Origin of the sequence: Paenarthrobacter sp. NPDC089988 (genome assembly GCF_044748465.1) — a bacterium.
Lineage (GTDB): Bacteria > Actinomycetota > Actinomycetes > Actinomycetales > Micrococcaceae > Arthrobacter.
The window spans coordinates 1-87,229 of sequence record NZ_JBIVGD010000020.1; the positions used below are offsets into that span (position 1 = coordinate 1).

At 64.4% G+C, this 87,229-nt stretch carries 74 protein-coding genes and 1 pseudogene; 49 read left to right on the forward strand and 26 right to left on the reverse strand.

The window, feature by feature from the left end; genetic code table 11:
* Positions 1 to 184: 184 nt before the first annotated feature.
* The 4 genes from ACIPV6_RS19580 to ACIPV6_RS19595 form a co-directional block, all read right to left on the reverse strand.
* Positions 185 to 2,356 carry an alpha-galactosidase gene (locus tag ACIPV6_RS19580; RefSeq protein ID WP_400272487.1) on the reverse strand — a complete coding sequence of 724 codons (2,172 nt, stop codon included), beginning with the start codon at positions 2,354 to 2,356 and terminating at the stop codon, positions 185 to 187.
* 84 nt (positions 2,357 to 2,440) lie between these two features.
* Positions 2,441 to 3,781, reverse strand: a complete 1,341-nt coding sequence (locus ACIPV6_RS19585; RefSeq protein ID WP_397326674.1) for an ABC transporter substrate-binding protein — start codon at positions 3,779 to 3,781, stop codon at positions 2,441 to 2,443.
* Positions 3,782 to 3,813: 32 nt separating this feature from the next.
* Positions 3,814 to 4,728, reverse strand: coding sequence for a carbohydrate ABC transporter permease (locus tag ACIPV6_RS19590; RefSeq protein WP_400272488.1), 915 nt, complete (start codon positions 4,726 to 4,728; stop codon positions 3,814 to 3,816).
* A gap of 10 nt (positions 4,729 to 4,738) precedes the next feature.
* A complete protein-coding gene (locus ACIPV6_RS19595) occupies positions 4,739 to 5,701 on the reverse strand; it encodes a carbohydrate ABC transporter permease (protein WP_400272489.1) in 963 nt (320 codons plus the stop codon).
* A 206-nt stretch (positions 5,702 to 5,907) separates the two neighbouring features.
* On the opposite strand from ACIPV6_RS19595, the gene ACIPV6_RS19600 reads away from it, so the two are divergent.
* Positions 5,908 to 7,107 (forward strand): Gfo/Idh/MocA family protein, encoded by a 1,200-nt coding sequence (locus tag ACIPV6_RS19600; protein ID WP_400272490.1) that lies wholly within the window; start codon positions 5,908 to 5,910, stop codon positions 7,105 to 7,107.
* Positions 7,108 to 7,121: 14 nt separating this feature from the next.
* Positions 7,122 to 8,141 (forward strand): LacI family DNA-binding transcriptional regulator, encoded by a 1,020-nt coding sequence (locus tag ACIPV6_RS19605; RefSeq protein ID WP_400272491.1) that lies wholly within the window; start codon positions 7,122 to 7,124, stop codon positions 8,139 to 8,141.
* 416 nt (positions 8,142 to 8,557) lie between these two features.
* Here ACIPV6_RS19605 and ACIPV6_RS19610 read toward each other — a convergent pair whose 3' ends face one another.
* From ACIPV6_RS19610 to acs, 4 genes are all read right to left on the reverse strand, one after another.
* Entirely contained in the window at positions 8,558 to 9,925 is a 1,368-nt protein-coding gene (locus tag ACIPV6_RS19610) for an FtsX-like permease family protein (RefSeq protein WP_400272492.1), read from the reverse strand.
* Positions 9,918 to 10,658 (reverse strand): ABC transporter ATP-binding protein, encoded by a 741-nt coding sequence (locus ACIPV6_RS19615; RefSeq protein WP_400272493.1) that lies wholly within the window; start codon positions 10,656 to 10,658, stop codon positions 9,918 to 9,920. The genes ACIPV6_RS19610 and ACIPV6_RS19615 overlap by 8 nt, the downstream gene beginning before the upstream one ends.
* A gap of 142 nt (positions 10,659 to 10,800) precedes the next feature.
* Entirely contained in the window at positions 10,801 to 11,598 is a 798-nt protein-coding gene (locus ACIPV6_RS19620; protein ID WP_400272494.1) for a DeoR/GlpR family DNA-binding transcription regulator, read from the reverse strand.
* A gap of 144 nt (positions 11,599 to 11,742) precedes the next feature.
* Entirely contained in the window at positions 11,743 to 13,788 is a 2,046-nt protein-coding gene (gene acs / locus ACIPV6_RS19625; protein WP_400272553.1) for an acetate--CoA ligase, read from the reverse strand.
* Between the two features lie 469 nt (positions 13,789 to 14,257).
* Here acs and ACIPV6_RS19630 point away from each other — a divergent pair, with 469 nt between their 5' ends.
* From ACIPV6_RS19630 to ACIPV6_RS19640, 3 genes are read left to right on the forward strand one after another with little or no spacing between them, the layout of a single operon-like run.
* Positions 14,258 to 15,781, forward strand: coding sequence for a hypothetical protein (locus tag ACIPV6_RS19630; RefSeq protein WP_400272495.1), 1,524 nt, complete (start codon positions 14,258 to 14,260; stop codon positions 15,779 to 15,781).
* Between the two features lie 11 nt (positions 15,782 to 15,792).
* On the forward strand, positions 15,793 to 16,596 hold the full coding sequence (nth, locus tag ACIPV6_RS19635; RefSeq protein ID WP_400272496.1) for an endonuclease III: 804 nt from the start codon (positions 15,793 to 15,795) through the stop codon (positions 16,594 to 16,596).
* Positions 16,583 to 17,260, forward strand: coding sequence for an NUDIX hydrolase (locus ACIPV6_RS19640; protein ID WP_400272497.1), 678 nt, complete (start codon positions 16,583 to 16,585; stop codon positions 17,258 to 17,260). The genes nth and ACIPV6_RS19640 overlap by 14 nt, the downstream gene beginning before the upstream one ends.
* Positions 17,261 to 17,290: 30 nt before the next feature.
* On the opposite strand, the gene ACIPV6_RS19645 is transcribed toward ACIPV6_RS19640, so the two are convergent.
* Both ACIPV6_RS19645 and ACIPV6_RS19650 read right to left on the reverse strand, forming a co-directional pair.
* On the reverse strand, positions 17,291 to 17,491 hold the full coding sequence (locus tag ACIPV6_RS19645; protein WP_400272498.1) for a YegP family protein: 201 nt from the start codon (positions 17,489 to 17,491) through the stop codon (positions 17,291 to 17,293).
* Positions 17,492 to 17,749: 258 nt separating this feature from the next.
* A complete protein-coding gene (locus tag ACIPV6_RS19650; RefSeq protein WP_400272499.1) occupies positions 17,750 to 19,429 on the reverse strand; it encodes a bifunctional 3'-5' exonuclease/DNA polymerase in 1,680 nt (559 codons plus the stop codon).
* A gap of 123 nt (positions 19,430 to 19,552) precedes the next feature.
* Between ACIPV6_RS19650 and ssd the strand changes: the two genes are divergently transcribed.
* From ssd to ACIPV6_RS19685, 7 genes and pseudogenes are all read left to right on the forward strand, one after another.
* Entirely contained in the window at positions 19,553 to 20,656 is a 1,104-nt protein-coding gene (ssd, locus tag ACIPV6_RS19655) for a septum site-determining protein Ssd (RefSeq protein WP_400272500.1), read from the forward strand.
* On the forward strand, positions 20,653 to 21,849 hold the full coding sequence (locus tag ACIPV6_RS19660) for a TadA family conjugal transfer-associated ATPase (protein WP_400272501.1): 1,197 nt from the start codon (positions 20,653 to 20,655) through the stop codon (positions 21,847 to 21,849). Before ssd ends, ACIPV6_RS19660 begins: the two co-directional genes overlap by 4 nt.
* Entirely contained in the window at positions 21,846 to 22,637 is a 792-nt protein-coding gene (locus ACIPV6_RS19665) for a type II secretion system F family protein (protein WP_400272502.1), read from the forward strand. The genes ACIPV6_RS19660 and ACIPV6_RS19665 overlap by 4 nt, the downstream gene beginning before the upstream one ends.
* The gene (locus ACIPV6_RS19670) at positions 22,637 to 23,239 is read left to right on the forward strand and encodes a type II secretion system F family protein (protein ID WP_400272503.1); all 603 of its coding nucleotides are present in this window, start codon (positions 22,637 to 22,639) and stop codon (positions 23,237 to 23,239) included. The genes ACIPV6_RS19665 and ACIPV6_RS19670 overlap by 1 nt, the downstream gene beginning before the upstream one ends.
* A gap of 225 nt (positions 23,240 to 23,464) precedes the next feature.
* Positions 23,465 to 23,629: pseudogene (locus ACIPV6_RS19675) on the forward strand (DUF4244 domain-containing protein); the annotation flags it as partial.
* Entirely contained in the window at positions 23,626 to 24,036 is a 411-nt protein-coding gene (locus ACIPV6_RS19680; protein WP_400272504.1) for a TadE family type IV pilus minor pilin, read from the forward strand. The pseudogene ACIPV6_RS19675 and the gene ACIPV6_RS19680, both read left to right, overlap by 4 nt.
* Positions 24,029 to 24,400, forward strand: a complete 372-nt coding sequence (locus ACIPV6_RS19685; protein WP_400272505.1) for an Rv3654c family TadE-like protein — start codon at positions 24,029 to 24,031, stop codon at positions 24,398 to 24,400. The genes ACIPV6_RS19680 and ACIPV6_RS19685 overlap by 8 nt, the downstream gene beginning before the upstream one ends.
* 16 nt (positions 24,401 to 24,416) lie before the next feature.
* On the opposite strand, the gene ACIPV6_RS19690 is transcribed toward ACIPV6_RS19685, so the two are convergent.
* Complete coding sequence (locus ACIPV6_RS19690) at positions 24,417 to 26,759, reverse strand: DEAD/DEAH box helicase (protein ID WP_400272506.1); 2,343 nt, start codon at positions 26,757 to 26,759, stop codon at positions 24,417 to 24,419.
* An 86-nt stretch (positions 26,760 to 26,845) separates the two neighbouring features.
* The gene (locus tag ACIPV6_RS19695) at positions 26,846 to 27,541 is read right to left on the reverse strand and encodes a GNAT family N-acetyltransferase (protein ID WP_400272507.1); all 696 of its coding nucleotides are present in this window, start codon (positions 27,539 to 27,541) and stop codon (positions 26,846 to 26,848) included.
* A gap of 116 nt (positions 27,542 to 27,657) precedes the next feature.
* Here ACIPV6_RS19695 and ACIPV6_RS19700 point away from each other — a divergent pair, with 116 nt between their 5' ends.
* Positions 27,658 to 28,554, forward strand: a complete 897-nt coding sequence (locus tag ACIPV6_RS19700; RefSeq protein ID WP_400272508.1) for a rhodanese-related sulfurtransferase — start codon at positions 27,658 to 27,660, stop codon at positions 28,552 to 28,554.
* A gap of 9 nt (positions 28,555 to 28,563) precedes the next feature.
* On the opposite strand, the gene ACIPV6_RS19705 is transcribed toward ACIPV6_RS19700, so the two are convergent.
* Positions 28,564 to 29,097 (reverse strand): hypothetical protein, encoded by a 534-nt coding sequence (locus ACIPV6_RS19705; protein ID WP_400272509.1) that lies wholly within the window; start codon positions 29,095 to 29,097, stop codon positions 28,564 to 28,566.
* Between the two features lie 52 nt (positions 29,098 to 29,149).
* Positions 29,150 to 29,593: a hypothetical protein gene (locus ACIPV6_RS19710; protein ID WP_400272510.1), complete on the reverse strand. Its 444-nt coding sequence runs from the start codon at positions 29,591 to 29,593 to the stop codon at positions 29,150 to 29,152.
* 92 nt (positions 29,594 to 29,685) lie between these two features.
* Here ACIPV6_RS19710 and ACIPV6_RS19715 point away from each other — a divergent pair, with 92 nt between their 5' ends.
* The 7 genes from ACIPV6_RS19715 (at position 29,686) to proC (ending at position 38,636) form a co-directional block, all read left to right on the forward strand.
* Positions 29,686 to 31,344 (forward strand): methyltransferase, encoded by a 1,659-nt coding sequence (locus tag ACIPV6_RS19715; protein WP_400272511.1) that lies wholly within the window; start codon positions 29,686 to 29,688, stop codon positions 31,342 to 31,344.
* A complete protein-coding gene (locus ACIPV6_RS19720) occupies positions 31,341 to 32,051 on the forward strand; it encodes an ArsR/SmtB family transcription factor (RefSeq protein ID WP_400272512.1) in 711 nt (236 codons plus the stop codon). The genes ACIPV6_RS19715 and ACIPV6_RS19720 overlap by 4 nt, the downstream gene beginning before the upstream one ends.
* A 112-nt stretch (positions 32,052 to 32,163) precedes the next feature.
* Positions 32,164 to 34,887 (forward strand): type I DNA topoisomerase, encoded by a 2,724-nt coding sequence (topA, locus tag ACIPV6_RS19725; RefSeq protein WP_400272513.1) that lies wholly within the window; start codon positions 32,164 to 32,166, stop codon positions 34,885 to 34,887.
* 70 nt (positions 34,888 to 34,957) lie between these two features.
* Positions 34,958 to 35,410, forward strand: a complete 453-nt coding sequence (locus ACIPV6_RS19730) for an SseB family protein (RefSeq protein WP_400272514.1) — start codon at positions 34,958 to 34,960, stop codon at positions 35,408 to 35,410.
* A 71-nt stretch (positions 35,411 to 35,481) separates the two neighbouring features.
* The gene (locus ACIPV6_RS19735) at positions 35,482 to 36,588 is read left to right on the forward strand and encodes a Ppx/GppA phosphatase family protein (RefSeq protein WP_400272515.1); all 1,107 of its coding nucleotides are present in this window, start codon (positions 35,482 to 35,484) and stop codon (positions 36,586 to 36,588) included.
* 1 nt (position 36,589) lies between these two features.
* The gene (locus tag ACIPV6_RS19740; protein ID WP_400272516.1) at positions 36,590 to 37,423 is read left to right on the forward strand and encodes a sugar phosphate isomerase/epimerase family protein; all 834 of its coding nucleotides are present in this window, start codon (positions 36,590 to 36,592) and stop codon (positions 37,421 to 37,423) included.
* Positions 37,424 to 37,805: 382 nt separating this feature from the next.
* A complete protein-coding gene (gene proC, locus ACIPV6_RS19745) occupies positions 37,806 to 38,636 on the forward strand; it encodes a pyrroline-5-carboxylate reductase (protein ID WP_397325629.1) in 831 nt (276 codons plus the stop codon).
* A gap of 17 nt (positions 38,637 to 38,653) precedes the next feature.
* On the opposite strand, the gene ACIPV6_RS19750 is transcribed toward proC, so the two are convergent.
* Both ACIPV6_RS19750 and ACIPV6_RS19755 read right to left on the reverse strand, forming a co-directional pair.
* Complete coding sequence (locus ACIPV6_RS19750) at positions 38,654 to 39,340, reverse strand: potassium channel family protein (protein ID WP_387439446.1); 687 nt, start codon at positions 39,338 to 39,340, stop codon at positions 38,654 to 38,656.
* Positions 39,333 to 40,766 carry a TrkH family potassium uptake protein gene (locus tag ACIPV6_RS19755; RefSeq protein ID WP_400272517.1) on the reverse strand — a complete coding sequence of 478 codons (1,434 nt, stop codon included), beginning with the start codon at positions 40,764 to 40,766 and terminating at the stop codon, positions 39,333 to 39,335. The genes ACIPV6_RS19750 and ACIPV6_RS19755 overlap by 8 nt, the downstream gene beginning before the upstream one ends.
* 102 nt (positions 40,767 to 40,868) lie before the next feature.
* Between ACIPV6_RS19755 and ACIPV6_RS19760 the strand changes: the two genes are divergently transcribed.
* Positions 40,869 to 42,095: an acetoin utilization protein AcuC gene (locus ACIPV6_RS19760; protein WP_400272518.1), complete on the forward strand. Its 1,227-nt coding sequence runs from the start codon at positions 40,869 to 40,871 to the stop codon at positions 42,093 to 42,095.
* Between the two features lie 15 nt (positions 42,096 to 42,110).
* Here the strand turns inward: ACIPV6_RS19760 and ACIPV6_RS19765 are convergent, their stop codons facing one another.
* Positions 42,111 to 42,587, reverse strand: coding sequence for a hypothetical protein (locus ACIPV6_RS19765; RefSeq protein ID WP_400272519.1), 477 nt, complete (start codon positions 42,585 to 42,587; stop codon positions 42,111 to 42,113).
* A 158-nt stretch (positions 42,588 to 42,745) separates the two neighbouring features.
* Here ACIPV6_RS19765 and ACIPV6_RS19770 point away from each other — a divergent pair, with 158 nt between their 5' ends.
* Together ACIPV6_RS19770 and gdhA are read left to right on the forward strand one after the other, a co-directional pair.
* Complete coding sequence (locus ACIPV6_RS19770) at positions 42,746 to 43,276, forward strand: ArsR/SmtB family transcription factor (protein WP_400272520.1); 531 nt, start codon at positions 42,746 to 42,748, stop codon at positions 43,274 to 43,276.
* 201 nt (positions 43,277 to 43,477) lie between these two features.
* A complete protein-coding gene (gene gdhA / locus ACIPV6_RS19775) occupies positions 43,478 to 44,815 on the forward strand; it encodes an NADP-specific glutamate dehydrogenase (RefSeq protein WP_400272521.1) in 1,338 nt (445 codons plus the stop codon).
* A gap of 74 nt (positions 44,816 to 44,889) precedes the next feature.
* On the opposite strand, the gene ACIPV6_RS19780 is transcribed toward gdhA, so the two are convergent.
* Entirely contained in the window at positions 44,890 to 46,221 is a 1,332-nt protein-coding gene (locus ACIPV6_RS19780; protein WP_400272522.1) for an alpha-hydroxy-acid oxidizing protein, read from the reverse strand.
* A 76-nt stretch (positions 46,222 to 46,297) separates the two neighbouring features.
* Here ACIPV6_RS19780 and ACIPV6_RS19785 point away from each other — a divergent pair, with 76 nt between their 5' ends.
* Complete coding sequence (locus ACIPV6_RS19785; protein WP_400272523.1) at positions 46,298 to 46,996, forward strand: FadR/GntR family transcriptional regulator; 699 nt, start codon at positions 46,298 to 46,300, stop codon at positions 46,994 to 46,996.
* Between the two features lie 70 nt (positions 46,997 to 47,066).
* Here the strand turns inward: ACIPV6_RS19785 and ACIPV6_RS19790 are convergent, their stop codons facing one another.
* Entirely contained in the window at positions 47,067 to 48,095 is a 1,029-nt protein-coding gene (locus tag ACIPV6_RS19790; RefSeq protein ID WP_400272524.1) for a LacI family DNA-binding transcriptional regulator, read from the reverse strand.
* Positions 48,096 to 48,275: 180 nt separating this feature from the next.
* Between ACIPV6_RS19790 and ACIPV6_RS19795 the strand changes: the two genes are divergently transcribed.
* From ACIPV6_RS19795 to ACIPV6_RS19815, 5 genes are read left to right on the forward strand one after another with little or no spacing between them, the layout of a single operon-like run.
* A complete protein-coding gene (locus tag ACIPV6_RS19795; protein ID WP_400272525.1) occupies positions 48,276 to 49,685 on the forward strand; it encodes a Gfo/Idh/MocA family protein in 1,410 nt (469 codons plus the stop codon).
* Between the two features lie 25 nt (positions 49,686 to 49,710).
* A complete protein-coding gene (locus ACIPV6_RS19800; protein WP_400272526.1) occupies positions 49,711 to 50,697 on the forward strand; it encodes an NAD-dependent epimerase/dehydratase family protein in 987 nt (328 codons plus the stop codon).
* The gene (locus tag ACIPV6_RS19805) at positions 50,694 to 51,599 is read left to right on the forward strand and encodes a 5-dehydro-4-deoxyglucarate dehydratase (protein WP_400272527.1); all 906 of its coding nucleotides are present in this window, start codon (positions 50,694 to 50,696) and stop codon (positions 51,597 to 51,599) included. Before ACIPV6_RS19800 ends, ACIPV6_RS19805 begins: the two co-directional genes overlap by 4 nt.
* Positions 51,599 to 52,726, forward strand: a complete 1,128-nt coding sequence (locus ACIPV6_RS19810; RefSeq protein WP_400272528.1) for a mandelate racemase/muconate lactonizing enzyme family protein — start codon at positions 51,599 to 51,601, stop codon at positions 52,724 to 52,726. Before ACIPV6_RS19805 ends, ACIPV6_RS19810 begins: the two co-directional genes overlap by 1 nt.
* Positions 52,707 to 54,158 carry an aldehyde dehydrogenase (NADP(+)) gene (locus ACIPV6_RS19815; RefSeq protein ID WP_400272529.1) on the forward strand — a complete coding sequence of 484 codons (1,452 nt, stop codon included), beginning with the start codon at positions 52,707 to 52,709 and terminating at the stop codon, positions 54,156 to 54,158. Before ACIPV6_RS19810 ends, ACIPV6_RS19815 begins: the two co-directional genes overlap by 20 nt.
* A gap of 132 nt (positions 54,159 to 54,290) precedes the next feature.
* On the opposite strand, the gene ACIPV6_RS19820 is transcribed toward ACIPV6_RS19815, so the two are convergent.
* Genes ACIPV6_RS19820 through ACIPV6_RS19830 form a run of 3 tightly spaced genes read right to left on the reverse strand, consistent with a single transcriptional unit; the run spans position 54,291 to position 58,683 of the window.
* Entirely contained in the window at positions 54,291 to 55,406 is a 1,116-nt protein-coding gene (locus ACIPV6_RS19820) for a M24 family metallopeptidase (RefSeq protein WP_400272530.1), read from the reverse strand.
* On the reverse strand, positions 55,403 to 57,448 hold the full coding sequence (locus ACIPV6_RS19825; RefSeq protein ID WP_400272531.1) for a DUF6807 family protein: 2,046 nt from the start codon (positions 57,446 to 57,448) through the stop codon (positions 55,403 to 55,405). Before ACIPV6_RS19825 ends, ACIPV6_RS19820 begins: the two co-directional genes overlap by 4 nt.
* Positions 57,445 to 58,683: an acetylxylan esterase gene (locus tag ACIPV6_RS19830; RefSeq protein ID WP_400272532.1), complete on the reverse strand. Its 1,239-nt coding sequence runs from the start codon at positions 58,681 to 58,683 to the stop codon at positions 57,445 to 57,447. Before ACIPV6_RS19830 ends, ACIPV6_RS19825 begins: the two co-directional genes overlap by 4 nt.
* 346 nt (positions 58,684 to 59,029) lie before the next feature.
* Between ACIPV6_RS19830 and ACIPV6_RS19835 the strand changes: the two genes are divergently transcribed.
* The 3 genes from ACIPV6_RS19835 (at position 59,030) to ACIPV6_RS19845 (ending at position 62,446) form a co-directional block, all read left to right on the forward strand.
* A complete protein-coding gene (locus ACIPV6_RS19835; RefSeq protein ID WP_400272533.1) occupies positions 59,030 to 59,974 on the forward strand; it encodes a carbohydrate ABC transporter permease in 945 nt (314 codons plus the stop codon).
* Entirely contained in the window at positions 59,967 to 60,899 is a 933-nt protein-coding gene (locus tag ACIPV6_RS19840) for a carbohydrate ABC transporter permease (protein WP_400272534.1), read from the forward strand. The genes ACIPV6_RS19835 and ACIPV6_RS19840 overlap by 8 nt, the downstream gene beginning before the upstream one ends.
* A gap of 170 nt (positions 60,900 to 61,069) precedes the next feature.
* Positions 61,070 to 62,446 carry an ABC transporter substrate-binding protein gene (locus tag ACIPV6_RS19845; protein WP_400272535.1) on the forward strand — a complete coding sequence of 459 codons (1,377 nt, stop codon included), beginning with the start codon at positions 61,070 to 61,072 and terminating at the stop codon, positions 62,444 to 62,446.
* Positions 62,447 to 62,574: 128 nt separating this feature from the next.
* On the opposite strand, the gene ACIPV6_RS19850 is transcribed toward ACIPV6_RS19845, so the two are convergent.
* The gene (locus ACIPV6_RS19850; protein ID WP_400272536.1) at positions 62,575 to 64,602 is read right to left on the reverse strand and encodes a beta-galactosidase; all 2,028 of its coding nucleotides are present in this window, start codon (positions 64,600 to 64,602) and stop codon (positions 62,575 to 62,577) included.
* Positions 64,603 to 64,811: 209 nt separating this feature from the next.
* Here ACIPV6_RS19850 and ACIPV6_RS19855 point away from each other — a divergent pair, with 209 nt between their 5' ends.
* The 6 genes from ACIPV6_RS19855 to ACIPV6_RS19880 all read left to right on the forward strand — a co-directional run bounded on the left by ACIPV6_RS19855 (position 64,812) and on the right by ACIPV6_RS19880 (position 71,425).
* Positions 64,812 to 66,098: an ABC transporter substrate-binding protein gene (locus ACIPV6_RS19855; protein WP_400272537.1), complete on the forward strand. Its 1,287-nt coding sequence runs from the start codon at positions 64,812 to 64,814 to the stop codon at positions 66,096 to 66,098.
* Between the two features lie 28 nt (positions 66,099 to 66,126).
* On the forward strand, positions 66,127 to 67,080 hold the full coding sequence (locus tag ACIPV6_RS19860; RefSeq protein ID WP_400272538.1) for a carbohydrate ABC transporter permease: 954 nt from the start codon (positions 66,127 to 66,129) through the stop codon (positions 67,078 to 67,080).
* A complete protein-coding gene (locus ACIPV6_RS19865) occupies positions 67,077 to 67,997 on the forward strand; it encodes a carbohydrate ABC transporter permease (RefSeq protein WP_400272539.1) in 921 nt (306 codons plus the stop codon). Before ACIPV6_RS19860 ends, ACIPV6_RS19865 begins: the two co-directional genes overlap by 4 nt.
* 11 nt (positions 67,998 to 68,008) lie before the next feature.
* A complete protein-coding gene (locus ACIPV6_RS19870; RefSeq protein ID WP_400272540.1) occupies positions 68,009 to 68,659 on the forward strand; it encodes a Poxvirus protein I5 in 651 nt (216 codons plus the stop codon).
* A 37-nt stretch (positions 68,660 to 68,696) separates the two neighbouring features.
* Complete coding sequence (locus ACIPV6_RS19875; RefSeq protein ID WP_400272541.1) at positions 68,697 to 69,986, forward strand: MFS transporter; 1,290 nt, start codon at positions 68,697 to 68,699, stop codon at positions 69,984 to 69,986.
* A 137-nt stretch (positions 69,987 to 70,123) separates the two neighbouring features.
* Entirely contained in the window at positions 70,124 to 71,425 is a 1,302-nt protein-coding gene (locus ACIPV6_RS19880; protein WP_400272542.1) for an ABC transporter substrate-binding protein, read from the forward strand.
* A 2-nt stretch (positions 71,426 to 71,427) separates the two neighbouring features.
* On the opposite strand, the gene ACIPV6_RS19885 is transcribed toward ACIPV6_RS19880, so the two are convergent.
* Together ACIPV6_RS19885 and ACIPV6_RS19890 are read right to left on the reverse strand one after the other, a co-directional pair.
* Entirely contained in the window at positions 71,428 to 74,508 is a 3,081-nt protein-coding gene (locus ACIPV6_RS19885) for a family 78 glycoside hydrolase catalytic domain (RefSeq protein ID WP_400272543.1), read from the reverse strand.
* Positions 74,505 to 76,550 (reverse strand): DUF6807 family protein, encoded by a 2,046-nt coding sequence (locus tag ACIPV6_RS19890; protein WP_400272544.1) that lies wholly within the window; start codon positions 76,548 to 76,550, stop codon positions 74,505 to 74,507. Before ACIPV6_RS19890 ends, ACIPV6_RS19885 begins: the two co-directional genes overlap by 4 nt.
* Before the next feature lie 361 nt (positions 76,551 to 76,911).
* Between ACIPV6_RS19890 and ACIPV6_RS19895 the strand changes: the two genes are divergently transcribed.
* From ACIPV6_RS19895 to ACIPV6_RS19945, 11 genes are all read left to right on the forward strand, one after another.
* Entirely contained in the window at positions 76,912 to 77,592 is a 681-nt protein-coding gene (locus tag ACIPV6_RS19895) for a YesL family protein (RefSeq protein ID WP_400272545.1), read from the forward strand.
* Positions 77,585 to 77,809, forward strand: coding sequence for a hypothetical protein (locus ACIPV6_RS19900; RefSeq protein WP_400272546.1), 225 nt, complete (start codon positions 77,585 to 77,587; stop codon positions 77,807 to 77,809). Before ACIPV6_RS19895 ends, ACIPV6_RS19900 begins: the two co-directional genes overlap by 8 nt.
* The gene (locus tag ACIPV6_RS19905; RefSeq protein WP_397325597.1) at positions 77,799 to 79,331 is read left to right on the forward strand and encodes an extracellular solute-binding protein; all 1,533 of its coding nucleotides are present in this window, start codon (positions 77,799 to 77,801) and stop codon (positions 79,329 to 79,331) included. Before ACIPV6_RS19900 ends, ACIPV6_RS19905 begins: the two co-directional genes overlap by 11 nt.
* A complete protein-coding gene (locus tag ACIPV6_RS19910; RefSeq protein ID WP_400272547.1) occupies positions 79,328 to 80,302 on the forward strand; it encodes an ABC transporter permease in 975 nt (324 codons plus the stop codon). The genes ACIPV6_RS19905 and ACIPV6_RS19910 overlap by 4 nt, the downstream gene beginning before the upstream one ends.
* Positions 80,302 to 81,174, forward strand: a complete 873-nt coding sequence (locus ACIPV6_RS19915) for a carbohydrate ABC transporter permease (protein WP_400272548.1) — start codon at positions 80,302 to 80,304, stop codon at positions 81,172 to 81,174. Before ACIPV6_RS19910 ends, ACIPV6_RS19915 begins: the two co-directional genes overlap by 1 nt.
* A gap of 19 nt (positions 81,175 to 81,193) precedes the next feature.
* Entirely contained in the window at positions 81,194 to 81,865 is a 672-nt protein-coding gene (locus tag ACIPV6_RS19920; RefSeq protein ID WP_400272549.1) for a rhamnogalacturonan acetylesterase, read from the forward strand.
* 2 nt (positions 81,866 to 81,867) lie between these two features.
* Positions 81,868 to 82,587: a DUF1961 family protein gene (locus ACIPV6_RS19925; protein WP_400272554.1), complete on the forward strand. Its 720-nt coding sequence runs from the start codon at positions 81,868 to 81,870 to the stop codon at positions 82,585 to 82,587.
* 72 nt (positions 82,588 to 82,659) lie between these two features.
* Entirely contained in the window at positions 82,660 to 83,667 is a 1,008-nt protein-coding gene (locus ACIPV6_RS19930; protein WP_400272550.1) for an acetylxylan esterase, read from the forward strand.
* Between the two features lie 219 nt (positions 83,668 to 83,886).
* On the forward strand, positions 83,887 to 85,014 hold the full coding sequence (locus tag ACIPV6_RS19935; protein ID WP_400272551.1) for a 3-deoxy-7-phosphoheptulonate synthase: 1,128 nt from the start codon (positions 83,887 to 83,889) through the stop codon (positions 85,012 to 85,014).
* A gap of 274 nt (positions 85,015 to 85,288) precedes the next feature.
* A complete protein-coding gene (locus ACIPV6_RS19940; protein ID WP_017199160.1) occupies positions 85,289 to 85,501 on the forward strand; it encodes a helix-turn-helix domain-containing protein in 213 nt (70 codons plus the stop codon).
* Positions 85,502 to 85,674: 173 nt separating this feature from the next.
* Positions 85,675 to 85,773: a 30S ribosomal protein bS22 gene (locus ACIPV6_RS19945; protein ID WP_003792170.1), complete on the forward strand. Its 99-nt coding sequence runs from the start codon at positions 85,675 to 85,677 to the stop codon at positions 85,771 to 85,773.
* 264 nt (positions 85,774 to 86,037) lie between these two features.
* Here ACIPV6_RS19945 and ACIPV6_RS19950 read toward each other — a convergent pair whose 3' ends face one another.
* Positions 86,038 to 86,433: an endonuclease domain-containing protein gene (locus ACIPV6_RS19950; RefSeq protein ID WP_400272552.1), complete on the reverse strand. Its 396-nt coding sequence runs from the start codon at positions 86,431 to 86,433 to the stop codon at positions 86,038 to 86,040.
* Between the last annotated feature and the right edge of the window lie 796 nt (positions 86,434 to 87,229).

An 87,229-nucleotide genomic window follows, 5' to 3' on the forward strand; every position in this document is an offset into this window, starting at 1 on the left:
GACAGAGCGTCAAAATCATGCCGGAGCCGGCAGGCCAGCACACCCATATCCTGCACCAGGAAACAGGCTACGAAAAAGGTAACGAGCGTCCGTCCGAAAGGGCTGTTCGGTGAGAGAGCGTCCGTCCGAAAGGGCTGTTCGGTGAGAGAGCGTCCGTCCGAAAGGGCGATTCGGTGAGAGAGCGTCAGAGGGCGGTCAGGTGGAGAAGGATGGCGTGCTCGGGGTGGAGCACGGGCATCGGCAAGCCGACTTCGCCAAGGAACCGGCCGTTCGCCTCGGCACCGGACGCCAGCCAGGACACCGGCTGGGCCTCGATCACGGTGTGCCCGTAGTCGGCGTCAACTGGCGTGGGGAACAGGAGTTCCACCCGGTAGGTCCGTGACGGATCGAGCCCCGGCAAGGAAACGCGTCCTACCTGCTCCGCGAACGATGTCCGGGTCTTGACCACAGCGAAAAGTGCCGCAGTGGCACCTGCCGGGATGCCGCCGTCGTGTTCTTGCGCAACCACGCCGTGAACCATGAGGGATTCGTCCGGCGCATCCGCGCGGACCGCCAGGCCGCTGTGGATGAGCGCACGGTGTTCCTTGTAGAGCGAGATGAAGCGCTTGAGTTCTTCCCGTTCCGCGCCGGCGACCGAGCGAACGTCCCACTCCATGCCGAAGTGGCCGAAGAACGCCGTGATGGCACGGAACGAAAGGTCGTGTGTACGGGCCGTCGTGTGGGACGTGGACGGACCAATGTGGCCGCCAACCAGTTCAGGCGGGACCACCATGCCCGTCCAGCGTTGGATGGTCTGCCGTTCCAGGGCGTCGTTGCAGTCCGAGGCCCAGACGCGGTCCGTTCGCTCCAGGATTCCCAGGTCCACGCGGGCACCACCGGAGGAGCAGCTTTCAATTTCCACGGAAGGGTGTGCCTCGCGGAGAGCGTCAAACAAGCGGTAAGCGGCAAGCGTCTGCTCATGAACCGAGGCGCGACCGCCATGACCGTGTTCCAACAGGTCCCTGTTCTGGTCCCACTTGAGGTAGCTGATCTTGTTGTCGCGAAGCAGCGCATCGATCCGGCCGAAGACGTACTGCCAGGCTTCCGGGTTGACCAGGTCAATGACATGCTGGTGCCGCCACTCGACGGGCAGCCGGCCACCGTCTTTGTAGGACGAGGCCGACGGCCCCACGATCCACTCGGGGTGGGCCCGGGCGATGTCCGAGTTAATGCTGATCATTTCCGGCTCCACCCAGAGCCCGAATTCCATGCCATGGGCGGTCACGGCATCAATGAGCGGCTTCAAACCGCCAGACCATACGGATTCGTCCACGTACCAGTCGCCAAGCCCGGCGTGGTCGTTCCGGCGCCCGCGGAACCACCCGTCGTCGAGAACGAACCGCTCAACGCCAAGGTCCGCTGCAGACTCGGCCAGTTCGATCAGTGTTTCCAGGTTGTGGTCGAAGTAGACGGCTTCCCACGTGTTGAGGACCACCGGCCGGGGACCGGAAACGTGGTGCGGCCGGGCGCGGAACCAGCTGTAGAACGCTTCGGTGATGCCGTTCAGGCCACGGTCCGAGTAGGCCGCAAACAGTGCCGGTGCCGTGTACGTTTCGCCCGGTTGCAGCAGCACTTCGGCTGGGCCCAGCAGTTCCGAGCCGCCGATCATCGTGCGGCCATCGCCCACGCGGTCTGCGAACTGCTCGTGGTTCCCGCTCCACGCCAAGTGCGTCGCCCAGACCTTGCCGTGCCGGTTGCCGAATCCCGCGGTCCCCGCGGCGAACAGCAGCGAGGAATCATGGCCGGTGCGCCCATGCCGCCCGGTCCGGACCCAGGTGCCCTGCTGGATGGGGTGCCGTTGTGGGTGCCGCTCCCGGCACCAGCGCCCGGTCAGGTCCAAAAGTTCGACGGCGTCCGGCGCCACCGGGAGCACGGTGGCAAGCTCGTCCACCTGGAAAGGCGACGGGCCGTCATTGGTGACCGCATTGCGCAGTTCCAGTAGCCCACCCGGATGCAAGGTGAGGGTGCTCGTAACGGTGATGCCGGCGTCGGGATCTGACTGGACGATGGTCGCTGTGCAGCCGTCCGCCGTCGCGCTCACCACGCGGAGCCGAACCGAGAAGTCGAAGCCGGGCATGCCGTCCGTGACGCGATGCCCGCGGAGACCTGGCCGCCCCTGCCACGATGACGACGCCTGCGGCACAAGCCCGGCCGGAACGTTGGCGTCCGCGGACGACGGCGGAATGGGCTCGTTCAGGATGGCTAGGTCCGGGAGCGTCTCGCCTAGATCGGCTCCCCAGTGGGAAATCTCAGCTTCGCCGCGGTGGGCGCTGATGACCAGGCTGGTGCCGGCGGAACGAAGGTGGAGCGGTTGCATGCGTGGGGTCTCTTTTCGAAAGATGTGTGGCCTGCTCTGCGCGCTAAACCGAAGGTAAAGCGCGCAGAGCAGGCCCAGCAAGGGTTACTTGAAGAGGTTGTTGACCTGGGTATTGGCTTCGGTCAGCGAAGAGGCGGGCTTCTTGCCGGAGAGCACTGCGTCCATGGCGGGCTTCATGATGCCGTCCACCTTGGCGGCCTTGTCCGCGATCGGGAAGAGGAACGTGGTGCCGTCCTTCACATGCGTGGTGAAGGCGGAAACGTCGGTGCCCTTGGCCTTGAAGGCTTCTGCGGCCTTGTCGGAGGAGCTGCTGATGGCCGGGAAGACCACAGCCTTGCTGGCCACCACATCCTGGCAGGCCGTGGAGCCGAGGTATTCCACCCACTTGACGCTCGCGGCCGGGTTCTTGGTGCCGGCCCACACGGAGTCCGCCAGGCCGTTGAACATGGAGGCGCGCTTGCCGTCGGTGCCCTTGGGGGTCGGAGCGATGGCCGTCTCGATGCCCTTGTACGTCTTGTACTGGCCGATCAGCCAGTCGCCGTTGGAGTTGATGGCGGCTTTGCCGGCGCCGAAGCTGTCCGGCATGCTCGCCCCGACGGTGGTTTCAAGCTTGGGCATGTATCCCTTGTCGATGAGTCCGGCCCACCAGGCGATGGTTTCCTGGAATCGGGGATCGTCGTAGTTGAATTTGCTGCCCCACGGGTTCTTGTCCGTGGCGGTCCAGCCGGTGGTTGCCGTGAGGAAGCTCCACTCCGTTTGTCCTTGGCCGGATCCGCTGCCGGTCAGGCCGAGGCCGTAGGTGGCGACGTTGTTCTTGTCGAAGCCTGCCTCGTCGCCGCGCTTGCCGTTCTTGTCCACGGTCAGGCGTGCGATGGCCTTCTCGTAGCTGCCGCCATCCTTCGGGTTCCAGTCCAGGTTGGCCATCTGCTCCGCTGTGATCCCGGCGGCATCGGTCATGGCCTTGTTGTAGAACAGCCCAACCGTGTCCCAGTCCTTGGGCAGTCCGTAGCGCTTGCCGTCCTGGCCAACCCAGAGCTCGGGGAGGCCCTTGGTGTACTGATCGAGCTTGATGCCGTCCTTCTCCACGGCCTCATCCAAGGAGAGCAACTGCTTCTTGGCTGCGAACTCGGGGTACTTGGACAAGTGGTTGGTGAAGACGTCCGGAGCGGTTCCGGCCACGAAGCCGTTGGTCAGCGTGGTCCAGTAGTCGTCCCAACCGCGCTGGGTGATCTTCACCTTGATGTCCGGGTTGGCCTTGGTGAAGTCGTCGGCACACTGCTGGTAGGCGGGAAGCTGGTTGGCGTCCCACAGCCAGTAGTTGATTTCGCCTTTTGCCTCGGAGGATCCTGCGCTGGAACCACCGCAAGCGGACAGGGTGAGGGCTATGGCCGCGGCAGCAGCGGCGACGCCGAGGGTTTTCTTCATGGTGGACCTTTCAGGGTTCTTGAGTGGGGGAGTTACTTGATTCCGGAGAATCCGATGGAGTTCACAACCTTCTTGCCGAAGGCGATGAAGAGGATGAAGATCGGCAGGGCAGCCACGAGGGTTCCGGCCATGAGCCCGGACCAGTCCAGGGCGCCTTGCGGGGATTGGGACTTGAAGACGCTCAGGCCGACGGTGAGCACGCGTACGCTTTCGTCCTGGCCAACCAGCAGGGGCCAGAAGTATTCGTTCCACTGACCGATAAAGGTGAGCAACGCCAGGGTGGCGATGGGGGCTGCGGCGTTGGGAAGCACAATCTGGAAGAAGATCCTCAGGTGCTTGGCGCCGTCGAGCATTGCCGCCTCCTCGACTTCGCGGGACATGCCCAGGAAGAACTGGCGCAAGAAGAAGATGGCAAAGGGGGTCATGAACAAGAACGGAAGCGTCATGCCGGCCATGGTGTTGAGCAGGCCGAGGTTCTTGATCATGAGGAAGTTGGGCAGCGCCGTGAAGATCGGCGGGACCATCATGGTGGTCAGGAACAGGCCGAACACTTTGTTCCGGCCGGGCCAGCGGAGCCTCGCGAAAGCGTAGGCGGCCATCGCGCTGAAGAACACCTGGCCGACGGTGGTGACGGTGGCGAAGATGATGGAGTTGCGCAGGTAGAGCCAGAAGTTGATGGCGGCTCCGGAGCCACCCTCAGCGATCGCCTCCTCGGTGCTCTGGAGGCCGAGAACCCGCTTGAAGGCACCCCAGCTGAAGTCGGCCGGCAGGAGGTTGCCTGCGTTGGAGGCCAGGGCACTGTTGCTGGACAGTGCCGTGCGGAGCATCCAGAGGAACGGGGCAATGGTCACGGCGAGGGCGACGGCGACCAGCACCCACGCGCCTATGCGGCGCCAATTGACGGGCTTCTTGCGGGACGTTTCGCGGCGAAGGGCTGAAGTGGTCATGGGGGATTCCTTAGTCCAGATCCGATTCGTTGCCCTTGAGGAACTTCATCTGCAAGAAGGCCACGATGGCGAGAATGACGAACAGGATCACGGAGAGGGCGGAGGCGTAGCCAAAGTCGGACTCGCCGAAGGCCTTTTGGTAGATGTACATCTGGATCACACGGGATGCGTTGACGGGGCCGCCGTTGGTGGTGACGGCAACGGTGTCGAAGACCTGGAAGGAGCCGATCACGGTGACGACGAGGACCAGGACCAGCACCGGGCGCAGCAGGGGCAGGGTGACGCTCCAGAAAGTCCTGGTGGGCGACGCGCCGTCGAGGTTTGCCACTTCGTAGAGATTGTTCGGGATGGCCTGCAGGCCGGCAAAAATCAGCAGAGCGGTGTATCCCATATGCCGCCACACGTTGACGAAAGCGATGGTTGGAATGGCCCACTGTTCGCTGCCGAAGAAGGCGACGCGGGGGAGCCCCACCCAGCTCATGACTTCGTTGACGATGCCCAGCTGGTAGTCGAGCATCCAGAACCAGAGGAGCGCGACAATCACGTTGGCCACCAGGAACGGCAGCAGCAGGGCGCCGCGGATGAAGGTGGATTTGGCGACCCGGTGCATCAGGAGGGCCAAGCCCAGGGCGATCACCGTCTGGAATCCAATGTTGAGGACGACGTACTGAAGCGTCACTCCCATGGCGTTCCAGAAGAGTTCGTCGCCGAAGATCGCGGTGTAGTTCTTGATCCCGATCCAGGTGGGTTCGCCGAGGATGCTGTACTCGGTGAAGCTCAGGTAGATACCCCGGATGGTGGGAATCAGGAAGAACGCCACGAAGCCGACGACGGCCGGGAGGATGAAGAAGATTGCGATCCTCAGGTCTCCCAGGCGGCTTGCCAGGCTGCGTTTGACGGGTGCGCTCTTGGGCCCTTGGCTGCGCCGAGAGCGCTCTGATGCGCTGCCCGGCTGCTTGGTTAGCGTGGTCATCGTCGACTCTTTTCTAGCTGTGATGTGGGTTACAACAGACTCAGAATCTACACGAGTAGATTTGGGCTTGGCAAGACCTGCTTGGTGAAAAATGTTTGTTTTTGTTCGATGTATTGACTCGTGTAGATTTCACTGCCAGACTCTTACGCAGTCCCGTGAGGGCCATCACAGCCGCTGCCCCAGGGCAGCTCCAAGAAAGGCAAACAATGACGTTTTCGATCGGTGTCCTGGGCGCAGGCCAGTTCGGCAGCCAGTTCGCGCACCTTTTCAAGCTGCACCCGGGGGTCTCCGAGGTGTACGCGGTGGATGAGCTGCCCGAGCGCGCAGCTGCCGCGCAGGAGCGTTGGGGCCTGGACGGCGTGATGGCCTCCTTCGAGGAACTGCTGGAGTCCGACGTCGATGCTGTCGCCATCTTCACGCAGCGCTGGACCCACGGTCCGCTGGTCGAGCGTGCCCTCCGCGCAGGAAAGCACGTCTACTCGGCAGTCCCCATGGCGATTTCCGAGGAGGAAATCGGGCGCATCATCGAAGCAGTCCGCGAGACCAAACTCGTATACATGATGGGTGAGACCAGCCACTACAACCCGGCCACCGTCTTCGCCCGGCAGCAGCAGGAAGCTGGCAAGTTCGGCCGGATCTTCTACACCGAGGGCGATTACGTCCATGACATGGACCTTGGGTTCTACGACGCCTACCAATACAGCGGGGGAGAGCGCTGGAAGGAAACCGCCAGCTACCCGCCCATGCTGTACCCGACGCACGCCATTGGCGGTGTCCTGGGCGCAGTGCCGGGGCATGCTGTCAGTGTCAGCTGCATCGGCGTCAAGGACCAGCGGAACGATGGCGTCTTCGACAAGGACGTCAGCATGTTCGGCAACGACTTCTCGAATGCGACGGCACTGTTCGAAATGAACGACGGCGGTGCGATGCGCACCAATGAGATGCGGCGCGTGGGATACCCGTCCCACATCCGCGAATCCCGTTTCCGTTTCTTCGGTACCGAGGCCAGCTTCGAGCAACTCGCCACTACTACGGTGTGGCAGGACAAGTCTTCTGTGCACGATGTGTCAGACCAGGTGGAAACAAAGCCCACCATGTCGGCGGACGACCCATCCCTGGCGGACGTTGCCCCGGAACTGCGGGATGCTTTCATCTCAGGCCTGGCCCCGGTCCACGACCACGCACGTTTGCCGCAGGAATTCCTGGGGGCTCCGAACGGCCATGAAGGCAGTCACCAATTCCTCGTGGACGACTTCGTCACTGCCGTCAACAAGAACGAACTCCCTCCCGTCAACGCGTGGGTTGCTGCCCGCTACACCCTGCCGGGAATCGTTGCACACGAGTCCGCGCTGCGTGGCGGCGAACGCCTGCCGATCCGCGACTTCGGCGATGCCCCTGCGTTGTAGCTAGCATTTACCCCATGACCACTTCAGCTGTACAAACCCCGCGCGGACCGGTGACCCGCAAGGACGTTGCCCGGTACGCCGGGGTGAGTACCGCCGTCGTGAGTTATGTGGTGAACGGTGGGCCCAAGAACGTGGCCCCCGCCACGGAAGCCAAGGTTCGCGACGCCATCCGGATCCTCGGGTACCGGCCCAACGCCGCCGCTCGTGCCCTAAAGCTGGGCTCCAGCGAAACCGTGGGTGTTATTGTCCCGGACAACACCAACCCGTTCTTCTCGCTCCTGGCGCACGCTGTGGAGGAAGCTGCTGCGGCGCTGGGTTTCGGGATGGTGCTGGCCAACTCCGACGGAAGCCTGGCCAAGGAACGCCAGAACATCCGGAACCTTGCCGCGCGTCAGGTGGACGGGGTGTTCCTGGCCAGCTGCGTCTTCGATCCCGACCTGACGGATCTTCAAGCCTCTGAGATCCCGTCCGTGCTGCTCAACAACGCAGGTTCACCGCCGGGATTCACCAGCGTGGGCGTGGACCTCGAGGCCGGCGGGCGTGTTGCCGTGGAACACCTGATCGGCCACGGACACACCAGCATCGGCTTGGCCATTGGCACCAACACCGGCAACCAACTGGACGGTCGCGAGGTGGGCTGGCTCGGAGCACTGCGCGACGCCGGGCTCCCGGATGGTCCAATGCTGCACAGTCCGTTCAGCCGGGCCGGCGGTTACGAGGTTGGCAAGCGGTTCCTGGCCATGGCCAGCCGGCCCACTGCGATCTTCGCGAGCAATGACATGCAGGCCATCGGGATCCTGCGGGCACTCCACGAGGCCGGGGTCAAGGTCCCGGAGGAGATGGCGCTCGTGTCCTTCGATGGTTCCATCGATTCCGAATACACCTGGCCTGCCCTGACCACCGTGGCCCAGCCGGTCAACGCGATGGCCGAGGCTGCCGTCCAAGCGCTGGTAGGGGAGGGCCGCGGTGGGGATCGCGTGCACAGCATCCTGCCCACGGACTTGATAGTGCGCCAGTCCTGCGGTTGCCCCTAGGACGCTCTCTCACCGAATCGTCCGTTTCCCGCGACCCTCTCTCACCGAATCGGACGCTCTCTCACCGAATCGCTCGTTTACCCGTGACGCTCGATCACCGAATCGCCCGTTTTCCCCTGACGCTCGATCACCTAATTGCCCCTTTTGGTGGAACGCTCGCTCACTTCCCACCGCAGTCGTGGTGAGAGAGCGATTGGGAAATTGGGTGGTTTAGTGAGAGAGGGTCGCCGGGATTGGGTGGTTTGGTGAGAGAGCGATTGGGAAATTGGGTGGTTTGGTGAGAGAGGGTCGCCGGGATTGGGTGGTTTGGTGAGAGAGCGATTGGGAAATTGGGTGGTTTGGTGGGAGAGGGTCGCCGGGATTGGGTGGTTTGGTGAGAGAGGGTCGCCGGGATTGGGTGGTTTGGTGGGAGAGGGTCAGGAGTCCATGCTCGCGTAGCGCTCGGGGCGGGCGAGAACCTGGCTGATTTGGGCCGTTCCGGCCGCCACGGCCAGCCGAACCAGGAGGAACCCGGCAGCGAACACTGCACCAATGGTCAGGAACACCACAGGCTGCGTCAACAGGACCATCCCGGTCAAAGGAAGCACCAACGCCGCCGCCGCAGCAGCGGAAATCCCGGCGACCAGGAACAACGGTGACATCACTGCCCTGACTCGCGCAGACACCATGAGTTTCCGGGGCATTCCCACACGGTCCAAGGCAACGAGCGTTGACGCCCGGTCGAGTACTGCGGCGGCCTGGTTCACGCCTGCCGAGCACGCAACCATGAGGAACGAACCCAGCAGCGTGATCATGACTCCGGTGTTGATATCACGCACCAACAGCGCGGTTTCATCACCCGCACTTCCACCCATCGTGTCCGCTACCGCCATGCCCACTCCGACGAACACGCCCACAAAACTGGTCATCGCGACGCCCCCAACTTGCCGCCACGATTCCTTCGGGCTTTCCAAAACCGTCCGCGCGGCCAAGAGCTGTTCCGGCCGCCGCGCCCGTTTCAGTTGCGCGGATGCCATCAAGCGCAGGATCCACGGCCCCATCAGGTTCAGCGCCAGCAGTGCCATGCCGAAGCAGCCGCCCATCACGGCAATGATCACAATGAACGCACCGAAACTGCTCAGCATCCCCATGGCCACCACTCCGACCACCACCACCAAAGCTGCCACCAGCCCGCGGACCCAGTGCGCGCCGTCGGCCGTTCGCCGGGTCCGGACACCGAGAGGGGTGACCACAACTTTCCGAAGCCCCAGCGCTGCGCTCACGGCAGCGAGGACGCAGACGGAGAGGATGCAGCACAAAATGGCGGGCAGCGGCAACCAGGCGTAGGAACCGATGGCATGTCCCCGGAACTGGATCAGCCCAAGGAACGGCGCCACGCACGCGTAGAGCCCCGCACCTGCCATGGCGCCGATTGCCGCAAGGACCGTGGACTCGATGACTGTCATCCAAACGACTGTTGCGCTGTTGGCGCCCAGGAGGCGCAGGGAGGCCAGGCGGTCATCACGACGGCGGGCGGCGAGTCGGGCGGCCGAGGCGCCGAGCGTCAACAACGGGACCACCAGGAGCACCATCGCGACGACGGCCAACGCTTGGTAGGTGCCGGCGATCGAGTCATTCCATGACCAGAAAACCTGCGAACCGCCAGCCACTGTGAGCAGCAACGCGGTGACAGTGCCGAAGGCCAGGACGGGAAGTCCTGCGTCGCGAAGGCCCGATTCCCGGAAGCCTCCGCTGCTGCGGGCCACGTAGGGAGTCAGCCGGATGGCCATGGTGAGGCTAGACATTGAAGGCTCCCTTGAAGTTGATGGGAGCAGCAGGAGAGGGCGCTGCCGGCCCGGCGCTGTCCGCCACGATCCGGCCGTCCCGGAGTTCAACGATCCTGCCGCACCGGGCAGCCACGTTGGGATCGTGGGTCACCACCAGGAGCGTTCTTCCGTTGGCGGCGACCGAGCGCAGCAAGACATCGAGGACCTCTCCGGATGTTGCCGAATCCAGGGCGCCAGTCGGTTCGTCGGCGAAGACCACCCTGGCGCCCGTGACCTGTGCCCGGGCGATCGCGACCCGTTGGACCTGCCCTCCAGAGAGCTCGCCGAGGCGCCGCTGCTCCATGCCGGCCAGGCCCAAAGCCCCAAGCCATTCGGCAGCGCGGGTCTCAGAGGTCCTGCGGTCCGTTCCATTGAGCATGAGAGCCAGCGCAACGTTCTCAACGGCCGTCAGTTCCGGCAGGAGCATCCCCTGCTGGAACGCGAAACCGAATTCCACGCGGCGTAGCTTCGACAACGCGCCGTCGCTGAGGGAATCCAGGCGCAGCGGCGCCGAGGGGGTCTGCAAGGTGACCGAACCGGCGTCGGGCCTCAAAATCCCGGCGAGGCAGTGCAGGAGGGTGGTCTTGCCCGAACCCGACGGACCGATGATCGCAATGGATTCACCGGGCCGCGCCGTGAAGTCGACGTGGTCCAGGGCGACGCTTCCGGGGTAATGCTTGGTGAGTTGCTGGGCGTGGAGGATGGCGTTCATACATCCAGCATGTCCAAGGCGCGGGGGCGCAGGCGTCAACCCGGTGGCTGAACTGTGCGGGACCACCTCCACCCGCGGTATGAGACCCAACTGGGGGACAGCAAACGGCGCATTGGGCCTTCAATGGAGCGTTATGTGTCCCCTACTTGGGCTCAGCCCCAGCGATCCGCAGCTTCGCGACGTTCTCTTCCAGGACGCCCCTCGCGTCCTCACCCAACAACGAATCCGTGACGAGCTCATCGGCCTCGTCCAGCCCGGCGATCGAGGCAATCCCTACTACCCCCCACTTGCTGTGATCGGCAAGGACCACAGTGCTGCGGGCCGAGGCCATGAACGCCCGGTTGGTTTCGGCTTCCAGCAGATTGGGGGTGGTGAATCCCGCTTGGGCATCCATGCCGTGGACGCCAAGGAACAGGGCATCCAGGTGCAGTTGCTTGAGCGATGAGGTGGCGATCGGACCCACCAAGGCATCCGACGGTGTGCGCTCACCGCCGATCAGGATCACGGTGGATCCAAAACGTCCCGGCCCCGAGGACGAGCCATGATGAAACAGGTCCGCAATGCGCACAGAGTTGGTCACCACGGTGATCCGCGGCCCGTGGACGAGTTCCTGCGCCAATGCCCACGTGGTGGTGCCGGCGCTGAGGCCAATCGCCATGCCTTCCTGTACCAACGAGGCCGCCTCAACGGCGATTGCGTGCTTCTCCACGGTCAGCTGCGTGGATTTGAGCTCGAAACCGGGCTCGTGGGTGCTGGCATCTCCAGGTAGCTTGGCGCCGCCATGGATGCGCTCAACACGGCCGATTTCCTCCAGCGCCTCGATGTCCCGCCGCACGGTCATGGGGGAGACCCCCAGCAATTGGGCGAGGTCCGAGACGCGCACCACGCGCTCACGCTGGACGGCGTCGATGATGGCGGAATGGCGTGCTGCCTGGAGCATCAGGACCTTTCTGGAGAGCCTCGTCTGGGGTGGGTCTGGCTACAGTCTAGGGCGCACGGGCGTCCGGCAACGGAATAAACGACGACGGCGCCGCTCACCACCGCGGGTGGGCGACGCCGTCGGGCGCTGTTTGGAAGCCGGACGCTACTTGCGGAGCGATTCGGCGATCTGGGTCATGATCGAGGGGTCGGCCAGGGTGGTGGCGTCGCCGGTGTCGCGGCCTTCTGCGATGTCCTTGAGGAGGCGGCGGACGATCTTGCCCGAGCGGGTCTTCGGCAGTTCCGGGACGATCAGGAGTTGCTTGGGCTTGGCGATCGGGCCGATTTCCTTGCCCACGTGGTTGCGCAGTTCCAGCACGGTTTCGTCGCCGTTGTTGATGGCGTCGCCGCGGAGGATGACGAACGCGACGACGGCTTGGCCGGTTGTTTCGTCCGCGGCGCCGACGACGGCTGCTTCGGCGACGGCCGGGTGCGAGACGAGCGCGGATTCGATTTCGGTGGTGGAAAGGCGGTGGCCGGAGACGTTCATGACGTCATCCACGCGGCCCAGGAGCCAAACGTCGCCGTCTTCGTCTTTCTTGGCTCCGTCGCCGGCGAAGTACATGCCCTCGAACCGGGACCAGTAGGTGTCCTTGAACCGTTCCGGGTCGCCCCAGATGCCGCGGAGCATGGAGGGCCACGGTTCGCGGACCACGAGGTAGCCGCCTTCGCCGTTGGCCACGGACTCGCCGGCCTCGTCCACCACGTCCACGGCGATGCCGGGTAGCGGAACCTGCGCGGAACCGGGCTTGGTGGCGGTGACGCCGGGCAGCGGGGCGATCATCTGCGCGCCGGTCTCGGTCTGCCACCAGGTGTCCACGATCGGGGCGGGGTTCTTCTTCGTTTCGCCGTTCTTCCCGGCGTTGCCGCCGATGACCTCGCGGTACCACATCCAGGCTTCGGGGTTGATGGGTTCGCCCACGGAGCCCAGGACGCGGATGGAGGACAGATCGTACTTGCCCGGGATTTCCCTACCCCACTTCATGAACGTCCGGATGGCGGTGGGGGCGGTGTAGAGGATGGAGACCTTGTACTTCTCCACGATTTCCCACCAGCGGCCTTGGTGCGGGGAGTCCGGGGTGCCTTCGTACATGACCTGGGTGGCGCCGTTGACCAGCGGCGCGTAGGTGACGTACGAGTGGCCGGTGACCCAGCCGACGTCGGCAGTGCACCAGTACACATCCGTTTCCGGGTGGAGGTCGAACACGGATTTGTGCGTGTACGCGGCCTGGGTGAGGTACCCGCCGGTGGTGTGCAGGATGCCCTTGGGCTTACCCGTGGTGCCGGAGGTGTAGAGGATGAACAGCGGGTGTTCGGAATCATGCCCGACGGCGGTGTGCTCGGTCCCAGCGGTGCCCACGGTGTCGTCCCACCACAGGTCCCGGCCCTCGACCCAGTTGACGCCCTCGCCGTTGCGCTTGACCACGACCACGTTTTGGACCGTGTGCCCTTCTTTGGAGAGGGCCTCGTCCACGGCGGGCTTGAGCGGGGAGGGCTTCCCGCGGCGGTAGGTGCCGTCAGCGGTGACGACGAGCTTGGCTTCGGCGTCCTCGATCCGGGACCGCAACGCGTCCGCGGAGAACCCGCCGAACACCACCGAATGCACGGCACCGATCCGGGCACAGGCCAGGAGGGTGATCACGGCTTCGGGGATCATGGGCAGGTACACGGCCACCCGGTCGCCCTTGGCCACACCGAGCGCCTCGAACGCGTTCGCTGCTTTCTTCACCTCTTCGGTGAGCTCAGCGTAGGTGTACGTACGGGTGTCTCCGGGTTCGCCCTCGAAGTAGATCGCTACCCGGTCGCCCAGACCGTTCTCCACATGCCGGTCCAACGCGTTGTATGCGGCGTTGACCTCGCCGCCAACGAACCACTTGGCGAACGGCGGGTTGGACCAATCCAACGCCTCCGTGAAGTCCTTGTCCCAGGACAGCAACTCACGGGCCTGCTTCGCCCAAAACGCAGGCCGGTCCGCGTCGGCCAAGGCGTACTCGTCAGCCGCTACCACTGCATCCGCGGCGAACTCAGCCGACGGCGCAAATTTACGGTTCTCATGAAGGAGGTTTTCAAGGGCCTCGACATGTGGTGCCTGTCCGCTTCCAGCAGTCGTCGCTGCAGCGGTGGCCGTGGATCCGTTGGTGTCCTGGGACATGGTGAACCTCATCATTCATCGATCTTTGCTGCGCAGACACGGCCTCACGGTCCGCGCACGGGCCGGGTTCCGGCGTCGTGCTTGGTCCCGCGACCGTGCCGCAGTGCTGTCCGTCCCCAACACTATCGCTTCGGGAGGTCCTACGTGTGCGTGGTCACAAAGCCGCCAGTGAGCGGTACGGATTTGGCGCCGAATGGCGCCTCTGCCGCTGGGGAACCGCTTACATGACGACGACGGCGGCAGCCGCTTTCGTCGTCGGGCGTCACAGTCTCCCCTGGCTGTCTGTAAGGCACCTTGGAGTTAGCTGAGGGCGAAGCCGAACGGCCGGTTTCAGCTAGAAGACTGTCTGTGGGGTGGCATAGGCTGATTAAGTCTTGGGGACGCCCAGAGGCGTGTCAGGTTGTGCCGCAGGATGCTGCGGATGGCCGGTCCGGACTGTCCAAGACGACGCCGCACGAAGGAGATAGAGATGAACCAGCTGAGACCAGGCCCTAACGAATCGCAGACAGCGGGACCGGACACCAAGGCTGGAACTGCCACCCCATCAGGCAACCAAAGTGCTTCCGGCGCCACCGCCAAGTTCGACGCCGTGCTGGGTCCCTTTACGGTTCGCGACCTGACCGTTTTCGGTTCAGTACTTTTGATGTTCGTCGCTTCGCTGCTGCCGATGTTCGGCGGGCGTTACAACCTCTGGAACCTGGGTAACCTTTTCTTCCTTCTCTTGGGAATCCTCCTGCCGTTGGTTGTGGCGGCTTTGTTCGTAGCGCGCCGCCTGCAGCCCGGAACCATCGTCCGGGTGGGCTCGCTCTCGATTGACCAGTTCGCCTCCGTTACGGCTGCGTTCTCCCTTCCCCTGTTCTTCCTGACGATTGCCGATTCCTTCAACGGCGGGGTGTTGTTGGGATTGATTGGCTCCCTCGGCCTCCTTGCCGCAACGGTTTTGGGTCCCCATCTGCCGTTCCTCTCGGCAGACTTCAAGGGCCGCGCCGAGGTTCCGGCCCATCTCGTGGCCCGCCCGGCCGCCGTGCCCACCCGCAAGCCGTCGGCACCCAAGGAACCGAAGCCGGCCAAGGAAGGAAAGTCTTCCCCCGGGTTCTCCATCCCAGGGTTGCGTGGTTCCGCGCCGAAGCAGCCTGGTGAGGCTTCCGGCGTCGTGCATTCGGCGGACTCGGGCGGGCAGGCGTCCGCCCCGGGTTCCTACGGCGCCACTGCTCCTTACAGCGGCCAGTCGCCATATAACGGTCAGGCGCCGCACAACGGCCAGCCGCCGCACGGTGTCGGTGCGCCAGTGTCCCCGGGCGTGGCCGCCGCAGGTGCCGCCACGGCTGGAGCGCCTCAGCCGGCTGGCCAGGCCCAGCAGCCGGGCCCGGCCGCATCGGGTTCGCCCGCAACCCAGGCTTCGCCCGCCGCTCCCGGGAGTGGAGCAGGGCAGCCGGCCCAGCCAGGGACCGGTGCGCAGCAGGGTACGGCCCCCCAAGCCGTGGCCCAGCAGAGTGCGGCAGCCCCTCCCGCGACCGACGCCCAGCAGGGCGTCGGAGCCCAGCCCGAAAAGTCCGTGTCCGCACAGGAAGCTGCAACCACGCAGCACGCCGCGCAAGCTCCGGCGGCCCAGCAAGCCCCGGCACAGCAGGCCCAACCGACTGAAGCCCAGTCGCCTGCCCAGCAGCCTTCCGGCGAGCGTTCGTGGGCTGCCACCATGGCAACGCCGATCGTCTCATCGGACACCCGGGCGGTGACCGACTCCATCGGCGCGACGGTTGACCCCGCAAGCCGTCCCGAGGAATCGCACGATGCTCCGCACTACGAGGCCTTCTGGTTTGCCGTAGGCCAGCCCCGGACAGCGTTTGATGAGCGGACAGGCGCCCCCGCGTTCGTGATCGAGCCCGGCGGATGGGTCCTGGCGCTGGAAGACCGCGGCCACGAATTCCTGGTGCAGGACACCGACGGCAAGGTTGGGGTCCTGCGGGAGCTCAGCAACATCGAACGCGGCTAGGACAGGACACCGTGGCCATCACCGCAGCTGGTTCACCGCTCGCCGTCAAACGACGGGCGCGCAGGATCAACAAGGTCCTCGCGGAGAAGTACCCGTACGCGCACGCGGAGCTGGATTTTCGCAATCCTTTCGAACTGGTGGTGGCCACGGTCCTGTCCGCCCAAACCACCGATGTCCTGGTCAACCAAGTCACCAAGGTTCTCTTTGCACGGTACCCGGACGCCCGGGCCTTGTCCGAGGCAGACCCCACGGAACTGGAAGCCATCCTGCAACCCACGGGATTCTTCCGTGCAAAGGCCCGAAACGTGCTTGCCCTCAGCACGCGGCTGGTGGATGAGTTCGACGGTCAGGTGCCGGGCCGGCTCGAGGACCTGGTGACCTTGCCCGGCGTCGGACGCAAGACGGCCAATGTGGTCCTCGGCAATGCCTTCGGCGTCCCGGGCATCACCGTGGACACCCACTTCGGCAGGCTGGCGCGCCGCTTCGGATGGACGGAATCGGACGATCCCGTCAAGATCGAATTCGACGTAGCCGAACTGTTCGAACCACGGGATTGGACCATGTTGTCCCATCGGGTGGTCTTTCATGGCCGCAGGATCTGCCATGCCAAGAAGCCCGCATGCGGAGCGTGCCCGGTCGCCAGCCTCTGCCCAAGCTATGGCGATGGCGAGACGGACCCGGTCAAGGCCGCCAAACTGCTCAAGTACGAGCTCGCACCCGGCGCTGAAGCGTTGCTCGAGCGATTGCTCGCAGAGACCCACCGCGCGGCCGAGATCCGCATGGAATCACAAAGGAGGCCTGTTGACGGCGTTTGAGGACCTGTCCGCCCTGGTGGCCCGGTATGAATCGGGTGACGGAGGGACCTCCGAGCATTGGACCAAGCTGCCAGTCAGCGAGGAGACCAACAGGGCTGCGGCAGTGCTGATGCTTTTCGGCAAGCTGGACAACATCCCGGCCGAGTCGGATCGCCCTATTGCGCCTGCGGACCTGGACGTGCTCCTCCTTGAACGTGCCCACACCCTGGATGACCACCCCGGCCAGGTGGCCTTTCCCGGTGGCAGCGTCGATCCCGAGGACGAAACAGTGGTAGCCGCGGCGTTGCGCGAAGCTGTCGAAGAGACGGGCCTGGATGTCGACGGAGTCCGAGTCCTGGGCGTGATCCGGGAATTGGGGCTTATCCGCAGCAACTTCCGGGTGACGCCCGTGGTGGCCTGGTGGGATGCCCCGTCGCCGGTCCGCGTGGTGGATTATGCCGAATCGGCCCAGGTTTTCCGTGTTCCGGTGCGGGACCTGCTGGATCCGGTCAACCGGGTTACGGCCACCATCAGCCGCTTCGGTCGAACGTACACCAGCCCCGGCTTCACTGTGAACGGACTCCTGGTCTGGGGTTTCACGGGAATGGTGCTGAGCGGCCTCTTCGATGAACTCGGCTGGACTGTCCCATGGGACGAAGGCAAGTTCCACGACGTCGACCTCTAAACGCCCTGTCCCGCCGCAGCGGGTGGGCTGTCAGGCTGCCTGTCGTGCCGCCGTCGAACGGTCAACAATCAGGCCGGTGGCCGCGTTCTCACGGACCGCATTGATACCGTCCACCACGCCCTTGAGATGCTTGAACGTGGGCGATTCGGCTACCACTGTTCCGTCGGCCGCGGTGAGGCGGAACCGGTAAGCGTCGTCGCTGTCCTTGAGAATTTCAAACCTGCCAGCCATCGTTGCTGCCCCCTCGTCAATGCGTCATTGCATGCGTCGCGTGTGCGCTTGTGTTGTGCGCCACACAAAGACCGTATCCAGAAGGAGGAGCGAATTAAAGTTACTTCCGGGTACCCGTCACGGAACGGTCATTCTCCATCACAAAGCGCTATGTGACTGGTCGGAAGGCCCGCCGAAAGCTAGTGTGCCGGGGCGTATTCGGCCCGGAGTCCATGGAGACAGTTTCCCGCCGTGCGGCACGGGCGGACAAGCGTGCAGCTACTTCGCCTTGTCGTAGGAATCGACGACGGCAACGCTCACCGGAAACTCCACGGGTATGCGCCCGAACATGAGTTCCTTGGCGGCGTTCGCCGACTCCTGGATCGCCATGACGCAGGCGTCCACGGCCTCATCCGGGGCATGGACCATGACTTCGTCGTGCAGGAAGAAGACGAGTTCCCCTGACGGTAACCCCTCGGCTCGCAAGGCGCGCAGCCGGCGTCGTAATTCTGCCAGCCAGCAGGCAGCCCATTCCGCTGCCGATCCCTGGACTACGAAGTTTCGCGTGAAGCGGCCCCGCGAGCGCGCCAAATTGTCTGCGCGCCGCTGCTCCTCGGCCGTGGTGGATTGCTGGCTCCGCAGCCAGCCCACTGACGGCGCCGGGCTGCTCCTTCCCAGCCTGGTGGTGACCGTGCGTCCGGCCTCGCCCTCGCGGGCGGCCTGCTCTACGAAGCCCACGGCGCGGGGATAGGTGCGCGCCAACTGCGGCATCAGCCTCCCGGACTCACCGGTAGTGGCGCCGTAGATTGCACCTAGCAGCGCCACCTTTGCCTTCTGGCGGTCACCACCGAAACCCTGGGCGGCAATACCGGCGTACAGGTCCTTGTCGCGGGCCGCTTCAGCCATCTTCGTGTCCTGGGCCAGGGCCACCAGGACCCGTGGCTCAAGTTGGGATGCATCGGCGACAATCAGCTTGTGCCCTGGGTCCGCATGGACCGCTGCCCGGATGTTCCTTGGGATCTGGAGGGCGCCGCCACCACGCGAGGCCCATCGTCCGGACACCACGCCGCCCACTACATATTCGGGATGGAAACGGCCTCCGCGAACCCAGGCGTCCAACCATGCCCAGCCATTCGCGGTGTGCAGGCGGGAGAGCTTCTTGTAGGCGAGCAGCGGCGGGATGGCTGGATGGTTTGATTGCTGGAGCTCCCACTGGCGGGTGCTCTTGACCTCGATGCCGTTGCGGTGCAAGGCGCGCATGAGGTCCTGCGGCGAATCCGGATTCAGAGTTGGGGAATTCAGGATCTGGCGCAATTCGTTGCACAGCGACTCAAGCGCACGTGGCCTGTGGCCAAGGCGTGGCCGGGGGCCCAGGACGTCCTGCAGAATCTGTTCGTGCAGCTCTTCGCGCCACGGGACACCCGCGAACTGCATCTCCACGGCGATGATTCCGCACGCCGATTCGGCGGCCAGCAGGAGCTGCAACCGCTGCTTCTCCGGCCCATCTACTTCCGCGACAGCTGCCTGCTGCGCCGCGAACTCTGCGCGGAGCTCCGCCAGCCCGGCGCCGGCCGGAGCGACGTCGTCGAAGAGAGCGTGCTGCTCCACGGGCCGGGGCGGCGGGAGCAACGTCCGGGGCGGCGCGGTGTCATCGTCCTGGATGAGTTTCTCCGCGTTCCTGGCGAATTCGGTGTGGGCTGTGATCGCTGAGTTCGCCAGGATGGCACCGCACAGGGACAGGTCATGGCAGCGGTCTACCTCCACGCCCTCGGCCAACAGCTCCGGATACCAATCCTGTGCGCGGTTCCAGACCCAGCGGGGCCGCTGGCTTTCGAGTTCACGCACGACGCCGGGCAACTCACCGCGGCTGACCAGGCGCGGGTCGGCTGTGGGCTTCCCGGAAGGGGAGATTCTTTGTATGGCTGCGCCGTCCTGGTGGGCGGCGAGCAGCAAATACATGCTCTCCATTCTGCCGTGTCCTGCGGTCCCACTGTTCCTCCACAGACCTGGCCCTCCTGGTGTTGTCCACATGGGGGTGGTTCCCGCTTACGCGCCGTTGCCGCCGACCACCAGAGTGGCTTCATGGGCAAGCGACAAAGAGCGCAGGGGCAGGCAGGCAATCAGGAGACACCAGCATGGACTCCGGAAAACAGCGCGGACATCCTGCTGGTCACGGCCGATGGGTACCTCCAGGACGAAGCCCGCCGGATCGTCGCGGCCTCGGGCGGAACGCTGCATCTCGCCGAGGGCATGGAAGAGGCAATGCACGGGTGGGACACGGCTGATGTTGTCCTGGTGGGCAGCGACGTCCGGGAGCTTCCACCACGGCGCCGAGCCCCGGCGGTGCTCCTGGGCCGGGCCGCCGAGGGCGACGCGCTGTGGCAACTCGCAGCTGCCCTCGGAGCCGAACGCGTCGCAGTGCTGCCGGGAGCCGCTTCGTGGCTGGCTGAACACCTGAGCCTGGCCGTCGCACCGGACCCCGGTGGTACGGTCCTTGGCATCGTGGGCGGCCACGGAGGTGCGGGGGCCACCACCACCGCCATCTGGTTGGCCCAGGCCGCTGCCGGACTCGGAACCAGCACGCTTCTGATCGATGGCGATCCGTGGGGTGGCGGCTTGGAACTGGCGATCACGGATCAGGATCTTCCCGGGCTGCGGTGGCCCGACTTCACGGCAACGCGGGGGAGCATCGATCCGAACCAGTTCCGTGAGTCCCTTCCGGTTGCCGGCGGTTTCACTTTCCTGTCCTGGCCCGGTGCCCGGGATGCGGTTCCGCCGCCGGACACCGCCTCGGTTGCTGCAGTCCTGGATGCCGCCCGCCGGGGTTTTGAACTGGTGGTGGTGGACATCGGCCGGAGCCTGGAAGCCCTCAGATCGTTTGCCTGGGACTGCGACAAGATGTTCCTGCTCACCACGCCGCACCTTAAGTCCGCCGTGGCCGCTTCACGGACGCTCAATGAGTTGGCGCCGGGGGATACTGCATTGCTGGTCAGGGGGGGTAGCGCTCCTTCGGTTGATGCCCAGGTGATTGCCGATTCCTTAGGTCTTTCGCTCGCCGGGACGGTCCCTGCCCTCCGCGGAGTAGCGGGCGCCACGGAGCTTGGTCGCTTGCTGGACATGGGTCAACGGCGGCCAGTAGCCCGGTTCGCTGAAGCCCTCCTGGACATGGACGGAGTGCACCCGTGAACAGCCAGGCGTTCAACGGAGGCCGAAGGAGACAACAGCGACGACTCGACTCCGTGCTCCTTGAAACGGTCAGGGAGTCCGTCTTGGCAGGCAACGGCCCCGTGACGCCCTCCACCGTGGCTGCGGCGGTCCAAGCCAGCGGCAAACTGCTCGGAGCGGCAGGCGCGCTCGAGGCGGCAGAGTCCATCAATGCAGAACTCAACGGACTGGGCCCTCTGCAGCACCTGGCCCAGGATCCAGGCGTCACGGACATCTTCGTCAACGCTCCCGGAGATGTATGGCTGGACAGGGGAAACGGGTTGGAACGCTCATCCGTCCGGTTCGATGCTGAACAGCAGGTCAGGTCCTTGGCCGCGCGGCTGGTAGCCGCCGGGGGACGCCGCCTGGATGATGGTTCCCCGTGCGTCGATGTCCGGCTCAAAGGTGGTTACCGGGTCCATGCCGTGCTCCCACCCATCTCCACAGCCGGAACGCTGCTGTCCATACGCATCCGACGGGAGGAAACCTTCGGCCTCCAAGAGCTGCGGCACAGCGGAATGTTCTCCGAACAGATGGAAGGCGTGCTGCGGGCCATCGTGGCCCGACGGCTCAGTTTCCTGGTCAGCGGGGCCACTGGATCCGGCAAGACGACTCTCTTGTCCACGCTGTTGGGCCTGAGCCACCCGTCCGAACGCCTCGTGCTGATAGAGGACGCGGCAGAACTGAACCCGGTCCACCCCCACGTGGTCACCCTCGAGTCCCGCCACGGGAACCTCGAAGGCGGAGGCGCACTGGATCTCGGCGAACTGGTACGCCAAGCACTGCGCATGCGGCCCGACCGCCTGATTGTCGGAGAATGCCGGGGCGCCGAAGTCCGGGAATTGCTGACGGCGCTGAACACCGGACACACGGGCGGTGGGGGAACCATCCACGCCAACACTGCGGAAGCTGTACCCGCTCGCTTGGTGGCCCTTGGGGCGCTCGCCGGGCTGAATCCTGAAGCCGTTCGGTTGCAGGTTGCCAGCGCGCTTGACGTGGTGATTCACGTTGAACGGACCAGTGCCGGCCGCAGGGTTGCTTCGATCGGAGTGCTCGTAGACGCTGCTGGGTTGCAGAGAGTCCTCCCGGCCCTGACGTGGCATCCCGGCGGGCTGGAACGGGGGCCCGGCTGGCCGTCGCTGGCCGTCAAACTTGGTTTCAGCGAGGACGAATGACCATGGTGCTGTTCCTTATTCTCGCCGTGGCCGCATGGCTGCAGCTGCGTGGGCCGCGGTCGGCCTTCCGTAGGGTCCTTGGGCCTGTTTCCACGCCAGGCGTGCCCGCCCGCCGCCTCCGGGGCATCCCCTTTGCACTGGTGGCCAGGCGCCCACCCCCGGCCCGGCCGGTATCCATGGTGGTTCTGGTCCAGCAGCTTGCCGCACTGTTGCGTGGCGGCCGTGGACCGTCACAGCTGTGGGAGGAGTTGTGGCAGGTGCACCATTCCGCACGCCGGATGGACAACCACGGACAGGTGGCGGGTTCCCTGCGGCCAGCGGCCATCTCCGAAGAAGCTTTGAGGGTCCTTGCTGCAGCCAGGGCAGCATCGGCAGTGGGAAGCTCGACGGCGGACGCCATCCGAAGGGCGGTTGCCACGGCCTATGCACCCCGCGGCAACGTCGAGCGCCGCATCTGGGTGGAGTTGGCCGCCTGCCTGGATGTGGCGGAGATCAGCGGGTGCCCCCTGGCCGACCTTCTGGCACGCTTTGCGGCGCAACTGGAGGCCGAAGAGGATGCCGAAGCAGCCCGTCAGACGGCGCTGGCCGGGCCCAAGGCCACGGTCCGTCTGCTGTCCTGGCTACCGGTTTTTGGCCTGGTACTCGGTATGGCCCTGGGCGTTGATCCACTCGGCATTCTGCTGGGCAACATCCTGGGCATGGGAACCCTGGCTGCCGGCCTGCTACTGACGGTGGCCGGCCGGGTGTGGTCGTCCCGGCTGGTGGCGGCCGCCGCGGGAGGTCCGTGATGCCCGGGTTCCTTCTGGTGGGAGTCCTTGTTGTGGCGGCACTGCTTGCGTTCCACGGCCGTGGCCGAAGCCGGGCAGAGGCCACGTCCCGGCTCGTGCTCCGTCGGGATCCTGACGGCCCGCTTTCACCTGGGGACATTCGGACCAGCTCTTCGGTGACCAGGGACGATGGACTCACCGACGTGGCCATGATGCTGGAGTTGGTCGCTTCCATGCTGGACGCAGGTGCAGGTATCGGGCGGGCCCTTGAACTCATCGCGGCCAGCTCCGCGCCCACGATCAGTGCTTCGCTGAAACCGGTGGTGGCAGCTTTGTCCATTGGCGCGGACTGGGAAACAGCGTGGCAGGTGCCGGTGCAGCCCTCCGCGGATGTCGAACGGCTTCGCGACGCGCTGGCATTTGCTGCACTGACCGGCGCACCGTCGGCGTCAATCCTTTATGCGCAGGCCGCCCGGGAACGGCGGGAGCAATTCCGCGCTGCCGAGAAACGTGCTGCCGCCTTGGGGGTGAAACTGGTTGTCCCTTTGGGCCTGTGCTCCCTGCCGGCCTTTATTTGCCTGGGAATCGTTCCCGTACTCATCGCCATGCTCCCGCCGGGCTGAGCCCAAGCACTTGTCCTCCACACCGTCCGTCGGTCCGGGGTTATCCACTTGCGGCGATCGGATACTTCAAGGGTGGTGGCGCAGCCGGAAGAGTCGAAGCCACCGGAGAAACCTCCGGCCCTCGTGAAAGGAAATATCGTGAACTCGCCAACCACCACACTGACCGCGCACCGTGCCCAGAAGGATAACTCCCAGGCCCGGAACAAGCAGGGCAAGCTGCGCCTGCGAAGCCACCTGACCGGAGGCGAAGCGGGCATGGCCACCGCGGAGTACGCCATTGCCACCCTCGCAGCCGTGGGACTGGCCGGCCTGCTGGTGGTCCTCCTTCGGAGCGACGAGGTCCGCGGCTTCCTCCTCAACCTGATCCGGACGGCGCTCTCCCTGCCATGAGCGAGGAACCACCACAGGAGGCCGTGCGTGCCCGTCCGCTTCGCGCGAGGCAGGCCGGGGCGATCACCGCCGAGTTTGCTGTGGCTCTCCCGGCGGTGGTCCTGCTCTTGGCGTTCCTGCTGGCGGGCGGGGCTGCGGGGCTGACGCAGTTGCGCTTGGAGGAGGCAGCCCGGGCGGGGGCCCGTGCCTTGGCCCGGGGCGAGTCCAACAGCGCCGTGTCAGGAATCGTGCAGCGCAGCGCCGGGGAGGGCGCCGCCGCCGGGATTGCCAGCGATGGTGGTTGGGTGCGCCTAGAAGCCTCGGCACGCGTAGGCGGCGCCTTGGGGATGCTGATCCCTTGGACCCTGAGCGCCACGGCGGATGCCCCGCAGGAGTCCTCGGGTACGGAGGTACCAGCGGATGGTTGAGTTCACCACGCGATGCAACGCCCGCGGTCCCGAAAGGGGTTCCGGGACGGTCCTGGCCCTCGGACTGGTAGCCGTTGCGGTGGCACTTTTCGCGGGGATCTTGTTACTGTCCCAGGCTGCGGTCATGGCATCGAAGGCGGCAACAGCGGCGGATCTGGCCGCGCTCGCAGCAGCCGACGCAGCCCGGGGTCTGGTAGCCGGTGAGCCGTGCAGCGTCGCTGAAGGAGTGGCAGCCCGTAACGACGCCCGGATCACGTCGTGTCAGGTGCTTGCGGGCGACGAGGTTCAGGTGGCCACGGAATTCTCGCAGCCCTTTGCCTTGGGAGTTGCCACGGGCAGAGCCAGGGCAGGCCCTCCACCCTAAGTCCCGCCCACTACCGTCAGACGGCGTCTTTCAGCAGGACATCAAGGAGCGTGATGGCGGCTGCCTTGTCCAAGGGGTTGTTCTTGTTTCCGCATTTGGGTGACTGGACACAGGACGGGCAGCCGGCGTCGCATTCGCAGGCATCAATGGCTTGTCGCGTGGCGGTGAGCCACACCTTGGCTTTCTCGAATCCACGTTCCGCGAAGCCGGCGCCACCTGGGTGCCCGTCGTAGACAAAGATCGTTGGAACGCCCGTATCTGCGTGAAGCGCGGTGGACACCCCACCAATGTCCCATCGGTCGCTGGAGGCCACCAACGGCAGGAGCCCGATCGCAGCATGCTCGGCAGCGTGCAATGCGCCTGGGAACTGTGCCTCCACCAATCCGGCACCATGCAGCGAACGGTTGTCCACCACGAACCACACCGCCTTGGTGAAGAGGTCCCTGGCTCCGAGGTCCAGGGGTTCTTCACCGAGGATCTCATTGGAAATCAAGGCCTTGCGCTGGAAGGAGACCACTTGGGTCGTCACTTTGACATCGCCAAAATGCACCGTGATGTCGCCCCATTGGACCGAGCGGGAGGTTTCCAGCACCTCGATCTGGGTGACATCGCGCGCAGTGGTGTAGAAGTCCGGATTCACGCGCCGGACCATGACGCAGTGGTCGCGCTCATTGAGTTCCTCCACCAGGTAACTCTCACCCTGATGCACGTAGATCGCCCCTGTGTGCGCTTGGTAATGCGTTTGGGGGGAGTCCATGGTGCCCAGGAGGGACCCTGTATCTGCATCCACGATGCTGACGGGGCCACCGCCGTCGGCCCTGAGATTCACCATGCCGGCAGCGCTTTCCGAATGGGTCCAGAACCATCCCGCCGGCCGCTTGCGGAGGTATCCCTGCGCCACCAGGCGGTCGAGGAGGCCCTCCGCGGTGCTGCCAAAAAGCTCAAGTTCTGCGGGGCCGATGGGCAACTCGGCGGCTGCGGCGCACAAATGCGGTCCCAGGACGTAGGGGTTGCCGGGGTCGAAGACCGTCGCTTCGACGGATACATCGAAAATTGCCTGTGGGTGGTTCACCAGATAAGTGTCCAGGGGGTCGTCGCTGGCCACGAAGGCTGCGATGGCGTCCTGCCCGGCACGGCCCGCCCGGCCGATCTGCTGGAAGAGCGATGCCCGCGTTCCGGGCCAGCCGGCAACCAAAACGGCGTCGAGCCCGGAGATGTCGATGCCCAGTTCCAAAGCGGACGTACTCGAGACGCCAAGCAACTGTCCGGAGCGCAATGCCTGTTCCAGGGCCCGCCGCTCCTCGGGCAGGTAACCCGAGCGGTAAGCGGCAACGCGGCCGGGCAGCGAGGGATCAACGTCGTCCAACAGCCGTTTGGTGATGGACGCGATGGACTCTGCACCGCGCCGGGACTTGATGAAGGCAATGGTCCGGACCCTCGAGGACACCAGGTTGGCCAGGATGTCGGCGGTCTCGGCCACGGCCGTCCGGCGCTGCTTGGCTCCGTTCTCGCCCTTGAGGTCGGTGAGGGCAGGTTCCCAGAACGCTACTGTCGTGGATCCGTGGGGCGAACAGTCTTCGGATATCTCCCTGGCCGGAGCACCGATCAGCCGGCCGAACGAGACTCCAGGATCGGAGGCCGTGGCGGACGCCGCGATGAAGACGGGCTCGGGGAAGGAGGAGCCGGCACCGTAGTAGGCACAGATCCTGCGCAGCCTGCGCATCAGGTTGGCTACATGGGAACCGAACACGCCGCGGTAGCTGTGGGCTTCGTCGACGATCACGTAGCGGAGCCGCCGGAAGAACTTGGCCCACCAGGCATGGTTGGGCAGGATCCCGAAGTGCAGCATGTCCGGATTCGCCAGGATGAAGTTGGCATGGTCACGGATCCAGCGCCTGGACGCCATGTCGGTGTCGCCGTCGTAGGTTTCGGCACGAACGGTGGGCAGCTTCAGCGCGCGGATGGCGGCGAGCTGATCCGCGGCCAGGGCTTTGGTGGGGGACAGGTACATGGTCACCGCGCCGTCGTCGTGGATCTTTCCGGGCTCGGACAGTACACGCAGTTCCGAGCGATGGATGGCGTCCAGTGCAGGCAACTGGTAGGCGAGGGATTTGCCGGAGGCTGTTCCCGTGGCGATCACCACGTGCTGGCCGTCATGGGCGAGGCCGGCTGCCTGGACCTGGTGCCGGTAGGGTTCCTGGATGCCCAGCCCCTGGTATGCGGCCACGATGTCCGGGTGCACCCAGTGAGGCCATGGCTCGTTGACGGCTTTGCGGGCTGGAATGGTGTGGACGTGGCGCAGTTGTTCGGGGTCAGGGGTCCGGCCCAGCAGGGAGATCAACGGGTTTGGTGCAGCCACCAAATCATTCTGTCATTCCGGTGCAAACCGGACGTGGCGGCCCCCAAGAGGGGACCGCCGTCGTTCAGGCTACCCAAGGCCTGGTTTCAGGCAACGGACAGGTCGGAACCGCCTGTGCTGCTGACGGACATCATGAGGACGTGGCACACCACGTCCCAGCCCAGGTGGGAGTACAGCTTTTGCCCGTCCAGTGAGGCGAGCAGGAGACCGTTTTGGACATCGTGGGCGAAGGCCTGGGCGGCCAGGGCCTTCATGATGAAGCTGCCGAGACCCCTGCGCTGGAAAGCGGGCTCGGTAACGATCTTGTCGAAAACCGCGGTGCCGTTCACCACGTAGACCCGGCCGCTGGCGGCAACCTGCTCACCGGAATGGACCACGGCGTAGTGCACGCCGTTGGACTCGGAGGTTGCCAATTCCAAATCGTCGTCAGGCAACCAGGGATCCTCGGCATCCTGGGTTTCCATATCCACGATCATCATGGTTTGGGAGGCCGAATTGACGGTGAGGCCGTGCTGTTCGGCGAGGTACTTGTACCGCTGGACGTCGTTGGTGAGGACCGTCAGGATACGGGTGTCGGCCTCGGACGTCTTGGCGGCAAGGGTTGCGAATTCTTCGTCGGAAGGATCGTGGGCGAAATACTCCCAGTCACCGGTCTTGTCGGCGCGGAGTGCGGCGGGGAAACGTCCCTCTTGACGCGATTCATAGCCCCGGCAACCGGACCAGCCGGCTACCCAGACTTCCAAGAGGTGCGCGATGTCTTCAACCAAGGCGTCTGGACTCATGTAGAGAGACTATGCCAGGGCACCTGGAAGCAACAGAGCACGCAGGGCCCAGCCTTCCGTGCTTATGAAATTGTGACGTCGGCGCGCGATTGTAGTACACCAAGTACCCTTTAACGGTGGCTTTGAACCGAATTGTGCTTTTCTACGGCTTTACTCCGATCGCCGATCCTGACGCGGTGCGTCTCTGGCAGCGTGCCCTGTGCGAGAAACTGGGCCTCACCGGGCGGATACTCATCTCCAAGGACGGCATCAATGCCACGGTGGGCGGCGAGCTGAACAACATGAAGCAGTACGTCAAGACCACCCGGGAATACAAGGGCTTCCACGGCATCGACTTCAAGTGGTCGGAGGGCGGCGCCGACGATTTCCCGCGCCTCAGCGTCAAGGTCCGCGATGAGATCGTGTCCTTCGGTGCGCCCGGCGAGCTGAAGGTGGACGGGAACGGCGTGGTGGGCGGTGGCAAGCACCTGCAACCCGAGGAACTGCACACCTTGCTGGACACCAAGAAGGCCGACGGCGAGGACGTCGTGTTCTTCGACGGACGCAACGCCTTCGAAGCCCAGATCGGAAAGTTCAAGGATGCAATCGTGCCGGATGTCGCCACCACGCACGATTTCATCAAAGAGTTGGACTCCGGCAAATACGACGCCCTCAAGGACAAGCCCGTAGTCACCTACTGCACCGGGGGCATCCGTTGCGAAGTCCTTTCCAGCCTCATGGTCAACCGGGGCTTCAAGGAGGTCTACCAGCTGGATGGCGGGATTGTCCGGTACGGCGAGACATTCAAGGACCAGGGCCTCTGGGAAGGCTCCCTGTATGTGTTCGACAAACGCATGCACGTTGAGTTCAGTGACGACGCCAAGACCATCGGTGAGTGCGTCCGGTGTGCGTCCCCAACCAACAAGTTCGAGAACTGCTCCAACCCAAGCTGCCGGACGCTTACGCTCTATTGCGCAGAATGCGCCTCGGACCCGGCAACGTTGCGGTGCCCCGGGGGTTGCGAAGCGGCCTGAGCGTCGGAGTCAGAGCCGGCTGACCCGGTAGGCGAAGTTCGCATCGGACCTGGCGCCCACCGTGATGTCGAGGATGGCGTCCTTCTCCAGTTGGACCACGCTGACGCGGGCGTTGGTGCACCCCAGCGTCAGGTCCACCAAGTCGGATTCGCCCATGCGGACGGTGAAGGTGACCCGCCTTGTGCCCCGGCATGCCAAGGTGACGGCATACGTGCCCCCGGGCAATTGGACGGTCTGCTCGGTCTTGGATTCGCCGGGACTGAGGTAGCCGCTGCTGGAGTAGAAGGACCGCCCCTGCGATTCCGGCAGTGCCGACTTGGCCCATTCCTCCAAGGCGTCACCGGTGACGGTCTGCTGCAGGGACGGATCGGGAGGGAGCACCACATTGCTGCCCGCCGGCGCCGTGGGGGTGGCCTGCGGAGCACCCCGGTCGTCATAGGTGTACTCGCAGCCCGTCAGGGTGCCGCCCAAGCCAAGCAAAAGTACGACGGCGGCACTCGCCAGCCGTCGCGACGTTACCGAGCCAGCCAACGCGCCGCCCATGTTCTGACTTTACCCTTGTGGGGCAGGCCGCCATATAGGGCGGACGCGGGATTTAGCCGGCCGCTGGAACCACCTGGTAAGCGAAGATCAAGGGTGCATCGACGCTGCTGGCCGAGATGCTGAGGTCCGCCGTGGCCGGGACTTTGATCTTGGCCACTTCGCGGCTTCCGTTGCAGGCCGCGCCCGCATCTGCAATCTGCTTTCCGCCGGTGCTGACGGCGAAGAAAGCCTTGCCGCCGCCATCGCACGCCATCGTGAGCGTGTAGGTTCCGGCGGCCACGCTGGGCGAGTCCTTGACAATCGGATCGCGGTTCAGGATCTTTCCGGAGTCCTCCAGGACCACGCCGGTAGCGGCAGGCAGCGCATCCTTCTTCCAGGCGGGAACGTCTGCGTGGGCGATGTCCACTGGCTGCTGGCATGCCGTGGCAGCCAACAGCGTTGCCGCGGCGACGGCGATAAGACCGGCAGGGCGCCGTGCGGAGGAGAAAATGAGCATGATTCAACGCTACCGGGTTCCGACGCCCGGCTTTTCCACATAGGCCATCCTGTCCGGAGACCAGGTTGAAACAGCGCCAATAGACTTGCTGGGTGAACCAAACCCCAACAGCCTTTACTTCCGGTGCCACTGCCGACGCTCCCCGCAGCGACCGCCCCGAACTTCTTGCGGCGTTGGCAGCCAACCTTCGCGCCATCCGGTACACGGTGGATGGCGTCGCGGATTTCCTTGGCGAATCCGCCTATGCGGCACTCGGCAGGGACCAACTCATTCCAGCACTCCTGGTCACTGAACGGCACGCGGGGGCCGGGCAACCAGGGGCGTCGGCCTTGTCGGTGATCGTCCGGCTGTGGCTCCTCGCGGTTCCGCAGGCGGCCAGAGACGTGGACGCTGCGCTGCCGGATGTAGGGGCGCATGGTCTTGCCGAGCTCGGACTGGTGACTCTTGACGGCGAAGTCGTGGCTGCGAAGGCGGATCTGCGGCCTTATGGCTGGGACGCCAACGCGGACGGAACGGGGGGAGCGGAACTCTGGGTGGCCAGCGACCTCGCCGCCCACCAGCAGCCGGGTGTCCTGAGGCACGACCACGTGCTGGGGATAGGCCAAGCGTCAACCACGCTGGTTCAAACAACCATCCGCCACCACACCAAGCGGGCTCTGGACTTGGGTACCGGGTGTGGAATCCAGACCTTCCACCTGTTGCATCACTGTGAGCATGTGACTGCCACGGACATCTCTGTACGTGCCCTTGCTTTCACCCGTTTCAACCTGCTGCTTAACGCTTCCGAACTCGGGCTCGACCCCGCGGACCTGGAAGCCCGCGTGAGCCTGAAGCTTGGCTCGTTGCTGGAGCCGGTTGCGGGGGAAACGTTTGGACTGGTGGTGTCCAACCCGCCATTCGTGATCACGCCGCGGAGCAGCGGAGAGTCCGCTGCCGATCAGTTCACGTACCGCGATGCCGGACTCCCGGGCGACGATATTGTCTCTTCGCTGGTGACGTCATTGGCCACCGTCCTGGAGCCGGGTGGAACGGCGCAGATGCTGGGAAACTGGGAGATTGCCTCGGGTTCGGAATGGCAGGACCGGCCTACCTCCTGGCTCGAGGGCTCAGGCCTGGACGTGTGGTTCATCCAGCGCGAGCAGGTAGGTCCGGAACAGTACGCCGAGACCTGGCTCCAGGATGCTTCCGAGGGCAGGGACCGTGCCCATTACCAGGACGCGTATGCCGCCTACCTTGACGATTTCGCGTCCAGGGGCGTTGAAGGCATCGGCTTCGGCATGATCTGGCTGCGGCGTCCCTCAGGCGGCGAGGAAGTCCTGAAGAGGTTCGAGGAAATCACCTACCCCATCGAGCAGCCGATCGGTCCGCACTTGGGAGCTGCCGTGGATCGCGCCGATTGGGTTGCCGGCAACAACCTCGCGGACGCCCACTTGCTTGTCGCCGACGATGTCACGGAGGAACGGCACCAGCGCCCGGGAGCCGAGCACCCCGGCGTGATCCTGCTCAGGCAGGGCGCAGGCCTTCGCCGGACCAACCTGCTCAGCTCGGAACTGGCCGGCTTCGTGTCCACGTGCGATGGCGAACTGTCCGTGGGCCAGATCATCACCGCCCTGGAAGTGCTCCTGGGTGGGGGAGCTGACTTTGATGCGGATGCGTTCCGTGAGGGTCTGTTCAGCGACGTCCGGAACCTGGTCCGGGACGGATTCCTGCTTCCGGACGGCCAGTTGCCCGGCCATGAGGTGTCCGCATGACGGCGGCGCACACGCCGCACTCCACCAGGACCAGCACTCCAACAAGTGACGCTGATTACACTGATGAAGTGAGTGTGAACAACGAGGCATCCGAGGCAGAAGGCGGAGTTCCGCGTCGCAAGAGGGCCGAAAAGACCGTGGAGATCACCGATCCCAAGGCCATCCGCGCCCTGGCCCACGCGGCCCGGCTTGAAGTCATCTCGGAACTCTATGCCACGCAGGTGAGTCACACCGCCACAGAACTGGCCGCGAGGACGGGCCTGACGCCCAGTGCCATGAGCTACCACCTCCGTGCCCTCCAGAAATGGGGAATCGTGGCTCCGGCGGAAAACGCCGGCGACGCCAGGGAGCGTCGCTGGAAAGCCGCCGGCACGGACTTCACCATCTCGGGCGGCAGCGTGGCCAGCCCCGAGATCGCCGTCGTGGACCTGGAGTTGGATGCCTTCCGGCGCAGGGCTTCGGCGTTCGCCAAGGCCAGGGGTGAGCGGAGGCAGCGCGGAGACACCGCGGAGGAACCGGCGGCGGTGGTCCTGGCCAGCAACCTGCTGTACCTGACCAATCCACAGCGCAAGGAGCTCTCCGACAGGATCCGTGAGGTCATCAGGGAGTACGAATTGGAGGATCCCACCCGGATTCCGGACGGCGCGGAGCGCGTGGCTACGCTGTGGTCGATGATCCCGGACGACCGTCTGGCACCCGGCCAATAACCGTCCCAAACCGGCCGGGGTCCCCGGCCAAAAACGCAGAATTCTGCAATTTATGGTGAACTAGGCCAATATGGGCACCAGCCCAATGACACATTTTTTCTGTAGGAGCACCGTGCCCAGCAAGGCAAAAACCGGCAAGAAACTCGTGATCGTGGAGTCTCCGGCCAAGAGTAAGACCATCGCCAAATACCTTGGCGAGGGCTTCATCGTCGAGGCTTCGATCGGCCATATCCGGGACCTCCCGCAGCCGTCGGACCTCCCTGCAGAACTCAAGAAGACATCCCTCGGCAAGTTCGCCGTCGACGTCGAGAATGACTTCAAGCCTTATTACGTTGTCTCGCCGGACAAGAAGAAAAAGGTTGCCGAGCTCAAGGCCCAGCTGAAAGACGCTGACGCGCTCTACCTCGCAACCGATGGGGACCGCGAAGGCGAAGCCATCGCGTGGCACCTCCTCGAGGTCCTGAAGCCCAAAGTCCCCGTGTACCGCATGACCTTCGGTGAAATCACCAAGGAAGCCATCCACCGGGCCATGGACAACCTCCGCGACGTGGACACCGCCCTGGTGGATGCCCAGGAAACGCGCCGTATCCTGGACCGCCTGTACGGCTACGAAATTTCTCCGGTCCTGTGGCGGAAGGTGGCCCGCGGGCTTTCTGCAGGCCGCGTGCAGTCCGTGGTCACCCGCATGGTGGTTGATCGTGAACGGGAGCGCATGGCCTTCCGTGCAGCCTCCTACTGGGACCTAACGGGCCAGTTCGGCGCGGACTCGGGTTCCTTCAAAGCCAAGCTCGCCGCCGTGGACGGTTCCAAGGTGGCTACGGGCCGCGACTTCAACGACAACGGTGAGCTCACTTCGTCCAACGTGGTACACCTCAATGAGGAACTTGCCACGTCCTTGGCGACCGGGCTGGAGAACGCCGATTTCCGCGTCCGCTCGGTAGACACCAAGCCATACACCCGGCGTCCGGCCGCGCCGTTCACCACGTCTACGCTGCAGCAGGAAGCCGGCCGCAAGCTCCGGTTCTCCTCGAAGAGCACCATGCAGGTGGCGCAGCGCCTGTACGAGAACGGTTACATCACCTATATGCGTACCGACTCGTCCGCACTGAGCGATGAGGCTGTGACGGCTGCCCGCCGCCAGGCTGCCGAACTCTACGGCCCCGAGTATGTTCCGCAGGGTCCGCGCGTCTACGCCAACAAGGCTGCGAACGCCCAGGAAGCCCACGAGGCCATCCGTCCCGCAGGCGACTCTTTCCGCACTCCGGCCCAAGTGGCGCAGCAGCTGAGCGGAGACGAGTTCCGCCTGTACGAGCTCATTTGGAAGCGCACGGTCGCCTCGCAGATGGCCGACGCCAAGGGTTCCACAGCCACCATCCGCCTGGGTGCCGTGGCAGCGGATGGCCGGGACGCCGAGTTCTCGGCATCCGGTACGGTCATCACCTTCCCCGGCTTCCTGGCTGCGTACGAGGAAGGCAAGGACGCCAGCCGCGAAGATGACGACTCGGACGAGGCCCGCCGCCTCCCCAACGTCGCCAAGGACGACTCCTTGACGGCTTCGGACATTGTTGCTGTTGGCCACGAAACCTCCCCGCCGCCGCGCTATACGGAAGCCTCACTCACGGCTGAACTGGAAAAGAAGGGCATCGGCCGCCCGTCCACGTACGCGTCCACCATTTCCACCATCCAGGACCGTGGCTATGTGCGGAAGCAAGGCTCGGCCCTGGTCCCGAGCTGGATCGCATTTTCCGTGATCCGCCTGCTGGAACAGCACTTCACGGACTACGTCGACTACGAGTTCACGGCTGACATGGAAGGCGACCTGGACAAGATCGCCAACGGCCAGGCCATTGGCGCCGCGTGGCTCAAGCACTTCTATTACGGTGAAGACGCTGATCCCGGGTTGTTGAGCATCGTGAACAACCTGGGTGAGATCGACGCCCGCGAGATCAACTCCGTGCCGATCGCTGACGGCATCATGCTGCGCGTGGGCAAGTTCGGTCCGTACCTGGAGAGCACCCTTCCCACGGTGGACCAGAAGACCGGCGAGGTAGTTGAGTCCGCCCGCGCCAACGTGCCCGAGGAACTTGCTCCCGACGAACTGACGGCCGCCAAGGCCATCGAGCTCATGGAAACTGCCGCACCGGAGGAACGCGTCCTTGGCGTCGACCCGCACACCGGCCACACGGTGGTGGCCAAGAATGGCCGCTACGGCGCATACGTCACCGAGATCATCCCTGAGCTGACCGAAGAACAACTGGCCAACCTGCCGGTGGAGTATTACAAGAACGGCAAGCCCAAGCCGCCGAAGAAGCCCGTGAAGGCCAAACCGCGCACGGGTTCGCTCTTCAAGTCCATGACCGTTGACACCGTCACCCTGGACGAGGCCCTGCAGCTCATGAGCCTTCCCCGTGTCCTGGGCGAGGACGCCGAGGGGAACCCCATCACGGTGCAGAACGGCCGCTTCGGTCCGTACTTGAAGAAGGGCACGGATTCGCGTTCCATCGGATCCGAAGAGGAAATCTTCACCATTACGCTGGAACAGGCCTTGGAGATCTACTCGCAGCCCAAGCAACGGGGTGCCCGTGCTGCTGTGCCGCCGCTGGCTGAATTCGGTCCGGACCCGGTCTCCGAGAAGAACATCGTGGTGAAGGAAGGCCGCTTCGGCCCCTACATCACCGATGGCGTCACCAATATTACGGTGCCACGGTCCACGTCCCTCGAAGAGCTGACCAGGGAGCGGGCTATCGAGCTCCTGGCTGAAAAGCGTGCCAAGGGCCCGGTCAAGCGGACCACCACCCGGAAAGCTCCGGCGCGGAAGGCTGCGGCAAAGAAGTAACCCAGGTACAACTGCCTGCCGGGACGTACCGCGAATTGCGTCCCGGCAGGCATCATGGTCGAGTAGAAGCATGACTGAACAGACAGTTTCACCCGACAACGCCCCCTTGAACGACCTGGAAGCCAAGCTTGCCCTGGCCGAACAGCCGGACGCGAACCCGGTGGACGTCATCCTGGCTTTCCTGAACAACGAGGTGTACCTCGTCAGCTCGGAATCCGTGGACGGCCCTGACTCGTCGGTGGAGCCGCTGGTCCTCTCCAACGCGGACGGACAGCCGGTCCTGGCGGTCTTCAGCCACCCCAGCCGCGTTGACGCACGCTTCCTTGAAGCGGCCCCGCACGTCCTGGGCACCTTGGGTTCGGCCATCCTTGGCAACATCGGCGATGAGCTCGGCCTGGTCATCAACCCGGGAAGCGAGCACGGCTTCGAAATCGATCCCGAGGGAATCGCCAACATCCGCAGGGACTTCAAGCGCGCTGACGAAGTGGACGGTTCCGCGGACCAGCAGGCAACGGCACCATAGGACACCGCCGCGTCAGCGAAACGTCGCCGCGAAGTTGCTTCACGGGGTTCGAATCGGTGAATAATGGCAGAATGCGTCTTGGCGTTCTCGACATCGGTTCCAATACCGTCCACCTGCTGCTCGTGGATGCCCACCCCGGCGCGCGCCCAGTAGCTTTCGCGTCCCACAAGCGCCCGTTGAGCCTGGTCCAGTTCCTTGACGAGGACGGCAACATCAACGATGCCGGTCAGCATGAACTGGTGGAGTTTGTCCTTGAAGCGTGGGAATTCGCTGCGCGCCACAAGGCGGAAGACCTGCTGGCTTTCTGTACGTCGGCCATCCGTGAAGCCACCAACGGGGCCGAGGTCCTGGCGAGGGTGAAGCACGAAACCACGGTGACCCTGCAGGAACTGACCGGCAGCGAAGAGGCGTCCATGACCTTCTTCGCGGTCCGCCGTTGGTATGGGTGGGGCGCAGGTCCCATCCTTGACCTGGACATCGGCGGTGGCTCCTTCGAAATGGCCTATGGCACGGATGAACTGCCGGAATTCGCCACGTCGGTTCCTCTGGGCGCCAGCCGCCTCACCAGGGACTGGCTGCACGAGGACCCGCCGACGGCCAAGAGCGTGAAGGAATTGCGCCGCTACATCCGCTCTACGCTCAAGCCGGTGGTCCGCGAGTTCCACCAACTGGGCAGGGCCAATCTGGTGGCAGGCACGTCCAAGACCTTCAGGTCGCTGGCCCGCATTGCCGGCGCCGCTCCGAGCGCGGCAGGGCCCTACGTGAAGCGCGAGCTCCATGCAGCGGATCTTGGTTTGTGGGCCCAGCGGATTTCCGCGATGACCGTTGCTGACCGCCTCTACCTGCCCGGCGTTTCGGACGCAAGGGCCCGCCAGCTCCTGGCTGGCGCATTGGTGGCGGAAGCCGCCTTGGAGCTGTTCGAGTTCCCCAAGATGGAGATTTGTCCTTGGGCCCTCCGTGAAGGCCTGATCCTGCGCCGCCTCGACCAACTGGTCTTCGAGGAAGCCCTGGACCCGGCTCCGCACGTTGGCAAGCGCAAGAAGGACAAGTCCAAGAAAAAGGCCAAGGAAGACGGGAAAGACCAGGAGGACCACCCCATCAAGGAATTCCCGGTCCCGGTGAACGATCCCGCCCCAGCACCCATCCCAGCCCCCGCAGCAGGCGGGCTGGCCTCCTGAGATGAGTACCGACGTCGAACCTGTTGCCAACAACCGTCAGATACCGGTGGCGCTGTCCAGTGCGTCGGTCTATCCGCTGAGCGTCCATGACGCGTTCGCCGTGGCGCAGGACCTGGGCTATGAAGGCGTCGAAGTCATGGTGACCAACAACGCCGTCAGCCAGAATCCGGACGCGCTCATCCAGTTGAGCCATCGGTACAAGCAGCCGATCGTCTCGATCCATGCGCCTACCTTGCTCCTGACGCAGCAGGTGTGGGGTTCCGCGTGGAACAAGATCGAGCGGTCCTGCCAGATGGCCAGGGAAGTCGGCTGCGACACCGTAGTGGTCCACCCGCCTTTCCGGTGGCAGTCGAATTACGCGGAGAACTTCGCCGAGGGCGTCCGCGAGATTGCGGCCATGTACCAAGTGCATATTGCCGTAGAGAACATGTATCCGTGGCGCGTGCGCGGACGTGAGGCCGTGGCTTACCTGCCGCATTGGGACCCGTTGGGACAGGATTACGACGACGTCACCTGGGATTTCTCGCACGCGGCAACTGCCGGTGCCAACAGTTTGGAAGCTGTTCAGGCGTTGGGCAGCAAGCTCCGGCACGTCCACCTGACGGATGGTTCGGGTTCCGGGAAGGACGAGCACCTGGTGCCCGGTACCGGTACCCAGCAGTGCGCTGACGTCCTCCAGCATCTGGCGTCCAACGGATTCGACGGCGTGGTGGTGGCTGAGATCTCCACCCGCAAGGCGAAAGTCGCCGGGGAGCGCGAGGAAATGCTTGCCGAAACATTGCGCTTCGCGCGGCAGCATCTGAGTGTTCCGCTGGTCCGGAGCCTGGACAGCTAGCGAACAAGGGTCAGTAGACAGCGGAAAGCCCGGGCCGGCTGGCCCGGGCTTTTGCACGTCCGTAGTGCCCGGGGCCGTTTACCTGGGTGTGAAGAAGCGACGGACTACGCCAGCGGCAAGGGTCGGCGGGCGTTAAAAGCGAAAGCACCGGCGGCCGAATCGGGAAATGGGGGAAAACCCGCTCCGGCCGCCGGTGCTGCTGGCGGACATCCCCATGCCCGCCTCATCACTCGCACCCTCAATGAGGTAACTACTAAGTTACGGACCAACATTGGGCGCCGCCTGCAATAACCTTGTGAGCAAGCTGGGAATCCTGGGCCGGTGGGGCCACGATCTGCGTAAGCGTTCGACCCGCCCGAGGGCCAACTGCCATGATGGAGCCATGAGCAACCGAATCGCATTCCTTGGCTGTGGATCCATGAACGAGGCAATTCTTGGCGGCCTTCTTGCCGCGGGTGCCGACCCGTCCGATGTTGTCGCTACGGTGCGCCGCGCTGAGCGGGCGGAGGAGCTGGCCCAGCGACACGGTGTCATGGCGATCGCCGGCGAAGAGGACCCGGACAACAACAAGCTGGCCACCAAGGGTGCGGGAATGGTGATCCTGGGCGTCAAGCCGGTGGGCATCACGGACCTGGCCCGGGAGATCAGTCCCGCACTGGGCAAGGACACCATCGTGGTCAGCGTGGCCGCCGCCGTCTCAATCGCCCAGCTCGAAGCTGCGCTGCCGGAAGGCCAGCCCGTAATCCGCACCATGCCCAACACGCCCGCCAAGCTGGGCCGCGGGGTGGTTTCCGTATCACCGGGAACGCACTGCAGCCCGGAGCAGCTCCAGCAGGCCAAGACGGCGCTGGCAGGTGCCGGCACTGTTGTGGAGGTGCCCGAGGAGCAAGTGGACGCCCTGTCCGCGATCAGCGGCTCCGGACCGGCGTATGCGTTCTACCTTGCGGAGGCCATGGCCGCTGCCGGCGTCGAACTCGGGTTGGACGAGGAGCTGTCGCTCATGCTGGCGCGCGAAACAGTGGCCGGTGCGGGCTTCATGCTCGCCGAGCCCGGTGCGAACCCCACAGACCTGCGCGTGGCGGTTACCAGCCCCAACGGCACCACCGAGCGCGCCATCGCGGCATTCAACGACGGCGGGATCCCCAGGATCATCGCCGACGGCGCCCGTGCAGCGGCTGCGAGGGCAGCGGAGATCACCAAGCAACTCGGCTAGGCGACGAGCAACCCAAGCTACGGCCGGGCCGCGAAGCGTTCCAGCAGGTCCACGTGTCCGGACACGATCAACATGTCGTGTCCGGACACTTTGGTTTCCGGACGCGCATAAGTGAAGTCCTCACCCGGCGTCTTCACGCCCACGATGGTCACGCCGTACTTTGACCGGACCTTGGACTCCTCCAAGGTGAAGCCCACCGTTTCCTTGGGCGGGTACATCTTGACGATTGCGTAGTCGTCGTCGAATTCGATGAAGTCAAGCATGCGCCCGGACACGAGGTGCGCGGCACGGACACCGGCGTCGGCTTCCGGGTAGATGACGTGGTTGGCGCCGATCCTGCTGAGGATCTTGCCATGCGAAGGCGTGATCGCCTTGACCCAGAGGTGCTGGATGCCCAGGTCAACCAGGTTCACGGTGATGAGCACGGATGATTCGATCGACGTGCCCACGCCCACCACAGCCGAGCTGAACTCCTGTGCACCGAGCTGGCGCAGGGCGTCGATGTTGGTCGCGTCCGCTTCCACGACGTGGGTGAGCACGGGAGCCCATTTCTGGACCAGGCTGCGGTCGCGTTCGATCGCCAGGACCTCACGGCCCTGCTTCACCAATTGCTCAGCCGTGGCCGAACCGAAGCGGCCAAGGCCGATCACCAGGACCGGTGCGTTGTGGGCGGGACGGTTGGCCGCCCCCTGGGTGCTAGCCAATGATTGGCCTCTCTTCCGGGTAGTGGAACAGCTGGCTGCGTTGGCGCAGGGCCAGGCCCGCAGCGAGGGTAACGGTGCCGACGCGGCCGGCGAACATGAGGGCCGTCAGGACATAAACGCCCGACGGCGGCAGCTCGGCACTGAGGTTGGTGCTCAGTCCTACGGTGGCGAAGGCGGAAATGGTTTCGAAGAGCACCCGGTCCAGCGACGCTCCGCTGATGGACAGCAGCAGGAAGGCTGCGACGGACACCAGGGTGGCACCGGCAACGATCACGGAGATGGCCACGCGCATGGTGCCTTGTGGGATGGTGCGGCCGTATACCTTGACGTCCGCGTCGCCACGGGCTTCGGCGACGATCGCCAGGAACATGACGGCGATGGTGGTTACCTTGATGCCGCCGGCAGTTGAAGCCGAGCCGCCTCCGGCGAACATGAGCGCGTCGGTGAGCAGCATGGTGGTGGATTCCATGTGGTTCTGGTCCACCAGGTTGAAACCGCCGGAGCGCGTCATCACGGAGGCGAAGAGCGAGTGGATGATCTTGTCGCCCAGGTCCATGTGCGCGATGGTGCGCACGTTGTCCCACTCCATCAGGGCCCACAGCACGGTGCCAGCCAACAGGAGGATGAAGGACACCTGGATGGTGAGCTTGGTGTGGAGGTTCCACTTCTTCCAGTTCAGGCCGTTCTGCTGCAGCACCATGACCACGGGAAAGCCCAGGCTGCCCAGGAACACCCCAAGCATCAGGGGGATGAGGATCCAGAGATCGGTTTCGTAGGGCACGATTCCGTCTGAGTGGGGTGTGAAGCCGGCGTTGTTGAAGGAGGAGATCGAGTAGAACACGCCGTGCCACACGGATTGCCAGAACGGCTCACCCAAAAGCATGAAGCGGGGAATCAAAGCCAAAGCCAAGGCGGCTTCGATCACCACGGAGGTGGTGATGACGATCCGGAGCAGGGTACCCACTTCGCCAAGCCGGCCTGCGTTGTTCATGGCTTCCTGGGCAATGAGCTTGCCGCGGACGCCAAGCCTCTTGCTGACCATGAGGGCCAGCAGGGATGCCAGGGTCAACGTGCCCAAGCCACCCACGAAGATGCCCACAAGGATCACGAGTTGCCCGAAGAAGGACCAGTGGGTGGCCGTTGAAACGACGGTCAGTCCGGTGACGCAAACGCTGGACACCGCCGTGAACATGGCCTGGTGCAGCGGAGTCGCCTCACCGGACGCCGAGGAAGCGGGGAGGGACAAAAGACCCGTGAAAAGCAGGATGACCAGGCCGAACGCCACGAGTGCCAGACGGGCCGGGGAAGTGTTGGCAATATTGTCAATGAAGTCGCGGGCACGCGTGAAGATCCACAAGCCTTCGCGTTCCGGCTGGCCTGGTTGCCAGTTGGCCGGGGCGGTGGACCGCGACTGGCTTTGAGACATGGTGCTCTTCCTCAAGTGAACATACTTTCCTGAGTAGTAAACCACTATTCGGCTGCCGTAACCGGGCAGGGAGGCGCTATGGCCTCGGGTAGCCTGTTCTGGATGAACTCCACGCTTGGAACGGCTGCTTCCAGCATCACGCGCTCCGCACTGCCAACGACGGTGGTGTGGGATCCTGCCATGACTGCCTACAACTTCGGGCCCGGCCATCCCATGGCGCCCCAGCGGCTGGAACTGACGGCAAGACTGGCCGAATCCCTGGGCCTTTTCAGCCACAGCCACGTGGCCGTCGAGGCACCCACGGTGGCTACCGACGTCGAACTTTGCTCGGTCCACAGCCCCGACTATGTGGCGGCGGTCCGCCGGGTCAGCGCGGATCCCTACTGGCCGGACGAAGAACGGGGACTGGGCACCGAGGACGATCCCGCGTTTGCGGGCATGCACGAAGCAAGCGCCCGGCTGGCCGGGGGTTCCTTGGTGGCGGTCGATTCGATCCTTGACGGCAAGGCCATCCGGGCGGTCAACTTCAGCGGCGGAATGCACCATGCGTCGAGGGACAGGGCCAGCGGCTTTTGCGTCTACAACGATGTTGCCATGGCCATCCAGCGGCTGCTCGACGGCGGGGTGCAGCGGATCGTCAGTATCGACGTTGACGCCCATCACGGCGATGGGACGCAAAGCATCTTCTGGAATGATCCCCGGGTGATGACCATTTCCCTGCACGAATCCGGGCTGACATTGTTTCCCGGTACAGGTTTCGCCAATGAAACGGGCGGGCCGGATGCTCCCGGCACTGCGGTGAACGTTGCGCTGCCCGCGTTCACGGGGGACGCCGCGTGGCTGCGGGCTTTCCACGCCGTGGTGCCCCAACTCGTCGGGGCTTTCCAGCCCGAGGTGATCGTGAGCCAGCACGGCTGCGATTCGCATCGCTTGGATCCGCTCACGCACCTCAACCTCAGCGTCGATGCCCAGCGTGAGGCGGCCAGCGCCGTCGGAAGCCTCGCGGCCCGCTACTGCGGGAACCGGTGGATCGCCACAGGCGGCGGCGGTTATGACGTCACGGGCGTGGTCCCGCGTGCGTGGAGCCACCTGATCGGGATGGTCACGCAGCGGGCGGTCCCGCTCGCAACCCCCGTGCCCGAACAGTGGCGCACGTACGTCAAGGAAAAGTACGGTGTGTGGGCTCCCGAGTCCATGGGTGACGACGTGGACATCTGGTGGCGTTCCTGGGAGGTGGGCTACGACCCCGCGGACCAAGTGGACCGGACGGTCATCGCCACGCGCAAGGAGATCTTCCCTTTGTATGGGCTGGATCCCTGGTTCGACTGAGTGCTTGCCAGCAAGCTAGGAGTCGGCCTTCTCCGTTTGGAACACCACGCCGGCTGCTCCGACGAGCCAGCCCAGCAGCGACAACGCGAATGCCCCGATCAGGTCGGTGGACGCTTGTCCCTTGAACAGCCACAGCACCAGGACCAGCATCCCCATGGTCATGTAGACCATGATGGCGAAAATGACGCGGCCCGAGAGACGGGTGGCTACCTCGGCCGGGTTGACAAGGGGACTGGGCTCGCCGGCTTTGGCGTTGTCCCGTTTGACCTCTGAAATGGTGAAACCCAAGGCCGAGGCCGTGAGGGAACTCAGCGAAGTGGCCAGGACACCGGCCGCCGTGACCAGGGCTCCGTTCAACTCGGGTGCCTGGGCTTCGCCGGTGGGAACCCACGTGCCAACGCGGAGGAGTACGGTGGCCCACACCAGGACAAACAGGGCCAGGAACACTGCGGCAATGATGTTGAACATGTGCCGCCGGAAGAAGTCAGTCATTGCCCTGCACCCCGTGCTGTTGGCGGCCGGGGCCTGGGAGCCCGGACGGACCGTGACAAAAGTTGTAGCACCGGCCCACCCAGCGGTCAACGATCCGCCGTTGCAGCAGACGGAAACGAGGGATGCCATTTGGCGTATATGTCGCTAGGGTGGGTGTCATGGTGACTGACGACGTATTTGCCGTCATTGCTGAGGCAACCAGGCGCGACATCCTGGTTTCCCTCCGCTCTGGGGATAAAGCAGTAGGGGAACTGGTTGAAGAGTTGGCCGCAAGCCAGCCCACCATCTCCAAGCATTTGAAAGTTCTACGCGAAGCTGACCTTGTCAGCATGCGTGCGCAGGGCCAGAAGCGCTTCTATACCTTGAATCCCAAGCCGCTCGCGGGCGTCGCCTCGTGGCTGGAAACGTTCGACGTCGGACCCGCGGCCGCCGCCGTCGTCGTACCTTCCGTAGGGGAGCCTGCCGCTGAAGCCGCCGCGGCTGCCGTTGCGGAGGATGTTGCACCCCGCATGGAGACCCTCAGCCAGGCCGTCACCGCGCACGCAACGGATGCGCCTGTGTCCGTGGACCTGCAGACGGACGACACTGTGCCGCAGCAGATAGGACGCACCGTGGGCCGGGCGGCCACCAAGGCCGCGGACCTCCTGGCGAACCTGCCCAACCTGCCGAAATTCGGGCGCAAGCGCTAGAGCTAACGTGATACTCCTCACATTGTGAGGTTTTGTTAACCTTCGCTTAGCCGTATTCACGGGGTTTTTCACCAGTTGTGTTAAGTCGCACCCTGACGGTCATATCCGGCTGGGATGGAGATCCTACCTCTGATGGTGCAAGCATGAGCGGGACTTTGATTGTCTCGCCGCGACTCGTGGCACCGAGGGATAGGACGACGCATGGATTCGAGGCTGGAAGCTGTCAGGGACACCGTGTTGGCACGGAATCCGGGCGAAAAGGAATTCCACCAAGCGGTTACCGAAGTGTTCGAAAGCCTCGGTCCGGTCCACGACCGTCACCCCGAATTCCTCGCAGGTGCCGTTTTGGAACGCCTCTGCGAACCGGAACGCCAGATCATCTTCCGTGTCCCGTGGACCGACGACGCCGGACGCGTGCACGTGAACCGCGGCTTCCGCGTGGAGTTCAACTCGGCGCTGGGCCCCTACAAGGGCGGACTGCGCTTCCACCCCTCGGTCTACCTGGGCATTGTGAAGTTCCTCGGCTTCGAGCAGATCTTCAAGAACGCGCTGACTGGCATGCCCATTGGTGGCGGCAAGGGCGGCTCGGACTTCGATCCCCGCGGCCGTTCCGATGCCGAGATCATGCGCTTCTGTCAGTCGTTCATGACGGAGCTCTACCGCCACATTGGCGAATACACGGACGTTCCGGCCGGCGACATTGGAGTGGGCGGACGCGAGATCGGCTACCTGTTTGGCCAGTACAAGCGCATCACCAACCGCTACGAATCCGGCGTGCTGACCGGCAAGGGTATCTCCTGGGGCGGCTCGCTGGTCCGGCCCGAGGCAACCGGCTACGGAACGGTCATCTTTGCGCAGGAAATGCTGAAGACGCGTGGAACCTCCTTCGACGGCCAGCGCGTCGTCGTGTCGGGTTCCGGCAACGTGGCCATCCACGCGATCGCCAAGGCGCAGGCGCTTGGCGCCACCGTCGTGGCATGTTCGGATTCTGCCGGCTACATCGTGGATGAGGCAGGCATCGATGTTGCCCTGCTCAGCCAGGTCAAGGAAGTGGAACGCGCCCGTCTCACCGAATACGCTGCGCGTCGCCCGGGCGTCAGCCACGTCGAGGGCGGTTCGGTGTGGGACGTCAACGGCACCGTTGCGCTGCCCTGCGCCACCCAGAACGAGCTCGACGGCGATGCTGCCGCCAAGCTCGTCAGCAACGGCCTGATCGCCGTGGCCGAGGGGGCCAACATGCCCTCCACCCAGAAAGCTGTGTCCGTGTTCCAGGAGGCAGGCATCCTGTTCGGGCCGGGCAAGGCTGCCAATGCAGGTGGCGTTGCTACCTCTGCCTTGGAAATGCAGCAGAACGCCAGCCGCGACTCGTGGACGTTCGAGCACACCGAGGCCCGGCTTACGGAAATCATGGTGGGCATCCATGATCGCTGCGCCGAGACGGCCGAAGAGTATGGCGCGCCGGGCAACTATGTGGTGGGTGCCAACATCGGTGGCTTCGTGAAGGTGGCCGATGCCATGCTGGCCCAAGGCCTCATCTAGCCGCCTCACCCAACTGGGTAGCAGTAGAGGGCGTTTTGAAGCTTCAAAACGCCCTCTACTGCTACCTACATGGGTTAGCGCTGCAGCAAACGCACGTGGTCCGGGTTGAGGTCCGCCACCTTGCTGACTCCCAGCAGCGCCATGGTCCGGGTCATGTCCTTTTCCAGGATCTGGATGGTCCGGTCCACGCCTTCGCGCCCACCGGCCATGAGCCCGTACAGGTAGGCGCGGCCAATCAGGGCGAAGTCTGCGCCAAGTGCCAGCGCCGCCACAATGTCGGCACCGCTCATGATGCCGGTATCCAGCATCACCGCAGCCTTGTTGTTGTCCGCCTTCAGCGCAGCCGAGACCTCAGGCAGCAGGTGGAACGGGATGGGTGCACGGTCCAGCTGGCGTCCGCCATGGTTGGACAGCACGATGCCGTCGGCCCCGTGGTCAACGACGCGCCGGGCGTCCTCGACGGTCTGGATGCCCTTGACCACGAGCTTGCCCTTCCAGGTTTCGCGCAACCAGTCGAGGTCCTCGTAGGTCAGGGTGGGATCGAACATGGAGTTGATCAGGTCTGCCACAGTGCCGGTGTAGCGGGACAGTGAGGCGAAGGTCAGCGGCTCGTGAGTAAGGAAGTTGAACCACCAGGCCGGACGGTAGGACGCGTCCAGGACGGTCTTCAGCGTCAACGCCGGGGGAATGGTCATGCCGTTCCGGACGTCGCGCAACCGGGCGCCGGCCACTGCCGTATCCACGGTGACCATGAGGGTGTCGTTGCCAGCCGCTGCAGCCCGCTCGATCAGTTCCAGCGAGCGGTCCCGGTCCGTCCACAGGTAGAGCTGGAACCAGTTGCGGCCATTCGGCGCTGCCGTGGCAACGTCTTCGATGGAGGCGGTACCCATGGTGGACAAGGTGTAGGGGATGCCTGCGGCCTCGGCGGCCTGCGAGCCTGCGTATTCACCCTCGGACTGCATCATGCGCGTGAAGCCGGTGGGTGCGATGCCGAAGGGAAGCTTGGATTCCTGGCCGAGGATGTCCGTGCGGAGATCGATCTTGGAGACGTCACGCAGGACGCCGGGGCGGAATTCGATGTCCTGGAACGCCTGGCGGGCCCGGCGCAAGGTGATCTCTGCTTCCGCAGCGCCGTCGGTGTAGTCGAAGGGTGCCTGCGGGGTGCGCCGCTTGGCGATGTCCCGCAGGTCCCAGATGGTGCTGGCCCGCTTGAGCCGTGCGGTCTTGCTGAACTCCGGCTTCTTGAACTGCATGAGCGGTGCCAGGTCGGACACCTTGGGCACGCGCCGCTTCAGTGCCGGGGGAAGTACGACGGCGGGACGCGGCTGGGGTGGGCGGCTCACGTTCTGGTCGCTGCCGGCATCGGCGGGGGCAGCAGTGAGCTTGGGATCGAGGGTGTCGGTCATGCGGTTCTCCCTTGAAGTGTGTGGTCTAACCACACTGTAGGGCATGTGGTTGGACCACATCAACTAGTATTCCGGTATGCGAACGCACGAACTTGTCCTGGAGTGGATCGAACAGCAATTGTCCAGCGGCGAACTGGCCTTGGGCGGACGCCTGCCCGGTGAGCGGACCATGGCCGAACAATTGCAGGTCTCACGGACCTCGGTGCGCGAGGCCGTCCGGATCCTGGAAGCCATGGGTGTTGTCCGTGCTGGGGTGGGTTCCGGCAAGGATGCGGGAACGATCGTGATTGCGGAGCCGGGTTCGGCCCTAGGATCGACGCTCCGGCTGCACGTGGCGACTCGGCACCTTCCTGTGGCGGACATCGTTGAGACCCGCGTGCTCCTTGAGTCCTGGGCGGCGGCGCGTGCACACCCCGGCGTGCCCGAGCTGGACGAAGCCGCGGAGTTGCTGGACCAGATGGACGCTGCTCCGGACGTTGATACGTTCCTGGGCCTCGACGCCCGCTTCCATGTCGCGTTGGCCCAGGCTGCGGGCAATGCCGTGGTGAGCGCCATGATGGCCTCGCTCCGTGGGGCGATCGAGAATTACGCCAGCGAACTCACGGGCAACCTCCCCGACTGGAACGCCACGGCAGGGCGGCTTCGGGCCGAACACCGCGCCATCCTTGCCGCTGTCAAGGCGAGCGACGGCGGCAAGGCGGCAGATCTCGTGGCGGCCCACATCCGGGGTTTCTACTTCGAAGCAGGAGTCGGCTCAGGCTCCACCCAGGATTAAGGCAACGCGGAGCCCCTGAGGGCCCCTGATGACCCCTTGGATTGGCCGTAAGTGACTCCGCGTTGCTTTCTTAGGCGGGCTTGAGGGCCGGGGCGGCGGTGCTCTTGCGGATCTCCATGCGGGGCGCGAATTCGTCCTGCTGATGGGCGGGTGCTTCGTCCGCCTGCTGGATCTGTTCCCGCATCCTGCGCCACGCCAGGCTGCCGAGCTCATTGATGGGAACGGCGGCGGTGGTGAGCGGGGGAGTGGTGTATTTGGCGAACGGAATGTCGTCGAAACCGGTCACGGAGATGTCCTCGGGAACCCGGATGCCGCGCTCGTGCAGGCCACTTAAGAGGCCCATGGCCACGAGGTCGTTGAAGGCCAGGATGCCCGTGGCTCCGCTGGCAATGATGGCCTCGGTGGAGTCGTGGCCCGAGTCGAAGTTGGAACCGCCATGCAGCATCTGGAGCTCGATGCCCGGGTGCTCCTTGCGGAATTCCGCCAGGCCAACCAGGCGCTGGCGGTTTGAGGCGCTGTGTTCCGGGCCGGAGAGATAGACGAGCCGCTGGTGGCCCAGGGAAATAAGGTGTTGGGCGAGCTCCTGGATGCCCTGCCCGTAATCGACGCTGAGGCTCGGTGTGTTGGTGGTGATGGTTGTCCGGTTGATCAGGACCAACGGGTGCAGGGTGGGGGCCAGCTCCTCCAGTTCGGCATCGGGCATGCGGGGTGCGCAGAGCACCACGCCGTCGCAGCGCCGCCGTGCTTCGCCTGCGAGGATGGCTTCCTCGCTGGTCACTTCGGAGGAATCCGCGATCAATACGCGGTAGCCGTCCTGGGCGGCAGCAATGCTCAGGCCGCGAAGGATGGCCTGGAACGTGGGGTTGGCCAGGTCAGGCACCACGATCCCAATAGTGTCCGTTTTGCCCAGGGCCAAACTCCGGCCCACGGGGTTGGGCTGGTACTTCAGTTCGGCGGCGGCGGCACGTACGCGTTCGGCGATGCCGGGGTCCACTGCCGCGTTGCCGTTCATGACGCGCGACACTGTGGCGTGGGAAACGCCTGCCTTCTCCGCGACGTCGGCGATGCCAACGCGCCTGTTGGTATTCCTGCGTGCCATCTTGCCCTTTCCGATTGGCTTGCCTCGTGCTGCCCCGTCGTTGGGGCGATGGTTGACGTGACCGCCAGAGTCTTGATACAAAGCTTATAACGCTCTGAGAAAACGCTTTCTCATGATTCTTCCCAGAACAAGCCGGGCCGTCAAGCGGTTCACTCCTGCCTTTGGAAAGGGGCATTCTCCATGGTCAACGTCGACACCGCCGAGACCCATCCAGCCACCACCACGTCCGCATCGGGCACCGCCGGCCACCGCACAAGAATCGCCCTCATCGGCACTGGCGGCCGTTCCGAGATGTACATCCGCGCCATCTTGGGCCAGCACGCCGATGTTGCCGAGCTCGTGGCCCTGTCCGACGTCAACCCGGGCCGTGTGGAGTTCTACCAGGAGCTCATCAAGGAACTTGGCGGATCCGGACCGGTCGCATCCTTCGAGCCGGGCGAGCTCACCAGCTTCATCCAGGCCAATGGCATCGAACGCGTCATCGTGACCACTCCGGACTACACGCATGCCGACTACATCGTTGAAGCGCTCGAGGCGGGTGCCGACGTCGTGGTTGAAAAGCCGCTGACCATCGACGTGGAGGGCTGCCGCCGCATCACATCCGCCGTTGCCGAAACCGGCCGGAACGTGGTGGTGACCTTCAACTACCGCTACTCGCCGCGCAACTCCGCCCTCAAGGAAGTCATCCAGAACGGCATGATCGGCAAGGTGACGTCCATCGACTTCAGCTGGGTCCTGGACACCGTCCACGGAGCGGACTACTTCCGCCGCTGGCACCGCGACAAGAAGAACTCCGGCGGCCTGCTGATCCACAAGGCCTCCCACCACTTCGACCTCGTCAACTGGTGGATCAACGACGTTCCCGAGCGCGTCTTCGCTTCCGGCGGCCTGCGCTTCTATGGCGACAAGAATGCCAGTGAGCGCGGCCTCGGCGCGCGTCCGGAACGCGGAACCGTGGACGGCCTCGAGCGGGATCCCTTCCGCTTGGACCTGCGCGACGACGAGCGGCTGAAGGCCCTGTACTACGACAACGAGAAGTTCGATGGCTACCGCCGCGACCAGGACGTCTTCACCGATGGGATCACCATCGAGGACAACCTGGCCCTCGTAGTGGACTACCAGGGCGGACCCACCCTGAGCTACTCCCTGAACGCGCACAGCCCCTGGGAGGGCTACCGCGTTACCGTCAACGGCACGGAAGGCCGCGCCGAACTCGAGGTAGTGGAACGTGCCGCCGTCGAGTTCAGCACGGACAAGAAGACCGTCGTGGACCCGAGCGCCACACCCATCGAGGAAGAGGACGCCGTGCGCCGCAACGGTGAGCGCCTGATCGTCCAGCGCCACTGGGAGGCAGCCTACGAGGTGCCCATCATCAATGGCGAAGGTGGCCATGGCGGTGGCGACAACCTGCTGCTTTCGGATCTTTTCAACGGCCCCGGAGTGGACCCGCTGGGCCGTCCGTCCGGCTACATCGACGGGCTCCGCTCCGTCTCTGTGGGCATCGCTGGAAACCAGTCCCTCGACTCCGAGCTGCCTGTCCGCATCAGCGAACTTGGCCTCGGCGCCGACCTCAGCCGCCACCAGGCCTGACCCCAAGAGACGCAAGGAACATCAGATGAGCAGGATTTTCGTCACCGGCGGCTCGGGCCGGCTCGGGCGCAGCGTCGTGGCCGGACTCGCAGCGGCGGGCCACGACGTGGTTTCCGTGGACCGCGACGCCATCCCCGCCGGACAGTTGCCGGCAGGTGCCACTCAATTAACCGCAGACCTCCTGGCGCCCGGTGAGGCGGAGCGCCTCATCAGGGAAACAACGCCCGACGCCGTCATCCACCTCGCTGCTATTGCGGTACCTTTCAGTGCACCCGAGGACGTCATTTTCAGCACGAACACCCGGCTCGCTTACGCGGTGGTGAGTGCTGCCACGGACGCAGGCGTTCCGAGGATCGTCACGGCAAGCAGCCCCACCGCGCTCGGCTACGGCTCGCCGGCAGGATGGCTGCCGCCGTCGTTCCCCTTGAACGAAGAGACGCCACCCAAGCCGTGGAACGCCTATGCGTTGTCCAAACTGATCGCTGAGCAGACGGTCAAGATGTTCGCTGCCGCGCAAGGGGACAAAATCCGGTACGCGGCCTTCCGCCCTTGCTACGTCATCTCGCCCGAGGAATGGGAGGGGGCGCTGACCCAGCAGGGCCACACGGTTCGCGAACGCCTGGACGATCCCGCATTGTCCGCACCGGCTTTGTTCAACTACGTCGATGCCCGTGACGTGGCGGACTTCCTGGATGTGCTCCTGGCGAAGATGGACTCCATACCCAATGGGCAGGTGTTCTTCGTGGGCGCCAAGGATGCCCTGGCCACCGCGCCCTTGGCTGAATTGTTCCCGCGGTTCCTGCCCGGCAGCGGTCCACTGACGGAGCACCTTACCGGTACCAGTCCCGCATTCTCCGTGGACAAGGCCCGCGAGCTCCTGGGGTGGGAGCCACGGCGCAGCTGGCGTACCGAACTCACCCCTGCCTACCAAGGCGCAGACACAGCACTACTCAATGACGAGAACCACCGCGGCCTGGTGCCTGCGGGAGCAACCAGCAAGGAGACAGCATGAAATTCGACGGCGTCCTTTTCTTCCCCGTCACGCCCTTCGCCGAGGACGGATCGGTGGATGTGGCCCTTTTGAAGGAACACATCGCCTCGCGCCTTCCATTCGGTCCCGGCGGCGTGTTCCCGGCATGTGGAACGGGTGAGTTCCATGCCCTGTCCCTGGACGAGATCCGCACTGTGGTGACAGCCGCCGTCGAGGTCGTGGCAGGAGCCGTGCCCGTGGTGGCCGGCGCCGGTGGGCCGCTGGGCCACGCCATCGCGGCTGCCAAAGTGGCAGAAGAAGCAGGCGCCGATGCCCTTTTGGTGCTTCCCCCCTACCTGGTCACGGGTCCCACCGACGGCGTGGTTGCCTACGTCGAGGCCGTGGCGGCCGCCAGCAACCTCCCCGTGATCGTCTACCACCGCGGTACTGCGAAGTTCACCGCCGCCGCGATGACCCGCTTGACCGCGAACCCCAAGGTAGTGGGCTTCAAAGACGGGATCGGCGATGTTGGCCTCGCGCAGGAAATCGTCTCCGCCATCAACGCCAGCGGCCGTGAAGGCTTCGCGCTGTTCAATGGCCTCCTGACGGCCGAACTCACGCAGGGAGCCTACCGCGGCCTGGGTATTCCGTTGTACTCCTCGGCGGCCTTCGCCATGGCCCCGGAGATCGCCAAGGCGTACTACGACGCCTACGTCTCCGGCGACGAAGAGCGCCGCAACGCGTTGCTGGAAGGCTTCTACGGGCCGCTCGTCCGGCTTCGAGACCAGACACCGGGCTTCGGCGTCTCCCTCATCAAGGCAGGCCTCCGCTTGGCCGGCCTGCCCGTTGGCTCGGTCCGTCCGCCACTGGTGGATCCCACCGAGGAGCAGCTGTTGGAGCTCAAGGCAATCCTCGCCAAGGGCCACGAGCTGGCCGGCAACTGATGCCGGCCCGCATCACCGGGCTCTCCACCCGCCTGATCACTGTTCCGCTGCTGCGCAGCTGGGGTGTGGAGGCGCCGGAGAACCACGTGATCGTCACCGAACTGGCAACGGACGACGGCGGAACCGGCCACGGATTCTCGTGGACGCCCACCATTGGACCGTACGCGGTGAAGGCCCTCCTTGACCACGACATTGCCCCCTTCATCCTGGGGCTGGAAGCCAACCCGGAGATCGTGTGGGACGCGTTGTGGAAACGGCTGCACGAAGCGGGCGGGGGAGGACTGACCACCATTGCGATGGCCGGCGTGGACCTTGCCCTCTGGGACCTCGCAGCGCGGAAGGCCGGCCAATCGGTCACCGGACTGCTGGGCCAGCGCCAGGAATCCGTGGAAGTCTATGGTTCCGGCGTCAACCTGCACTACTCCCTGGATGAGCTCGTGGCGCAGGCCAAGCGCTGGGTGGCTGCGGGTCACAATGCCGTGAAGATCAAGGTAGGCAAACCGGAGCTGCGCGAGGACGCGGAACGGGTGTCCGCGGTCCGGGAGGTCCTTGGACCGGACCGGCTGCTCATGATCGACGCCAACCAGCGCTGGGACCTGGCGCATACCTTTCGTGCCTTGGATGTCCTGGCCGGCTATGGCCTGGAGTGGCTGGAAGAACCGATCCGTGCGGACGATCTGTGGGCCTACCGGAGGTTGCGCAAGCACTCACCGGTGCCCATTGCATTGGGGGAGAACGTCCACACCATCTACCGGTTCCGCGACTTCATCGAAGCGGAAGCGGTGGACATCATCCAGCCCAACATTGTTCGGGTGGGCGGTATCACCCCGTTCAGGCGGATCGTCGAGTTGGCGCGGGCCAACAGCATCCGGGTTGCCCCGCACCTGCTGCCCGAACTTTCCGGCCAGCTGGCCCTGACCCTGGCCGAAGCCGTCAGCGTGGAAGACGTGGAGGACGCCTCCTTCCAGCAGTTGGGCATCCTTGACGGCCCGTCCCCCGTCCGGATCCGCAACAGCAGGCTCAGTTCCGCAGGACGTCCCGGACTCGGATTCGATTTCTCCGCACAGGCCTCCGCTACCGACGATATCGAGAGCAAAGGAAACCACATTGAGTACAGCAACTCTTGACCTGACAGCAGTTACGGCTGCCGCGGCTGCCGCGGCGAAGGTGACCGCAGCAGCGTCCGACGCCGACCGGGCCGCCTGGTTGACCGCCATCGCCGACGCCTTGGACGCCAACGTGACGGAACTCGTGGCGATCGCCGACTCCGAGACCAGCCTTGGTACGGTCAGGCTCACCGGCGAGGTGGCCAGGACCAGCGGCCAGTTGCGGTTGTTCGCGCAAGTCATCACCGAGGGTTCGTACCTCGAAGCCGTGATCGACCATGCCGACCCCGGATCAACCCCGCCCAAGCCCGACCTGCGCCGCATCCTCAGGCCAGTTGGCCCGGTAGCCGTGTTCTCGGCGTCGAACTTTCCGTTCGCCTTCTCCGTAGCCGGGGGCGATACCGCGTCTGCGCTCGCTGTAGGCTGCCCGGTGATCGTCAAGGCCCACTCAGGCCACCTGCGGTTGTCCGAGCGCACAGCCGAGATCGTCACGGAAGCCTTGGCCCAAGCCGGCGCCCCCGAGGGCATCTTTGCATTGGTCAGTGGCCGCGAGGCCGGTACAGCCTTGGTCCAGGATCCGGCCATCAAGGCCGTGGGTTTCACCGGTTCCATTCCGGGAGGCCGCGCCCTGTTCGATCTTGCGGTTTCACGCCCGGAGCCCATTCCGTTCTACGGCGAGCTGGGCAGCCTGAACCCCGTGGTCATCACGGCAGCTGCCCTTGCGGAACGGGGACAGGAACTCGCCGCTGGCCTGGCTGCTTCGTTCACCATGGGCGCCGGCCAGTTCTGCACCAAGCCCGGCCTCATCTTCATCCCTGCCGGGACCGACTTCGCAGCGAACGTGGCTGAAGCCAGCACGGATAAGCCCGCGGCGGCCATGCTCACCGAACGCATTGCCGAGGCGTACCCGTACGGTTTGCGCAGCGTCGCCGAGCAGCCCGGAGTGACGTTGGTCAGCGGCACTGCGGACCAGGACGCCTTGGCCGAAGGTGCCGCGCCGGTGGTCTTCTCCACCACCGCTGCCAATGTCCTGGCTCGGCCCGAGGAACTCCTGGAGGAATGCTTCGGGCCCACTACGCTATTGATCGAGTACGCCAACCAGGATGAATTGTCCGAGGCCCTGGCCAAGGTTCCCGGCAGCCTCACGGCAACTCTCCACGCCCAGCCCGGCGAGGACATTGAGGCGCTCGTGGAGCAGCTCAGCGGGCTGGCCGGGCGCGTCCTGTTCGCGGGCTGGCCCACGGGTGTGGCAGTGAACTGGGCCCAGCAGCACGGCGGTCCCTACCCCGCCACAACGTCCCTGTTCACGTCCGTAGGGGCGACGGCGGTCCGCAGGTTCCAGCGTCCCGTGGCGTACCAGGACGCACCGGAGAGCATTCTGCACCCAGCCCTGCACGAGTCCAACCCGCTGGGGATCCCGCGGCGCGTGGACGGCGTGCTGAACCTCAGCTAACCCAAGTAGGGGACAGCACATGCTCCACTGAACGCTCAATGGGACATGTGCTGTCCCCCAGTTGGGAACCACGCGCGAGAAGGGGCGGGTCACCTTGATGGTGACCCGCCCCTTTCTTGTTGCGTGAAGGGCTTATGGACGAAGGGTCAAGGGACGACGGCGGCCGTCGACTTCCGCTGTGGGCCAGCGTTCGTCGAGGGTCAGGATCTCCAGCCCACCGTCCGTGAGCAGAACGGTGTCCTCGATCTTCACGGCGGGACCGGAAGGGTTCCATGTGAAGGGCTGGTTGACCACAATCCGGTCTGTGACGTCAGCGGTCACCCGGGGATCCCTTCCGGCATATCCTGCAGGGCCTCCCTGGTGGTGCAGCTTCCACTGGTCAGCGCCGAAGCCGTGCCGTTCGTACGCGGTCTGGATCTCGCTGAACACGTCGTTAAGGCGCGCTCCGGGAACCGTCGCACGGAAGATGTCCGCTTCCACCGCCGCGATGCGGGCCTCGGCGTCGAGTTCCTGGGGCGTGCCGGCGTCGAACGCCACCCAGCGGGTCACGTTGGCAACCAGGCCGTCACGGCGGGCGCACACCACGGCCATGGCGCGGCGGCCAATCGGCGAGTGCGTAGCCAGCGGGTGCCGGTAGTCGCTGCGGCCCGTTCCGTTGCAGAGCAGGACCAGCGGTTCGGCCCCGACGGCGACGATCCGGGCAGCAAGATCGGAAACCAGCTTAAATTCGGTGGTACCGGGTGTTGCCTGTGACAGGACGTCGGTCATGGCCGTTGCAGCGTCGGCCGAGAGCCTGGCGTAGCGGGAGGCCTCGGCAGGAAGGAGTTGCTGGCGCGCGGCACGGAGTTCGGTTGCCACAGCGGCTTCCAGCAGGGGATCGCCATCGCTGGCGAGTCCGGCAGCCGTGGCGTGCAGCGGGCCGTGCCAGGGAACCGTGTGAAGGCTGACGCCCTGGGGCAGTTCCTCGGCGGCAATCCGTCCGGCCTCGTTGTTGAAGGTGACCAGGTGGTCCCCGTCCCGGTCCACCAGCAGGGCAGCGATGGGATCCCCGGCGAGGCTGATGTGCACGCGGCTCCCGTCCAGGTACCAGGTGAGCGCCGTGTGCGTGGTCAGGAGCAGCGAATCGCGGCCCGCGGCATCGAGGATGTCCAGGACGCGCCGGCGTTTGACGGCGCGATCGGCTGCGTTGCCGGGTGCGGTCCGTGGCGCGGTGACGGTCGCGGTTGTGGATTGAGCTGGAGCGGTCATGCCGATTCCCCCAAGGTTGAGATGAGTTGTTGAATGTCATTGGTGGCCAGGAAACCGTCGGCGATGAGGACTGTGACGGTGCGGTGGACAGGATTGCCGGGTTCTGCCCGGACCGGGGTGTCCCACGCGAGGGATAGCCCGACGCCCGGGTAGCCCGAATGCCTCACGAACCACGGATCCGGTGCCTGCGGAGAGGCGAGGAACACCAGCGTTGCGGGGTGGCCCAGGCCGCCGGTGCCGTGCCCGCCGGGTGATGTTCCGGCGTCGAACGTTCCAGACCAAGCCAGCCACGGCGCGACGCTCCCATGGACCGCGTCCTCGCCGCGGGCGTCCGCGGTCCAGATGGTGGCATCGCCCACTTTCGGCAGGCGCCAGAAGAAGCCGCCGTAGCCGCCCTGTGGCCGGCCGTTCGACCCGGGGCTGCCCAGCATTACGGTGCCGCCAGTGGCCGACTCAAGGCTGAAGTCCAGCGTCAACGCCCATGCGGACTGCCCGACGGCGGCCCAGCTCCACCGGCGTTGTTCGCTGAGTATCCGGGTTCCGTCGGGACCGACCCAAGCGAGCCGTTCCACCCGCTTTCCCTCGGTGTGTTCGGCGAATTCGGTGACGATGTGCCCGTGGTCCTTGCGCCACACGTAGGCTCCCGCGTCCCGGGTGTAGGTGCGGCCACCCCAGAAATTGATGCCGTCCACGTCCTGCAAAGCCACGCCGGCCCCCAGATGCCACACATGGTCCTCGGGCACGTGGTCCGTCACGACGGTTCCGGCCAAGGTCCGGACGGGGTGCAGGTAGGGCCGAGGGGAGGATGTGGGCTTGATGCCGGTTCCATCCTGGATGGTGGCCACAACGGTCCCGCCGAGTTCCATCACGGGCTTGCTGGATCCGGAGGCCCAGGGTGCTCCGAGCTCGGCGAACGTGGCTTGCCCCAAGGCGGCCCGCTGGATCCATGTCCCGATGCCCTGCACCACAGCGTGTGCCTCACTGCCCTCTCCCGCCCAAGTCACGAAGGCCGGATCGATGGGGGCAGGATCCTCGGCAGTGCGGATCGCTTCGAGGACGGCAACGTAAGCTCCAGTGCCGCCGAGGGGGCTCAGGAGGTCCTCTTCGGACCGGGCCGCGAGCAGATTCTCCAAGAGGTCGGTCCTGCCGTAGTTTTCTGTCCTGGTTCCCTGCGGAGTGGTGATGTCCAGCCGGTCTTCGGTATAGGAGAAGGCCACCTGCCCCAATGTGCCGTAGACCGTGACCACCGGGGCCGACTGCACGGGGGCGCACAGCGTCAGTGCGCAAGTCAGGACAGTGCCGTGGACGGTAGCGACCCGGACAACGGAGGTATCATCGCTTTCGGTGTCGTTGGCCCGGTAGAGGTCCGTGTCCACCTGCCGGACATCCGCCGCCGTAGCGGCTCCGGCAAGGCGCAGTCCTGTTGCGACGGCATGGGCCAAGGCGTTCGTGGCCACACCGTCCACTACATCGGTTCCGTTGATGCTTCGCTTCCCTGCCCATCGGGAGCGGGTGAAGTAACCCTTGGTGCGCAGCCACTGCCCGGTGGCGCTGATCCCGCGGACCTCGCCGAGTTCGCCGGAGACCAGCAGCCGCTGGACGGCGTCAACGGCGTGCGATCCCAGGCTCTGGAAGCCCACTTGCACCAGCTTCCCGGCCTTCTGCGCAGCCACCATCACGTCGGAGTACTGTGCCATGGAGGCCACGGGTGGCTTTTCGAGGTACACGTTGGCGCCTGCTTCCAGTGCTGCGAGGGCCAACGGTGCGTGGGTCTGGATAGGCGTGGAGATGATGACCACGTCCGGTGTTTGCCCGTCGGCCAGGAGCTCGTCGAGGGAGGCGAACACGCCAACATCGTCAGGAAGTTGGCCGTCCGCGGGTGGCAGGGGATCTGCGACAGCCACCAGGCGGAGCCTCCCCTCGGACCCGAGGCGCCGGAGGTTGTCCAGGTGCCGTTCGCCGAAGCCGTGGACGCCTACCAGCGCGACGCGGGGAACAGGCACGGGCGGTGTAGGGCTGGTGATGGTTGCGGGCTGGGTCATGGGGTGGTCCTCGCTGAAGCTCGGGTGGGTGGTTCTGCCTGGAGATGGGTGGCGAGGAAGGCGGCAGCCTCTTCCTGCATGGCCGGCGTAAAGACGTGCGATTCGTCCCAGAAGCTGCCCGTGTACCGGCCCGGTGCCATGGCGCGCCTGAGGTGGGAGTCGGCGTCGCGCATTCCGGCTTCCGGAAAGAGCTCGTCGCGCAGCCCGTATTGGACCAGCACGGATTCCACACTGGAACGCGCCACGACGTCCGGCCATTCGCCCAACCCGGAGAGTCCGGGGGAATGAAGGAGCCATGAGTGTGCGTCGAGGTAGGCGGGAAGCAGCGATTGGAAGGTGGTCATCATGCACGTCACCACGCAGGTGCGGATCTTCTGGCTCAGGCCGGCGAGGACCATGGCCCGGCCGCCGCCACCGGAAAACCCGACGCAACCAAGCCGTCCGGCATCCACGCCGGGGAGCGAGGCCAGGATGTCCAGGGCAACGAGGTCGTCGTGGGCCACCATCCCGGCCACGGTGGATCCCAGTAATGTGGCGGCCTTTGCCACCGTTTCCTCGTGGGCAGCTGCCGCGGCGTTGTACCGTTCCGCGTCGGAAGGTACGACGCCGGCCTCCCGCCAGAGTGCCTCCTGCCCGGCCAGCGCGTGGGCGGTCCGGTAGGGCAACGGGTCCAGGGTGAACCGTCGGCTGCCCCACATGAACGCGTCGTGGGCCAGGACCGCGAACCCTTGCCCGGCCAACCACGTGGCCCAGGGCCTGCCGCCGTAGAGCCGTGACCGCAAGCCGGGTGGCAGGGGGCCGAGGCTGTTCGCAGAGGCGGTGCCGGCGTCGTGTCTTGACCGTTCCGGTGCGCCGGGAGGCATCCCCACCAGGCGCTCGGCGCCGTGCGACTTGATACCGCCGTGGCAGTGCAAGGCGAGGATTCCGGGGAGTGGTCCCGCGGCATGGGCGGGCTTGACCAGCCAGGCCGATGTCCGGGGGCCGAAGCCGGTTTGCCACGTCAGCTTGGACGTAACCACATTGTTGTCTTCCACTTCCCACTCCACCGAATACCCGGAATTCGGTGCGAAGGCAGGAACGCCGAGTGTTTCGGCGAGCAGTTGCGCGGCGCGGGAGTTGGGCACGTGGGGATTGTTGGCTGCATGGTCCGGCCAGTCCTCGTAGCCGGCAATCGCACTGGGGCGTGCCTGTCTCCCGGCCAGTACAGCGTTGTCCGTGGCTTTATTCGGGAACAAGTGAGTCCTGCTTTACTGGGGCGGATGGGTGTGCGGGACCGCACGCCGGACTGCATCAGCGAGCGGGAAATCATGTGGAGCGCATTCATCAGAAAACGCTTTCTCAAAAATTAGCAAAAGGCTGTACATGGGTCAAGAAAACGTTTACTTTGGTACGGAGCCGCTGAACGCCGGGATCGGAATCCTGGAAAACCAGGGGGCTGCGCCGGAGCCCCCGGCGGACCCGGAGGCAGCATTTCCCAGCACGAATTCCGTGGAAGGCCACGATGACCAAAGGAGACCACATGGCCGCACAGCACCACCCCGCAACGCCGCAGGGCGTCCGGGGTCACGCGGGGAGGACGCAATGAGCGCTATTGGCGAACTCTCTACGATGACCCGCCGCAAAGGCCCCATGACCAAGGAAGAGAAGAAGGCCAACGGCCGCGACAACAAGGCCGCCTACGTCTTCCTCCTGCCATGGTTAATCGGCCTGGTGGTCATCACCGTGGGACCCATGTTGATGTCCCTGTACTTGTCCTTCACTGACTACAACCTCCTGCAACCGCCGGAATGGGTTGGCTTGGACAACTTTGCCCGGATGTTCAGTGATGCCCGCCTGCACAACTCACTGCGCGTGACGTTCATGTACGTCCTGGTGGGCGTGCCCCTGCAGCTGGCCGTGGCGCTCCTCATTGCACTGGTCCTGGACAAGGGCCTTCGCGGACTCCCGTTCTACCGTTCCATTTTCTACTTGCCCTCGCTGCTCGGCGGCTCGGTTGCCGTTGCCATCCTGTGGAAGCAGATCTTCGGCACCACGGGCCTGGTCAACCAGGTTCTGGCCATGATCGGGATCGAAGGCCCGGGCTGGATCTCGGATCCGAACACCGCGCTGGGCTCCATCATCCTGCTGCACGTATGGACGTTCGGCAGCCCCATGATCATCTTCCTGGCCGGCCTGCGCCAGATCCCGAACATGTACTACGAGGCAGCCGAAGTTGACGGTGCCACCACCTTGCAGAAGTTCTGGCGGATCACCATCCCCATGCTGAGCCCCATCATCTTCTTCAACCTGGTGCTGCAGATCATCGGCTCGTTCCAGTCGTTCACGCAGGCGTTCATCGTCTCGGGCGGCAACGGCGGTCCGTCGGACTCCACCATGTTCTTCACGCTGTACCTGTACCAGAAGGGCTTTGGCCAGTTCGACATGGGATACGCCTCAGCGATGGCCTGGTTCCTGCTGGTCATCATCGGTGCATTCACTGCCATCAACTTCATCGCTTCAAAGTATTGGGTGTTCTACGATGACTAAAACTCAGACCATGCCCGCCACTTCCGGCTCCACATCACAGCAACCGGGCAAGACCCCCCGCCGCCGCGAATCCCGGGGAACGTTGGCCTTCAGCCGCAGCGCCCGCATCAAGGGACTGATCAAGCACGCCATCCTGATCCTCGTGGGCGGGGTCATGATCTACCCGCTCCTGTGGATGGTGGTCTCCTCCCTGCGCCCGAACGATCTCATCTTCCGCGAACCCGGCCTGTGGCTGCAGAACCTGGAGATGGGCAACTACACCGACGGCTGGTCCGCGCTGACCCACCCGTTCGGGCATTACATGATCAACTCCGCAATCGTGGTCCTTGGCTCGATCCTGGGAAACCTGATCTCTTGCTCCATGGCGGCCTACGCCTTCGCGCGGCTCCAGTTCACCGGAAAGAAACTGTTCTTCGGCATCATGCTGCTGACCATCATGCTGCCCTTCCACGTGGTGATCGTGCCGCAGTACATCCTGTTCTCGCAGATCGGCTGGGTGAACACCTTCTGGCCGTTGATCGTGCCCAAGCTCCTGGCCACGGATGCATTCTTCGTGTTCCTCATGGTCCAGTTCATCCGGGGCATCCCGAAGGAACTGGACGAGGCGGCCCGCATCGACGGCGCAGGCCACCCCCGGATCTTCCTGCGGGTCATCCTGCCGTTGATGGTTCCGGCCCTCGCCACCACCACCATCTTCACGTTCATCTGGACCTGGAACGACTTCTTCGGTGCCCTGATCTACCTCACGGACCCGGACATGTTCACCGTCCCGGTCGCGCTGCGGGCCTTTGTCGACTCACAATCGGCCACCAGCTGGGGATCCCTGTTCGCCATGTCCATCGTGTCCCTGTTCCCGGTGTTCCTGGTGTTCCTGTTCGGCCAGCGGTTCCTCATCAAGGGCATCGCCACCACCGGCATCAAATAAACCTTAAGGCGCCCCGCCGAGGGGAGGGGGCCGGTGGAAGCCGGCCCCTTCCCGTCACCAAACCCAGTTCAGAAATGACACTTGTCACACAAGATAGTGACTTGTATCATAATTCCAATGAGAAAACGCTTTCTCACACTTCCAAGGATCAAAGAAGATCGGAGACTACAGTGCCGGTATTTCCCAAGGGTGAAGCAGTCGCCCACGCAGCCGCGTCGGAGGCGCGCTCGTCGGAACCCAAGGCCAAGCGGTCCAAGCGCAAGCTTCGCGCCTCGGCCATTATTGCAGCAACCGCGGCAGCCGTCCTGGCCTTGAGTGCCTGTGGGGGCGGCTCCGAAGCCAAGAGCGCTGATGGCAAGGTTGAGCTCCGCTTCTCCTGGTGGGGCGGCGACAAGCGGGCGCAACTGACGCAGGAAGCCATCAAGGCCTTCGAAGCCGAGAACCCGAACATCACCATCAAGGCCGAATACGGCGACTGGTCCGGGTACTGGGACAAACTGGCCACCCAGGTGGCCGCCAACGATGCTCCGGACATCATCCAGATGGACGAAAAGTACATCACCGAGTACTCCAGCCGCGGTGCCCTCCTGGACCTCTCCAAGTACCAGATCGATACCTCCAAGTTGGACGAAGCTGCACTGAATGCAGGCAAGGGTCCCAAGGGCCTCACCGGCATCGCCGCGGGCATCAACGCAGCCACCATCCTGGCCAACCCCGCAGTCTTCAAGGCCGCCGGCGTTGCCCTCCCGGACGACAAGACCTGGACCTGGGACGACTTCGAGCGGATTTCTGCCGAAGTCACGGCCAAGTCCCCGAAGGGCACCTATGGCGCCGCTGCCTATGGAACGGATGAGGCGTCCCTCGGCGTTTGGCTCCGCCAGAACGGCAAGTCGCTGTACACCGACGATGGCAAGCTCGGGTTCGAACCCTCGGACATCGCCGGCTACTGGGACTTCCTGAAGGAACTGAGCGAGAAGAAGGCTGTCCCGTCGGCCTCGGAAATCGTTGAAGCGGAAGCCGCGCCCCTTGACCAGAGCGGCTTGGCTACCGGCAAGAACGGCTTGGCCTTCTGGTGGTCCAACCAGCTGCCCGCCCTGGAAAAGGCTGCCGGTGGTGAGCTGCAGATCCTGCGCTTCCCGTCCAAGACCGGCAAGGCCTCGGACACCCAGCTTTGGTACAAGGCCTCCCAGTTCTGGTCTGCCTCTTCGCGGACCAAGCACCCTGAAGAGACCGCCAAGTTCATCAACTTCCTGACCAACAACGTCAAGGCCGGTGAAATCCTCCTTGCTGACCGCGGCGTCTACCCCAACTCGGATGTCCGCGCAGCGATCCAGTCCAAGTTGGCTCCGGCGGACACCAAGGTGGTCAACTTCATCAGCGACATCCAGGGCGAACTTGGCAAGGCTCCGGCAGCTCCGCCGAAGGGTGCCGGTGCCATCCAGGAAATCGTCAAGCGCTACAGCTCCGAGGTCCTGTTCAACAGGCTCTCCACCGAAGAAGCAGGCAAGAAGGCCGTGGATGAAATGAAGTCCGCGATCGGCGCCTAGCCTTTCAGCACCGGAACAGCGCCCCGGGTTGGTCAGCGTGATCAATCCGGGGCGCTTTTCCGTGCGCAGGCACCCAACTGGGGGACAGATAACGTCCTTCTGGCGGGTCAGAAGGACGTTTCTGTCCCTTACTTGGGTGGGTCTTCGGCGATCACTGCCACGGCTCCGGCGGGCACCACGCCACTGAAGCGTTCGCCGCTGAGCAGCTCCTCGCCGTCGGACTTCACCGTTACGTCCTCCCGGCCGTGGTTGATGGCGAACAGGAAACTGCGGCCGTCAGCCGCCCGGCGGCGGGAAAGTTCGACGCCGGCACCCGCCTCGGCCACGGACATCACCTTGGCTTCGTCCAGGAGCCGCGCGGTCAGTGCGTCGATACCCGCGGCATCTGGGAGGGTGGCGAGATACCAGGCAGAGCCGACTCCCGTGGCTCTGCGCGATAACGCGGGGACACCGTCCAGCGGATAGTGGGTGAAGGTGGCCAGGACTTCGGTGGAATCGGCTGCCCGCACATGTTCGCTCCACACAGATCCCACGGTGCCGTCGCTCAGGGTGGTGGACGTGCCGGGGAAGAGCGGGTGGAATTCCTCGGTCCGGATGCCCAGGAGCTCGCGGAAGGCGCCGGGGTAGCCGCCAAGGCGTACGTGGTCGCGTTCGTCGACGATGCCGCTGAAGTAGCTCACCAGCACAGTGGTGCCGTCGTGTGCAGCGGCCGCTATCGAGGCAGCCGCCTCGTCCGTCACGGCGTAGAGCGTGCAGACCAGGATGAGGTCGTAGCCGGCCAGGTCCGCGGTGGGGTGGACGAAATCCGCGGTCACGCCGCGCAGGTAAAGCGAGCGGTGGAAGGCCCGCATGGTGTCCAGGTACTTGACGCCCTGGCTGGGGTGGGAGTCCAGTTCCGCGGCCCACCAGGCCTCGTAGTCGAACACGATGGCCACGTGGGATTCGACGCGCGATCCCTTGACGGGCTCCAACTTGCGGAGGGCTTCACCAAGGTCCACAACGTTGCGCCACACCTGGGTATCCCGGCCGCCGTGCGGAACCATGGCCGAGTGGAATTTCTCGGAGCCCGCCTTGCTTTGGCGCCACTGGAAGAACATGACGGCGTCGGCCCCGCGGGCCACGTGGGCCAGGGAATTCCGGAGCATTTCGCCGGGCATCTTGGGCTGGTTGTAGGGCTGCCAGTTGACGGCCGACGTCGAGTGTTCCATGAGGATCCACGGCTCTCCGCCTGCGACGCCGCGGGTCAGGTCGGCGCTGAAGGCCAGTTCGATCTCGCGCTCTGGGTCGGCTGCCACCAGATAGTGGTCGTTCGCGATGACGTCCATGTCCTTGGACCAGTCGAAATAGTCCAGGGTTTTCGTTGCGCTGGAGACCATGAAATTGGTGGTGGCCGGTACGCCAGGGGTCACTTCGCGGAGAACGGCGAGCAGTTCCCGGTAGTAGTCCATGAATGACCACGAGTTGAAGCGGGCAAAGTCCAGTTGCTGGCCGGGATTCAGGGTGGTGGGAGCTGCCCCGGGCGGGATGATCTCGTCGAAGGACGCGTAGTGCTGGGACCAGAACGCGGTTCCCCATGCGTCATTCAGCACCTCAATGGTCCCGTAACGGCGTTCGAGCCACCGGCGGAAGGCGGCCGCATCCTCTTCGCCATGAAACTCACCCACGTGGCAGCCGAGCTCGTTGTCCACGTGCCACAAGGCCAGGGCCGGGTGGTCCTTATAGCGTTCGGCGATGACGCGGGTCATGGTGGTGGCGTACCTGCGGTACACCGATGACGACGGCGAGTAGTGCCGCCGGGAGCCGCGCTCCAGGCGGACGCCTTCCGCAGTGACGGGCAGGATTTCCGGATACTTGCGGGCAAGCCAGGCCGGTGGGGAGGCGGTGGCGGTGGCCAGGGCCACCTTGATGCCCGCTCCGTGGAGGTTGTCCAGCACGTCATCGAGCCAGCCGAAATCGTACTTCCCTTCGCTGGGTTCCAGCAGGCCCCAGGAGAAGATCGCGACGCTCAGGAAAGTGACGCCGGCCTCCTTCATGAGTTCGATGTCCTCGAGCCGGATGTCTTCCGGCCATTGTTCGGGGTTGTAGTCGCCGCCGTAGGCGATGCCGTGGACGCTGTTCCAAACGGATGGACCGCGTGGGGATTCAGGGGAGGACAAGGGGACTCCTTTGTCTGGTTGGCCGTTCTGGAGGACTGGTGGTGCAGGACATGGTATGGCCGGAAGCTGCGAAAGCGCGTTCTTGGAAAACGCTTGCCCAGATTCCCGAATGGGGATATTGTATCGATTCAGAACGAGTGTAAGCGAGATCACTGCCACGTTGTAATGATCAAAAATGGGGCTTGCACCAACTGAGCAAGGAGGCTCTCATGATCAACAGAAGGAATTTCCTCACCACGGTGGCCCTGGGCACGGCATCTGCTGCGTTCCTGTCCGCTTGTGGACAGTCCTCGTCCTCCGGGCAGACTGGCTCAGCCCAGAACCCCGTCACCATTACCTACACCTGGTGGGGCAACGACGACCGTGCCGAGCGAACCCGCAAAGCCATTGCCCTCTTCGAGTCCAAGAACCCGGACGTGAAGGTGAACGGCAACTTCACCGACTTCACCGGCTACTGGCAGAAGCGGGCCACGGAGGCTGCCGGTGGCGGTCTTCCGGACGTCATGCAGTGGGACCTTTCCTACTTGCGGGACTACGGGCAGCGCAACCAGCTCCTGGACCTCGGCACCGTGAAGATCAACACCGACGCCTTCGACAAGTCCCTCCTTCCTTCCGGGCAGATCAGGGGCAAGCAGTTCGGCATCCCCACCAGCACCAACGCCTTTGCCATCTACTACGACCCTGCCAAGCTCAAGACCTTGGGTATCGCAGAGCCGGACGGCACCTGGAATTACAAGGAATTCAATGCGTTCCTCACCGAAGTTGGCTCAAAGGGCAATGGAACGCTGTTCGGCGGCACCGACTACACGGGTGTGTGGTGGATGTTCAACATTTGGCTGCGCCAGAACAACATCGAGGCTTTCACCGATGAGGGCAAGCTCGGCTTCTCCAAGGACGACCTGAAGAAGTGGTGGAACCAGACCGGCAGCCTCCGCGGCACCGGGGCGATCGTGGGCGAGGACAAGGTAACGCAGTTGCTGCCCAAGTCCCCGTTCGGTTCCAACGTCACTGCCACCGAGGCCACCTGGGACAACTTCATGGCCGGCTACCTCGCGGACAGTGGCGCCAAGGAGCTCAAGCTCGTTCCTGTTCCGTCCGACGATCCGGACAACCTGGGCCTGTTCCTCAAGCCCTCCATGCTCATGGTGGCCGGCGCCAAGACCAAGTACAAGGATGCAGCAGCCCGCTTCATCGACTTCATGGTCAACGATCCCGAGGTTGGCCAGATCTTCAAGACCTCCCGCGGTGTTCCCGCCTCCAAGACCCAGCGCGACGGCACCACCTTCGAGGGCACGGACAAGCTGGTGGTGGACTACGAGAAGTCGATCGAGAAGTACCTCAAGGACGCTCCCGAGCCGCCCATCGTCGGCTTCGGCACGCTTGAAGCATCATTCAAACGCATCGGCTCGGAACTGAACTACGGCAAGCAGACCGTGGACAGCGCGGCCGATGCGTGGTTCAAGGAAGCCGAAGACCTCATCAAGCAGAACGCCTGATCCAGGCCTGAACTGACGGAAGAAACCCGTGACTCAAAGCCCAACCCTGAGCCGGCGTTCCCAGTCGTCCGCTTCCCCGCAGCCGCGCAAGCCGCGGCGGCGGGGTGCGGATGCCCGCGCCGGCTACACGTTCCTGCTGCCATGGCTGCTGGGATTCATCGCCCTGACCGTTGGTCCGATGATTTCCTCGCTGTACCTCTCCTTCACCAACTACAACCTCTTCGAAGCTCCCAAGTGGATCGGCCTCGACAACTACACCACCTTGTTCCAGGACGAGCGGTTCCTGCAGTCGGTGGGCGTGACCCTGAGCTATGTGGTCTTCGGTACGCCGCTGAAGCTCGCCGCCGCCTTGGCAGTGGCCATGTTGCTGAACAGCAAGCGGAAAGGCCAGGGCTTCTACCGCTCAGCGTTCTACGCTCCTTCCCTCATTGGCGCGAGTGTTTCGATCGCCATCGTCTGGAAGGCCATGTTCGGCGACTCCGGTCCCGTGGACCAGGGCCTGTCCTTCTTTGGCATCAACCTCGGCGGCTGGGTGGGCAACCCGTCCATGACCATGCCCATGATGATCCTGCTGACGGTCTGGCAGTTCGGCGCACCGATGGTGATCTTCCTGGCCGGCCTGAAGCAGATCCCCGCGGATCTCTATGAGGCCGCCTCCATGGACGGTGCGGGCCCGGTGCGGAAGTTCTTCAACATCACCTGGCCCATGCTGTCGCCGGTGATCTTCTTCAACCTGTTGATGGAGACCATCCACGCGTTCCAGATCTTCGCCTCGGCCTACATCATCTCCAACGGTGAGGGCGGCCCGGCAGGATCCACCCTCTTCTACACCCTCTACCTGTACCTTCGCGGTTTCAGCGATTTCCGGATGGGCTACGCCTCGGCGATGGCCTGGCTCCTGGTGATCGTGGTCGGCGTCATCACGCTGATCTTCTTCAAGACCTCCAAGTCGTGGGTCCACTACAGCGGTGATTCGAAATGACAACCATGGCAACTCCCACGCAGTCCGCACCAGCGCCGGCAGAGACCCCGGCCTATAACCCGAAGGCCGAATCCGGGGCTGCCCGGAAGGCCAAGAGCGTCATCTTCCACATCGTCGCCCTGGTCCTGGTGGGGATTGTCCTCTACCCGGCGTTGTGGATGATTGCCTCGTCCTTCAAGCCGAATTCGGAGATCGGCGGCGGCAATACCTCGCTGTGGTCGGCCAACTTCAGCTTCGACAACTTTGTCACTGCCATGGACGGCATTGGCGGGGTCAGCACGCTGACGTTCTTCACCAACTCCCTGATCCTGGCCATTGGTGCCGTGGTGGGCACCGTCCTCTCGGCCAGCGTTTCCGCGTATGCCTTTGCGCGGATCAACTTCCCGGGCCGCGGCTTGTTCTTCGGCATGATGATAGCCACCCTGCTGCTGCCGTTCCACGTGGTGATCATTCCGCAGTACATCATTTTCCAGCAGCTGGGCCTGGTGGACACGTATGTGCCCTTGTTGATCGGCAAGTTCCTTGCGGCCGATGCGTTCTTCGTGTTCCTCATGGTCCAGTTCATGCGCGGACTGCCGGCCGAGCTGGATGAGGCGGCCCGCATTGACGGTGCCGGGCACGTCCGCATTTTCGGTTCCATCATGCTCCCGCTCATGAAACCGGCCCTGATCTCCACGTCCATCTTCTCCTTCATCTGGAGCTGGAACGACTTCCTGGGCCCGCTGCTGTACCTGAACACTCCGGAAAAGTACCCGCTTCCCCTGGCCCTGCGCCTTTTCGTGGACCAGACCCAGAGCTCGGACTACGGGGCCATGATCGCCATGTCCGTGCTGGCCCTCCTCCCCGTGCTGGTGTTCTTCCTGATCTTCCAGCGCTACATCGTGGAGGGCGTTTCCACCCAGGGCCTCAAGGGCTAGGAGGGCAGGCAATGAGCGTCATGGACACCATGGGAAAACCCTCGGACAAGCCCGGAATTCCGGTCAACCGCTTTGCCCTCTTCGCCGAGACGATGCTGGCAGGCGTCATCGTGCTCCTGTTGTCCCTGCCGTTGGTGACGGCGCCGGCGGCCTATGCTGCCGGCGTCGTCCATCTCGAAAGGCACCTCAGCGGCAGGGACGATTCCCTCAAGTCCCTCTGGAGCACCTTCCGCCGGGCGCTGCCCGGCAGTTGGAAGTACGGCATCACGACGGCGGTTGCCGGCCTGGTGATTGTCCTCAACCTGTTGCTCGCGCTGGTGGAGCAACTGCCGGGGCGCACGGTGATCCTGCCCGCAACCCTGTTGTTGGCGGCCGCGGGCACGGTCCTGCTGCTGCGGACCGCGGGTAATTGGGGCGGGCCCGTGGCGTGGGATGCTGCGACCCCTCCTGCCGACGCGGGTGGTGGCGAGGGGTGGGCCGCAGCCTACCCCACCGCCAAGGAAGACTCCGTCCGCGACTGGAGCGGCTCGCTCCTTTTGCTGGCGGCCCTGGGCATGTCGGTGGTCTTCGTGTGGATGCTCCAGGCGTTGTTCGTCATTGTTCCCGGCGCGCTCATCCTTGCCACGGCCGCCATCAAGATCCGTTACTACAGAAACCGCTAGCCCGCACCCTTCGCACAGATAAGAGCTGACCGCCCCCGTGCCTTCGCGCCCGTTTCCCCAGCGTCCGCAAACCCAACAGCCCGCGCAACGCAAGCCACTCAACCCCGAAACCTGGCATTACCCCCTCAGGCACCATAACTACCGGATCTTCGTGACCCTCACGCTGGCAAGCAGCGGGGGAGTGTGGATGCAGCGCCTGGCCCAGGACTGGTTGGTGCTGCAACTGACGGGGAGCCCGGCCGCCGTCGGCCTGGCTGTCGCCCTCCAATTCCTCCCGATGCTGGTGGTGGGTCCCCTCAGCGGCGTGCTGGTGGACCTTTTTCCCAAACGCCGGATCCTCCTTGTGTGCCAGTCCGTCGCGGCGGTGCTTGCTGCGGGCTTGGCGGTGTGGAATGCCACCGGCGGACGTGATGTTTGGGTTGTCTATGCCAGTTGCATTGCCCTGGGCGTCACCAGTGCCATCGACGGCCCTGCCCGGCAGGTGTTCGTCAACGAGGTAGTGGGTGACCGCGGATTGCCGGCGGCCATCGGCCTGAACAGTGCCATTGGCCAGCTTGGGGCGATGGTGGGTCCGGCGCTCGCCGGTGTCGTCATCGCCAAGGCGGGACCGGCTGCCGCGTTTGCCGGCAACGCCGTGGTGGGGATCGCTGTGCTGCTGATGATCGTGGCCATCCGTCCCAATGAACTCCACCATGCCCCGGACCACGCCAGGCCTGGTGGCGGGCGTGGCCAGGTCCTCGCAGGCTTCCGGTTTGTCCGCGCGCGTCCGCCGCTCCTGCTCACCATGCTCCTGGCGGGACTGCTCGGTGCCTTCGGCATGAACGGTCCGGTGGTCCTGGCTGCGTTCGCTGACAGGGTGTGGCACAGCGGACCCGCGGGTTTCGGCCTGTTCAACACCGTCAGCGCCCTGGGCGCATTGGCTGGCGCGCTGCTCGCTACGAGGATCAAGCGCTTCGGCAGGAAGGGCATTGTTGCCAGTGCCGGGCTCTTCGGCCTGAGCCAATTGATGGCCGCGTTGATGCCGACGGAGGAATGGTTCGTGGTGTTGCTGGTGGTGGTGGGTTTCATGACCCTTATGTTCCTCACCAGCGCCGCGACGGCAGTGCAGTTGGAAGCCGGAGCGCACGTCCGCGGGCGCGTGTTGGCCCTGTATCTTCCGCTCCTCCTGGGCGGGCATGCTTTGGGCGGCCTGCTCGCCGGTTGGCTGACGGAAGATTTTGGCGTGCGGACCGGGTTGGTGGTCACTGGGGCCTTGGGGATGGTGTCGGCGGCTGTGATTGGCTTGCTGCTCTACGTCTTTTCACGACGGCGGGCCGGGAGCACTTGAGCGCTTTGTGAACACCCTGACGATTGAAACTCACAAAATATACCTTGACTTGTGATGTAACGCACATCTACGCTGAGAAAGCGTTTTCTCTGATGCGTCTCTGCAAGACTCACCTGCGTTCAAGACAAGGACTCCAGATGTCGATTCATGCACGAAAATCTTTCCCAGGCCTTTCCTTCAAGGTCGCAGCCGCCGCGGCAGCGGTCGCCATAACAATGACCGGTTGTGGCGGCTCACCCCAGGCAGCATCCGACGGGACCGTAACCCTCCGCTTCAGTTGGTGGGGCTCCGATGTCCGCCACAAAATGACCCAGAAACTCATTGATGCGTTCCAGGCCGAGAACCCGAACATCAAGATCAAGGGGGAATACGGCGACTGGTCCGGCTATTGGGACAAGCTCGCAACGCAGGTTGCCTCCCAGGATGCTCCGGACATCATCCAGATGGACGCGGCTTACCTTGGCGAATACGCCGGACGCGGGGCCTTGCTGGAGTTGAAGGACGTTGACCAATCCAAGTTCGACCAGGCCGTGGCGGACGCAGGCAAGGTGGACGGCAAGCAGTACGCCATCACCGCGGGCGTGAATGCCCAGGTGGTCCTGGCCAATCCTGCGCTGGTCTCGGCCAGTGGCGTCGCCCTCCCGGATGACAAGACGTGGACCTGGGACGAGTACAGCAAGACGGCCGCCGACATCACCTCGAAGAGCCAGGACGGCGTTTATGGATCCGGTGCCGTCACCGGCGATGCACCGATGAACCTGTGGTTCCGCCAGCACGGCAAGAAGCTCTTTTCCCCGGATGGCACCTTCGGCTTCGACGAGAACGATTTGAAGGGCTGGTATGAGTACCAGGCGAAGCTCCGGGATTCCAAAGCCGTCCCTCCAGCCTCGGTGATGACCGAGGATGTCACGGCGTCCGTGGACCAGCAGGGCCTGGCAACCAACCGCTTCGCCCTCGCATGGTACTGGTCCAACCAGCTTTCTGCCCTGAGCAAGGCGTCCGGTCAGGCGTTGGAGATCCACCGCCCGCCGAGCACGGACGGCTCAGCCGCGGAAGCCCAGCAATACTACAAGTCTTCGCAGTTCTGGTCCGCGAGTTCGCGCACCAGGCACCCGGCCGAAGTGCAGAAGTTCATCGACTTCCTCTCCAACAGCGTGGAAGCGGGCGAAATTGCCTTGGCTGATCGTGGCATCCCCGGCAACTCCGAAGTCCGGGCCGCAGTGACCCCTAAGCTCACGCCGGAAGACGCCGCCACCGCCAAGTTCATCGACGAGATCTCCTCCGAACTGGGCGACGCCGTTCCCGTGCCGCCCGCCGGCTCAAGCTCGGTGATGGAAGTGCTGGGCCGCTACGGCATGGAAGTCCACTTCAACCGCCTCACGCCTGAAGAAGCAGCCAAGAAGGCCTACCCGGAGGCGAAGAGCCAGCTGCGCGGCTGACCTTACGGCAGGATCACGTCCGCCTTCACCCCCGTCGGCACCGAGTACTCCAGCTCCAAGCCGTCGGGGGTGCGGCGCCAGGACACCCGGACCGGTCCGCGCTCCGTAGGGATGGTGCCTTCGGCCCATTCCAGCCGGCACACCGGGGGTTGGATGACGACGGCGGCAGCCCCTGCCGCGGTGACGCGGACACCGAGGAGGTACTCAAAGATCTCCCGCACCACCGATGCCGACCACGCATGCGACTGGCTGTAGTCTGTGCCCTCCACGAGATCCCACGCCTCCCACGTGAAAGAGGCTCCGGCCTCCAGTTGCCTGGCCCAGCCCGGTTGCGTGGCATCCGTGAGGAGGTCCAAGATAGCGTCCACCCGTCCCTCCGCCAGCAGCGCACGGAACAAGCGATGAACAGTCATGGGACCCTGCCGCATGCCCATTCCGGCCAGTCGTTCGGCGTCTTTGGCAGAGTGCTCGGCCGGGGTCAGGCCCAACGACAAAGGAAATGACGTGGCATGTTGGGAAGCGTTCAGGCTCGGCCTGCCGTCGGCGTGCAGGCCGTCCACCATGACCCCGTCCACCCGAAGGACGCCATTGAACCGGGCCCCGAGCGCGGCTGCCGCGGCAGCGAACCTAGCCGAGTCCCCAGGCCGTCCAGCGGTGGCGCACAAGCGGCTGACGACGTCGAGCACTGCCCAAGCCTGCGCATTCACCGTTGTCCGCGCGGCGCACTCCATGTCATAACCGAAGCGTCCCGGCGCCGGCCAGTCGACGATCCCGTGCAGGTACGGTCCGGACCCTCCGCCGAGGTTCGTGACCAGGCCGGCGGTTGGTCCGTCGTCGGGGATGTGCCGGAGTACGTAGTCCGCAGTGTCGATGAGGCAGGGGAGCAGTTCGTCCACCAGCGCATCATCGCCGCTGTGGCGGTGGTAGTCCTCCACCCACTCGGGCATCATGAGCGAGAAATCCGGGATATCGCGCTTGCCATCGCCGTTCGGGTAAACCGCGTTGTAGCGCCCTCGCTCCTCCGGGGAGCCCCAATAGCGGCCCGCCGACGCCGCGAACTCGCGCAGGGCCTTGGCAGTGAAGTGGCGCTCGCCGAAGAGAGCCATGGTGGCGTAGGAAATGTTCGCAGCGTCGGCCAGGAACTGTCCCTTTTCCCGGGTAGGGGTGTCCACGAACTGCTCCTGCACGCCGTAGAGCGCCGAGTCCTTCAATAAGGCGAACACTTGGTTCAGGACCGGATCCGAACTGCTGAACGTTGCCTCATCCGGGTGCCCGGCATGGACAACGACGGCGGCCACCCGCTCAAGGTCCGAGGCTTCCAGGCCGGGGAACTCCAGGTAGCGAAACCCCAGATGGACGGCTGCCTCGTAGCGCTGGGGGCCTTCAGTTTGCGTGAAGGGAAAAGCCATGTCCGTGTTTTGGCTGGCCGTCTTTCCGTGGTCCACCCGGCCGTCTTCCAGCAGCGTGTAGCCTGCCCGCATCATGATGGTCCGGCCACGTACACCGCTCCCGAATTCCACCACCGGACGCCCTGGCAGGACCCTGCCGAAGTCCGCCACGGGCGTGCCGTCAGCTGCCGCGCGGATCCCGACGGCGGACACCTGGTTCCGGGCAACCATCGCGTAGTTGGGGTGCAGCACCGGAAAGTCCGGGACAGGGTGCTGCCCGAGCGACAGCGCGGGGGACCAGTCCTCCGGTGCGGGCCAGGACGTGGCGTCGTGATGCTCGATCGGATCGCCTTCGTCATTGCGGTACCCCGCTTGCCTGTAAGGGCCTTCGGCGAGCATCCACTCGGAGTCGGCTCCAAACACCTCCCGGGTGCCGTCGTCGTACTCAACGCTCACTTGGGCCAGCAACCCCGGGCGGCCGGCAGCCCGGCCCTGGCCGGGGCCGTACCAGTGGGCCAGCGCCTCAATGGTGGCCAAGTCTGTGTCCTGTAGCGCGTCGGTGACGTCGACGGCGTCGTAGAACTGCTCGCCGGGATAGCCGAAACTGGTGGTTTCCAGGCAGGGCACGCCGTTGATCGAGAATCGTGCATGATGGCCGGCTGCAGCGTAAAGGCGGGCCCGGACCACCCTGCCGGACAGTTCCAGGGTGGTCTTGGCGAGCGTCCACTCGTCCGGTTGACGGTGGGGCGTGCTGGTTTGCCAGGTGTCCAGTGCGTCCGGTGCGGTGAAGTCTGCCTCCAGTACGGTGGTGCCCGCCGCATGCACCGTCAGTGAACGGTACTCTGCCTGGCTGCGGGGTCCTTGGTGGAAGGCGATGCCGGTTCCCTGACCGGCATGGCGGGGTGCGTGCGCGGCCAGCACCTGCTTTCCGTCAATGACGACCACGATCCCCTCGCCGTCGTCGGTCAAGGCGAGGTCCTGCCAGCCGTCGCCGGGAGTCGTTCCCGCCCGCGACCCTGCTGCCGCTTCGAAACCCTGGGTCTCGGCCACCGGTTCCGTGTAGGGCGCGGCGGCGGCTCCGATCTCCCAGGCCGGTGCCGGCCTGAGCAGCGCAGCGCCCTGGGGCTTGAGCTCAAGGAGCAGGCCATTCCCCGCGCTATCGCTGCGGAGGAGGATCCCCGCCGTACCCAATCGGAGGCGGAACCGCGCCTTGATGGTGACCGGTCCCTCGGCTTGGACGGGCCACGGAGCGTGCGGACTGCCTGCTATGCGCAGGAAGCCGTCCATGAGTTGCATCGGGGCCCGGCCACCGGGAGCGCGGTGGATCCAGTGGGCAGCCCAGCCTACTCCGGCGGCGCCGAGGCCCGTGCTGAAGGCGGCCGGGGGAGAGGCAGCACCCGTGACCCCCGCGGCATCCGTTAACTGCACGGTCCAGGTGTAGTCGGAGTCCGGAGCTAGGTCCCGCCCTGTGTAGGGGATGTGGTGCTGTTGTTCGGACAGGACCTGACCGGAATCCCAGACTGTGCTGCCCCGGTTGTCCATGACCTTGATGCGGTAGCCGGTTTGGGCTGCGTCCGGTGACGCTGCCGCCAGCCGCCAGGCAAACGTCGGCTTGGCTGGGGCGGTGAGGCAGCGGGTGAGGCCCTGGACCGTGGGGCGGGTGGCCGTGAGTACTTGGGGCGAAAACGCGTTCACCGTGCTGCCACCAAGGCCTGGATTTCTGCAGTTTCCAAGGATCCGTCGCTGATCCACACAGGGATGGTCCGGCTCAGCGTTTGGCCTGCTTTGAGTTCCACGGGTGAATCCCAGGCAAGGGCCGAACCTACGGCCGGGTACCCGTCCAGCCGTACGAACCACGGATCAGCCGACTCTTGTGGCGCCCCGAAAACCAAGGTGACAGGTCCGCCGTCGAACGCTCCAGCCCACGCCAGCCACGGCGAAACCGATCCGTGCACGGCAGGTTCGCCTTCGGCTGTGGAGGAGAAGACACGCGGCTGGCCATTGACGGGAAGCCGCCAAAAGAATCCACCGTAGCCGCTGCCGGCGGCACCATGGGAGCCCGGGCTTCCCAACGTGGCATCAACGACGGCGGTCAGCTCGGTCCGGATGTCCAGCCGCCACGTGCGGTGGTCAACCACGGAACGCCCGAAAGTGCGCTGCTCGGTGAGGAGGGTGGTGCCGTCCGTGCCAATCCACTCAAGGTCAAGGACCGCGTTGTCCTGGTGGCGAACGCTGCGTCGGATTTCGATCCGACCGTGGTCCTCGAGGTCCACGTACCGTCCTGCCGTCCGCCGGTAGCTGCGGCCGCCCCAGAAGTTGGTGCCGTTGACGTCCTGCAGGGCGAAGCCCGCTCCCAGGTGCCAGGCGTGGTCGAGCGGCAGGTGGTCGGTCACCACGATGCCGGACTGCGTGGTGACGGGGTGCAGGTAGGGGCGTGGAGACAGGCCGCTGTCCAGGGCGGTCCCGGTCCGCAGCGTAGTGACTGCATTCTTTGCTGCCTCGAAAAGGGGTTCGGTGCCGGCTCGGTCACGGGTGGCCCAGGGGAGCCCCAGTTCTGAGAACGTGGCATTTGCGCTTGTGGCGCGTTCCAGGATCCCCTCGATGCCCGGGATCACTGCATGCGCTTGCTCGCCCGTTCCTACCCACTCAATATGCGATGCGGGAATGGCCGTGGGCGCTTCAGCGGTGCGGATGGCCTCGAGGACCCGCATGAAGGCGCCGCTGTGGTCCAGCGGACTCAGCAGGGGCGTTCCGTTGGACAGATGCTGGAGCAGGTTTTCCGTGAGGTCGTCGCGGCCGAAGGTGTGGGTGGTCCCACCGGCGCCCGTCGTCACGGTGACACGATCCTCGGTGTAGTGGAACACGGCCGTCCCTTCACTGCCGTGCAGCGTGATGTACGGTTCCACGGACTCGGTGGCACAGAGCGTGAGGGCGCACGTGATGGTCAGGCCGTCCGAGGTGCGGAGCCGGATCACGGACGTATCGTCGGACTCGATCTCGTTGGCGCGGTAGAGGTCCGTGTCCACCGAAGCCAACTGTTCGGCCTCCTTGGCACCGGCGATCCGGAGCGCCGTGGCGATCGCGTGGGCCAGCGGGTTGGTGGCCACGCCATCCACCACGTCAACGCCGTCCATACTGCGCTTCCCCGCCCAGCGCGAGCGCTTGTAATAGGCGCGGTCCCTTACCCAGCGGCCCGTGGCGGAAATGCTCTTGAGCCGGCCAATAGCGGGAAGCTCGGGTGAAGCCTCCCCCCGTGCCAGGCAGGCCAGCGCTGCGAGGGCATGCGATCCGAGGCTTTGGAATCCGATCTGGACGCTGCGTCCGGAGTCGCGGGCGGCCTGCTGCAGGCTGATGAAGTCCTTCATGGACGCAACGGGTGGCTTCTCCAGGTAGAGATCTGCCGAGGATGCCAGCACGGACAATGCCAGCGGAGCGTGGGTTTGGATGGGCGTAGCCACAATGATGACGTCCGGGCTGTGGTTGCCGGCGAGCAGCGAATCGAGGTCCGTGTGCACGGCGGTGGTCTCCGGGAGCGCCCCGGGAGCCGGCGGGTTCGGATCAGCCACGGCCACCAGTTCCACCCGTCCCTGCGCCGAGAGCCTGTTCAGGTTGCCCAGGTGGTGGAGGCCGAACCCATGGACGCCAACCAGGGCAATCCTGGCCGGGGCCGCCTTCAACCCTGGTGCGGCCTTCAGCCCTGGTGCGGCGGCGCTCGGTTCGGTGGATGGGTTGTCCATGGGGCTCCTCTGGTGCATGCTGCGATCTGGGGCGGCAACGAGGGCGCCGACGCCTTCGTCACAGTATTTCCGGTAGCGGGATATTCGGCCAAGAAGGGGCACGTCCTAGGCGGCAAGCGCTTTCCCGAATTTCCTCCAGCAAGTGTAGCGCGGACTTCACGCGAATGTAACGATTCAATGCAAAGTCTTGACTCCATCGTCGACGGCGGCCTAAGTTGCTGGGAAAACGTTTACTTCAGCAGTTAGCCCATCCCCGGGCTACCCCAACTGACTGGCATTTGTGGTTGCTCTGAGCCCTCAAAACAAGAACAACTGCGAGTTACTTGGGCCTGTTCTGCAACGATGGAGAAAGGGGGGACCCGTGGCGTCAGGTGAGTTTGGCTTCCGGGCCTACACGTTCTTCGACACACTCCTGTGGATTGCCTGCCTCAACGTCCTCTGGATCGCCTTCACCCTCCTGGGTGGCGTGGTGCTGGGAATCGGGCCAAGTACGGCGGCAGCCCACATCCTGGTCCGGGACAAGGTCCGCGGCAACTCTGTGCCGCTGTTCCGGCGCTTCGTCCGGGAGTACTTCAGGAACTTCGCCAAGGGGAACGCGCTCGGCCTGCCGGTGTTGCTGGTGGCGGCGGCGCTCGTCCTGAACTGGGGCTACTTCTCCGGCGGCCGGGATCTCGGCTCGCAACTTGCCTCCATCGCGGTCCTCCTGGCCATGCTGTTTGCCGCGGGCGCGGTCTGCCACCTCTTTCCGATGTACGCCCGCTACGAGTTGCCGTTGCAGCAGTACTTCCTCATGGCTTCCCGTTTCACCATGCGCCACCTGGCCGGGACTGCCATCCTCTTGTTCGTGACCGCCGCCGCAGTCTTCGCCTGCCGTGCGGTGCCCGGATTGCTGCCCTTCTTCGGGATCGGCGCCTGGCTGTACGTCACGGGATGGCTCTGTGATCGGTTCTTCGCGGCCAACGACGATTCCGTGGCCGCTGCGGGCAAAGAAGCGCCCAGCGCGCCGGCGGACAACCCTGCGAAGGAGGCCAGCCTTGCGTGACCCCAACGCCAGTAAAAACCATGTCCTGCACCGTTCCCTCGATGTCCAGGGGCACTCCGGCGTCTCGGTGGACCCCCTTGGCGTGGGCGCGAATGAAACGTATCAAGACGAGCAAGGGCACCACCTGTGGACCATCAAGAGGTTCCACGGCGGGGCCCCAACAGACCCGACGGACACCAACCCCGAAGAAGTGGAAAAGGATCATCATGAACCGTAGAAAACCAACGCTCGCAGCCGCCGTCGTTGTTTCCGCAGCGCTGGCCCTGACAGCGTGTGGCGGAGGCGAAGCGCCTGCAGCCGACCTGAAAAGTGTCAGCATCATGGCACCGTTCCTCGAAGCCCAGCCACCGTCGGCCGATGGCGCGGTGCAGAAGAAGCTCGAGGAATTGACCGGCAAGGACGTCAACATCACATGGACGCCCAACTCCTCCTATGAGGACAAGATGAACATCACCCTGGCGTCGTCGGAGATTCCGCAGGTGCTGGTGGTACAAAGCAAGTCGCCGGGCTTCGTGAAGAATGCCGAAGCCGGAGCGTTCTGGGACCTCACGGACAAGCTCAAGGACTACCCGAACCTCAAGACCACTTTCCCGGAAGTCGAGCAGAACGCCAGCGTCAACGGCAAGGTGTATGGCGTGTTCCGTGCCCGCAACCCGATCCGTGCGGCCGTGATGTTCCGCCAGGACTGGCTGGACAAGCTGGGCCTGAAGGCACCTGAGACGGTGGAAGACCTCTACAAGGTGGCCAAGGCCTTCACCGAGCAGGATCCCGACGGCAACGGCCAGAACGACACCTACGGCATCACCATTCCCAAGTGGGGCGCCCTGGGCACCAACAGCCCCTACGACATGATCGAAACATGGTTCGGGGCGGGCAACCGTTGGACCGAACGTGACGGCAAGCTGGTTCCGAGCTTCGAAACAGACGAGTTCCTGGAAGCTGACCGCTTCATCAAGAAGATGGTGGACGAGAAGCTCATCAACCCGGACTTCGCCACCTTTGACGGCACCAAGTGGAACGAACCGTTCTTCAACGGCAAGGGCGGCATCATTGTGGATGTCGACTCCCGGGTCAGCGTGCTGATCAACCTCTTCAAGCAGGCAAACCCCAATGACTTCCAGAACAAGGTGGGCTTCGTTGGCAGCCTCAAGGGTCCGGACGGGGAACTGCACGCCCACCCCACCGACGGTTATTCCGGCTTCCTGGCCATCCCCAAGTCCAGCGTCCGCACCGAAGGCGAGCTGAAGAACGTCCTGCAGTTCCTGGACAAGATGAACAGCAAGGAAGTCGCCGTGCTGCTGAACAACGGCATCGAAGGCGTCAACTTCGCCGTCGAGGGCAACCTGGCCGCGACCATCAAGCCTGAAACGCCCGAAGGCAAGGTGGTCAACACTGACATCAAGAGCTACGCGCAACTGGGTACCAACGTCACGGGCAACAACTTCTACGCCATCAAGCAGCCTTCCGAGTACGAACAGAAGGTGTTCGATGACCGCGTGAAGGTCATGGCCGAAGACGTCAAGAGCGCCGTGTACAACCCGGCCGCTGCCTTCGTTTCGCCCACGTACGTTGCCAAGGGTGCGCAGTTGGACAACATCGTGGCCGATGCCCGGATCAAGTACCTCGCCGGCCAGATCGACGAGCAGGGCCTGAAGGATGCCATCAAGCTGTGGAACACCAGCGGCGGTGACAAGGTGAAGGAAGAAATCAACAAGCTCTGGCAGGACAACAAGAAGTGACAGCGCCCGTCGTTGAGACCAAAGCTCCGGGGCAGGCGGCCACACAGCCGCCCGCCCCGGCGCGGCGGCGTGGCTTTGCTGTCCACTTTGCGCACTACAAGTGGCTCTACCTGCTCCTTCTGCCGGGAGTGCTGTATTTCGCGATCTTCCGCTACGGGCCCATGTACGGGGTCTCGATCGCGTTCAAGGATTACGTTCCGTTCCTGGGAGTCAACGGCAGCCCGTGGGTGGGGTTCACCAACTTCACGGATTTCTTTGCCAATCCGGACTTCCCCAGGCTTCTGGCCAACACCCTGATCCTGGCCTTCCTGAACCTGGGCATCGCGTTCCCGCTGACCATCGTTCTGGCTTTGCTGCTCAACGAAGTCCGGCTTTCGATCCTCAAGCGCACCGTCCAGACGCTCGTGTACATTCCGCACTTCCTGTCCTGGACCATCGTGGCCTCGTTGAGCTTCCTGCTCTTCGCCTTGGACATCGGCCCGCTGTTCCAGTTCGTCAACGGACTGTTCGGCACCAACACCGACATCCTGTCCGATCCCAACTGGTTCCGGCCGCTGATCGTGCTGCAGGAAATCTGGAAGAACACAGGGTGGGGGACCATCATCTTCCTCGCCGCCCTGGCCACCGTTGACCAGGACCAGTACGAGGCTGCGATCATCGACGGTGCCGGCAGGTTCCGCCGGGTCTGGCACATCACGCTGCCCGGAATCCGGTCCACGATCATCGTGATGCTCATCCTGGCGATCGGGCAGATGCTGAACACCGGCTTCGAGCAGATCTACCTCATGACCAACGCACTCAACCGCAGCGTGGCCGACGTCTTCGATACCTACGTGTACTTCGTGGGCATCACCCAGGGCGCATACAGCTACAGCACCGCCGTCGGGCTCTTCAAATCCCTGGTGGGCATCGTGCTGATCTTCGGCACCAACTGGCTGTCCAAGCGGTTCAACCAGAGCGGACTGTTCTAATGAAGATTCACAACACCCGCGGCGGCCGGGTCTTCGATGCTGCCAACTATGTGTTCCTTAGCCTGATCGGGATCATCACCCTGCTGCCGTTCGTGTATGTCATGGCAGGCTCGTTCGCGACGGAAGCCGAAATCACGCGGCGTGCGTTCTTCGTGTGGCCCGAGCAATTCACGCTCGGTTCCTACGAGTACATCTTTTCCACGCCCGCGTTCACCAAGGCGCTGATCACTACCGTGTTGGTGACACTGGTGGGCACCGTGATCCAGTTGCTGCTGACGGTCACCATGGCATACCCCTTGGCCAAGCGCGGGCTGCGGGGCCGGAAGCTGATCCTTTCCCTGGTGGTTTTCGCCATGGTGTTCTCCGGCGGCATGATCCCCACCTTCCTGCTGGTGAAGGACCTCGGCTTGCTGAACACGTACTGGGCCTTGATCCTCCCGGCCGCGATCAACCCCTTCAGCCTGATCATTATCAAGAACTTCTTCCAGGAGCTCCCGGCGGAGTTGGAGGAATCGGCCAAGATGGACGGGGCCGCGGAGATCGGCATTCTCTGGCGCATCCTCCTGCCGCTGTCCAAGCCGGTGCTGGCAACCTTCGCCCTGTTCTACGCCGTGGGCATTTGGAACGACTTCATGTCACCGCTGCTATACCTCAGCGACAACAACATGTGGACCCTGCAGATGTACCTGCGCCAGGTCACCGCGGCTTCGGACCTGCTGGGCACGGGCAACGTGGATCCCACGTACATCCCGCCCGAACAAGGCGTGAAGTTCGCAGTGATCGTCGTGGCCACCCTGCCCATCCTCATCTTCTACCCCTTCCTCCAGAAGCACTTCGCCAAGGGCATGCTGATCGGCTCGGTCAAGGGCTAAGACTCAACCAAAGGACACCATGAAGATCCTCCTCGCAGGCGACTCCACTGTTGCCGCGTGCCCCAGCTTCGAGTATCCGATGAGCGGCTGGGGTGCCCACCTCGCGCCCGAAACCTACTGGTGGGCGGCCGTGCACAATTACGCCAAGGGTGGCGCTACCACCGAATCGTTCCGGGAAGAAGGCCTGTGGCACCAATTGCTGCACCAGGCAGTCCAAGGCGATCTGGTACTGATCCAGTTTGGGCACAACGACCAGAAGCGTGCCCACCTCGCCGCCCGTACCGGCTACGCGGAGAACCTCCGGCGCATGGTTGCCGAAGTCCGCTCCAAAGGCGCGGTTCCGATGTTGTGCACATCGGTGGAACGCCGGCACTTTGAATCCGGAGTGCTGCAGGAGACGCTCGGCGAGTTTCCCGCCGTCGTGCGTGAACTCGGCGGCGAGCTGGGGCTCGAGGTGATCGACCTCAACACCTGGACCCGCGCCCTGTACCAGGAGATGGGGGAGGAGGGCTCCAAGGAGCTGTTCTTCCATTTCGCACCGGGAGAGCACGCACACTGGGCCGGCGGGTTGGAGGACAACACCCACTTCCACCAGAAGGGCGCCCGCATGATCGCCGCCCACGTCGCCGGGCAGTTGGAGTCGCTGGGCTATGGTTTGGCTTCTTCGGTCCGGGCGGGAGCTTCGGCTTGAACGTGGTGTACCGGAACCCTTTGCGGGGGCCGGAAGATGTGGCGGACTGGGTGGCCGAAGGTCCCGTGACGGCGGGAACGTACGACGCCGGCGGGCAGGGGGCGGCTTCGGCGCTGGCCAACGGTGCCGCGGCGGCGGGCGGCGCCGCTGCAGCAGAGGGTGGCGCGTTGATGCTCTCCGGCTCGGTGGACGCGGACGAATTCGGCGATCACGCCCACTGGACCCTGTGGTGCCCCCAGGAATTGCCGGACCGTGTGCGGATCAGTTGGGACTTCCTGCCGGTCGAGGAGCCGGGCCTTGCCATGGTGTTCTTCTCCGCCCGTGGACATGGTGGCGAGGACCTGTTTTCCGCAAGGTTGTCGCCGCGCACCGGCTACTACCCGCAGTACCACTCGGGAGACCTCGACGCGCTTCATGTCTCCTATTTCCGCCACAAGTACTCCTCCGAGCGGGCCTTCCGGACGTGCAACCTGCGAAAGAGCGCCGGGTTCGAACTCGTGGCCCAGGGGGCCGACCCACTCCCGCCCGCCGAGGACGCGGACGGGTTCTACCGGGTGGCCGTAACCAAGGACGGACCCCGGGTGGCCTTCTCCATCAACGGGCTCTCCTTGTTCGACTGGGTTGATCCTTCCGCCGGGCACTTGGCGGGCGGGTACTTCGGAATCCGGCAGATGGCGCCCCTGGTGGCCGCTTACCGCAACTTGCTTGTTGAAGCTCTGTGACAGGCACCACCCTGCCATGACGTAGGATGTCCTCAGCGTCCGCAATACCCATCCCTCTCCTTGGAACGGACCATGCCACTCTTCGACCTTCCCCTTGAACAGCTCCGCGACTACACGTCCGGCGCCGTGCCGCCTGCCGATCTGGACACCTTCTGGGACCGGACAATCTCTGAGGCCCGGCTGTTTCGGTTGGACGCCGTCTTCGAGCCCGTTGACAACTACCTCAGCGTCATCGACACCTTCGACGTCACGTTCTCCGGCTTCGGAGGCGACCGTATCAAGGGCTGGTTGCACGTCCCGGCGCACCGCGACGCCGGGGAGCGCCTTCCGGTGGTGGTCGAATACATCGGCTACTCCGGCGGCCGCGGGCTGGTCAACCAGAACACCCGCTGGGCCCAGGCCGGCTACGCGCACTTCATCATGGACACCCGCGGCCAGGGTTATGGCGGCGTTTCCGGAGACACCCCGGATCCGCACCCCTCTGCCGGTGGAGTGAACTACGCCGGCCTCATGACCCGCGGCTCCGGCCACCAGGACGAGTACTATTTCCGGCGCGTCTACACCGACGCGTTCCGGGCGGTTGAAGCGGCACAGCAGCATCCCGCCGTCGACCCTTCCACAGTGATCCTCGCGGGCGTCAGTCAGGGCGGCGGCATTACGGTCGCCACGGCGGGGCTCACGGCCGGAAGGCTCGACGGCGTCATCGCCGCGCTGCCGGATGTACCTTTCCTGCAGGACTTCCCACGTGCGATCGATATTGCGCCGCGGGGCCCGTACCCGGAGATCGCCTCATTCCTTGGGCGGCATCGCGACCGCTACGAGTCCACGCTGGCGGTGCTGAACTACTTCGACGGCGTTCACCTGGGCCGCGCGGCCACGGTTCCCGCGCTGTTCTCCGCCGCCCAGATGGACGACATCTGCCCGCCGTCCACCGTGTTCGCGAGCTACAACGCATACGGCGTGGCCGGCGGATCACCGGAGAAGGACGTGGAGGTGTACCGCTTCAACAACCATGAAGGCGGGCAGGAACACCACTGGATCAAGCAATTGCAGTTCCTGCGCAAGCTCTTGTCATCATGACGGACACGATTTGCCGGGTTTGATTCCGCGCGGTTATGGTGTGGCTATGACTAAGCGTTGGTATGCGTATTTTTCGTTGGCTCTGGAGGGGCCCGCGTCTAACTGACACGCATCCAACTTTCCTTCAGAGCCAACGGGGCAGAGATGATTCTCTGCCCTTCGCCATATCCGGCGGGTTCTGAAAAGGGGCCCGCTCCGTATCCCGGACAGGACCCAGAAATGACCAGCATCGCCCCCGAATCTTTGACCGCGGACAGTTCGCAGCCCGCCACCTCGAACCTTCGCGTCGCCCGCTTCGAGCCGCTTCCGGCACCCCAGGACCTCATCGCAGAGCTGCCGCTGGATGCCCGCTCGGCTGCCGTCGTCGACCGTGGCCGTGACGAAGTCCGCGCCATCATGGACGGCGTGGACGACCGCCTGCTGGTCATCGTGGGTCCTTGCTCCATCCACGATCCCAAGGCCGGCCTCGAATACGCCCGCCGCTTGGTGAGCCAGGCCGAGAAGCACAAGGAAGACCTGCTGATCGTCATGCGCACGTACTTCGAAAAGCCGCGCACCACGGTTGGCTGGAAGGGCCTGATCAATGATCCGCACCTGGACGGCAGCCATGACATCGCCGCTGGCCTGCGGGCAGCCCGGGGCTTCCTGAAGCAGGTCACGTCCTTGGGCCTGCCCACTGCCACCGAATTCCTGGAGCCCATCAGCCCGCAATACATGGCCGACCTCGTCTCGTGGGGTGCCATCGGCGCCCGCACCACCGAGAGCCAGATCCACCGCCAGCTCGCCTCGGGGCTGTCCATGCCCATCGGTTTCAAGAACGGCACCGACGGCGACCTCCAGGTAGCCATCGACGCGTGCGGCGCCTCCGCTGCCGAGCAAGCCTTCCTGGGAATCGACGACGACGGCCGGGCAGCTTTGGTAGCGACGGCCGGAAACCCGGACACACACGTGATCCTCAGGGGCGGACGCAAGGGGCCGAACTACTCCGAAGCCGACGTCGCAGCTGCTTCGTCCAAGCTCGCGGGCAAGGGGCTGAACCCGCGGTTGATCGTCGACGCCAGCCACGCCAACAGCGGCAAGAGCCACCACCGGCAAGCCGAGGTTGCGCTGGAAATCGGCGCGCAGCTTGAGGCCGGTGCCTCTTCCCCCATTGCCGGGGTGATGCTGGAGAGCTTCCTTGTTGGTGGCGCGCAGAACCTCGACGTTGCCAAGCAGTTGGCGGGGGAGCAGGAACTCGTCTACGGTCAAAGCGTCACGGATGCCTGCATGGAGTGGGACGTTACGGCTTCCGTCCTGGAGCAGCTGGCAGCCTCGGCCAGGAAGCGCCGCCTGGCAACGGCGGAGTAGGCGGCGCACCCGAGGATTGGAACCCGTTTCGTGGTCTCGCTGCGCAGGATGCCGTGCGCACGGCACTGCCTGCAGTGCGGCCACGAAATGGGCGGGCTCGAGGAGGGAGTTGTAGCAATTGGACCCCGGAGTGGGTTCCCACTTAGGTGCAGGCTCTTTCACATTGGCCCCATCAGCCTCTAGAGTATCTAGCACATGGTTGTTTGATGGCTCAGCATCGGCACACCGTTCTACTGGGGGTGTCCTACTGTCTGAGAGCAAAGGAATATGGGAAATGTCCGCAGAGACTAACTTCTCGAACGCGCGTTTCATGACGGTGGCTGAAGTAGCCGACGTCTTGCGTGTTTCCAAAATGACTGTGTATCGACTGGTTCACTCAGGGGAAATGCCCGCCGTCAGGTTCGGCCGATCCTTCCGGGTTCCGGAAGAGGCCGTCGCCCAGTACCTCAAAGGTGCTGTTGTGGACGGGCAATCGGAGACCGCCTGAGCCGTGCCAAGGTCCGCGTGGCGGTCAGTGGTCATTGGGTGCCCCTTTGAAGCGGTACCCTGTTAAGGAACGTTTTACGTCATTGTAAGAATCTGTCAGTTGTACCGTCTGCTGCTTTGTCCGCGGATCCGTTCCAACAGACAGGACCTTCATCTAGTTTGTAAGGAACTTTCGTGGGTTCAGTTATCAAGAAGCGCCGCAAGCGTATGGCCAAGAAGAAGCACCGCAAGCTGCTTCGCAAGACCCGCCACCAGCGCCGCAATAAGAAGTAGAGATACTTCATCAAGCGCGAATGCCCGTTGCCTGCAAAGGCGGCGGGCATTTTTGCACCCCCGGACGCTCTCTCCCCGAATCCCCCCAAATTCCAAACCCTCGCTCATCGTTGGTGCCTTTTTCGGCAACCCTCTCTCACCGAACGCCCGTTTGGGGCGGATGCTCGCTCACCGAACGCCCGTTTGGGGCGGATGCTCGCTCACCGAACGCCCGTTTGGGGCGGATGCTCGCTCACCGAACGCCTATTTGGGGCGGACCCTCGCTCACCGTCCCGACGCGAAACCGGATTCGACCGACGGATCCGTCCATCCGGTTCGGAGTGCCTTCTTGATTCCCACTATTGCCTTGGTGAAGCCGTCCGCCAGATCGTCCTTCCCGAAGACAAGCACTGTCCAGCCCGCCGCTTCGAAGGCCCTATCCCGGCGTCGATCGCTGAAGATCTGCTCCTCCGAAAGGTGATGTCCGCCGTCGTATTGAATGGCCACGCGCCGTTCCCGGAAACCAAGGTCCGCAGACGGCGAGAATGGATCGTTCAGTCGAAGTCGCACCTGCAAGTCCGGTTCCGCGATGCCAGCATCGATCATTGCCAGTCGAAGCAGGGACTCGGGAACAGAGTCGGCTCCGACGCGCATCAGATCCAGGGCTTCACGGGCGCGCACCACTCCTTGAAGATTCTTGTGCCGTGCTATCAGCGCGTGAAGGTCACTGATTGATGCATATGGGGTGTCCCGGCCTTCGAACTCGGGCCGAGGAACGCGAATGAGCTGATCGCCGACGCAAACGAGTTCCCTCAGGGGCAATTGGCGTGCCAAGTCCAGCCAAGTTCGGGGCCGGGTGCTTATCCACATGCCGTGTGCGAACTCGATTTCAGAGTCGTCGATAACCACCGTATGTCCGATGACACCTCGCCGACGAACTGACGGTAGTTTCCGGGGCTTGCTGAGGTGTAATTCATTCGAATCGGCCAGCCACGGCGGCAAGTAAAGGCCTTGGAGGCGCGCCGCTGTTACGTGCGAAATCCAGGCGCCCGGACTTGCGGACGAAAGGGACCGGGCCGCGGAGGCTAAATCGAACTCCCAGTCCGCGGGCCTGAAGATTCCCTGACTGACCCCCTCGATCGAACTCCGCTTCCAAAGCTGCCGTTTCCCTACGCCGAACGCCTTGGCTTGGTTGAGGGTAAATGGCGCAGAAGCCAGCGCTTGAGGAAAGGTCGAGGGTTTTCGCATACGGGCATTCTTGCCCAGAAGGCCTCCTGCCCGCAGAAGTTATCCACAGGCCGCCGGACGTTGGCCTCCCGTGGTGAGAGAGCGTCGGTGGGAAGGGGTGGTTTGGTGAGAGAGGGTCGGTGGGGAGGGGTGGTTTGGTGAGAGTGTCCCTATGTTTTTCGTCAAGCGGTTTTGGGTGTTTGGGCTTGGTAGAGGGTGCCGTCGCGGAGCATGGCGTAGAGGGTGTCGC

What these genes read in the sequence shown, in the direction of transcription:
- ACIPV6_RS19720 (WP_400272512.1), top strand. Translation starts at nt 31,341, where the DNA reads ATGACGGCGGCGCACACGCCGCACTCCACCAGGACCAGCACTCCAACA.
- ACIPV6_RS19915 (WP_400272548.1), top strand. Translation starts at nt 80,302, where the DNA reads ATGAAGATTCACAACACCCGCGGCGGCCGGGTCTTCGATGCTGCCAAC.
- ACIPV6_RS19805 (WP_400272527.1), top strand. Translation starts at nt 50,694, where the DNA reads ATGAAATTCGACGGCGTCCTTTTCTTCCCCGTCACGCCCTTCGCCGAG.
- proC (WP_397325629.1), top strand. Translation starts at nt 37,806, where the DNA reads ATGAGCAACCGAATCGCATTCCTTGGCTGTGGATCCATGAACGAGGCA.
- ACIPV6_RS19760 (WP_400272518.1), top strand. Translation starts at nt 40,869, where the DNA reads ATGAACTCCACGCTTGGAACGGCTGCTTCCAGCATCACGCGCTCCGCA.
- ACIPV6_RS19630 (WP_400272495.1), top strand. Translation starts at nt 14,258, where the DNA reads ATGAACCAGCTGAGACCAGGCCCTAACGAATCGCAGACAGCGGGACCG.
- ACIPV6_RS19865 (WP_400272539.1), top strand. Translation starts at nt 67,077, where the DNA reads ATGACAACCATGGCAACTCCCACGCAGTCCGCACCAGCGCCGGCAGAG.
- ACIPV6_RS19840 (WP_400272534.1), top strand. Translation starts at nt 59,967, where the DNA reads ATGACTAAAACTCAGACCATGCCCGCCACTTCCGGCTCCACATCACAG.
- ACIPV6_RS19685 (WP_400272505.1), top strand. Translation starts at nt 24,029, where the DNA reads ATGGTTGAGTTCACCACGCGATGCAACGCCCGCGGTCCCGAAAGGGGT.
- ACIPV6_RS19825 (WP_400272531.1), bottom strand. Translation starts at nt 57,448, where the DNA reads ATGACCCAGCCCGCAACCATCACCAGCCCTACACCGCCCGTGCCTGTT.
- ACIPV6_RS19755 (WP_400272517.1), bottom strand. Translation starts at nt 40,766, where the DNA reads ATGTCTCAAAGCCAGTCGCGGTCCACCGCCCCGGCCAACTGGCAACCA.
- ACIPV6_RS19890 (WP_400272544.1), bottom strand. Translation starts at nt 76,550, where the DNA reads ATGGACAACCCATCCACCGAACCGAGCGCCGCCGCACCAGGGCTGAAG.
- ACIPV6_RS19620 (WP_400272494.1), bottom strand. Translation starts at nt 11,598, where the DNA reads ATGCTCCAGGCAGCACGCCATTCCGCCATCATCGACGCCGTCCAGCGT.
- ACIPV6_RS19880 (WP_400272542.1), top strand. Translation starts at nt 70,124, where the DNA reads ATGTCGATTCATGCACGAAAATCTTTCCCAGGCCTTTCCTTCAAGGTC.
- ACIPV6_RS19905 (WP_397325597.1), top strand. Translation starts at nt 77,799, where the DNA reads ATGAACCGTAGAAAACCAACGCTCGCAGCCGCCGTCGTTGTTTCCGCA.
- acs (WP_400272553.1), bottom strand. Translation starts at nt 13,788, where the DNA reads ATGTCCCAGGACACCAACGGATCCACGGCCACCGCTGCAGCGACGACT.
- ACIPV6_RS19730 (WP_400272514.1), top strand. Translation starts at nt 34,958, where the DNA reads ATGACTGAACAGACAGTTTCACCCGACAACGCCCCCTTGAACGACCTG.
- ACIPV6_RS19855 (WP_400272537.1), top strand. Translation starts at nt 64,812, where the DNA reads ATGATCAACAGAAGGAATTTCCTCACCACGGTGGCCCTGGGCACGGCA.
- ACIPV6_RS19770 (WP_400272520.1), top strand. Translation starts at nt 42,746, where the DNA reads ATGGTGACTGACGACGTATTTGCCGTCATTGCTGAGGCAACCAGGCGC.
- ACIPV6_RS19935 (WP_400272551.1), top strand. Translation starts at nt 83,887, where the DNA reads ATGACCAGCATCGCCCCCGAATCTTTGACCGCGGACAGTTCGCAGCCC.
- ACIPV6_RS19820 (WP_400272530.1), bottom strand. Translation starts at nt 55,406, where the DNA reads ATGACCGCTCCAGCTCAATCCACAACCGCGACCGTCACCGCGCCACGG.
- ACIPV6_RS19695 (WP_400272507.1), bottom strand. Translation starts at nt 27,541, where the DNA reads ATGAGTCCAGACGCCTTGGTTGAAGACATCGCGCACCTCTTGGAAGTC.
- ACIPV6_RS19765 (WP_400272519.1), bottom strand. Translation starts at nt 42,587, where the DNA reads ATGACTGACTTCTTCCGGCGGCACATGTTCAACATCATTGCCGCAGTG.
- ACIPV6_RS19585 (WP_397326674.1), bottom strand. Translation starts at nt 3,781, where the DNA reads ATGAAGAAAACCCTCGGCGTCGCCGCTGCTGCCGCGGCCATAGCCCTC.
- ACIPV6_RS19645 (WP_400272498.1), bottom strand. Translation starts at nt 17,491, where the DNA reads ATGGCTGGCAGGTTTGAAATTCTCAAGGACAGCGACGACGCTTACCGG.
- ACIPV6_RS19595 (WP_400272489.1), bottom strand. Translation starts at nt 5,701, where the DNA reads ATGACCACGCTAACCAAGCAGCCGGGCAGCGCATCAGAGCGCTCTCGG.
- ACIPV6_RS19665 (WP_400272502.1), top strand. Translation starts at nt 21,846, where the DNA reads ATGACCATGGTGCTGTTCCTTATTCTCGCCGTGGCCGCATGGCTGCAG.
- ACIPV6_RS19940 (WP_017199160.1), top strand. Translation starts at nt 85,289, where the DNA reads ATGTCCGCAGAGACTAACTTCTCGAACGCGCGTTTCATGACGGTGGCT.
- ACIPV6_RS19710 (WP_400272510.1), bottom strand. Translation starts at nt 29,593, where the DNA reads ATGCTCATTTTCTCCTCCGCACGGCGCCCTGCCGGTCTTATCGCCGTC.
- ACIPV6_RS19600 (WP_400272490.1), top strand. Translation starts at nt 5,908, where the DNA reads ATGACGTTTTCGATCGGTGTCCTGGGCGCAGGCCAGTTCGGCAGCCAG.
- ACIPV6_RS19800 (WP_400272526.1), top strand. Translation starts at nt 49,711, where the DNA reads ATGAGCAGGATTTTCGTCACCGGCGGCTCGGGCCGGCTCGGGCGCAGC.
- ACIPV6_RS19680 (WP_400272504.1), top strand. Translation starts at nt 23,626, where the DNA reads ATGAGCGAGGAACCACCACAGGAGGCCGTGCGTGCCCGTCCGCTTCGC.
- ACIPV6_RS19590 (WP_400272488.1), bottom strand. Translation starts at nt 4,728, where the DNA reads ATGACCACTTCAGCCCTTCGCCGCGAAACGTCCCGCAAGAAGCCCGTC.
- ACIPV6_RS19615 (WP_400272493.1), bottom strand. Translation starts at nt 10,658, where the DNA reads ATGAACGCCATCCTCCACGCCCAGCAACTCACCAAGCATTACCCCGGA.
- ACIPV6_RS19785 (WP_400272523.1), top strand. Translation starts at nt 46,298, where the DNA reads ATGCGAACGCACGAACTTGTCCTGGAGTGGATCGAACAGCAATTGTCC.
- gdhA (WP_400272521.1), top strand. Translation starts at nt 43,478, where the DNA reads ATGGATTCGAGGCTGGAAGCTGTCAGGGACACCGTGTTGGCACGGAAT.
- ACIPV6_RS19610 (WP_400272492.1), bottom strand. Translation starts at nt 9,925, where the DNA reads ATGTCTAGCCTCACCATGGCCATCCGGCTGACTCCCTACGTGGCCCGC.
- ACIPV6_RS19835 (WP_400272533.1), top strand. Translation starts at nt 59,030, where the DNA reads ATGAGCGCTATTGGCGAACTCTCTACGATGACCCGCCGCAAAGGCCCC.
- ACIPV6_RS19605 (WP_400272491.1), top strand. Translation starts at nt 7,122, where the DNA reads ATGACCACTTCAGCTGTACAAACCCCGCGCGGACCGGTGACCCGCAAG.
- ACIPV6_RS19780 (WP_400272522.1), bottom strand. Translation starts at nt 46,221, where the DNA reads ATGACCGACACCCTCGATCCCAAGCTCACTGCTGCCCCCGCCGATGCC.
- ssd (WP_400272500.1), top strand. Translation starts at nt 19,553, where the DNA reads ATGGGCAAGCGACAAAGAGCGCAGGGGCAGGCAGGCAATCAGGAGACA.
- ACIPV6_RS19930 (WP_400272550.1), top strand. Translation starts at nt 82,660, where the DNA reads ATGCCACTCTTCGACCTTCCCCTTGAACAGCTCCGCGACTACACGTCC.
- ACIPV6_RS19920 (WP_400272549.1), top strand. Translation starts at nt 81,194, where the DNA reads ATGAAGATCCTCCTCGCAGGCGACTCCACTGTTGCCGCGTGCCCCAGC.
- ACIPV6_RS19650 (WP_400272499.1), bottom strand. Translation starts at nt 19,429, where the DNA reads ATGTATTTGCTGCTCGCCGCCCACCAGGACGGCGCAGCCATACAAAGA.
- ACIPV6_RS19810 (WP_400272528.1), top strand. Translation starts at nt 51,599, where the DNA reads ATGCCGGCCCGCATCACCGGGCTCTCCACCCGCCTGATCACTGTTCCG.
- ACIPV6_RS19795 (WP_400272525.1), top strand. Translation starts at nt 48,276, where the DNA reads ATGGTCAACGTCGACACCGCCGAGACCCATCCAGCCACCACCACGTCC.
- ACIPV6_RS19740 (WP_400272516.1), top strand. Translation starts at nt 36,590, where the DNA reads ATGAGTACCGACGTCGAACCTGTTGCCAACAACCGTCAGATACCGGTG.
- ACIPV6_RS19790 (WP_400272524.1), bottom strand. Translation starts at nt 48,095, where the DNA reads ATGGCACGCAGGAATACCAACAGGCGCGTTGGCATCGCCGACGTCGCG.
- ACIPV6_RS19670 (WP_400272503.1), top strand. Translation starts at nt 22,637, where the DNA reads ATGCCCGGGTTCCTTCTGGTGGGAGTCCTTGTTGTGGCGGCACTGCTT.
- ACIPV6_RS19705 (WP_400272509.1), bottom strand. Translation starts at nt 29,097, where the DNA reads ATGGGCGGCGCGTTGGCTGGCTCGGTAACGTCGCGACGGCTGGCGAGT.
- ACIPV6_RS19735 (WP_400272515.1), top strand. Translation starts at nt 35,482, where the DNA reads ATGCGTCTTGGCGTTCTCGACATCGGTTCCAATACCGTCCACCTGCTG.
- ACIPV6_RS19870 (WP_400272540.1), top strand. Translation starts at nt 68,009, where the DNA reads ATGAGCGTCATGGACACCATGGGAAAACCCTCGGACAAGCCCGGAATT.
- ACIPV6_RS19580 (WP_400272487.1), bottom strand. Translation starts at nt 2,356, where the DNA reads ATGCAACCGCTCCACCTTCGTTCCGCCGGCACCAGCCTGGTCATCAGC.